This is a genomic window from Streptomyces sp. NBC_00019, assembly GCF_045041015.1.
Lineage (GTDB): Bacteria > Actinomycetota > Actinomycetes > Streptomycetales > Streptomycetaceae > Streptomyces.
The window spans coordinates 5,681,676-5,792,167 of sequence record NZ_CP108302.1 but is presented as its reverse complement, the minus strand read 5'-3'; the positions used below and the strand labels follow the sequence as shown (position 1 = coordinate 5,792,167).

Annotated in this window: 120 protein-coding genes and 1 tRNA gene (2 of these 121 cut by a window edge); 44 read left to right on the top strand and 77 right to left on the bottom strand. The window is 68.4% G+C overall.

Features of this window, described 5'->3' with window-relative positions; genetic code table 11:
- The 3 genes from OHU89_RS27405 to nth all read right to left on the bottom strand — a co-directional run.
- On the bottom strand, positions 1-366 hold the 5' portion of the coding sequence (locus tag OHU89_RS27405) for a MarP family serine protease (protein ID WP_405646662.1). Its footprint begins 834 nt before the window's first position; only the first 366 of its 1,200 coding nucleotides appear in the window; the start codon lies at positions 364-366; its stop codon lies off the left edge, out of view.
- A 48-nt stretch (positions 367-414) separates the two neighbouring features.
- Positions 415-1,104 (bottom strand): NUDIX hydrolase, encoded by a 690-nt coding sequence (locus OHU89_RS27400; protein ID WP_405646660.1) that lies wholly within the window; start codon positions 1,102-1,104, stop codon positions 415-417.
- Between the two features lie 91 nt (positions 1,105-1,195).
- Positions 1,196-2,164 carry an endonuclease III gene (gene nth, locus OHU89_RS27395; protein WP_405646658.1) on the bottom strand — a complete coding sequence of 323 codons (969 nt, stop codon included), beginning with the start codon at positions 2,162-2,164 and terminating at the stop codon, positions 1,196-1,198.
- Between the two features lie 252 nt (positions 2,165-2,416).
- Between nth and OHU89_RS27390 the strand changes: the two genes are divergently transcribed.
- Entirely contained in the window at positions 2,417-3,091 is a 675-nt protein-coding gene (locus OHU89_RS27390; protein ID WP_266824125.1) for a Crp/Fnr family transcriptional regulator, read from the top strand.
- 158 nt (positions 3,092-3,249) lie between these two features.
- Positions 3,250-4,071 carry a nucleotidyltransferase domain-containing protein gene (locus OHU89_RS27385; RefSeq protein WP_405646656.1) on the top strand — a complete coding sequence of 274 codons (822 nt, stop codon included), beginning with the start codon at positions 3,250-3,252 and terminating at the stop codon, positions 4,069-4,071.
- A gap of 36 nt (positions 4,072-4,107) precedes the next feature.
- On the opposite strand, the gene OHU89_RS27380 is transcribed toward OHU89_RS27385, so the two are convergent.
- Genes OHU89_RS27380 through OHU89_RS27365 form a run of 4 tightly spaced genes read right to left on the bottom strand, consistent with a single transcriptional unit; the run spans position 4,108 to position 6,481 of the window.
- On the bottom strand, positions 4,108-4,938 hold the full coding sequence (locus OHU89_RS27380) for an MBL fold metallo-hydrolase (protein WP_405646654.1): 831 nt from the start codon (positions 4,936-4,938) through the stop codon (positions 4,108-4,110).
- Positions 4,935-5,804 carry an NUDIX hydrolase gene (locus OHU89_RS27375; protein WP_405646652.1) on the bottom strand — a complete coding sequence of 290 codons (870 nt, stop codon included), beginning with the start codon at positions 5,802-5,804 and terminating at the stop codon, positions 4,935-4,937. Before OHU89_RS27375 ends, OHU89_RS27380 begins: the two co-directional genes overlap by 4 nt.
- Positions 5,805-5,858: 54 nt before the next feature.
- Positions 5,859-6,326, bottom strand: a complete 468-nt coding sequence (locus tag OHU89_RS27370) for a RidA family protein (protein WP_266889391.1) — start codon at positions 6,324-6,326, stop codon at positions 5,859-5,861.
- The gene (locus OHU89_RS27365) at positions 6,323-6,481 is read right to left on the bottom strand and encodes a DUF4177 domain-containing protein (protein ID WP_019063748.1); all 159 of its coding nucleotides are present in this window, start codon (positions 6,479-6,481) and stop codon (positions 6,323-6,325) included. Before OHU89_RS27365 ends, OHU89_RS27370 begins: the two co-directional genes overlap by 4 nt.
- Before the next feature lie 127 nt (positions 6,482-6,608).
- On the opposite strand from OHU89_RS27365, the gene OHU89_RS27360 reads away from it, so the two are divergent.
- Complete coding sequence (locus OHU89_RS27360) at positions 6,609-7,586, top strand: ArsA family ATPase (protein WP_405646648.1); 978 nt, start codon at positions 6,609-6,611, stop codon at positions 7,584-7,586.
- The gene (locus tag OHU89_RS27355; protein ID WP_405646646.1) at positions 7,583-8,899 is read left to right on the top strand and encodes an ArsA family ATPase; all 1,317 of its coding nucleotides are present in this window, start codon (positions 7,583-7,585) and stop codon (positions 8,897-8,899) included. The genes OHU89_RS27360 and OHU89_RS27355 overlap by 4 nt, the downstream gene beginning before the upstream one ends.
- Before the next feature lie 32 nt (positions 8,900-8,931).
- Here OHU89_RS27355 and wblA read toward each other — a convergent pair whose 3' ends face one another.
- Positions 8,932-9,270 carry a transcriptional regulator WblA gene (gene wblA, locus OHU89_RS27350; RefSeq protein ID WP_037735517.1) on the bottom strand — a complete coding sequence of 113 codons (339 nt, stop codon included), beginning with the start codon at positions 9,268-9,270 and terminating at the stop codon, positions 8,932-8,934.
- A 493-nt stretch (positions 9,271-9,763) separates the two neighbouring features.
- Here wblA and OHU89_RS27345 point away from each other — a divergent pair, with 493 nt between their 5' ends.
- The gene (locus OHU89_RS27345; protein ID WP_405646643.1) at positions 9,764-12,016 is read left to right on the top strand and encodes a transglycosylase domain-containing protein; all 2,253 of its coding nucleotides are present in this window, start codon (positions 9,764-9,766) and stop codon (positions 12,014-12,016) included.
- An 84-nt stretch (positions 12,017-12,100) separates the two neighbouring features.
- Here OHU89_RS27345 and OHU89_RS27340 read toward each other — a convergent pair whose 3' ends face one another.
- Positions 12,101-12,568, bottom strand: coding sequence for a GatB/YqeY domain-containing protein (locus OHU89_RS27340; RefSeq protein WP_266889396.1), 468 nt, complete (start codon positions 12,566-12,568; stop codon positions 12,101-12,103).
- A gap of 110 nt (positions 12,569-12,678) precedes the next feature.
- Between OHU89_RS27340 and OHU89_RS27335 the strand changes: the two genes are divergently transcribed.
- The 3 genes from OHU89_RS27335 to OHU89_RS27325 all read left to right on the top strand — a co-directional run bounded on the left by OHU89_RS27335 (position 12,679) and on the right by OHU89_RS27325 (position 14,669).
- Positions 12,679-13,605, top strand: a complete 927-nt coding sequence (locus OHU89_RS27335; RefSeq protein WP_405646641.1) for a metallophosphoesterase — start codon at positions 12,679-12,681, stop codon at positions 13,603-13,605.
- 150 nt (positions 13,606-13,755) lie between these two features.
- The gene (locus OHU89_RS27330) at positions 13,756-14,553 is read left to right on the top strand and encodes a Pr6Pr family membrane protein (protein ID WP_405646639.1); all 798 of its coding nucleotides are present in this window, start codon (positions 13,756-13,758) and stop codon (positions 14,551-14,553) included.
- 42 nt (positions 14,554-14,595) lie between these two features.
- A tRNA-Pro gene (locus tag OHU89_RS27325) sits at positions 14,596-14,669 on the top strand.
- A gap of 136 nt (positions 14,670-14,805) precedes the next feature.
- Here the strand turns inward: OHU89_RS27325 and OHU89_RS27320 are convergent.
- From OHU89_RS27320 to OHU89_RS27250, 15 genes are all read right to left on the bottom strand, one after another.
- Entirely contained in the window at positions 14,806-15,294 is a 489-nt protein-coding gene (locus tag OHU89_RS27320; protein ID WP_405646637.1) for a hypothetical protein, read from the bottom strand.
- A gap of 65 nt (positions 15,295-15,359) precedes the next feature.
- Positions 15,360-16,526 (bottom strand): tyrosine recombinase XerC, encoded by a 1,167-nt coding sequence (gene xerC / locus OHU89_RS27315; protein WP_405646635.1) that lies wholly within the window; start codon positions 16,524-16,526, stop codon positions 15,360-15,362.
- On the bottom strand, positions 16,526-16,714 hold the full coding sequence (locus tag OHU89_RS27310; RefSeq protein WP_405646633.1) for a helix-turn-helix domain-containing protein: 189 nt from the start codon (positions 16,712-16,714) through the stop codon (positions 16,526-16,528). The genes xerC and OHU89_RS27310 overlap by 1 nt, the downstream gene beginning before the upstream one ends.
- Positions 16,711-18,027, bottom strand: a complete 1,317-nt coding sequence (locus tag OHU89_RS27305; RefSeq protein WP_405646631.1) for a replication initiator — start codon at positions 18,025-18,027, stop codon at positions 16,711-16,713. Before OHU89_RS27305 ends, OHU89_RS27310 begins: the two co-directional genes overlap by 4 nt.
- A 132-nt stretch (positions 18,028-18,159) precedes the next feature.
- Entirely contained in the window at positions 18,160-18,396 is a 237-nt protein-coding gene (locus OHU89_RS27300; protein WP_405646629.1) for a SpdD protein, read from the bottom strand.
- Positions 18,397-18,410: 14 nt separating this feature from the next.
- Positions 18,411-18,605: a hypothetical protein gene (locus OHU89_RS27295; protein WP_388632871.1), complete on the bottom strand. Its 195-nt coding sequence runs from the start codon at positions 18,603-18,605 to the stop codon at positions 18,411-18,413.
- A gap of 9 nt (positions 18,606-18,614) precedes the next feature.
- On the bottom strand, positions 18,615-18,806 hold the full coding sequence (locus tag OHU89_RS27290) for a mobile element transfer protein (protein WP_405646627.1): 192 nt from the start codon (positions 18,804-18,806) through the stop codon (positions 18,615-18,617).
- Complete coding sequence (locus tag OHU89_RS27285) at positions 18,806-19,009, bottom strand: hypothetical protein (RefSeq protein WP_405646625.1); 204 nt, start codon at positions 19,007-19,009, stop codon at positions 18,806-18,808. Before OHU89_RS27285 ends, OHU89_RS27290 begins: the two co-directional genes overlap by 1 nt.
- A gap of 19 nt (positions 19,010-19,028) precedes the next feature.
- Positions 19,029-19,661, bottom strand: coding sequence for a DUF2637 domain-containing protein (locus tag OHU89_RS27280; protein WP_405646623.1), 633 nt, complete (start codon positions 19,659-19,661; stop codon positions 19,029-19,031).
- On the bottom strand, positions 19,661-19,867 hold the full coding sequence (locus OHU89_RS27275) for a hypothetical protein (protein WP_405646621.1): 207 nt from the start codon (positions 19,865-19,867) through the stop codon (positions 19,661-19,663). The genes OHU89_RS27280 and OHU89_RS27275 overlap by 1 nt, the downstream gene beginning before the upstream one ends.
- An 83-nt stretch (positions 19,868-19,950) precedes the next feature.
- A complete protein-coding gene (locus tag OHU89_RS27270) occupies positions 19,951-21,324 on the bottom strand; it encodes an FtsK/SpoIIIE domain-containing protein (RefSeq protein WP_405646619.1) in 1,374 nt (457 codons plus the stop codon).
- A 5-nt stretch (positions 21,325-21,329) separates the two neighbouring features.
- Positions 21,330-21,680 carry a hypothetical protein gene (locus OHU89_RS27265; protein WP_030967041.1) on the bottom strand — a complete coding sequence of 117 codons (351 nt, stop codon included), beginning with the start codon at positions 21,678-21,680 and terminating at the stop codon, positions 21,330-21,332.
- Positions 21,681-22,331: 651 nt separating this feature from the next.
- The gene (locus OHU89_RS27260; RefSeq protein WP_405646617.1) at positions 22,332-23,060 is read right to left on the bottom strand and encodes a GntR family transcriptional regulator; all 729 of its coding nucleotides are present in this window, start codon (positions 23,058-23,060) and stop codon (positions 22,332-22,334) included.
- A gap of 62 nt (positions 23,061-23,122) precedes the next feature.
- Positions 23,123-23,587 (bottom strand): ATP-binding protein, encoded by a 465-nt coding sequence (locus tag OHU89_RS27255; protein WP_405646615.1) that lies wholly within the window; start codon positions 23,585-23,587, stop codon positions 23,123-23,125.
- A gap of 278 nt (positions 23,588-23,865) precedes the next feature.
- Entirely contained in the window at positions 23,866-24,606 is a 741-nt protein-coding gene (locus tag OHU89_RS27250) for a GntR family transcriptional regulator (protein ID WP_405646613.1), read from the bottom strand.
- 80 nt (positions 24,607-24,686) lie between these two features.
- Here OHU89_RS27250 and OHU89_RS27245 point away from each other — a divergent pair, with 80 nt between their 5' ends.
- Positions 24,687-25,772: a DUF1152 domain-containing protein gene (locus OHU89_RS27245; protein ID WP_405646611.1), complete on the top strand. Its 1,086-nt coding sequence runs from the start codon at positions 24,687-24,689 to the stop codon at positions 25,770-25,772.
- Between the two features lie 116 nt (positions 25,773-25,888).
- Complete coding sequence (locus OHU89_RS27240) at positions 25,889-26,548, top strand: hypothetical protein (RefSeq protein WP_405646609.1); 660 nt, start codon at positions 25,889-25,891, stop codon at positions 26,546-26,548.
- A 437-nt stretch (positions 26,549-26,985) separates the two neighbouring features.
- Here OHU89_RS27240 and OHU89_RS27235 read toward each other — a convergent pair whose 3' ends face one another.
- Complete coding sequence (locus OHU89_RS27235) at positions 26,986-29,130, bottom strand: hypothetical protein (RefSeq protein ID WP_405646607.1); 2,145 nt, start codon at positions 29,128-29,130, stop codon at positions 26,986-26,988.
- 292 nt (positions 29,131-29,422) lie between these two features.
- The gene (locus tag OHU89_RS27230; protein ID WP_405646605.1) at positions 29,423-30,709 is read right to left on the bottom strand and encodes an esterase/lipase family protein; all 1,287 of its coding nucleotides are present in this window, start codon (positions 30,707-30,709) and stop codon (positions 29,423-29,425) included.
- Between the two features lie 271 nt (positions 30,710-30,980).
- Between OHU89_RS27230 and OHU89_RS27225 the strand changes: the two genes are divergently transcribed.
- The 9 genes from OHU89_RS27225 (at position 30,981) to OHU89_RS27185 (ending at position 39,072) form a co-directional block, all read left to right on the top strand.
- Positions 30,981-31,571 (top strand): IS701 family transposase, encoded by a 591-nt coding sequence (locus tag OHU89_RS27225; protein ID WP_405646603.1) that lies wholly within the window; start codon positions 30,981-30,983, stop codon positions 31,569-31,571.
- A gap of 38 nt (positions 31,572-31,609) precedes the next feature.
- Positions 31,610-31,918 carry a transposase gene (locus OHU89_RS27220; protein WP_405638658.1) on the top strand — a complete coding sequence of 103 codons (309 nt, stop codon included), beginning with the start codon at positions 31,610-31,612 and terminating at the stop codon, positions 31,916-31,918.
- Positions 31,915-32,832: an IS3 family transposase gene (locus OHU89_RS27215; RefSeq protein ID WP_405638656.1), complete on the top strand. Its 918-nt coding sequence runs from the start codon at positions 31,915-31,917 to the stop codon at positions 32,830-32,832. Before OHU89_RS27220 ends, OHU89_RS27215 begins: the two co-directional genes overlap by 4 nt.
- Positions 32,833-32,846: 14 nt before the next feature.
- Positions 32,847-33,539: a transposase gene (locus OHU89_RS27210; protein ID WP_405646601.1), complete on the top strand. Its 693-nt coding sequence runs from the start codon at positions 32,847-32,849 to the stop codon at positions 33,537-33,539.
- A gap of 620 nt (positions 33,540-34,159) precedes the next feature.
- Positions 34,160-34,783: a hypothetical protein gene (locus OHU89_RS27205; RefSeq protein ID WP_405646599.1), complete on the top strand. Its 624-nt coding sequence runs from the start codon at positions 34,160-34,162 to the stop codon at positions 34,781-34,783.
- Positions 34,784-35,097: 314 nt separating this feature from the next.
- Positions 35,098-35,592, top strand: coding sequence for a nitroreductase/quinone reductase family protein (locus OHU89_RS27200; RefSeq protein WP_405646596.1), 495 nt, complete (start codon positions 35,098-35,100; stop codon positions 35,590-35,592).
- A gap of 598 nt (positions 35,593-36,190) precedes the next feature.
- Positions 36,191-37,675, top strand: a complete 1,485-nt coding sequence (locus OHU89_RS27195) for a hypothetical protein (protein ID WP_405646594.1) — start codon at positions 36,191-36,193, stop codon at positions 37,673-37,675.
- A 375-nt stretch (positions 37,676-38,050) separates the two neighbouring features.
- The gene (locus tag OHU89_RS27190; RefSeq protein ID WP_405646591.1) at positions 38,051-38,335 is read left to right on the top strand and encodes a zinc-ribbon domain-containing protein; all 285 of its coding nucleotides are present in this window, start codon (positions 38,051-38,053) and stop codon (positions 38,333-38,335) included.
- A gap of 56 nt (positions 38,336-38,391) precedes the next feature.
- Positions 38,392-39,072, top strand: coding sequence for an O-methyltransferase (locus tag OHU89_RS27185; RefSeq protein WP_405646589.1), 681 nt, complete (start codon positions 38,392-38,394; stop codon positions 39,070-39,072).
- Positions 39,073-39,084: 12 nt separating this feature from the next.
- Here the strand turns inward: OHU89_RS27185 and OHU89_RS27180 are convergent, their stop codons facing one another.
- Positions 39,085-39,846, bottom strand: a complete 762-nt coding sequence (locus OHU89_RS27180; RefSeq protein ID WP_266889455.1) for an NAD(P)H-dependent oxidoreductase — start codon at positions 39,844-39,846, stop codon at positions 39,085-39,087.
- 99 nt (positions 39,847-39,945) lie between these two features.
- Here OHU89_RS27180 and OHU89_RS27175 point away from each other — a divergent pair, with 99 nt between their 5' ends.
- Complete coding sequence (locus OHU89_RS27175) at positions 39,946-40,791, top strand: helix-turn-helix domain-containing protein (RefSeq protein WP_405646586.1); 846 nt, start codon at positions 39,946-39,948, stop codon at positions 40,789-40,791.
- A gap of 3 nt (positions 40,792-40,794) precedes the next feature.
- Here the strand turns inward: OHU89_RS27175 and OHU89_RS27170 are convergent, their stop codons facing one another.
- Positions 40,795-41,496 (bottom strand): TIGR03943 family putative permease subunit, encoded by a 702-nt coding sequence (locus tag OHU89_RS27170; protein ID WP_405646584.1) that lies wholly within the window; start codon positions 41,494-41,496, stop codon positions 40,795-40,797.
- Positions 41,493-42,587: a permease gene (locus tag OHU89_RS27165; protein WP_405646582.1), complete on the bottom strand. Its 1,095-nt coding sequence runs from the start codon at positions 42,585-42,587 to the stop codon at positions 41,493-41,495. Before OHU89_RS27165 ends, OHU89_RS27170 begins: the two co-directional genes overlap by 4 nt.
- A gap of 178 nt (positions 42,588-42,765) precedes the next feature.
- Here OHU89_RS27165 and OHU89_RS27160 point away from each other — a divergent pair, with 178 nt between their 5' ends.
- A complete protein-coding gene (locus OHU89_RS27160) occupies positions 42,766-44,673 on the top strand; it encodes an NAD-binding protein (protein WP_405654668.1) in 1,908 nt (635 codons plus the stop codon).
- A gap of 263 nt (positions 44,674-44,936) precedes the next feature.
- Here the strand turns inward: OHU89_RS27160 and OHU89_RS27155 are convergent, their stop codons facing one another.
- Positions 44,937-46,760, bottom strand: a complete 1,824-nt coding sequence (locus OHU89_RS27155) for a S9 family peptidase (RefSeq protein WP_405646581.1) — start codon at positions 46,758-46,760, stop codon at positions 44,937-44,939.
- Positions 46,761-46,869: 109 nt separating this feature from the next.
- Here OHU89_RS27155 and OHU89_RS27150 point away from each other — a divergent pair, with 109 nt between their 5' ends.
- On the top strand, positions 46,870-47,244 hold the full coding sequence (locus tag OHU89_RS27150) for a nuclear transport factor 2 family protein (RefSeq protein WP_405646579.1): 375 nt from the start codon (positions 46,870-46,872) through the stop codon (positions 47,242-47,244).
- A 43-nt stretch (positions 47,245-47,287) separates the two neighbouring features.
- The gene (locus OHU89_RS27145; protein ID WP_405646577.1) at positions 47,288-48,079 is read left to right on the top strand and encodes an SURF1 family protein; all 792 of its coding nucleotides are present in this window, start codon (positions 47,288-47,290) and stop codon (positions 48,077-48,079) included.
- 62 nt (positions 48,080-48,141) lie between these two features.
- On the opposite strand, the gene OHU89_RS27140 is transcribed toward OHU89_RS27145, so the two are convergent.
- The 4 genes from OHU89_RS27140 to OHU89_RS27125 form a co-directional block, all read right to left on the bottom strand.
- Positions 48,142-49,314: a hypothetical protein gene (locus OHU89_RS27140; RefSeq protein WP_405646575.1), complete on the bottom strand. Its 1,173-nt coding sequence runs from the start codon at positions 49,312-49,314 to the stop codon at positions 48,142-48,144.
- The gene (locus tag OHU89_RS27135; RefSeq protein ID WP_095046635.1) at positions 49,311-49,988 is read right to left on the bottom strand and encodes a SigE family RNA polymerase sigma factor; all 678 of its coding nucleotides are present in this window, start codon (positions 49,986-49,988) and stop codon (positions 49,311-49,313) included. Before OHU89_RS27135 ends, OHU89_RS27140 begins: the two co-directional genes overlap by 4 nt.
- A gap of 406 nt (positions 49,989-50,394) precedes the next feature.
- Positions 50,395-51,459, bottom strand: coding sequence for an aspartate-semialdehyde dehydrogenase (locus tag OHU89_RS27130; protein WP_405646572.1), 1,065 nt, complete (start codon positions 51,457-51,459; stop codon positions 50,395-50,397).
- Positions 51,459-52,736, bottom strand: a complete 1,278-nt coding sequence (locus OHU89_RS27125; RefSeq protein WP_266824190.1) for an aspartate kinase — start codon at positions 52,734-52,736, stop codon at positions 51,459-51,461. The genes OHU89_RS27130 and OHU89_RS27125 overlap by 1 nt, the downstream gene beginning before the upstream one ends.
- A gap of 450 nt (positions 52,737-53,186) precedes the next feature.
- Here OHU89_RS27125 and OHU89_RS27120 point away from each other — a divergent pair, with 450 nt between their 5' ends.
- A complete protein-coding gene (locus OHU89_RS27120; RefSeq protein ID WP_405646570.1) occupies positions 53,187-53,876 on the top strand; it encodes a response regulator transcription factor in 690 nt (229 codons plus the stop codon).
- Positions 53,873-55,261 carry a sensor histidine kinase gene (locus OHU89_RS27115; protein ID WP_405646568.1) on the top strand — a complete coding sequence of 463 codons (1,389 nt, stop codon included), beginning with the start codon at positions 53,873-53,875 and terminating at the stop codon, positions 55,259-55,261. Before OHU89_RS27120 ends, OHU89_RS27115 begins: the two co-directional genes overlap by 4 nt.
- On the opposite strand, the gene OHU89_RS27110 is transcribed toward OHU89_RS27115, so the two are convergent.
- Together OHU89_RS27110 and OHU89_RS27105 are read right to left on the bottom strand one after the other, a co-directional pair.
- Entirely contained in the window at positions 55,227-55,733 is a 507-nt protein-coding gene (locus tag OHU89_RS27110; RefSeq protein WP_405646566.1) for an SgcJ/EcaC family oxidoreductase, read from the bottom strand. The two genes, OHU89_RS27115 and OHU89_RS27110, sit on opposite strands and share 35 nt — an antisense overlap.
- Before the next feature lie 160 nt (positions 55,734-55,893).
- Entirely contained in the window at positions 55,894-56,082 is a 189-nt protein-coding gene (locus OHU89_RS27105; RefSeq protein WP_405646565.1) for a hypothetical protein, read from the bottom strand.
- A gap of 145 nt (positions 56,083-56,227) precedes the next feature.
- On the opposite strand from OHU89_RS27105, the gene OHU89_RS27100 reads away from it, so the two are divergent.
- Positions 56,228-56,947, top strand: a complete 720-nt coding sequence (locus OHU89_RS27100) for a TSUP family transporter (RefSeq protein ID WP_405646563.1) — start codon at positions 56,228-56,230, stop codon at positions 56,945-56,947.
- A gap of 10 nt (positions 56,948-56,957) precedes the next feature.
- On the opposite strand, the gene OHU89_RS27095 is transcribed toward OHU89_RS27100, so the two are convergent.
- The 5 genes from OHU89_RS27095 to OHU89_RS27075 form a co-directional block, all read right to left on the bottom strand.
- Entirely contained in the window at positions 56,958-57,536 is a 579-nt protein-coding gene (locus tag OHU89_RS27095; RefSeq protein WP_405646560.1) for a Uma2 family endonuclease, read from the bottom strand.
- 50 nt (positions 57,537-57,586) lie between these two features.
- Positions 57,587-57,901: a hypothetical protein gene (locus OHU89_RS27090; protein ID WP_405646558.1), complete on the bottom strand. Its 315-nt coding sequence runs from the start codon at positions 57,899-57,901 to the stop codon at positions 57,587-57,589.
- Positions 57,898-58,944 carry a hypothetical protein gene (locus tag OHU89_RS27085; RefSeq protein WP_405646556.1) on the bottom strand — a complete coding sequence of 349 codons (1,047 nt, stop codon included), beginning with the start codon at positions 58,942-58,944 and terminating at the stop codon, positions 57,898-57,900. Before OHU89_RS27085 ends, OHU89_RS27090 begins: the two co-directional genes overlap by 4 nt.
- A 294-nt stretch (positions 58,945-59,238) precedes the next feature.
- Positions 59,239-59,421, bottom strand: coding sequence for a DUF397 domain-containing protein (locus OHU89_RS27080; RefSeq protein WP_405646554.1), 183 nt, complete (start codon positions 59,419-59,421; stop codon positions 59,239-59,241).
- Positions 59,414-60,232 carry a helix-turn-helix domain-containing protein gene (locus OHU89_RS27075; protein ID WP_405646551.1) on the bottom strand — a complete coding sequence of 273 codons (819 nt, stop codon included), beginning with the start codon at positions 60,230-60,232 and terminating at the stop codon, positions 59,414-59,416. Before OHU89_RS27075 ends, OHU89_RS27080 begins: the two co-directional genes overlap by 8 nt.
- 84 nt (positions 60,233-60,316) lie before the next feature.
- Here OHU89_RS27075 and OHU89_RS27070 point away from each other — a divergent pair, with 84 nt between their 5' ends.
- On the top strand, positions 60,317-60,721 hold the full coding sequence (locus OHU89_RS27070) for a hypothetical protein (protein WP_405646548.1): 405 nt from the start codon (positions 60,317-60,319) through the stop codon (positions 60,719-60,721).
- A gap of 1 nt (position 60,722) precedes the next feature.
- On the opposite strand, the gene fxsT is transcribed toward OHU89_RS27070, so the two are convergent.
- The 5 genes from fxsT to OHU89_RS27045 form a co-directional block, all read right to left on the bottom strand.
- A complete protein-coding gene (gene fxsT, locus OHU89_RS27065; RefSeq protein ID WP_405646547.1) occupies positions 60,723-63,311 on the bottom strand; it encodes an FxSxx-COOH system tetratricopeptide repeat protein in 2,589 nt (862 codons plus the stop codon).
- Positions 63,312-63,335: 24 nt separating this feature from the next.
- A complete protein-coding gene (locus tag OHU89_RS27060) occupies positions 63,336-63,647 on the bottom strand; it encodes a trypco2 family protein (protein WP_405646544.1) in 312 nt (103 codons plus the stop codon).
- Positions 63,648-63,761: 114 nt separating this feature from the next.
- On the bottom strand, positions 63,762-64,421 hold the full coding sequence (locus OHU89_RS27055) for a DUF5063 domain-containing protein (protein ID WP_266889502.1): 660 nt from the start codon (positions 64,419-64,421) through the stop codon (positions 63,762-63,764).
- On the bottom strand, positions 64,414-65,013 hold the full coding sequence (gene recR, locus OHU89_RS27050; RefSeq protein WP_046260259.1) for a recombination mediator RecR: 600 nt from the start codon (positions 65,011-65,013) through the stop codon (positions 64,414-64,416). The genes OHU89_RS27055 and recR overlap by 8 nt, the downstream gene beginning before the upstream one ends.
- A 58-nt stretch (positions 65,014-65,071) precedes the next feature.
- A complete protein-coding gene (locus tag OHU89_RS27045; RefSeq protein WP_079309378.1) occupies positions 65,072-65,410 on the bottom strand; it encodes a YbaB/EbfC family nucleoid-associated protein in 339 nt (112 codons plus the stop codon).
- A gap of 247 nt (positions 65,411-65,657) precedes the next feature.
- On the opposite strand from OHU89_RS27045, the gene OHU89_RS27040 reads away from it, so the two are divergent.
- Positions 65,658-66,410 carry an SLATT domain-containing protein gene (locus OHU89_RS27040; RefSeq protein WP_405646541.1) on the top strand — a complete coding sequence of 251 codons (753 nt, stop codon included), beginning with the start codon at positions 65,658-65,660 and terminating at the stop codon, positions 66,408-66,410.
- Positions 66,411-66,526: 116 nt separating this feature from the next.
- Here the strand turns inward: OHU89_RS27040 and OHU89_RS27035 are convergent, their stop codons facing one another.
- Both OHU89_RS27035 and OHU89_RS27030 read right to left on the bottom strand, forming a co-directional pair.
- Positions 66,527-67,087: a hypothetical protein gene (locus OHU89_RS27035; protein ID WP_405646539.1), complete on the bottom strand. Its 561-nt coding sequence runs from the start codon at positions 67,085-67,087 to the stop codon at positions 66,527-66,529.
- Positions 67,084-67,476: a hypothetical protein gene (locus OHU89_RS27030; RefSeq protein WP_405646537.1), complete on the bottom strand. Its 393-nt coding sequence runs from the start codon at positions 67,474-67,476 to the stop codon at positions 67,084-67,086. The genes OHU89_RS27035 and OHU89_RS27030 overlap by 4 nt, the downstream gene beginning before the upstream one ends.
- Positions 67,477-67,612: 136 nt before the next feature.
- Here OHU89_RS27030 and OHU89_RS27025 point away from each other — a divergent pair, with 136 nt between their 5' ends.
- The gene (locus OHU89_RS27025) at positions 67,613-68,788 is read left to right on the top strand and encodes a sensor histidine kinase (RefSeq protein WP_405646535.1); all 1,176 of its coding nucleotides are present in this window, start codon (positions 67,613-67,615) and stop codon (positions 68,786-68,788) included.
- The gene (locus OHU89_RS27020; protein ID WP_307027957.1) at positions 68,785-69,390 is read left to right on the top strand and encodes a DNA-binding response regulator; all 606 of its coding nucleotides are present in this window, start codon (positions 68,785-68,787) and stop codon (positions 69,388-69,390) included. The genes OHU89_RS27025 and OHU89_RS27020 overlap by 4 nt, the downstream gene beginning before the upstream one ends.
- On the opposite strand, the gene OHU89_RS27015 is transcribed toward OHU89_RS27020, so the two are convergent.
- The 4 genes from OHU89_RS27015 to OHU89_RS27000 all read right to left on the bottom strand — a co-directional run bounded on the left by OHU89_RS27015 (position 69,387) and on the right by OHU89_RS27000 (position 74,172).
- Entirely contained in the window at positions 69,387-70,832 is a 1,446-nt protein-coding gene (locus OHU89_RS27015) for a M28 family metallopeptidase (protein WP_405646533.1), read from the bottom strand. The genes OHU89_RS27020 and OHU89_RS27015 overlap by 4 nt on opposite strands.
- 123 nt (positions 70,833-70,955) lie before the next feature.
- On the bottom strand, positions 70,956-72,950 hold the full coding sequence (locus tag OHU89_RS27010; protein WP_405646531.1) for a serine/threonine-protein kinase: 1,995 nt from the start codon (positions 72,948-72,950) through the stop codon (positions 70,956-70,958).
- Positions 72,951-73,042: 92 nt separating this feature from the next.
- Positions 73,043-73,552, bottom strand: a complete 510-nt coding sequence (locus OHU89_RS27005) for a MarR family winged helix-turn-helix transcriptional regulator (RefSeq protein WP_405646528.1) — start codon at positions 73,550-73,552, stop codon at positions 73,043-73,045.
- Positions 73,549-74,172 carry a DJ-1/PfpI family protein gene (locus OHU89_RS27000; protein ID WP_405646526.1) on the bottom strand — a complete coding sequence of 208 codons (624 nt, stop codon included), beginning with the start codon at positions 74,170-74,172 and terminating at the stop codon, positions 73,549-73,551. Before OHU89_RS27000 ends, OHU89_RS27005 begins: the two co-directional genes overlap by 4 nt.
- Before the next feature lie 171 nt (positions 74,173-74,343).
- On the opposite strand from OHU89_RS27000, the gene OHU89_RS26995 reads away from it, so the two are divergent.
- From OHU89_RS26995 to OHU89_RS26985, 3 genes are all read left to right on the top strand, one after another.
- Positions 74,344-75,699 carry an aspartate aminotransferase family protein gene (locus OHU89_RS26995; RefSeq protein WP_405646524.1) on the top strand — a complete coding sequence of 452 codons (1,356 nt, stop codon included), beginning with the start codon at positions 74,344-74,346 and terminating at the stop codon, positions 75,697-75,699.
- Positions 75,700-75,821: 122 nt separating this feature from the next.
- Positions 75,822-76,526 carry a GntR family transcriptional regulator gene (locus OHU89_RS26990; protein ID WP_405646523.1) on the top strand — a complete coding sequence of 235 codons (705 nt, stop codon included), beginning with the start codon at positions 75,822-75,824 and terminating at the stop codon, positions 76,524-76,526.
- A 144-nt stretch (positions 76,527-76,670) separates the two neighbouring features.
- On the top strand, positions 76,671-77,321 hold the full coding sequence (locus tag OHU89_RS26985) for a hypothetical protein (RefSeq protein WP_046262278.1): 651 nt from the start codon (positions 76,671-76,673) through the stop codon (positions 77,319-77,321).
- 3 nt (positions 77,322-77,324) lie between these two features.
- Here OHU89_RS26985 and OHU89_RS26980 read toward each other — a convergent pair whose 3' ends face one another.
- The 14 genes from OHU89_RS26980 to OHU89_RS26915 all read right to left on the bottom strand — a co-directional run bounded on the left by OHU89_RS26980 (position 77,325) and on the right by OHU89_RS26915 (position 90,280).
- Entirely contained in the window at positions 77,325-77,618 is a 294-nt protein-coding gene (locus OHU89_RS26980) for a hypothetical protein (protein WP_405646520.1), read from the bottom strand.
- A gap of 38 nt (positions 77,619-77,656) precedes the next feature.
- Entirely contained in the window at positions 77,657-78,505 is an 849-nt protein-coding gene (locus OHU89_RS26975; protein ID WP_267016481.1) for a sigma-70 family RNA polymerase sigma factor, read from the bottom strand.
- Positions 78,506-78,529: 24 nt separating this feature from the next.
- Complete coding sequence (locus tag OHU89_RS26970) at positions 78,530-80,323, bottom strand: bifunctional metallophosphatase/5'-nucleotidase (RefSeq protein WP_405646517.1); 1,794 nt, start codon at positions 80,321-80,323, stop codon at positions 78,530-78,532.
- Between the two features lie 201 nt (positions 80,324-80,524).
- Positions 80,525-81,346, bottom strand: coding sequence for a M48 family metallopeptidase (locus tag OHU89_RS26965; RefSeq protein WP_405646515.1), 822 nt, complete (start codon positions 81,344-81,346; stop codon positions 80,525-80,527).
- 4 nt (positions 81,347-81,350) lie between these two features.
- Positions 81,351-85,097, bottom strand: coding sequence for a type I restriction endonuclease subunit R (locus tag OHU89_RS26960; RefSeq protein WP_405646512.1), 3,747 nt, complete (start codon positions 85,095-85,097; stop codon positions 81,351-81,353).
- Positions 85,098-85,281: 184 nt separating this feature from the next.
- Complete coding sequence (locus OHU89_RS26955) at positions 85,282-85,539, bottom strand: hypothetical protein (protein WP_405646509.1); 258 nt, start codon at positions 85,537-85,539, stop codon at positions 85,282-85,284.
- A complete protein-coding gene (locus tag OHU89_RS26950; RefSeq protein ID WP_405646507.1) occupies positions 85,536-85,892 on the bottom strand; it encodes a hypothetical protein in 357 nt (118 codons plus the stop codon). Before OHU89_RS26950 ends, OHU89_RS26955 begins: the two co-directional genes overlap by 4 nt.
- Positions 85,893-85,993: 101 nt before the next feature.
- Positions 85,994-86,347 carry a DUF6247 family protein gene (locus OHU89_RS26945; protein ID WP_405646504.1) on the bottom strand — a complete coding sequence of 118 codons (354 nt, stop codon included), beginning with the start codon at positions 86,345-86,347 and terminating at the stop codon, positions 85,994-85,996.
- Between the two features lie 140 nt (positions 86,348-86,487).
- Entirely contained in the window at positions 86,488-86,760 is a 273-nt protein-coding gene (locus OHU89_RS26940; protein ID WP_405646501.1) for a hypothetical protein, read from the bottom strand.
- Positions 86,760-87,152, bottom strand: a complete 393-nt coding sequence (locus OHU89_RS26935) for a hypothetical protein (protein WP_405646498.1) — start codon at positions 87,150-87,152, stop codon at positions 86,760-86,762. Before OHU89_RS26935 ends, OHU89_RS26940 begins: the two co-directional genes overlap by 1 nt.
- 257 nt (positions 87,153-87,409) lie before the next feature.
- Positions 87,410-88,618, bottom strand: coding sequence for an ATP-grasp peptide maturase system methyltransferase (gene tgmC / locus OHU89_RS26930; protein ID WP_405646495.1), 1,209 nt, complete (start codon positions 88,616-88,618; stop codon positions 87,410-87,412).
- Positions 88,602-89,576 (bottom strand): ATP-grasp ribosomal peptide maturase, encoded by a 975-nt coding sequence (gene tgmB, locus OHU89_RS26925; RefSeq protein WP_405646492.1) that lies wholly within the window; start codon positions 89,574-89,576, stop codon positions 88,602-88,604. Before tgmB ends, tgmC begins: the two co-directional genes overlap by 17 nt.
- 5 nt (positions 89,577-89,581) lie before the next feature.
- Complete coding sequence (gene tgmA, locus OHU89_RS26920; RefSeq protein WP_405646489.1) at positions 89,582-89,839, bottom strand: putative ATP-grasp-modified RiPP; 258 nt, start codon at positions 89,837-89,839, stop codon at positions 89,582-89,584.
- Between the two features lie 75 nt (positions 89,840-89,914).
- Positions 89,915-90,280 (bottom strand): hypothetical protein, encoded by a 366-nt coding sequence (locus tag OHU89_RS26915; protein WP_405646486.1) that lies wholly within the window; start codon positions 90,278-90,280, stop codon positions 89,915-89,917.
- A 192-nt stretch (positions 90,281-90,472) separates the two neighbouring features.
- On the opposite strand from OHU89_RS26915, the gene OHU89_RS26910 reads away from it, so the two are divergent.
- The 5 genes from OHU89_RS26910 to OHU89_RS26890 are packed head-to-tail and all read left to right on the top strand — an operon-like array spanning position 90,473 to position 92,628.
- On the top strand, positions 90,473-90,880 hold the full coding sequence (locus OHU89_RS26910; RefSeq protein WP_405646483.1) for a hypothetical protein: 408 nt from the start codon (positions 90,473-90,475) through the stop codon (positions 90,878-90,880).
- On the top strand, positions 90,852-91,376 hold the full coding sequence (locus tag OHU89_RS26905) for a DUF6879 family protein (protein WP_405646480.1): 525 nt from the start codon (positions 90,852-90,854) through the stop codon (positions 91,374-91,376). Before OHU89_RS26910 ends, OHU89_RS26905 begins: the two co-directional genes overlap by 29 nt.
- Before the next feature lie 7 nt (positions 91,377-91,383).
- Entirely contained in the window at positions 91,384-92,238 is an 855-nt protein-coding gene (locus tag OHU89_RS26900; protein WP_405646477.1) for a helix-turn-helix domain-containing protein, read from the top strand.
- An 8-nt stretch (positions 92,239-92,246) separates the two neighbouring features.
- Complete coding sequence (locus OHU89_RS26895) at positions 92,247-92,429, top strand: DUF397 domain-containing protein (RefSeq protein WP_405646475.1); 183 nt, start codon at positions 92,247-92,249, stop codon at positions 92,427-92,429.
- A 16-nt stretch (positions 92,430-92,445) separates the two neighbouring features.
- On the top strand, positions 92,446-92,628 hold the full coding sequence (locus OHU89_RS26890; RefSeq protein WP_405646473.1) for a hypothetical protein: 183 nt from the start codon (positions 92,446-92,448) through the stop codon (positions 92,626-92,628).
- On the opposite strand, the gene OHU89_RS26885 is transcribed toward OHU89_RS26890, so the two are convergent.
- The 7 genes from OHU89_RS26885 to OHU89_RS26855 all read right to left on the bottom strand — a co-directional run bounded on the left by OHU89_RS26885 (position 92,621) and on the right by OHU89_RS26855 (position 101,177).
- A complete protein-coding gene (locus tag OHU89_RS26885) occupies positions 92,621-92,809 on the bottom strand; it encodes a DUF397 domain-containing protein (RefSeq protein WP_405646471.1) in 189 nt (62 codons plus the stop codon). The two genes, OHU89_RS26890 and OHU89_RS26885, sit on opposite strands and share 8 nt — an antisense overlap.
- Positions 92,810-92,822: 13 nt before the next feature.
- Positions 92,823-93,674: a helix-turn-helix domain-containing protein gene (locus OHU89_RS26880; protein ID WP_405646470.1), complete on the bottom strand. Its 852-nt coding sequence runs from the start codon at positions 93,672-93,674 to the stop codon at positions 92,823-92,825.
- Positions 93,675-93,717: 43 nt separating this feature from the next.
- On the bottom strand, positions 93,718-94,644 hold the full coding sequence (locus tag OHU89_RS26875) for a restriction endonuclease subunit S (protein ID WP_405654666.1): 927 nt from the start codon (positions 94,642-94,644) through the stop codon (positions 93,718-93,720).
- 283 nt (positions 94,645-94,927) lie between these two features.
- Positions 94,928-97,651: an N-6 DNA methylase gene (locus OHU89_RS26870; protein WP_405646468.1), complete on the bottom strand. Its 2,724-nt coding sequence runs from the start codon at positions 97,649-97,651 to the stop codon at positions 94,928-94,930.
- 93 nt (positions 97,652-97,744) lie between these two features.
- On the bottom strand, positions 97,745-98,518 hold the full coding sequence (locus tag OHU89_RS26865; RefSeq protein WP_405646466.1) for an RloB family protein: 774 nt from the start codon (positions 98,516-98,518) through the stop codon (positions 97,745-97,747).
- A complete protein-coding gene (locus OHU89_RS26860; protein ID WP_405646464.1) occupies positions 98,518-99,786 on the bottom strand; it encodes an ATP/GTP-binding protein in 1,269 nt (422 codons plus the stop codon). Before OHU89_RS26860 ends, OHU89_RS26865 begins: the two co-directional genes overlap by 1 nt.
- 107 nt (positions 99,787-99,893) lie before the next feature.
- Positions 99,894-101,177, bottom strand: a complete 1,284-nt coding sequence (locus tag OHU89_RS26855; RefSeq protein WP_266889537.1) for an adenylosuccinate synthase — start codon at positions 101,175-101,177, stop codon at positions 99,894-99,896.
- Positions 101,178-101,387: 210 nt separating this feature from the next.
- Here OHU89_RS26855 and OHU89_RS26850 point away from each other — a divergent pair, with 210 nt between their 5' ends.
- Together OHU89_RS26850 and OHU89_RS26845 are read left to right on the top strand one after the other, a co-directional pair.
- Positions 101,388-102,239 carry a diacylglycerol kinase gene (locus OHU89_RS26850; RefSeq protein ID WP_266889538.1) on the top strand — a complete coding sequence of 284 codons (852 nt, stop codon included), beginning with the start codon at positions 101,388-101,390 and terminating at the stop codon, positions 102,237-102,239.
- An 87-nt stretch (positions 102,240-102,326) separates the two neighbouring features.
- Positions 102,327-102,617 (top strand): DUF6086 family protein, encoded by a 291-nt coding sequence (locus OHU89_RS26845; RefSeq protein ID WP_405646462.1) that lies wholly within the window; start codon positions 102,327-102,329, stop codon positions 102,615-102,617.
- Here OHU89_RS26845 and eutC read toward each other — a convergent pair.
- Positions 102,614-103,357 (bottom strand): ethanolamine ammonia-lyase subunit EutC, encoded by a 744-nt coding sequence (gene eutC / locus OHU89_RS26840; protein ID WP_405646460.1) that lies wholly within the window; start codon positions 103,355-103,357, stop codon positions 102,614-102,616. The two genes, OHU89_RS26845 and eutC, sit on opposite strands and share 4 nt — an antisense overlap.
- On the bottom strand, positions 103,354-104,733 hold the full coding sequence (locus tag OHU89_RS26835) for an ethanolamine ammonia-lyase subunit EutB (RefSeq protein ID WP_405646458.1): 1,380 nt from the start codon (positions 104,731-104,733) through the stop codon (positions 103,354-103,356). Before OHU89_RS26835 ends, eutC begins: the two co-directional genes overlap by 4 nt.
- 150 nt (positions 104,734-104,883) lie before the next feature.
- Here OHU89_RS26835 and OHU89_RS26830 point away from each other — a divergent pair, with 150 nt between their 5' ends.
- Positions 104,884-106,392, top strand: coding sequence for an APC family permease (locus tag OHU89_RS26830; protein WP_405646456.1), 1,509 nt, complete (start codon positions 104,884-104,886; stop codon positions 106,390-106,392).
- Here the strand turns inward: OHU89_RS26830 and OHU89_RS26825 are convergent, their stop codons facing one another.
- Positions 106,393-106,890 carry a GbsR/MarR family transcriptional regulator gene (locus OHU89_RS26825; protein ID WP_267015313.1) on the bottom strand — a complete coding sequence of 166 codons (498 nt, stop codon included), beginning with the start codon at positions 106,888-106,890 and terminating at the stop codon, positions 106,393-106,395.
- Positions 106,891-106,963: 73 nt separating this feature from the next.
- Between OHU89_RS26825 and OHU89_RS26820 the strand changes: the two genes are divergently transcribed.
- The 3 genes from OHU89_RS26820 to OHU89_RS26810 all read left to right on the top strand — a co-directional run bounded on the left by OHU89_RS26820 (position 106,964) and on the right by OHU89_RS26810 (position 109,792).
- Positions 106,964-107,881, top strand: coding sequence for an ATP-binding cassette domain-containing protein (locus OHU89_RS26820; RefSeq protein ID WP_405646454.1), 918 nt, complete (start codon positions 106,964-106,966; stop codon positions 107,879-107,881).
- On the top strand, positions 107,878-109,446 hold the full coding sequence (locus tag OHU89_RS26815; protein ID WP_405646452.1) for an ABC transporter permease: 1,569 nt from the start codon (positions 107,878-107,880) through the stop codon (positions 109,444-109,446). Before OHU89_RS26820 ends, OHU89_RS26815 begins: the two co-directional genes overlap by 4 nt.
- Before the next feature lie 70 nt (positions 109,447-109,516).
- On the top strand, positions 109,517-109,792 hold the full coding sequence (locus OHU89_RS26810) for a hypothetical protein (protein WP_405646450.1): 276 nt from the start codon (positions 109,517-109,519) through the stop codon (positions 109,790-109,792).
- Here the strand turns inward: OHU89_RS26810 and OHU89_RS26805 are convergent.
- Positions 109,775-110,492, bottom strand: the 3' portion of a protein-coding gene (locus OHU89_RS26805; protein WP_405646448.1) for a cytochrome P450. Its footprint extends 485 nt past the window's final position; only the last 718 of its 1,203 coding nucleotides appear in the window; the start codon falls outside the window, past its right edge; it ends in the stop codon at positions 109,775-109,777. The genes OHU89_RS26810 and OHU89_RS26805 overlap by 18 nt on opposite strands.

Below are 110,492 nucleotides of genomic sequence, written 5' to 3'. Positions count from 1 at the left end.
GGAGCCGATCAGCCACGCCACGAGGAGCATCGCGACGACGTTGACGAGGGCGCCGCCGGTGGCGTCCAGCGCGCGGGCCGGGGACCAGGTGATGTACCGGCGCAGCTTGTTGCCGAGGTGGGTGGTCAGGGCCTGGCCGACCGAGGCGCAGACGATGACGACGACGACCGCGACGACGGCGGCCGTCGTGCTGACCTCCGAGTTGTCGGTGAGGGCGTCCCAGACGACGGGCAGCACGTAGACGGCGACAAGACCACCGCCCATGAAGCCGATCACCGACAGGATGCCGACGACGAAGCCCTGGCGGTAGCCGACGATCGCGAACCACACGGCGGCGACCAGCAACAGGATGTCCAGCACGTTCACCGGTTCAGGCCTCGCCTCATCACACGACACAACACGGCAGACACCCTGTCATGACCGCCAGTCGAGCGGGACCTGCTTCTCCCGGTCCCAGGGGCGCTCCCATCCCGAGTAGTGCAGCAGGCGGTCGATGATTCCGGCCGTGAAGCCCCAGACCAGGGCCGATTCGACCAGGAATGCCGGGCCTCGGTGGCCGCTGGGGTGGACGGTTGTGGCCCGGTTGTCGGGACTCGTGAGATCCGCCACGGGAACGGTGAAGACTCTCGCCGTCTCGTTCGGATCCACGACTCCGACCGGGGTCGGCTCGCGCCACCAGCCCAGCACCGAGGTCACGACGAAACCGCTGACCGGGATGTAGAGCTTGGGCAGCACGCCGAAGAGCTGCACACCCGCCGGGTCGAGCCCGGTCTCCTCCTCGGCCTCACGCAGGGCGGCCCTGAGCGGCCCGTCGGCCTTCGGGTCGCCGTCCTCGGGGTCGAGGGCACCGCCGGGGAAGGAGGGCTGCCCGGCATGGGACCGCAGCGAGCTGGCCCGCTCCATGAGCAGCAGCTCGGGTCCGCGCTCCCCCTCGCCGAACAGGATCAGCACGGCCGACTGCCGCCCCGCCCCGTCCGCCGGCGGCAGGAACCGGCTCAGCTGCACCGGCTCGACCGTCTCCACCGCCTGCACCACCGGGTCCAGCCACTGCGGCAGGCCCTCCTTACTGAGCGCCACGCCCTGTGCATTGCTCGCGCGCGTCATCGCCACCCCCGTCCTTGCGAGTCCAACGCCCGGCCGACCCGAGATCGTTCCTGAAGCCGTGCCGGCCGGCCCGTGCCCCTGGTGCCGCCCCTCATCCGGCCCCCAGCGGCGGCGCCGCCTTCCCGCCCGCGTCCAGGTAGGCCTGCGGAGGGTTGAGCCGCTGCCCCGGGAAGCCGCCCTTCTCGTACTTGAGGAGCTTCTTCGCCTTCTCCGGGTCCGTCTCTCCCTCGCCGAACGCCGGGCAGAGCGGGGCGATGGGGCAGGCGCCGCAGGCGGGCTTGCGGGCGTGGCAGATACGGCGGCCGTGCCAGATGACGTGGTGCGAGAGGTCCGTCCAGTCACTCTTCGGGAACAGCGCGCCGATCGCGGCCTCGATCTTGTCGGGGTCGGTCTCGGCGGTCCACTGCCAGCGCCGCACCAGCCGCTGGAAGTGCGTGTCCACGGTGATGCCGGGCCGCCCGAAGGCGTTGCCGAGGACGACGAACGCCGTCTTGCGGCCTACGCCGGGCAGCTTGACGAGGTCCTCGAGACGGCCCGGAACCTCGCCGCCGAACTGTTCCACCAGCGCCTTCGACAGCCCTATGACCGACTTGGTCTTGGCCCGGAAGAAGCCGGTCGGACGGAGGATCTCCTCGACCTCCTCGGGGTTGGCGGCGGCCAGGTCCTCGGGGGTCGGGTACTTGGCGAAGAGCGCGGGGGTCGTCTGATTGACCCTCAGGTCGGTCGTCTGGGCGGACAGCACCGTGGCGACCACGAGTTGGAAGGAGTTCTCGAAGTCCAGCTCCGGGTGGGCGTACGGAAACACTTCGGCCAGTTCGCGGTTGATCCGGCGGGCCCGGCGCACCAGCGCGGCGGGCGACTCGGCCTTCGCCGGCTTGACGGCGACGGTCTTGACCGGAGCCTTTCTCGCCACGGCCTTCTTCACCGGGACCTTCTTCTCGGCCGCCTGCTTCACCACCGCCGGAGCCTTCTTCACCGCAGCCTTCTTTGTCACTTTTGCCGTTTTCTTTCCGCCACCGGGGTCCTGTTCGCCCACAGCGGAATCTCGACGTACAACCACCCGCCCAGCCCCCTTGGCCTGTGCTCTCACCGGCGATTTGGACACCCGGCCAGCCTAAAGCCCGGCACCGACAATCGCCCCGGACCCAGGAGATCGGCCCCCGATTGGCCCCCTGCCGCTTACCTCGGGACACCTGTGCGGCATCCTTGTGACAGATCACACTGTTTGGACCGTCCGGCAAAATGGGGAACACGGTCCCCTGGTACCAAGGGGGAGCAAGATCCCCTGAGCAGGTCGACAAGGAGAGAACTCGTGGACGACGTTCTGCGGCGCAACCCGCTCTTCGCGGCGCTCGATGACGAGCAGTCCGCGGAGCTCCGCGCCTCCATGAGTGAGGTGACCCTCGCGCGTGGCGACTCCCTGTTCCATGAGGGCGACCCGGGCGACCGGCTCTACGTCGTCACCGAGGGCAAGGTCAAGCTCCACCGCACCTCCCCCGACGGCCGCGAGAACATGCTCGCCGTCGTCGGCCCCGGCGAGCTGATCGGCGAGCTGTCGCTCTTCGACCCGGGCCCGCGCACGGCGACCGCCACAGCGCTGACCGAGGTCAAGCTGCTCGGCCTCGGCCACGGCGACCTCCAGCCCTGGCTGAACGTCCGCCCCGAGGTGGCCACCGCGCTGCTGCGCGCCGTCGCCCGCCGGCTGCGCAAGACCAACGACCAGATGTCCGACCTGGTCTTCTCGGACGTCCCCGGCCGCGTCGCCCGCGCACTCCTGGACCTCTCCCGCCGCTTCGGCGTGCAGTCCGAGGAGGGCATCCACGTCGTCCACGACCTCACGCAGGAAGAGCTCGCCCAGCTGGTCGGCGCCTCCCGCGAGACGGTCAACAAGGCCCTCGCCGACTTCGCCCAGCGCGGCTGGCTCCGCCTGGAGGCCCGCGCGGTGATCCTGCTGGACGTGGAGCGACTCGCCAAGCGCTCCCGCTGACGCTCGGTCTCGGCCGTACGGCTTCGAAGGGCCCGTCTCGCTGAGAGGCGGGTCCTCGCCCGTGTGGCCGTGGGTGCTGGAGGATGCGCCCCCGGACCCCCATTCGGCCGCGCCGTAAATCCGCCGCTCCTGCCCCCTTGTCGCGGCACAGTGAACCCATGGCCGAAACCGTTCTGCGCAAGGGTCTCGACGTCCAGGGCTACCTCGAGCGCGAAGGATCCCTCGCGCGCGTGCCGCACGCCTTCCGTCCGGTCGTCGCCGTGGCGCGGGACCGGCTGCTGGACGTGTTCGGGGCACGACTGCACAGCGCGTACCTCTACGGGTCGGTGCCGCGCGGCACCGCGCGCGTGGGCCGCAGCGACCTCGACCTGCTCGTCGCCCTGCACGAGGAACCGACGGACGCGGACCGCGAGGCGGCCCGGGCGCTCGACACCGCGCTGGACAAGGAGTTCCCGGAGATCGACGGGGCCGGGACGCTGCTCCACAGCCGGGCGCGGCTGCTGAGCGAGGCGGAGACGTACGACCTGGGGTGGTTCGTGGCCTGCCTGTGCACCCCGCTGCTCGGCGACGACCTCGCCGAATACCTGCCGCGCTACCGCCCCGACTCACGGCTCGCCCGCGAGACCAACGGCGACCTCGCCCTGCTGCTGCCGCGCTGGCGCGAGCGGATCTCCCGCGCAGGCGGCTCCGAGGAGGCTCTGCGCCCCCTCGTGCGCTTCATGTCCCGCCACCTCGTCCGCACCGGCTTCACCCTCGTCATGCCCCGCTGGAACGGCTGGACGAGCGATCTGACGGAGATGGCGGAGGCGTTCGGCGCGTACTACCCGGAGCGGGCAGCGCACATGCGGGCGGCCGCGGTGCGTGGGTACGCGCCGCACGGCGACCGGGACGTGCTCATGTCGTACGTCGATGATCTCGGGCCGTGGCTGGCGGAGGAGTACACGCGCGTGCACGGGGTGAAGGCACCGCGTCCGGACTAGGCGTACGCGCGCGGGACGCAGAAGCGCCCCGCCGCGCTAGATCAGCCCGTGCTCCTCCAGATAGTCCAGCTGCGCCCGCACCGACAGTTCCGCCGCCGGCCACAGGGACCGGTCCACGTCCGCGTACACGTGCGCGACGACCTGGCCCGGCGTCGTGTACCCGTCCTCCACGGCTGTCTCCACCTGGGCGAGCCGATGAGCGCGGTGGGCGAGATAGAACTCCACCATCCCCTGTGCGTCCTCCAGGACGGGTCCGTGGCCCGGGAGGACGGTGTGAACGCCGTCGTCGACCGTGAGGGACCTCAGACGCCTCAGGGAGTCCAGATAGTCGCCCAGGCGGCCGTCAGGGTGCGCCACGAGCGTCGTACCGCGTCCCAGGATCGTGTCACCCGTCAGAACCGCCTGATCGGCCGGGAGATGGAAGCACAGGGAGTCCGAGGTGTGCCCCGGCGTCGGTACGACCCTCAGTTCCAGGCCACCGACCCCGACCACGTCCCCGGCGCCCAGCCCCTCGTCGCCCAGCCGCAGCGCCGGGTCCAGCGCCCGCACCTTCGTGCCCGTCAGCTCGGCGAACCGCACGGCGCCCTCGGCATGGTCCGGGTGACCGTGCGTCAGCAGGGTCAGGGCGATGCGCTTGCCGGCCTTCTCGGCGGTGTCCACGACGTTGCGCAGATGCCCCTCGTGCAGCGGCCCGGGGTCGACCACGACGGCCAGTTCGGAGTCGGGCTCGGCGAGGATCCAGGTGTTCGTGCCGTCCAGGGTCATCGCGGACGCGTTGGGCGCGAGGACATTGACGGCCCTCGGGGTGGCGGGGCCTGAGAGCACCCCGCCCCTCGGCTGGCCGGGAAGGGCTGCGGCGTCCGTCATGCGGGGGCTCCACCGGTCGGGATGTGCTTGGTGAACTCGTCGTGCCCCGGCCAGGACAGGACGATCTCGTCGTCGTCCAGGCGGGCCCTGGCCAGGACGGGGGTCAGGTCGCGGGCGGGAGCGGCCGTGAGGGCCTTGCCCGCGGTGTCGTACGGCGCCAACTGGCGCAGGGTCGCGATCGTGGGCGGCATCATCAGCAGTTCGCCCTTGTCGTACGACGCCGCCGCCTCGGCCGGTCCGATCCACACCGTGCGGTCCGCCTCCGTGGAGGCGTTGCGGGTGCGCTGGCCCTCGGGGAGGGCGGCGACGAAGAACCAGGTGTCGTAGCGGCGGGGTTCGAACTCCGGGGTGATCCAGCGGGTCCAGGCGCCCAGCAGGTCCGAGCGCAGCACCAGGCCGCGACGCTCCAGGAACTCGGCGAAACTCGCGTCCCGCGCGACCAGGGCCTCACGGTCCGCCTCCCAGTCCTCGCCCGTGGTGTCACCGACCACCGAGTCCGGGGCCGGCCCCGCGAGCAGGACGCCCGCCTCCTCGTAGGTCTCGCGTACGGCCGCGCAGACGATCGCCTGGGCCTCCGCCTCGTCGACGCCGAGCCGCTCGGCCCACCACGCGCGCGTGGGGCCCGCCCAGCGGATCTGGTGGTCGTCGTCGCGGGGGTCAACGCCGCCGCCCGGATACGCGTACGCGCCTCCGGCGAAGGCCATGGAGGCGCGTCTGCGCAGCATGTGCACGACGGGACCCGCGGTGGTGTCCTTGAGGAGCATGACCGTGGCCGCGCGCTTGGGGACGACCGGGGTGAGCGTGCCGTCGGCCAGCGCACGGATACGTTCCGGCCAGTCCTGCGGAAACCACTGCCCATTCGCCATGGGCGGAGGCTATCCCGTGGTGCGCGAATGTTCGAGAGGTGCCCGGAGGTGCGGCTATGCCTCCGTGAGCTCCACCTGGACCTCGACCTCCACCGGTGCGTCCAGCGGCAGCACCGCCACCCCGACCGCACTGCGCGCGTGGACGCCCTTGTCGCCGAGAACCGCGCCCAGCAGCTCGCTCGCGCCGTTGATGACAGCCGGCTGGCCGGTGAAGTCCGACGCCGATGCCACGAACCCGACGACCTTCACCACACGCTTGACGCGGTCGAGATCACCGGCGACCGACTTGACGGCCGCGAGCGCGTTCAGCGCGCAGGTGCGGGCCAGGTCCTTGGCCTCCTCCGGGGTGACCTCCGCGCCCACCTTGCCGGTGACCGGGAGCTTGCCCTCGATCATCGGCAACTGGCCCGACGTGTACACGTACACGCCCGACTGCACGGCCGGCTGGTACGCGGCCAGCGGCGGGACGACCTCCGGCAGTGTCAGCCCGAGCTCGGCGAGCTTCGCCTCGACCGCGCTCACGCCTTCTCCCGCTTCAGGTAGGCCACCAGCTGCTCGGGGTTGTTCGGCCCGGGCACGACCTGGACGAGCTCCCAGCCGTCCTCGCCCCAGGTATCCAGAATCTGCTTCGTGGCGTGTACGAGCAGCGGCACAGTCGAGTATTCCCACTTGGTCATGCGGCCGACTTTAGCCGTTGACCGGACACAGGCTCCGCCCCTGGGGGTCCGGGGGCCACCCCCCGGAAAAACGCAGTATCCACAGCCTGCCGGTTGGTACCCGCATCGAATGGTTACGCTCGAAGACGTGAGCAGGCTCCAGGTCGTCAGTGGCAAGGGCGGCACCGGTAAGACGACGGTGGCCGCGGCCCTCGCGCTCGCCCTGGCCACCGAGGGGAAGCGCACGCTTCTCGTCGAGGTCGAGGGCCGCCAGGGCATCGCACAGCTCTTCGAGACGGAGGCATTGCCCTACGAGGAGAGAAAAATCGCGGTCGCACCGGGCGGCGGGGAGGTGTACGCCCTCGCCATAGATCCCGAACTGGCCCTTCTGGACTACCTCCAGATGTTCTACAAGCTCGGTGGAGCCGGACGCGCCCTGAAGAAGCTCGGCGCCATCGACTTCGCCACCACCGTCGCGCCCGGTCTCAGGGACGTCCTGCTGACCGGCAAGGCGTGCGAGGCGGTGCGGCGCAAGGAGAAGTCCGGGCGGTTCGCCTACGACTACGTCGTGATGGACGCACCCCCCACCGGACGCATCACCCGCTTCCTCAACGTCAACGACGAGGTGGCGGGGCTCGCGAAGATAGGGCCGATACACAACCAGGCACAGGCGGTGATGCGGGTGCTGAAGTCGTCGGAGACGGCCGTGCACCTGGTGACGCTGCTGGAGGAGATGCCCGTCCAGGAGACCGCGGACGGGATCGCCGAACTGCGGGCGGCGAAGCTGCCGGTGGGGCGGATCATCGTGAACATGGTGCGCCCGGAGGTGTTGGACGCGGACGAGTTGGAACTCGTCCGGGGCACCACTCGTTCCTCCTTCGCACAGTCGCTGTCCGCCGCCGGGCTCGGCGGGGCACGGCGCGGCGGGCATGCCGAGCGGCTGGTGGACCCGCTCCTGGCCCAGGCCGAGGAGTACGCCGAGCGGTACGCGCTGGAGCACGAACAGCGCGCGGCGCTCGGCGAACTGGGCCTGCCGCTGCACGAACTGCCGCTGCTCGCCGAGGGCATGGACCTGGCGGGTCTGTACGAGCTGGCCACGGAACTGCGGAAGCAGGGGATGTCATGAGTCCGGACGTCGAGGGGCAGGCCCGGCACCACCGCCTCTCCCCCGCGCACATGCTCGACCTGGATCCGCTGGTCGACGATCCGGCGACGCGCATCGTGGTGTGCTGCGGCTCGGGCGGCGTCGGCAAGACCACGACCGCGGCCGCGCTGGGCCTCAGGGCCGCCGAGCGCGGCCGGAAGGTCGTCGTCCTGACCATCGACCCGGCCCGCCGGCTCGCCCAGTCCATGGGCATCGACTCTCTCGACAACACCCCACGCCGCGTGAAGGGCGTCGAGGGCGACGGCGAGCTGCACGCGATGATGCTCGACATGAAGCGCACCTTCGACGAGATCGTCGAGGCGCACGCGGACCCCGAGCGGGCGTCCGCGATTCTCGGCAACCCCTTCTACCAGTCGCTCTCGGCGGGCTTCGCGGGCACGCAGGAGTACATGGCGATGGAGAAGCTGGGCCAGCTGCGGGCCCGCGACGAGTGGGACCTCATCGTCGTGGACACCCCGCCGTCCCGGTCCGCGCTGGACTTCCTGGACGCGCCCAAGCGGCTCGGGTCCTTCCTCGACGGCAAGCTGATCCGGCTGCTCACCGCGCCGGCCAAGCTCGGCGGGCGCGCGGGGATGAAGTTCCTGAACGTCGGGATGTCGATGATGACGGGCACCCTCGGCAAGCTGCTCGGCGGTCAGCTCCTCAAGGACGTCCAGACGTTCGTGTCCGCCATGGACTCGATGTTCGGCGGGTTCCGCACGCGCGCGGACGCCACATACAAGCTGCTCCAGGCGCCCGGCACGGCGTTCCTGGTGGTCGCGGCGCCGGAGCGGGACGCGCTGCGGGAGGCCGCGTACTTCGTGGAGCGGCTGGCCGCCGAGGACATGCCGCTCGCGGGACTGGTGCTCAACCGGGTCCACGGCAGCGGCGCCGCCCGGCTGTCGGCCGAGCGGGCACTCGCCGCCGCGGAAAATCTTGAGGAGTCCCGCATTGTCGATCAGGAGGACGGGAAAGCTGGAGTTCGTAACTCTCCCGACACAGACGGCAGTTCAGAGTCCCCAGCATCCGATCCGGTGTCCGCCGAAGGCTCCCCTGCCGCGGACCGGACCGTCGAACAACTCACCGCAGGCCTGTTGAGACTGCATGCCGAGCGTATGCGGCTGCTCTCCCGCGAGCAGCGCACGCGTGACCGCTTCACCGCGCTCCACCCCGAAGTGGCGGTGGCAGAGGTGGCCGCGCTGCCCGGCGACGTACACGACCTCGCGGGGCTGCGAGACATCGGAACACGGCTCGCGGCCGGTCGGCCGGAGCTGCCCGAGACCTCGGACGGCTGAGCCGCGCGGACGGACCCCCAGGAGTCTCGCCCTCAGCTCACCGCCGCGTAGTTCTCGTACACCTCATCGTCGTCGAGGGGCAGAATGCCGACCCCTCGCTCGTACTCCGTACGCGCGGTCTCCAAGAGCCGGCGCCAGGAGGTCACGGTGGGCCGCCTGCGCAGCAGCGCACGGCGTTCCCGCTCCGTCATGCCTCCCCACACGCCGAACTCGACGCGGTTGTCGAGCGCGTCGGCCAGGCACTCCGTGCGCACCGGGCATCCGGTGCACACCGCCTTGGCCCTGTTCTGCGCTGCTCCTTGAACGAACAGCTCATCTGGATCGGTAGTGCGGCAGGCCGCCTGCGCACTCCAGTCGGTTACCCAGCCCATACCGGCGCCGTCCTCTCCCGAATCGAGGCTCCCCCACGGCGGCAGCGGCATATTCACCGCCGCCAGTTGAGGACGTTACGGAAGGTGGGCACAGCGCAACACCCCCTTCGGGCCCAATCTTGAATGGCCCGAACGGACTATGCGTAAGCGGCAGATCACCCGGGGGAGTGAGCTGGCGACATGCGTGATCATCCCGACAAAGCGGGACAGTTCAGTTGAGTCACAACGGGCACCCGGTGACACACAAGGCGGATTCGGACACGTCCCCATCAAAAAGTTGGGGAACCTCCGGAACGATTCGGGGTCGCCGGACGTATTGATACGTGGCCGCACTGCTGTGACAGTTGAGAGCAGCTTAGGCCAAGGCCTGCGCGCGTGTCCGGCGAATGAGAAGGTAGGCGCTCTCTTTGCCATGCGCGCGAAAAGCCTGCCGAACATCCCGAGGAGCAAGCGCTCCCTCCGAACGCTCATGAGTACGGATTAGGCTGCCCCCATGTCGAAGAAGCGCTCCGGCGGCGGTCTGTCCCCCGCCCAGCAGGCCGCCAAGTTCCTCGGTGTCAGCGTGCTCTCGGGTGCGGTGCTGGCGGGCATCGCGCTGCCCGCCTTCGGTGCACTCGGACTCGCGGCCAAGGGGTCGGTCGACAGTTTCGACGAGCTCCCGGCCAATCTGAAGACGCCGCCGCTGAGCCAGCGGACCACGATCCTCGACGCCAAGGGCGGCCAGATCGCCACGGTGTACTCGCGCGACCGCACGGTCGTCGAGCTCAAGGACGTCGCGCCGTACATGCAGAAGGCGATCGTCGCGATCGAGGACTCGCGCTTCTACCAGCACGGCGCGGTGGACCTGAAGGGCGTGCTGCGCGCGCTCAACAAGAACGTGCAGAGCAGCGGGGTGGCCGAGGGCGCGTCCACGCTCACCCAGCAGTACGTGAAGAACGTCTTCGTGGAGGAGGCCGGCGACGACCCGACGAAGGTCGCCCAGGCCACCCAGCAGACCCTCGGCCGCAAGATCCGCGAGCTGAAGTACGCGATCCAGGTCGAGGAGGAGCTGGGCAAGAAGAAGATCCTCGAGAACTACCTGAACATCACGTTCTTCGGCCAGCAGGCCTACGGCGTCGAGGCCGCCGCCCATCGCTACTTCTCCAAGTCCGCCAAGGACCTCACCCTGGCCCAGTCGGCACTGCTCGCGGGCATCGTCCAGTCACCCAGCCGGTACGACCCGATCAACGACGAGGCCGAGGCCACCAAGCGGCGCAACATCGTGCTGCAGCGCATGGCCCAGGTCGGCGACATCTCCCGCGCGGAGGCCTCCAAGGCCCAGGAGGAGAAGCTCGGCCTGAAGGTCAGCCAGCCCAAGAACGGCTGCATCACCGCCGTGAAGGGCGCCAGCTTCTTCTGCAAGTACGTCGAGGCCGTCTTCAAGAGCGACCCGGTCTTCGGCAAGACCAAGGAGGACCGCGCCAAGGTCTGGAACCAGGGTGGTCTGACGATCAAGACCACCCTCGACCCGCAGGCGCAGGACTCGGTCCAGGCCTCGCTCAAGGACCACGTCTACAAGTCGGACAAGGTCGCGGCCGCGGCCACCCTCGTCGAGCCCGGCACCGGCAAGATCGTCGGCATGGGCCAGTCGAAGCCGTACGGCTACGGCAAGAACGAGACCGAGATCAACTACTCGGTCGGCTACGGCATGGGCGGCTCCAACTACGGCTTCCCGACCGGTTCGACGTTCAAGCCGTTCGTCGCGGCGGCCGCGCTGGAGGAGGGCCGGCCGGCCAACCAGGAGTACTCCTCGCCGTACCAGATGGAGTACCCGAGCCCCGTCCAGACCTGTGACAGCAAGCCGTGGGTCAACCTGAACGGCGAGAAGCTGGAGAACGAGTCGGAGTCGGAGAAGGGCCCCTACCGCCTGCGCAAGGCGATGGAGCTGTCGGTCAACACCTACTTCGTGCAGATGATCTCCGACATCGGTCTGTGCCCCGTGGTCAACATGACCAACAAGCTCCAGGTCGTGCAGGGCAACGGCGACAAGCTGCCCGAGGTGCCCGCGATCGCGCTGGGCTCCAAGGGCATCTCCCCGCTGACGATGGCGACCGCGTACGCCGCCTTCGCCTCCCGCGGCATGTACTGCACGCCGATCGCCATCGAGTCGATCACCCAGCGCGTCGCCCAGCAGCAGAAGTCGCTCGAGGTGCCCAAGTCGACCTGCTCGCGCGCCATGTCCGAGACGACCGCGGACACCGTCAACCAGCTCCTCAAGGGCGTGGTCGACTCCGGTACCGGCCAGACGGCGGGTCTCTCCGACCGTGACAACGCCGGTAAGACGGGTACGACGGACTCCCGCAAGAACGCCTGGTTCGTCGGCTACACGCCGAACCTGTCGGGCGCGGTCTGGGTCGGCAGCGCCTCCCAGAAGGTCGAGATGAAGAACATCACGATCGGCGGCGAGTACAACGACCTCGTCTACGGCGGCAAGGTCCCGGGCCCGATCTGGAAGGACGCCATGACCGGCGCCCTCGCGGGCAAGGACGCCCCGGACTTCAACTACATTCAGCTCCCCCCCGACAACCCGGACCGCGGCAACGGGGACGGCGACGGAAATGGGAACGGCAACGGGAATGGCAACGGCGACGGGGACAACGGCGACGACGACGGTGGCACGGACGGCGGGGCCTTCCCGGACCCGACCTTCTCGATCCCGGAGGACCTGTTCCAGGGCAACAACGGGAACGGCGGCCGCAACGGCTAGCCGCTAGACGAAACGGCCCCTTCACCGTCGTACAGAGATCTCTCTACGACGGTGAGGGGGCCGTTCGCCGTTCGGCGCGCTCGGTCAGCCGGCCAGCAGCTTCTTCACGGTGGCGGCGACTCGGCCGCCCTCCGCCAGGCCCGCGACCTTCGGGTTCACGATCTTCATGACGGCGCCCATGGCCCGCGGCCCCTCGGCGCCCGCCGCCTTCGCCTCCTGGACGGCCTGGGCGACGATGTCGGTCAGCTCCTCGTCGGACAGCTGCTTGGGCAGGTACGTGGCGAGGAGCTCGCCCTCCGCCTTCTCCCGCTCGGCCGACTCGGCACGACCACCCTCGGCGAAGGCGTCGGCCGCCTCGCGGCGCTTCTTCGCCTCCTTGGTGATCACCTTGAGGACCTCGTCGTCGGAGAGCTCGCGCTTCTCCTTGCCCGCGACCTCCTCCTTGGTGATCGCGGCGAGCGTCATGCGCAGCGTCGAGGAGCGGAGCTCGTCGCGCTCCCTGATCGCGGCAGTGAGGTCTTCCTGCAGCTTCGACTTGAGCTTGGTGGTCATGTGACTGATTCTCGCAGGTGCGCCAGGCCGGACGCCCATCGATTTAAGGGGGTCGGTTTCAAAGGACCGCGGGCGACGGGGTACTTGCCAGGTCTGACACGATGGGACCCATGCGCGCGCGATACGGAGTACCTCTGTCGATCGCGGCGGCTGGCGCCGCCGGTCTGGTGTACGCGGCGGGCTTCGAAGCCCGCTCCTTCCGCCTCCGACGGGTGACGGTCCCCGTTCTCCCTGCCGGAATGCGCCCCCTGCGCATGCTCCAGGTCTCCGACATCCACATGGTCGGCGGTCAGCACAAGAAGCAGCGCTGGCTGCGTTCGCTGGCGGGCCTGCGCCCCGACTTCGTGATCAACACGGGTGACAACCTGTCGGACACGGAGGGCGTCCCGGAGGTCCTGGACGCGTTGGGTCCGCTGATGGACTTCCCGGGGGCGTACGTCTTCGGCTCCAACGACTACTACGGCCCCAGGCCCCGCAACCCCGCCCGCTATCTGCTGGAGAAGACGAGCGGCCGCCACGGTCTGAACGGCAACCCGCCCGCCGTGGGCGTGGTCCACAACCCGTGGGAGGACCTGCGGGACGGTTTCGACGCCGCGGGCTGGCTCAACCTGACCAACACCCGCGGCACCCTGAAGGTCGAGGGCGTGTCGATCGAGTTGACCGGCCTGGACGACCCGCACATCAAGCGCGACCGGTACGCGGAGGTGGCCGGCGGCCCGTCGTCCTCCGTGGACTTCTCGATGGGCGTGGTCCACGCGCCGTATCTGCGCGTCCTGGACGCCTACGCGGCCGACGACTATCCGCTGATCCTCGCCGGCCACACGCACGGCGGGCAGCTGTGCATCCCCTTCTACGGGGCGCTGGTCACCAACTGCGACCTGGACACGGAACGGGTGAAGGGTCTGTCGACGCACACGGCCGAGGGCAGGACGTCGTATCTGCATGTCTCGGCGGGGTGCGGGACGAACCGCTACACACCGGTACGGTTCGCGTGCCCGCCGGAGGCGACGCTGCTGACGCTGGTGGCGCGGGGGTAGCTTCCGCACGGGTGCACGGGTGCACGGGTGCACGGGTGCACGGGTGCACGGGTGCCACGGGTGCCACGGGACGTGGGTGCACGGGACGTGGGGTAACCCGCACGGACCGCCCGTATCGCCCCTTTTGTCGGGCGTGCTTAGCGTGAGGGCATGACCGCCCCGATACCCAGGGACATCCCGGATCTTCCCGCGATCCCGGGCATGCCCGCGCTGCTGCCCTCCCCCGTCCCCGCCACGGCGGTGGTGGCCCCCGTACGCCGCCCCCTGGCCGCCGCGTACCGCCTGCTGGTCGCTCTCGCGGCCGCGGCGGCCGTGACGATCGACCTGCTCCTCGGCAGCCCCAGCCGTGTGCTGAGCTACTTCTCGATCCAGAGCGCAATCCTGCTGGCGCTGGTGTCCGTGCCGGCGGCGAAACGCGCGTGGAGCGCCCGCCGCCCGCTGCCGGCCGCGCTGACGGGCGCGACACTCCTCTACGTCCTGATCGCGGGCTCGGTGTACCACCTGCTCCTGGCCGACGCGACGACCCCGTTCTCGATGACGGGCGAGACGACTCACCCGACCGGCTGGCAGTCCCTGGCGAACCACGCCCTCCACACGGGGCTCCCGATCGCAGCGGTCGTGGACTGGCTGTTCCTGACCGCACCCGGCCGCTTCCACCTCCGCCGGGCGGCGACCTGGCTCCTCTTCCCCCTGGCCTATCTCGCCTTCTCCTTCACCCGGGGCGAACTGCTCCTCCCCGGCACCCCGGCCCGTTACCTCTACGCCTTCCTCGACGTCGACCTCCACGGCTACAAGAGCGTCCTCGGCAACGCCCTCCTCCTCGGCCTCTCCTTCTACGCCCTCGCCATCCTCCTCGTAGCCCTCGACCACGCCCGCCCGAACCCCCTCCGCCACCGCGCCCACCACCGCGCGAAAACCGGATTTCGTCTCCAGCCACCAGTGGGCTAAAGTAAACGTCGTCGCCGCGACAAGCAGGACAAGCAGCGACATCGGGGTGTAGCGCAGCTTGGCAGCGCGCTTCGTTCGGGACGAAGAGGTCGTGGGTTCAAATCCCGCCACCCCGACAGCCAAAACAGCAGGTGAGGCACCTACCGATTTCGGTAGGCGCCTCACCTGTTTCTGCGTGTGTGTATATCTGCGTGACTAAGCTCAGCGCGCTACGTCTGGAGTTCAAGCGCTGGCACAGTCATCGCTTCGGCCTCAGCGAGGCGTCTTCCGCCGGTAGTGCCACCGCTCAAAGGCAGCGTATGCCGCCGCGATGCCAACACCGGCCCCCAGCCACAAGCCAGCGTTCATGTGGCCAAGCGGAGCACCCACAAAGGTACCGACAACGGCCACCAGCACTGCGAACTTGGCGATGCCCTCACAGGCGAAGCGCCAGCCCTCTCCTTCCCACCTGGCTTCACGCCAACGTCCGTGCAACTGCGCGGCCGAGCAAGCAGCACACAACTGCAGAATGTGCTGACTCATGCCAACCGTGCCGATGCCCACGATCGCGACGCGTTGTGCGGTGATCTGGCAGTCCTCGACGAGGTAGTTCGGGTGCGCCAGCCGACATGGGCACTGGCACTCAACCTCTGCCGTGGCTCGGTGATGAAGTTCGAAGCCTTCAGGGCGCCAGGTCGTACGACGCCGATCGGGCCCGTCCGAACGGTCCGGCAACATGTAGCCGTCCAGATCACGCGGCATGATCCCCCCTGGGCTGTGCCGTGAGCGCGTGTATCGAGCGCAGAGCGTAGCGGCACAAGCCAAGATCAGCGGCCGGTCTCCCTCTCGAAAATGCTGTCCATGACGACCGCACCTGTCTGGATCACGGGGCGAATCTGCTTCCGATAGACCTCCTCGGTCACAGCCGTGCCGGAATGCCCTACGAGCCGGGAGATCTCCTCCAGCGGGACGCCCCGGTCGGAGAGCAACGACACGAAGCTGTGCCGGAGCTCCCGGGGTGTCCACTCAGCGGCGTCGACCCCATCGACTTCCTTGAGCGCCTGGCGGAAGGCGCGGCGGACGTTGGCGGCGTCGAGCGGCTTGCCGACGGCCGAGGAGAAGACGAGCCCGTGTTCCTCCCAGGCGTCATCGGCGGCGAGCCGATCCCAGCCCTGGTCTTCGAACTGCTGCCAGAGAGCTTCGACGCAGCGCGCCGGCAGGGCGAGGGTGCGCCGGGACTTTCGGGTCTTGGTGTCCCCGCTCCGCCTGACAGAGCGCCACACGGCGATGTGCGGAGGCTGCGGCGGATCGAAGTCGGGACGCCCCTTCAGGAAGACGTGATCCCAAGTGAGGGCGCGCAGTTCCTCGGTACGGGCGCCGGTCAGCAGGGCGACGACGATGTACGCGTACATCGAGGTTCCTTCGGCTCCTTTGAGTACCGCCTCAGCTTGGGCGAAGGTGAGCGCCTTGGACGGACGACCGGCTTGGCCCTGGGGCACTGAGCACAGCTCGACGACGTTGCGTTTCACCTTGTCCCGCGCCATGGCCCGCTTGACCGAGCGGTTCAGGCAGGAGTGAAGGCCCTGGAGTGTGCGCGTGCTGAGCGTCTTCGCCTTTGTGGCCAGCCAGCGGTCTACGTCCTCCGCGCTGAGGTCGCGGAGCTTGCGAGCGCCGAGCGATGGGATGACGTGCTTCTGGCTCAGGAGGGTTGTGGTCTCGACGGTGCTGGGATCGAGGCCGGCCAGGCCGTACATGAGCCAGTCCGTCACCGCGTCTTTGACCGTGTAGTTGGTCGGTGCGATGGCGAGGCCGTCTTCGTGGTCCCGCAGTACTTCCTTGAGCTTGTTCTTCGCCTCTGTCTTGGTCTTGCCACTCCCCCGCTTCACGATTCGCTTACCGCTCGGGTCGAAGCCGAGGTTCGCCGTGGCGATCCAACGCTGTCTCTTTTCGTCCCAGTGCAGGCCGCCGTCACCGCGGCTACGGCGCTTCGTCATCAGGCGGCTTCTCCCATCTGGCCTCGGATGAAGGCTCGTACGGCGGTGTCCGGGATGCGGCGGCAGCCGTCGACCTTGATGGAGACCAGGCGCCGGGTGCGGATCAGGTCGTAGACCTTGGTGCGGCCGAGCTTGAGTCGGGCCATGACCTCCGGAACGGTGAGCAGTTCGGACGAAGCCGCAGTCATGGGGTCGGTTCTCCTTCCGTTCCAGGGGTGGGTTCGAGAGAAGCTGCCAGCCAGGTCTCGGCGGTGCTGAGGCCGGTTCCGGCGAAGACCCAGTGGGCGAGGACGAGGGTCGAATCCACCTCCGAAATTTCGGAAGTGCCATTGCTGGATGCTGCTGCTTGGGCACGGCGCCATTCGGCGCGGGCGTCACGGAGGGCACCGAGCGTGGTCGAGTAGCGGCGGGACTTAGTGGAGAAGTGGCCGCGGAAGCCGAGCATGTGCGCCCAGGCCCGTAGGCGGAGGTCTGCCAGCTCGGGGCTCGCGCCGAGGGCCCAGGCGGTGCGGATCATTCGTCGGGCGTGGTCGGTGATTCGGGCTTGGGCGAGTTCGGCGAGGAAGCGGATCGGTCGATCCAGGGTGCCCGTCGCCGTCTCGGCGCCCTTGGTCGCGTACTTGGCGATGTACGCCGCTACGGCGCGCTCGGTCAGCTCTTGGCCGCCGTCGAAGTCGGCGGAGCGGATCGGGCGGACGTCGACCTGACGGCCGAAGACGAAGCCGTGGGACCGGCCGTCGACCTCGGGCCCGGCGATACGCGCCGCGGTGGCGGCGGCTCGTATGGCGTCAGTGAGCAGCCCTGTCGAGGCCCAGGCCGGAGGCGCCGTTTCTCCTCCCTCCGGGCCGTCGAGGCGGATGACCGCGTGGAAGTGGACCGCGCCGCGCTTTTGGTACTCGGCCACCTTCGCGAAGGAGATGCGGGCGTGGTCGAGGAAGGCTCGTTGGGTGAGGCCGGCGCGCTTGGCCACCTCTCGGCGGAGGTAGATCGAGAAGCGCCGCCACAGGGCGCCGGCGTGCGCGTTCCAGAGAACGGCGGCTTCGTAGTCGTAGGTGTCCGGGTCGAGGGGCGTGCCCAGAGCGGGATCGTTCTCGTCGTGCCGGATGCCGCAGCGGCAATCCCGGCCGCCGTTCGGGCGGTTGTGGACGGGGCCGAAGCTCGGGGCGGTAAGGGTGGCGAAGACACGGGGGTGTGTCGCGACCTGTTCCGAGGCACCTTTGCCGCCACGCAGTCCGGCGGTGATCAGGTGATAGGTGTCGCGGCGGTAGGTCTCGGCGCAGGCCGCGCAACGGGTCGCACGGCGGTTGTTGCAGCGGACCAGAAGCTGTCCGGCGGGGAGCGTGGCGGAGTCAAGGTGGTGCAGGACTGCACCGATCTCGCCGGTCGTCTTGTCGACCGCGTACTCCGTGCGGTGGCCGTCGAGGCGGACGGGGTGAGTGCAGCCGCCCAGGCTGGAGAGTTGACGGCCCAGCTCGGGCATGGTGCCGAGGGAGGCCAGCATGGAGAGTTCCGCCAGTGGGGGCGGAGTCTGCCGGGTGACGATGGGAGTTCCTTTCGGCTGTTTCGGCGGTTGGGACGGACGGCCCCGGGGCGGCGGGATGCTTGGCGGCGTTGTTGCCGCCCCGGCGGCCGGTCAGCGCCTGTTGGCGCCGTTGAGGAGGGAGCGCAGGACCACGGCGGCGATGGCCACGGACACGGCCGATATGGCGACGGCCGCCAGGAGCGCGGTGAGCACGACGCCGACGACGACAACGGCGGCGACCGCGCCCACGTAGGGCGTGAGCGACCGGCCCGCGGAGGGCATCGGGGCTTGCGTCTGCTGAGGGACGACGGATGTCGTCGGGACGTCGGGGAGCTTGGGGCGAAGCATGGTGGACCTCCTTGTCACTTGTCGGTGCCGTTGACGACGTCGACTCCGGAGCGCGTGCCGGACTCGATGGCGGGGGCGAGGAAGGTGAACGAGAGCCAGAAGCCGAACAGAGCGATCACGACGGCCACCCAGAGGCGGATGCCGAGGAACTTGATCGCGGCCCAGGCGATGACACCCAGGACGAAGACGAGCGGGAACGAGACGGTCACGAGGTCTCCTCAGCGAGCGCGGCAACGGTGTGTGCGGGCAGCCAGCTCGGCGGCCGGACGGCTGTCGTAGTCAGTGGAGAAGCCGCAACGCGGGGCGGTGCAGGCGGCGGTGTGCTTCTCGCGGCCCCGGCTGTCGTAGTACGTGGCGACCTGGACGGGGCCGATGCGGACGACCCTGCGGAAGCGGGGGTTGGCGGGCATCAGGGCGTCTCCTTGTCGGGCTTGGTCTCGGTCTCGCCGGTGAAGTCGGTGACGTGGTCGGCCAGCCAGCGCAAAATCTCGTCGCCCTCGTAGCTGTCGGCGGCGATGATCACCGGCTCGGCGATGAGCACGGCTTCGGTGAGGCGGTTCTGTCGGGTCAGCTCGGCGGCGCGTTTCAGCGCACGGAGCGTGGACGGGCGCATGCGGAAAGTTCCTCCGGGGTCAGGCGAGTTGGGCGGCGATGGCTTCGGCGAGCGGCAGCGGGACGCCGAGCCGGGCGCGAAGCGTCGAGGTGTCGATGGGGGTGCCGGTTCGGGCGCGGTGGTCGTCGGCGACCTTGCGCGCGTGGGCGACCAGGGCGGGCGGGACCTTGGATGCCGGAGGCGGGACTGACTCCGGTGCCGCGGTTGGTAGTTGAGGTGCGGAGGAGGGCGCCGGAGCCTCGTCCTGGACAGTCGGCTTCTCGTCTGGGACCGGTACGGCTTCCGACTCCGGGGATCCGTGGACGAGCAGCGTTCCGCCGAGGAAAGCGACGGCCGGCCATCCGGCGACGAGGATGCGCAGCCAGGCCGGTACGGCGCCCAGGTCGAGCAGCCCGGCCGTGGCGATGTTCGCCCCGAGTGACGCGGTCAGCGCGACGAGGAACCAGCACCAGGCAGCCGTCTTGGTCCCGCCGGAGCGGAGCCGCCGCCAAGCGGCCACCAGGAGCAGGTCCACGCTGATCGGGTAGGCCCACGCCTTCCAGCCGCCCTGTCCGGCAGCGGCAGCCAGGTCATGCAGGTGAGCGAAGGACAGGGCTCCAGCGATGACGGCCTGGACCAGGACCGCGTCCACGTGGACGGCGGAGCGAGCCATCAGGACGCCGCGCTGGGGTAGTCCGGGCCATCGTCGGGGTCGTAGCGGGGCGGGAAGACACCAGGCGGAGGGTCAGGCAGAGACGCCGCAAGCGACGGTCCCAGAGCCTCGATGAAGTCCTCGTCAGCGCCAAACACGTCGGCATACAGGGCGAGTTGGCCGAGCAGCAGGACGGTGCGGGCGAAGTCCTCGCAGTTGGGGCACATGGAGACCGCTCTCCCTTCTTCGGGCATGGAGGGGGTAGGGACTTGGCGCGGGACGGCCGCGCCGGCCGTTGGATCGGGGGTTGCTACTCGGCGACGGGAAGCGGGGCGGTCACCAGCCCGGAGTCCTTCACGGGCACAGGCGGGACATACGGGCGGAAGGGTGCGAGCGCCGGAACATCCGGGGCGAGGTGTGCCGCCTCACGGCACGTGGCCGCAGCATCGGATAGGGACAGATACGGGGTACGGATGCGTGACCAGCCGCCGGAGGTGTCGCCCACGACGGCCAGTCCGGGCAGCTCGGCGGCGATGGCGCAGGCCGCGTAGACCGCCTCGGCGGCGATGTCGCCGAGCGCCATCTTCGCGGAGGCTTCGTCGTTGACGCGATGGCAGACGCGACCCGTGAGCTGAGCGCGGAGCATGGTCGCTCCCTTGCCCAGTTCGGCACCGAACCGCTGTCCGCAGACCTCCAGGTAGATCCCGGCCGCACGGCCGAGTTGGGCGAGCCGGATGAGCTGGGTGACCATCTCGTCCCTCCGCTCCTCCTCCTTGCGCGCGCTGACGAGGAAGAGTTCGGCCACCTCGTCGATGAACAGCACGATGGGAGCGGGGCGTTCGTCTTCCGGCAGACCCCAGATATCCGAAGTGATCTCTTCTTCGGGGGTGCCGGGCGCGATGCCCTGTCGGGCCTTGATCAGGTCGTAGCGATCCTCCATTTCCTTGACGAGCACGGGCAACAGATCGGCCGCCTGATCGGGGTCGGTCGCCAGCGCGGAGAACCGGGCGGCGAACGGCGCCAGCTCGACGCCGCGCTTGCAGTCGATGCCGACCAGGGCGACCGGCTGAGCCGCCAGTTTGGTCAGCAGGTTCCGGAGGTACATGGATTTGCCGGACAGCGTGGCGCCGAGGACGAGTTCATGCGGTACGGCTCGGTAGTCCCGTACGAACGCCGTGGCGTCCTCTCGCAGAGCCACCGGAACCCGCAGGTGATCACCGGCCGTCCGGCGAGGCATCCGCACCTTGCGCAGTACGTCGAAGCCGACGAGCCGCAGTTCGACGACACCGGGCTTGATGTCGCGTACGTACACGGCATGCACGCCCCAAGCATGGCGAAGGCGTTCCGCCGAGGCGGCGACGTCCGCCGGTTCCTGCCCCGGAGCCAACCGCAGCCGAACCCGGAGGCCCGTCGAGGTGGGGCGGATCAGTCCCCGGCGGGGAGGCACGGGCCGTACCTCCCGGCGAGTAGTCGCCCTGACGGCCAGAGCCCGCCACCTGGGCGGTTCGACCGTGAGGCCGCAGGCGTCCATGGTCGAGGTGTACGAGGCCAGCAGCCGTGCCACCGAGATCGGCAGCCCGACCGTGGACCAGTACGCCGCCGGGTAGGCGTGGCGGGCGTAGGCCGCGCCACCTATCGCAGCGAGCGACCCGCCCAGCTCGGCCAACGTCACGAGGTCGGTCACGTCGATCAGACCGCCTCAGCCATCGGGAAGGCACCAGGTGCAACGGCGGTGGCCCGGTAGGCGATGCCGTGCCGCTGCTGCCCGTTGAACACGCTCTCCCAGGGCCGGGCGATCAGCCCCGGAAGCGACACCGGGGCGCCGACGGTGAGTCCGTCGGTCACGCCGCTCTCGGGGATGGTGACCTGGATCAGGGACGACTCGCCCTCGTCGATGAAGACGACGCCGACGGTCATCAGAGCCTCACCGCTCACCGCATCCTTGGCGATCTCGCCGGTCTGCCGGTCGCGCACCTTCGGCGCCGGCGCTTCGGTGAGCAGGATCGTGGCGGACGAGGCGTCAACGCGGATCACACGCACAGGGGCTTCTCCTTCTGAGTCGATCAACTCGCCACCTGACAAGTTGACTTAGCAAGTTCGAAGTTAGAGATGCCAAGTTGACTTGTCAAGTCGCTTGGGCCTCTCAGTCGATGAGCGCTGACAGTGACTCAAGCGCACGATGGAATCAGCAGGACATAGAAGGGCGGGACCATGAGCAAGGAACGAGACGCTCGGTACCCCTCGACACCGCAGCAACAGACATGGGCTCCGCGGACTCCTGCCGCGCCCGACCCGCAACCAAGCCACCAAGCAGGGCGAACCCAGGGCTCCCCTCCGAGTCAGATCCCCCATCAGGGCCCGCCAGCACCTCACCGGAGGAAGCGACGCCGCGTCTTCTTCTGGGTCTTTCTGGCGGTTCAGATCTTGTTCCTGATCTGGGTCATCGCGGGCATATCAAGCGGAAGCGGGACCTCCGACTCGTGCGAGGGCTTGACCGGCGACAGCCTGAAGCTGTGTGAGGACGCAGGCGACATCGGAACCACGATTGGAGTCGGCCTGGTCGTCGGATTTTGGGTGGCCGCAGACTTCATCCTGGGTCTCACCTATGTGATCTACAGGCTTGCCAGTAGGCAGCCGCGCGCCTAAAGCGGACCCACGAGGTCCATGACGCAGCCCATGCTTTCGGAGACGTCAGCTCAGCCGGTAAGTGTCTTCGAGTTCCTGCCGGTCGGCAGGAAGCAGCACGTCAACGACCTGCAAGGCTTGTCCAGTCGTGTCACACACGATGACCAAGACGCTGAGGACGGGGACACCGTCAGGCAGTCCCAGAAGCTCGGCCTCACCACTGTCGGCCAGCCGCGCCGAGACCCGTTCCGTCACGTGGTCGAAGCGGACCTTTTTACGCGCCTCCAGGTGCTCGCGGACGCTGCCGCTCAGCGCTTCGGAAGCCTCCAACTCGGTCCCTTCAACCAGGCCGACAGGGAAGTACGACGAGACCAGCTCGACCGCCTCGCCATCCTCCTCGACCAGGAACCGGCGCACGAGAATCTTCGCCCGCTTGGGCAGCCCGAGCGCCGAGGCGACACGAGCAGGAACAGGCACATGGCCGACCTCGATCAAGCGGCCCGGCGTTTGCGACTCGTCACGCCCCAGCGCCACGCGGCCCCGACGGTCCTTCTGCTCGACAGCCTCGGGGCGGTCCCGCACGATCGTGCCGAATCCCTGCCGAGACTCCAGCCAGCCGTCACGCTTCAGCAGCTCCAGCGCTCGCACGACGGTGGGGCGGGACATCCCGAAAGCCTGCACCAGCTGGTTCTCACTGGGCACCCGCGTTCCGGGCGGGTACGTGCCGTCCTCGATGCGACCTTGGATGGTCTGCGCGAGACGCACGTACTTCGGTGGCTCCACTTCATACGCCATGAACGCCGCCCGTCGGGATTGGCCAAGTCAACTGGTCAACCAGACTAGCGACACTTACACACTCACAGTAGGACGTGACCGAAGTTCTCATTCGTCGGCCAGGCGTCGGCCACGACGGCGGACACCACCGTCCCACCGAATCGACTGGGCCCGGAGTGCCACGACTCGGCGATGGAGTCGACCAGCAGCAGGCCCCGCCCGTGTGCCTCGTTGGCGTCTGGGCGCCGCAGGCGCACATTCGCCGGAAACCCCGGATTGTGCACCTCGATGCGGAGCGACGTCTCCACGCGGTACCACTCAAGGCGCACCCACCAGAGCTCATCCGCCCGTCCGTAGAGAACGGCATTGGTGACCAGCTCGGAGACCATCAGCGTGCAGTCTTCGATCGAGCAGGCCGGCTTGTACGGGGCAATGAGCTTCCGGAACCATCGCCGGGCACGAGGGACCGACTCCGGCGCCGGAAACAGGATCATCGCTCCGAGTCGTGCGGTACCGAATCCGCGACGGCCGTCGGTGGCGTCATCCATCCGCGCTCACTCCTTGCCGCTGCCGTCACAGTCGAGGCAGCGCCGTTTCGATGTGGCACGAACGCGGTCGTTGGCTACGGAGAGCGCCAGAGCCGTACGGGAGCCGACGCGCTTCCAACCACGCCCTCGGCATCCCCGGCAAGCTAACCGCGCACTCTTGTCCGGCCGCTGACTCGTCACGCCGTGCCCCCTTCCGATCCAAGTGGCCTTAGCCACTTTGTGGATAGTGGCATTAGCCACTTGGGCTACGCAAGCGGTTCGGCATAACTGACGAGCCATCAGGTCAGCGGGTAGCCCTGCTCGAAGGCCCAACGGTGCGGGGGATACGTGGCTTCGGCGAACTCCAACGGCCGGTCCTGGAGGTCGAAGACGACGTGATGAACAATCAGGACAGCCTCATCAGGAGCCAGTTGCAGGTCCGCCGCCTCCTCGTCGGTGGCGCCCCGAGCACACATGCGGTCCTCGGCATAGCTGCCCTGGCGCCCCGTCATGTTCTCGACGTACATCAGCGTCCCTTGCTGAATCCGCTCAGGATCCAGAAGCTTGGGCGCGCGCTCGGCAACCTCCGGAGCGAACCACGAAGTGGACAGCGTGATCGGCCCGTCCTGGTTGTTGGTCACCCTCCGCCGGTGCACGGCCCGACGGTCCTTGACCAGGCCCAAGGCCTCGGCGACGTGATCCGGCGCATCCAGCCAACCGGCCGACGTGATCACCGCGTACTCACCAGGCGTGTAGATCTTCCCGGTCTGCCGGGCCCGGCCGTACAGCTCACGCGCCCGCCGGTTGACCTCCAGGCTGCGCACATAAGTGCCCGAACCCTGACGCTTCTCGACGAGCCCCTGATGGCTCAGCGCTTCCAACGACCGTGCAGCCGTTGGCCGGGACACCTTCCAGTCCGCCGCCAACTGTCGCTCCGAGGGCACCTCATCCCCCGGCCTCAGGTCTCCCCGAAGAATCTGATCGCGGATGAAGTGCGCGATCTGGAGATACTTCGGCTGAGCCTCCTCGATCTGAGGCATTCACCCTCCTCGTCCAAGTGGCTATGGCCTCTAGCCACTATAGGGTGAGTGGTCAACCCCCTACCCCGTACGCTGGCCGCATGAAGCGGTTGATCGTCGCAGCAGGAGGAGGGGGCGACGCAGTCGCCGCCGCAATGCTTCACGCCGCCCTCTACGGCGACGAGGACCAGGCGGTGATCCTCACGTACGCGTGGGACCGCTTGCTCGTCGACCCGGTACCGGGCCCGCGGGGACCGGACAACTTCACCGGCCTTGAGCGACTCACCCCGGCGGTCTGGGCGGTGCCGGCGGACGCCCGGCCGATTGCTCCAGCGGGTTCTACGCTCCCCCGGCTTGCGGCTGAACTCCCGCACACCTTCGCCCTCATCGACCCGCATCACGGCGCCGAGGGCGTCACCCGCCAACTCGAAGAACTCGTCAGCCACCTTTCCCCGGACTCCATCGATCTCCTGGACGTGGGCGGCGACATCCTCGCCCGAGGCGACGAGCCGACCCTGAAGAGCCCGCTAGCAGACGCCCTCACGCTCGCGGCATGTTGCCAAGTGAACGCCCCCGTGCGGCTCTTGGTCGCAGGACCCGGACTGGACGGTGAACTGCCGCTCAACGACGTACGCGGCATGCTCGGCCCGCTCATCCACACCTTCACCGCGAAGGACGTCGAGTCGGTCAGCTCGGTACTGGAATGGCACCCGTCCGAGGCAACCGGGATGCTCGCGGCGACGGCCCAAGGTGTACGCGGTACATGCGAAGTCCGAGACGCAGGACTGCCCGTCGAGCTCACAGACGAGAGCCCGACAGTCCACCAGGTCGACCTGGACGAGGCATTGAGCCGGAACGAGCTAGCCCGTGCAGTCTTGACGACTGAAACCCTGGACGAGGTGGAGACCTACAGCCGCGAGATCTGCGGCTACTCGGAGATCGACTACGAGCGCAACAAAGCCGGGTGGTTGAAGGACCAGGCAGATGCGGGACTCGATGCCGACTCCGTTCTGTCCCAGCTCGACGAGTTCGAGACCGAAGCCCGGGTCCGCGGAATCACCCACACGACGTTTCGTCACCTCACCGAGGCACTGGGCCTCAGCGGCTCCCATCGCGACGGTCTGCGCCAACTCCTCGTCGCCCGCCGCCCAAAGCAGTACGCAGCGCCCCTGTGGCGGATCAGATGACAGACGTCCACGAGCTCTCGTCTCCCGGCGCTCTCCCCGACCCACAGGAGACGCTCACCCGAACCAATTGGGCAGAGTTGAATCACGCTTACGGGCCGGCCGAAGACGTACCCAAGATGCTGGTCGCACTCCTGGACGCTAACCAGGCGGTGAGAACGAAGGCGCTGGACGACATCCATCACGTCGTGCACCACCAGAACACTCTCTACGAGGCGACAGCACCCACAGCCCTGTACGTGGCTGCGATCCTTTCCGACCCACGGACGACATGTTCTGTCGACAAGGACCGCTGGTCCTTCCCAGGCAACATGCGCGCCGAACTACTGGGCTGGATCGACTCCGTCGCCAACGACGTCACTGACGCGGCCTACATCATCGACAGCGAGCACGGATTCCCTCTCGACGACTATCCGCCGGCCGTTGCCGTACGCGATATCCGGCCGCTGCTCTTCTCAGCCGCCTTCGCGTACACCGATGACAGCGACCGTCATGTACGCGAAGCAGCCATCGCAGCGTGCATCCCGCTCCTGGACGATCCCAGGGTGCGTCATCACCAAGCAGCACTGGTCCCCCTGATCCGGCAGATCCTCGGAACCAGCGAACTGTGGCAGTACCGGGAGCGAGCCATCGACGCCCTCGACGCATGGGGCGAGGACGCAACGGGGCTCGAAGGCCAGCGCGACCCCTTCTGGTTCTGCAGCACCGACCTTGTACCGGACCACCGCACACGGTATCCGGGCGCTGACGCGGGTTGCAGCGAAGAGCCGCCATTCTGACCTGGCCATCCCGCGATCCCGAACGCTGCCGATAGCTGAGTAACAACCTTCTTCACGGGTTCAAGGCGGCTCGCTCCGCTCCCCGCGCGCGGCCCGGCCCCCGGCCGGGCCTGCGCTCCTGTCTCCGCCCCGCTCCAGCCCGGCCGGCGCCCGTGCCGCGCTCCAAGCATGCAGCCACCTGATGTCAGGGAAGGGGTACATCGTGGCTGGGGCGGTCGGCTCCACGGCTTTACGGAGCCACTTTGGCGCGAGCCTCGAAGATCATGGCCCCAACGTCGTGCTTTACCGGGCAGGTCCACAGACTGCCCGACGCGCCGGAAGCTTACGGGGCCATGATCACTCGCGCCAAAGCAGCGCCACCCCAAAGCCACTACGCCGACCTCTGCGTAGAAGCCCAGCGGATTCATCGCGGCAAAAGCAATCCAGCCCAACTAGATTCAATTTCCTTGCAAGAAGTCCAGCGAAATGGCCCTGACTCGCGTAACCAGACTGTCCTGCGATGCACGAGCGAGATAATTTCTCAGCCTGTCCGCGAGTTCGCGATCTTCGGGTAGCCCATATCGCTGGATTCCTCGCAGTGCTCCGAATGGGACCGCGACTCCATCTGCCGCCAGGCAGTCGCCGATGGCATTCACAGCATGGCTGGCTGAATCACCAGTGAGATTAGCAAAGTATGCCAGCGCCTCGGCCGCCTCTGCTCTTGGCAAAGCGGAACGGTCACTGAGCAGGGTGAGCACGAATCCAAAAGTGAAGTCAGATCCCAAAACCTCAGCCAGCACGGGTGTTGACCTTGCCGCCTCTACGCGTTGGAGCACCTCCGCATCGCGGACGAGTCGGGTGAACTCCGCAAGAGCCTCCGACGCGCTAACCCCTTTAGCCTTGGTCAGAAATCTCAAGCGCGGCCCCGAAGCACCTGATGTCGAGACAGGAAATAGTCCACTGATCTGAGGCGATTGCAGCGCAGTCGGATCCTGCGATAGTTCCATGCGCACCGATTCTGGAACATTCTCAAACTTACGTGCCAGGAATCCCAGAATTGGATCCTTCTTGTGCGACGGGACTTTTCGATGCCTCAACAGGGCCGAGACCTCTGACCAAACGGCCATATTCGGGAAATCAACGGAAATTATGGCGGCGATTAGCCCTTCGTTTTCACCTCCGAAGGAATAAGCCCCGTGCGATGCCTCCTCCATCGTCTTTGAGATCGCCCGCTTACAGACATCCAGCACGACCACGGCGCGCTTCAGGAGAGGGTCCGAAAAGCCAATCTGATGGAGGTCGGTGAGCGTAGCTACCTGACCCAAATCTGGCTCGCCACTGAGAGAAGCCTCGAAGAGCTCCAGCGCCCTGCGGTCGCCCTGCTTAACGAGTCCATATAGGACGGTATCCCGCACCTCGCCGATTTCAGCGCTTACATTTTCTGATAGATAATCAATCCAGGAATTTCGCTCATCTAGGCTAACTCGGCGCCAATCGAGTCGTGACAGGACGGGCAGCATACTATGCGCCGTAATTGACTCGCCGTCAGACAGCTTCTCGCGAAGAGCAGCTGAAAGGGAGTCCCTATCAGAAATTTCAGAGGAAAGCGCAGCAATAGCATTCCACATCGGCTCTCGTGTGGAAAACCATCCTCCGCCCACTGTCGTTTGGTAGGCAGGGAATTGGTGCGCCAAAATGCTACTGCAGGCAGAATCGGCTTCGCCCTGTGTGAGTAGAGGAGCGCCTGCCCTGATGACCTCGAATCCAGCCTTGGAGGGAGAGCCGGAGAGGCGACCGAGTGCCAGCATAAGTTCCTTCTTCAGAACCCGAAGAGGACCTTCCTCGCGCATGAGCCGAATAGCCTGCTCGTACGCTTTTGAACTGCCACTAGTCCGAAGCAAGCGTACTCCCTGCTCGTTGAGCCAAAGCGCAGTATCACGGTCTTCCTCCTCTCTCATCAGCCATTCGCGACCGAGGATCTCGGACGCCGAGAGGGTGTCAATCCAGTCGCCACTTAGGTGCGAGCACAGCCAAAGGGCGTGTAGATCACGAAGGACAGCATTTTCTCGCCCAATAGTCTGCGGGCGGGAAAAATAGGCACGATCTCGAACCTCTCTCTCGAAAAGTTCCTTGATGTATGTCGACGTTACTCCTGCGAGAAGCTGATCCCTCAAACCGCGATTCGGTGTTTGATCTGGCTGAATTTTTGCGAAGCCTGGCTCGGTGACTCTGACCATAGAATCGAGGAGTGTCGAGTTACGCGAAGCAGCTGCGCGAAGCAGGGTCTCAACTCGGCGGAATACATCAGATACATTTGAGACTTTAATCTCCTGAGCTGCTTTCGCGCAGTACTCAGGGAAATCAGTGGTCCCGTCAAGCAATTCCAGGGCCCGTGCACAGGACTCTCTTGCTGCGGCGTACTCTCCCAATTCCGCCTCACGAAGTCCCTGCTGCACATGCAATGCCACTGATGCAAGCACGGGCAGTGCCAGGTTTTCCTCTCTCAAATATTTACAGACACTGACAGCTTCCTCGCTGCGATCCATGTCCGCATAGGAAATAGTCAAAAACAGCCCAGCGACTGCCCTGATTTCCGCTGGCACCACGGCACCATGGACCAACCGACGCAGGCGTTCCATTCCGATGGCTTCTGTGGGATGCATCATTGATTGGGCAGCAGCCCGAACCAGCTCCCACTCCGGGGAGGAATCTTGGGCTTCAATTGGGAACAACCCTGACTGTTCTCCATCACCCTGGTCATGAAGTCGTTCATAGTCCTGGAATCGCCCCAGTACTACGAGGGCCAATGCCTCCACGGCCCTCAGTGAAGAATTACGCCCAACGACAGGAGCCACTTCCTTCGGAGAGAGCGCAGCTAGTGTCCAACCAAGCATCTTAGTTCCCACCCGCCCAGATTTCCTTAGCATCACTCGTGCCCTCGAGCCAGTCAGTCTTTGGTCCCGCCTTTAGCAGAATTCGACTGACTTCCTCCTGTAGCTTTGATGGCTCGTATACAAATGTCTCGACATCAGCCCTATCTCCAGCGGCAAGAATCTCCATCTTGCTTTCATCTGAAATTTCTCGCTGCGACAGAACGTAAACTTTCTTTTCTGCTTCTACTGCAGCTCGAAATAGGTGAAGGCAGTGGAATGAGCTGGCAAGGTCGTCCGAAATGATGATCGAGATGCGCGACTTCTGAACCACCTCGGAAATTGCAGGTCTACCATACTCGCTATTTGCCGGCTTTGCGCTACTGTCTACCCGAAGGCTAAAGAATGGTGCAGCCCTGTCGGTTGATTGCACGAAGTCCACTGCGCGGGCAATTGCACCCACCAGCTCTTCCGACGGGTAGTCTGCAGTCCACGCGAAAGCCCAGCGCTGTTCCGAGCTCCTATCCGGCGAAGAAGACAGTTCGGGATCGGAATCCGGCGTCATTGGCGTTGTCGGCAAAGACACAAGGTCCCGGCAAGTATCCAGCACGTGTTTTTTGACTGTCTTATATACCAGGGCCTCCTTATTCCCCGGCTGGATGATAGTGAAATGGTCACCTGGCATTGATCCTGTGTCCAGAAAAAGACCCATAGCCGAAGTGGGGCGCACAATATTGTCAGTTTGCCCGAAATAGGCAATAATCGGGATTCTGCATTCGTTGGGCGCGCAGGTAGCGGACCGGACGATGCTGTGGATCACCTTCCTTTGCGCCTCTGCAATAGAATCATTGAGGGTTCCAAGTTCCTTGGCTTGTGAATGTCTGAAAAAGAAAAAGATCCATCTGCGCGCCAGCAGGAAAAGTTCGGAACCTGAGTTAGGGCATGCAAACATCACGGCCTTCTTGATCCTATTAAGATCCAGGCCGCGTCCGTCATTAAGCATTCTTTGTAGGTAGCGTTGAAGTACTAGGCCACCCTGGCTATGGCTGATTAGAATCAGGGCGTCGTAATCGTCACACTCAATCTCCAAATAGCTCTTCAAGCTTTCAGCGATATCATTGAGGTTCGGAATGCGACGCAGTGGATTTATTTTGAACTTAGGTGAGTCGTATGGGAAGCGCTTAAAGTCAATCTGAACCTCGCCGCGGTGGATATCGCGGTCGCTTTCGAGGAGGCGCTGCAGATTTTCCCATGTCTTAGGTCCGGAAAATAGTCCGTGCAGAAATACGACTGCGACTTTCCGCTCCGTCACCTCAACGCTCCGTGGTCTGCAGGTTTAACGGGAACCCGCAGACAACTGTGCAGGTCCCTCATAGGCTAGCGCTGTTTCAGCTTCGGAACCCCGTGGTTCGGCGTAGAGGCCAGTGCTGTCGCCGTTCGTACGCGCTTCCTCTCCTTCACGAGCCACAGCGGATCTAAGGGGCAACCGAGTCACGCCTGCTCACTGCCTCGCACCGGGTCCCCGGTACTACAGCCGTGACTCGTGTCCGTGTCCGGTAGCCGTGTGATGCGTTGACCTGTCCGTGAGTACGGAGCGGGCGGTGCAGGTGTGGGCGGGCTGGTTCGATGACTTCTTCGCCTCTTTGGCGGGTGTCTTCGGGCGGGTCGAGCCGCGTCGGATGGCGATGGCCTATGTGAAGGCGCTGGTGGCGCCGGTCGAGCGCAAGAACGGGTGGCAGATCGCCGAGCATGTCGGGCACTCGAGTCCGGACCGGGTCCAGTGGTTCCTGGCCCGCTCGACTTGGTGCGCGGATCAACTCCGTGACGCCCTGCGGTCGTTCGTCGTCCAGTTCCTGGCCCGGCCGGACGGGGTGCTGGTACTGGATGAGACGGCGTTCCTGAAGAAGGGCCGGATGTCGGCCGGGGTGGCCCCGCAGTACGCCGGGATCACCGGCCAGATCGAGAACTGCCAGGTCGCGGTGTTCTGCGCGTACGCCACCGACACTGGACGCGCGTTGATCGACCGCGAGTTGTACCTGCCCGCCGCCTGGTGCGCCGACGCCGGCCGCTGCCGCACCCAGCACATTCCCCGAGCGCGCGCGAAGGCAGTGGTGACCAAACCGGAACTGGGCCGGCGCATGGTTGAAGTTCCCCCGAGATGCGGAGGAAGCTGACAGCCGGTCAGATGGGACTCATGAGAGGACCTATGACCATGGCTGCCCCCAGGAAATACTCGCTGGAGTTGCGTGAGCGTGCGGTGCAGATGTATCGCACCACCGAGCCGAAGCCACAGATCAAGAAGCTGGCCGTCGACCTCGGTGTGCATCCTGAGGCCCTGCGCGGCTGGATCCGGCAGGCCGAGGCCGATGCCGGCGAGCGCGACGACCGTCTCACCACCGACGAGCGGGCCGAGCTCGCCGCGCTGCGCAAGGAGAACGCCCAGCTCAAGCGGGCCAACGACGTCCTGCGGACGGCCTCAGCTTTTTTCGCGGCGCAGCTCGACCCGACCCGGCCCAGGTGACGGCGCTCGTTGACGAGCATCCCCGCCTGGGAGTCGAGTGCGTCCTGCGGGAACTGCATATCGCCTCTTCCACCTACTACCGGTGGCGCCGTGCGGAGAAGGAGCCGTGCGAACGGCGGCGCCGCGACGTCGAACTGACCGAGCGGATCAAGGAGATCCACACCGAGTCCGGCGGCAATTACGGCTCACCGCGCGTGCACGCCGTCCTCAAACGCGAGGGCGTCCACGTGGGCCGCAAGCGGGTCGAGCGCCTGATGCGCGAGGCCGACATCGCAGGGATCAGCCCCCGGCGGAAGGGCTTCACGCGCCGCGATCCCACGGCCAGCCTCGCCCCGGACCTGGTCAACCGGGACTTCACCGCACCGGCGCCGAACCGGTTGTGGGTCACCGACCTGACGATGATCTCCACCGGCGAGGGACCGTTGTGGCTCTCTGCGATCCGGGACGCCTTCTCCCGCCGGGTGGTCGCGTGGGAGACCTCCGCCCGCGCGGACGCCGACCTGGTCCTGACCACCCTGGAGTACGCACTCGCGTCCCGCGAGGTCGAGCCCGGGCAGCTCATCCACCACGCCGACCACGGCTGTCAGTACACATCCATCAAGCTCACAACCCGTCTGATGCGAGCGGGAGTTGAGGCATCCATGGGCTCCGTCGGGGACTCGTACGATAACGCCCTCGCGGAGAACCTCTGGATGCTCATCAAAACCGAGGGCCTCCGTGGCCGCACCTTCACCACGAGGGCCGAGGCGAACCTCGCGCTCTTCGAATACATCGACGGCTTCTATAACTCCCGCCGCATCCAGAAACGGCTCGGCTTCCTCAGCCCGATCGAGTTCGAGGAGAAGTACTACGCCGAGCAGGCGACGGCCGAACTAACGAACCTCAACACCCGTCAACCCCTGCTGACCAGCTGATCAGCGGCTCCCGTATGACGGGGGAACCTCAGGTCGAGCGGTGCCGCCGGGCCAAAGTGCCCTTCGGCTGGGTAGCCGCCGACAGCGCCTACGGCCAGGACCGCAAGCTCCGTGGCGCACTGGAGCGCCGCCGCATCCCCTATGTCATGGCCGTCCCGGTGGACGAGACGGTGTCCACCCACGGCACCGGGCCTCTGCGCGTGGACAAGCTGGCCGCCGGTATCCCGCTGATCTTCGAACGCCGCTCCTGCGGCGTGGGAGCCAAGGGTCTGCGCTCCTACGACTGGGCACTGGCCGACGTCACCTGGCCCGGCGGCGCCGAAGGCGGCCCCCGACGCGGCCATGTCCACCTGCTGCTGGTGCGACGCTCGATCACCGACCCCACACAGATCGCCTACTTCGCCGTGCACGCCAAAGCCGGCACCCCGATCGGCGAGATCGTCCGCGTGATGGGCCTGCGCTGGGGAATCGAGGACTGCTTCGAGACCGCGAAGTCCGACTGCGGCCTGGACCACTATGAGGTCCGCACCTGGGACGCCTGGCACCGCCACATCACCCTTTCCATGGCCGCCCTCGCCTTCCTCACGATCACTGACACCCGCAGCCGCCACCTCCAGGAACCCGACGGACACCACCTGTTGCCCGCACCGGCCGACCCTGCCCAGGCGCCCGAAAAGGGGGCCCGTCGGGCCGCGTTGAAAAGCTGATCCGCTACACCGCCGAGGAGATCCGCCGCCTGCTCAACCGGCTCGTCTGGGCCACCACACCGCCACCACCGGCGATCGTGATCATCCAGTCACGCTGGCGCCGAACCCACCAAGCACGCGCACAACGCTGCCACTACGCCACCCGCGACAAGCGAGATCGCGAGTCACGGCTGTAGTACCGGTCCCGCACCACTAGCGCACCAGATTGGACGGGGAGCGGGAGGGAATCACGGGGGAAGCGACCCAGCCCAACGAGGACACGGCCCTGCGGTTCGTCCAGGTCAACGCGCTGACCAACCCTATGGAGTCGCAGCTTCCCAAGCTGAGGGCGCGACCTACTCATCATCCGCGCTGGGATGGCCCCCATGTAGTGCTCGTACCGCCTGGCTCATCGCCTCCTGTTGACATGTCAGGTCATGCCACGCAGTAGCGACAAGTTGGTCACAGATACGCAAAATCTCACCTCAGCAGTTCCAGCAGCTATGGGATGTCACTTCCGGCCCTCGCACGATGTCCGTGGTGTCGAGCCGCACCCTCGGGTCTCCTACTCCCGCAAAGGAACTGCGAAGATGACTCAGCCTGGAGCAGTGGTCCTGACGAAAGCCTCGCCTACGGTCTCGTTGGACAAGCACGGTGTGACTTCGGGGCTGATCCGGGTCAACCTCAACTGGACCTCGCCGCGGGCGACGGCAGAGCGGGAAGCCCAGACGATGAGCGGTGGTTGGTTCCGGAGGATGCGGGCCTCCTTGCGGGCTAACGCGGCCAAGGACGTAGATCTCGATCTGGGCTGCATGATCAGATGCAGCGACGGCAGCAAGACCGTCGTGCAGGCCCTCGGCAACGCGTTCGGCGCAGTGGATCGCTTCCCCTACGTCGCATTGGACGCGGACGATCGGACCGGCACCCGAGCCGTCGGCGAGAACCTGGTGATCAATCTCGACCACCAGGCTGAGTTCTCAAAGCTCTTGCTCTTCGTCTACATCTACAGCGGTTCGGGGGACTTCCGCGGGCTCGACGCAGTAGTGACCCTCACTTCGGATCGCGGCGACCGCTTTGAGGTGCGTCTCGATGAGTGCCCGCCGCAAGGCCATGCGTGTGCGATCGCCTTGATCAAGCGCCAAAGGGCGGAGCTCATTGTCGAACGCGAGGTGAGGTGGTTTACCCCGCAGGATGGCCCTGCGATCCACGACGTGATCTCGCGGGCCTATCGGCTCGGCATGAAATGGACGCCAGGACGGAAGTAGCACGCCAGACGCACGGCCCTCCGCAACCGCCTGCGTCCGTCTCAATTTCCGTCTCATTCAGCCCCGTTCACGACCGTTCAGGCGAGACCCGAAGCCGCCCAGGCGCCAGCAGCCGGTCGCCCATGAACACAGATGAACGCCCCCGCACGCACCCCGCCACCCCACCACCACAGTTGGAAAGCGTGCGTCTTCCCTCGCCTCGCTGGAGATGTCATCCGGCTGCGCCGACGGGCCGTTCGGCTCTATCGGCCGCTGACGACCACGATTAGCGTCGTGCGCGTAACCGGAGCCGGTGGGGTATGTGGGAGGTCGCCATGTCGGTCGAGCGACGAGCCAAGACACCGTGGCTGCCGCCGCGCTGGGTCATCCGTCTGGTCTGGTACGCGCACCGGGGTCTGTATCGGGTCTTCGGAGGCCGCCTCGGTCTGTGGCGGCCACGTGCCAACGGCTGGGGCGCCCTGCGGCTGACCACCACCGGCCGCCGCACAGGCCGCCGGCGCAGTGTCATCATCGGGTATTTCGAAGACGGTCCGAACCTGGTCTCGCTGGCGATGAACGGGTGGGGTGAGGGCGAGCCCGCCTGGTGGCTCAACTTGCAGGCGCACCCGGACGTGACCGTCGACCTGGTCGACGGGCAGCGGCTGGCTCATGGTCGCGCCGCATTGGGTGACGAGCGGTCGCGGCTGTGGGCCCGGTGGGGCGAGATCGACAAGAACCTAGACGCCTACGCGGCACGCCGGCCGTACGACACTGCAGTGGTGGTTCTGGAGCCCCGAGTCAGTGTGCCGGACCCTGCGCAGGGCGACTGATCGGCCGACGCCCCATCATTCAACTGGCATCTCAGGGAGAGCGGCGTCCACCGCTCCGTGCTCGGCAGCGCCGGCCTGCGAGCAGGTGCTGGTCAGTCAGACCGCACAACAACCGCACCAGATCGAGCGGTGAGCAGCGGGGAATCACGGTGAAAGCAGCCGAACCCAGCGGGCCTGTGCCGGGTCCGTTCGCCCAGGTCAGCGTCCGATCCGCCCCCAAATACCCGCAGCTTCCCAAACTGAGAGCGCGAGTTCGATTCTCGTCACCGGCTCCACGCGAAACCCCCAGGCCATAGGCCAGTGGGCACTTCCATAAGCACACCACCCTGGCTGCCGCTACTGACATCCACACAGGCATCGCCCTGAGCAGGTCCACAACCGGCGGCAGCGACGCCATCGGGTTCGCGCAAGCAATAGCTGCCGCATCCGCTCGATTCTGAGACCAGTCCACCCGAGATGGTGCCGGCGCCTCCGCCCAACCTCTGGGCCGACTCGAACCCTACTTTCGGCCAACTCGACGCTGCCGAGCGTAGGGAAATCTGGAGATGGGTATCGATATCGATCCGCGGAAGACCGGTAGACGAACCTGGGGGGCGTCATGCGTGTTTCCGAGTACTACAAGCTGGGTCGAACGCAGCCAACTCTCGACTTCGTCGATGTAGATGTAGAAAAAGACACCCCGGTTTACATCGATCCGAGCACTCTGAAAAACCTTCCAGACGAGTGGTCGAGCCAGTGCCACACAATGCTTTCGACCTTTTTCCACAGCGTAGTGGACGCAATCAACGCTGGCGACCAGGATCGGCTCCGCGAGCTCCTTGTCCGACTGCAAGAGCCGAACGAAACTCACTTCGGATTGTCTAAAGGGAAGTCACGCGGTCGAGGCTTGGGCCCCTATCTCGTGCAACGCATAACCAACAACCTTGTTGTGAGCCGGGCGGCAGAGACTGGCCTACTTGAGGACTTGGAGGATACAGCCCTCTTCATAGAAGGCATCGGTAAGGACATAATCTCAGATGTGACCACAAACATTATTCGTGGAATGCTGATCTCATATACGCAGTCTATGGCTTCAATTTACGGTATGGAGCTCCAAGAAGGAGTTTACAGCGGGCTCGTGTGGAACCCCTCAACCTGCGACTGGGAAGAGGGGAATACGCGAATGCTGCTACCAGGAACTCCCCTGCTTTTGGTGCCCAAGGTAATCGTCCGCCACGATCTACATTTAACCAAGGAGGACTACTTTAGGAATCACTTGGCACCGACACTGCAAGACGAGGAGCTCGACAAGCCAGGCAGCAAGCTCGTCCAGACTGCCAAGACTGGGCGAAAATTCGTGACCAAGATGGACGTCGAAATGGAGTACGGCGGCGGCAAAGAAAAGATGGTCGACCTGACGTTGACTCGCTCTCAGGTTTTCCACACCTACAAGGAGGAGAAGCGCAAGAAGCCGTCGCGACCTCTTGATCACGATGAGCTAAGTGCGGCTACCGGGACCAAACCGGTGAGTTACCAGAATCTCCTGACGGACGTACTCGACACACCGCCCGGCGTCGATAACGCTACAATCTATCATCATAAGGTCCACGCACTCCTTAGCGCGATCTTTTACCCTTGGCTAACCTATCCGGTCGTCGAACACCCCTTGGATCAATCGCGAAAGCGAGTTGATATAACTTACACAAACAACGCAACAGATGGATTTTTCGGATGGATAACACGACAAGGGCATCCGAGCTCGCATATTTTCGTCGAATGCAAAAACTATCATTCCGAGCTCGGGAATCCTGAGTTGGATCAACTCTGCGGCAGATTCTCACCGCTACGCGGGAAAGTGGGGCTACTGCTATGCCGGTCTCTCGCTGACAAGGAACACTTCCTGCAGCGCTGTAGGGACACAGCTCTCAGCCGTCATGAGTTTGTGCTCCTTCTCGACGACGACGACCTCTCAGCGCTCGTCGATGAGGTCGTCACAGCACATGCCCCTGTCGACCCAGACGAGATCGATGACGGAGATCAGGAGCCGCCCTACCCAGGAGAGTTCCGGCTGCTCTTTGAGCGGTTCCGCAAACTCGTTAGCTGATCCTTGTTGCTGCAGTGGCGTCGTCCGGTCCGCTACGGCCCGTACTGGTGTAGAGGGCATCAATGAGTGTCTAACTGCGTGACAACCCCAGCGAACAGCGGCGGACAACCGCGTACGTCTGCGGACTGTCAGCGCAGGTGACAGCCGCACCAGCCCAAGGCAGCACCCCCACCCAAGTTGCTTCGGGACGAAGAGGTCGTGGGTTCAAATCCCGCCACCCCGACAGCCAAAACAGCAGGCGAGGCACCTAGGAACGTTCCTAGGTGCCTCGCCTGTTTTGTTTGGTGTGGCGGCTCGTGCGCCGAGGTCCACAGGGGTCGGCCGTAACCTTTGTCGGCAGGCAGACAGGTGGGCACCATCCTGAAAGGACCCCGCATGATCATCTTCGGTACCAAGGGCTACCTCTACCAGCTCGCGATACTCACCCTCGTCTGTGGCCAGTGCGGCAACCCCGCTGCCCACACGCTGCGCAAGCGGGTCACGAAGTTCACGTTGTTCTTCGTGCCGCTCTTCCCGTTCTCGACGAAGTTCACGACGCAGTGCACCTTCTGCGGCGCGGAGCAGAAGATCACCAAGGAGCAGGCGGAGCAGCTGCAGGTGCAGGCCGTGGGTGGGCAGCAGGCGTACGGGCAGCCGCAGCAGCAGCCCTACCAGCGCTGAGCGAACTCGGGTACGTTCCCTTACGGAACTCACTCCGTATCGAAAGGGAACCCACGGTGCCGCAGGGGACGTCGCAACAGACCTGGACCGCCGTCGACGACTACTTCGACGGGCTTCTCGTGGAGGAGGACGACGCGCTGCTCGCCGCGGTCCGTGACAGCGAGGCCGCCGAGTTGCCCGCGCACCAGGTCGCCGCCAACCAGGGGAAGTTGCTGCATCTGCTCGCCCGGATCCAGGGGGCCCGTTCCGTCCTGGAGATCGGCACCCTCGGCGGCTACAGCACCATCTGGCTCGCCCGGGCCCTGCCCGAGGGCGGGCGGCTGGTCACCCTGGAGGCCGATGAGCGGTGCGCCGCGGTCGCCGCCGCCAGTCTGGAGCGGGCCGGGGTCGGTCATCTCGTCGACCTCCGGGTCGGAAAGGCCGCCGACACACTGCCCGTTCTCACTGACGAGGGCGCCGGGCCCTTCGACCTCGTCTTCATCGACGCGGACAAGCCGTCCAACCCCGAGTACCTGCGGTGGGCCCTGCAACTCACCCGGCCCGGCAGTGTCATCGTCGGCGACAACGTCGTGCGCGACGGTGCCGTCACCGATCCGGACAGCGACGACCCCCGAGTGCAGGGGGTCCGGCGGTTCACCGAACTCATCGCCGAGCACCCGAAGTTGAGCGCCACGACCATCCAGACCGTCGGGTCCAAGGGGTACGACGGGTTCACTCTCGCCCTGGTCACCGACTGAAGGAGCCGCTGACTAGAGGACGTGCAGGTCCAAGCCCGCCGTCCCCGGTCGCTCCCTGTCCGGCAGCAGCCGCATGCCTCGGTCGTAGTCCCCGCCCGTCAAGGACCGGAAGGGGACCGTGTCGGCGGTGAACAGGGTGTCCAGGCGCCTCGCATACGCCTCTCGGGCCGCCTGGAAGCGGTCCTCCGGCAGCTCGTTGGCGTCGTAGACCGCGAAGGGCTCCAGCGGGGTCATGCCCGTGAACCAGAACAGGCCGTGCTGCAGGGGGTGCAGTACGTCCGTGAGGCGGCCGTGGATGCCCCGGTCCGAGAAGGACGTCTCCCTGGCGCCCAGCGTCACCGACAACAGGGCCCGGCGGCCCGTCAACGCGCTCTCGGCGTACGGCGGCGGGACCTGAGGACCGTAGGCGAAGCCGCTGGTGAAGACCCGGTCGATCCAGCCCTTCAGGATCGCCGGTGCCGAGAACCACCACATCGGGAACTGCAGGACGACCGCGTCCGACCAGCGGATCTTCTCCTGCTCCGCGGCCACGTCGGGGGACAAGTGGCCGCCCAGCGTGGCCTGTTCGGAGGCCGACATGACGTGGAGGCGGTGGTCCGGGGCGTGGTCGGGGTAGTCGTCGGCGTCTACCGTCGGCTTCCACTTCATCGCGTAGAGGTCGGAGAGCCGTACGTCGTGGCCCGCCTCGCGGAGGTGGTCCGCCGCGAACGTCGTCAAGGCGCTGTTCAGGGAACGGGGATCGGGGTGGGCGCTGACGATCAGGATCTTCTTCATGCCGTCAGGTTCGCCCGGCTCCCCCGGCCCCAGCCAGAACCCCCTTCGACCGGCGGATCGTCAGTCCTGGTATTGGCAGGGCCACGCATACTGGAGTTCATGGATGTGAGCTACGACGGTCAGCGGGCCCTCGGTGGGTTTCTGCGGGCCCGTCGCGGGCGGGTCGCGCCGGAGCAGGCGGGGATCGGCGGTGCGGCCGGGGTCGTGGGGAACAAGCGGCGCCGGGTACAGGGGCTGCGGCGCGAGGAGTTGGCGCAGCTCGCCGGGATCAGCGTGGACTACTACGTCCGTCTCGAGCAGGGGCGGGCCACCCAGCCGTCCGCCGAGGTGCTGGACGCGCTGGCACGGGCGCTCGGTCTCGACGCGGCGGAGCGGCGGCATCTCGACACCCTCGCCGCCGGGCGGCACGAACCCGTGCCGGCCACCCGGATCGGGCCCGGGCTGCGGCGCGCGCTCGACGCCATGGACCGGCTGCCCGTCTTCGCCACCGACCACCGTCTCGACGTCGTCGCCTGGAACCGGCTGGGGGCCGCGCTCATGGGCGGCCTCGACGTGCCGGGGCGGCGCGATCCCAACAACGCGCGGTTCCTCTTCCTCGATCCCGCCGCCCGCGACCTGCATCCCGACTGGCAGGACCGGGCCGGCGAGGCGGTGGGGCAGCTGCGGGTCTCCGCCGGGCGGTATCCGGGCGACGGCGAGTTGGGCGCGCTGATCGCCGAACTGGCCACCGGGAGCGGTGACTTCCGGCGGATCTGGGACTCCGGTGAGGTCACGATGTGCGCCGCCGGGCGCAAACGGCTGCGACATCCCGTCGTAGGGCTGCTGGAGTTGGACTTCGAGACGCTGCATGTGCCCGCCGGGCCGGGCGAGTCCGGGCTCGTGCTGCATGTGTTCAGCGCGGCGGAGGGCACCGCGGAGGCCGCCGCCCTCGCGCGCCTTACGTGACCGTCACTTGTTCCAGGTCTCGTCGTACGGGTCCGTGGGCGCCGTCACCGGCCGCGACGAGGTGACCTTCAGATACGGGATCGGGCCGTTGTTCACCGGGTCCTTGGTCCGCTGGGGCGTGTAGGTGCCGGTGACCTCCAGCCAGGCGTCCGGGCGCAGGACCGGCGGGATCGTGCCGGTGAGGGCGACCTTCACCGGCTGGGCGTCGGCGGCGCAGCAGTTGAGGGCCATGCGGACGAGATAGGGGTGGCCCGCTCGGTCCAGGGCGACGAAGCCGGTGACCTTGAGCTCGCGGTTTTTCAGGGATCGCCCGTGGTCGTAGACCGCGCGGCCCGCATAGTCGGCCACGCCGAGGCGGAGCGGCCCCTCGGCGGGCAGGTCCTCATAGCCGTACGCCTGCTGCAGGGCCGTACCCGTGCGCATCGCGCTGTACGAGCCGAGGGCCGGTGGGGCGACCAGGACGAGGGCGAGGACGGGGAGGGCCAGGAGCCAGGAGACCCGGGGCTCGTGGTGATGTTCCGCGTGGTTGCCGCGCCGCTCGTACCAGAGCGTGGCCACCGCCGCCGCGATCAGGACCGCGCCGGAGAGCAACAGCAGCGGGCGCAGGCCCGCCTTGACGTAGCGGAGGTACAGGTCGGTGCTGCCCGCGTGCAGCAGGGTCGCGCCGAGCAGGAACATGACCGCCGACTGCGCGTGCCGGTTCACAGCAGCACCGCCCCGGTCAGCACCGACACCAGGACGGCGAGGACGAAGGTGGCGGGCGCGAAGCGCAGCGCGAAGCCGCGGCCGAAGGTGCCGGCCTGCATCGCGAACAGCTTCAGGTCGATCATCGGGCCGACCACCAGGAACGCGAGTCGTGCGGTGAGCGAGAACTGGGACAGGGACGCGGCGACGAACGCATCCGCCTCCGAGCAGATCGACAGCAGGACGGCCAGTACGGCGAGGGCGAGCACGGAGACGAACGGGTTGCCCGCCGCCGCACGCAGCCACTCCTCCGGTACGACCGCCTTCAGCGTCGCCGCCGCCATCGCGCCGACGACCAGGAAGCCGCCGGCGTGCATCACGTCGTGCCGGACCGACCCCCAGAACGCCGCTCCCCTGCCTTGACCGTCGTACGACGCACGGGCCGGCGGCCGCAGCCAGTCGGTACGGCCGAGGCGCAGCCACAGCCAGCCCATCGCGCACGCCACGAACAGGCTGGCGACGAAACGGGCCAGGACCATCTCGGGGTTGTTCGGGAACGCGACCGCCGTCGCCGTCAGCACGATCGGGTTGATCGCAGGGGCGGAGAGAAGGAAGGCGATGGCCGCGGCGGGAGCGACGCCCCGGCGGACCAGGGCTCCGGCCACCGGGACGGACGCGCACTCGCAGCCGGGCAGCACCGCGCCCGCCACGCCCGCGACCGGGACCGCCAGGCCGGGGCGTTTCGGGAGCGCGCGGGCGAAGAACGACGCCGGTACGAACACCGCGATCGCCGCCGACAGCATCACACCGAGCACGAGGAAGGGGAGCGCCTGGACGACCACGGCCACGAACACCGTCATCCAGCTCTGCATCACCGGGGCGGCGAGCAGCCCGCGGATCGGGCCCTGCATGAGCAGCACCAGGAGCAGGAGCATGGTGAGCAGGAGGGGGGAGTTGAGGTGGCGGGCCTGGTCCTCCGGCTGCGGGGCCTTCGGTTCGCCGGGCGTGGCGTCGGGTGGGCTCGGGGTGGCGTCGGGCCGGTTCGGCGCGGCTTTGGTGAGGGCCACGGGCGCGGTACCTCCGGGCTCGGTGTGCGGTGCCTTTCCTCCCATACGGGCATTCTGGCGCCATTGCTCAACTCGGCGCCGGATCATGGCGGGAACCTTACGGACCGCGAGAACCAGCGCCGCTGACCGGCCCCCTCCTGGAACCCCCCGTCCCGGTAAGGCACTCTTTCCCCTCGTGGGCAGCGTTCCGAATCAAGGTCAACAGGGTGCCGCCGCCACGCACATGGTGGTCTGCGGCGACGACGGGCTCGCGCATCGGCTGGCAGCCGAGTTGCGGGGGGTGTACGGGGAGCAGGTCACGCTCGTCGTGCCCGCGTCCGAGCGGAGTGTGCGGCCGCCGGTGGTGGGGCGGGCGCGGGCGGCTTCGGCGGCGTTGCTGGACCGGATGGTGAGTGCCGCCGGTGGCCGGGCGGGGGTGGTTGAACCCGCCGGTGGTGAACGGCTGCTGGAGGCCGCCGAGGCGACCGAGGCCGTGCTCGCCGACTCCGGGGTGGAGCGGGCCGCCGCGCTGGCGCTCGTGTACGACGACGACGAGACCAACATCCGTGCCGCGCTGACCGCCCGCCGGCTCAATCCCCGGCTGCGGCTCGTCCTGCGGCTCTACAACCGGCGGTTGGGGCAGTACATCGAGGAACTCCTCGATCAGGCGTCGGCCTTGGCTTCCGGCGACGGCTCCGACTCCGGGTCCGGGTCCGACTCCGGGTCCGGTTTCGATGCGTCCACGACCGTCCTGTCCGACGCCGACACCGCCGCGCCGGCGCTGGTGGCCAGTGCCGTCGCCGGGACCAGCAAGGTCGTGCAGACGGACGGGCTGTTGCTGCGGGCGGTGGAGCTGCCGCCCGGGGGCGGTGGTTCCGGGCGGGCCACGCTGGCGCTGCTGTCCGCGAGCGGTAACGGCACCGCGGGTCCCGACGGTGCCGATCCGGGCGGTGCCGAGCAGGGGCCCGAGCTGCTGCCGGACGCCGCGGCGGTACGGGCGGCCGGTGAGCGCGGGACCGTGGTGCTGGAGCAGGTGTCGTACGCGGCGCCCTCCATGTCCCCGGGGCGCAGTGTCGTGCCGCCGTTCGCCTCGCTCTTCTCGCGGCGGCTGCGGTGGTCGTTGGCCGGGCTGGTGGGGTGTGTGGCCGCACTCGCCGTCGCGCTGACGGTGGTGACCGGGGAGCATCCGCTGTACGCGACGTACATGACCCTTCTCGATCTCTTCGCCATCAACGACCCCGCGCTCGGCGCGTCCACCGGGCGTCAGGTCCTGCAACTTCTCGCCGGGCTGGTCGGGTTGTTGTTGCTGCCGGTGCTGCTGGCCGCGGTGCTCGAGGCGCTGGGTACCTTTCGGACCGCGTCCGCGTTGCGCAAGCCGCCGCGGGGGCTGGGTGGGCATGTGGTGCTGCTCGGGCTGGGGAAGATCGGCACTCGGGTGCTGACGCGGTTGCGGGAGCTGAACATCCCCGTGGTGTGCGTGGAGTCCGATCCCGAGGCCCGGGGGCTTGCTACCGCTCGGCGGCTGCGGGTGCCCGTGGTGCTCGGGGATGTCACTCAGGAAGGGGTGCTGGAGGCTGCCAAGGTGCATCGGGCGCATGCGTTGTTGGCGGTGACCAGTGCGGATACGACGAATCTGGAGGCCGCGTTGTATGCGCGGTCCGTGCGGCCGGATCTACGGGTGGTGCTGCGGTTGTACGACGACGACTTCGCGACCGCGGTGTACCGGACGTTGCGGGCGGCTCATCCGCAGGCTTCCACTCGGAGTCGGAGTGTGTCCCATCTGGCTGCGCCCGCGTTTGCCGGGGCGATGATGGGGCGGCAGATTCTGGGGGCGATTCCGGTGGAGCGGCGGGTGTTGTTGTTCGCTGCGGTCGAGGTGGGTGGGCATCCGCAGTTGGAGGGGAGGACGGTCGGGGAGGCGTTTCGGGCGGGGGCGTGGCGGGTGTTGGCGTTGGATACGGCGTACTCCGGGCGGCGGGAGGAGTCTGCTGTGGAGGGGGCGTACGAGGAGGTCGGGTCGCCGTCGGGGTTGGTGTGGGATCTGCCCGATACGTATGTGCTGAAGGGGGCGGATCGGGTGGTGTTGGCGGCTACTCGGCGGGGGTTGGCGGAGTTGTTGGGGAGGCGGGCTCGGGAGCGGGCCGGGTCGTAGGGGGTGCGGGGCGGGTTGTTTCGCCCCCGCCGCCCCTACCCGTCCCATCCCCCAGGGGCGCTGCCCCTTCGACCCCGGTCCCTGGGGGCTGCGCCACCAGACCCCCATCGGCCCTTAAGGGGCCTCGTCCTCAAACGCCGGACGGGCTGAAAGACACGGGCCGGCGTTGAGTGGCGCGGCATGTCTCGGGTGCCCCTCGGCGCCGGCCCGGCCCCCCCCCCCCCCCCTCGAGCGGCCCGGCGCCGGAGCGATACGTCCGGGGTTCAGGGGGTCGGGGGCAGGTGGCGGGTTGCGAAGTCCAGTTCCAGGGTTACCTGTTTGATGCGTTCGTCGACTACCAGTGAGCCGTGGCCCGCGTCGTAGCGGTAGACCTCGTGGACCGCGCCGCGGGTCTCCAGGCGCTTGACGTAGTTGTCGATCTGGCGGATGGGGCAGCGGGGGTCGTTGACACCGGCCGAGATGTAGACCGGGGCCTTGACCTGGTCGACGTAGGTGAGGGGGGAGCTGGCCTCGAAGCGTTCGGGGACCTCTTCCGGGGTGCCGCCCAGGAGGGTGCGGTCCATGGCCTTGAGGGCTTCCATCTCGTCGTGGTACGCCGTGACGTAGTCGGCGACGGGGACGGCCGCGATGCCCAGGGTCCAGGCGTCGGGCTGGGTGCCGAGGCCGAGGAGGGTAAGGTAGCCGCCCCAGGAACCGCCGGTCAGGATCAGCCGGGTGGGGTCGGCCAGGCCCGTGCTCACGGCCCATTCCCTGACCGCCGCGATGTCCTCCAGCTCGATCAGACCGACCCGGTACTTCAGGGCGTCCGTCCACGCGCGGCCGTAGCCCGTCGAGCCGCGGTAGTTGACCCGCACCACCGCGTACCCGTGGTCGACCCACGCCGCCGGGCCGGCCGCGAACGCGTCGCTGTCGTGCCAGGTCGGGCCGCCGTGGATGTCGAAGACCGTGGGCAGGGGGCCCGTCGCGCCCAGCGGCTTCTGGACCAGGGCGTGGATACGGCCGCCCGGGCCCTCCACCCAGACGTCCTCCACCGGGACCGAGCCCGGGGACTTCAGGCCCGGCGGGTCCAGGACGACCCGGCCCGTCGTCGAGCGGACCGTCGACGGTTCGGCGGCCGAGGACCACAGGTACTCGACGCTGCCGTCGGGGCGGGCGGTCGCGCCGGAGACCGAGCCGGGCGGGGTCGGGATCCGCACCGGTTCACGGGTCGCCAGGTCGTAGCGGAACAGCTCGCTGCGGGCCTCGAAGCTGTGCGCGATGAGCAGACCGGTGCCGTCCGGGTACCACTCGGCGCTCACGTCACCGGGCAGGTCGAGGGCGAGGTCGGTCTCCTCGCCGGTCGAGACGTCCCACACCAGGGGCTCCCAGCGGCCCCGGCGCTGGTGGCCGATCAGCAGGCGCGGGTCGCCGTCGACCGGGGCGAAGCCCAGGACCTCCAGGCCCAGTTCCTGTGTGCCGTCCTTGGTGTCGTCGAGGTCGGCGACCGCCGTGCCGTCGGGGCGGACCACCCGCAGGGCCGAGTGCATCGCGTCGCCGTGCTCGGTGTGCTCCAGGGCGATCAGCGAGCCGTCGTGGGAGAGGTCCCCGACGCCCGCGGACTCGCGGTGGCGGTAGATCTCCACCGGCTGCTCGCCCTCGCGGGCGACGTAGATCGTCGTACCGTCCTCGTCGGTGGAGCGGCCCACCACCGCCGTACGGCCGTCCCGGGCGAGGGCGAGGCCCGCCGGGTAGGAGGCGTCCAGGCCCGGTGCCGCGAGGTCGTCCTCGCCGCCCGCGAACGGCTGCCGGCGCCAGACACCGAACTCGTCGCCGTCCTTGTCGTCGAACCACCAGATCCACGCGCCGTCCGGGGAGAGCACGCCATCCGTCGTGCCGTTCGGCCGGTCGGTCACCTGGCGCTGCTCGTCCGTGGCGCGGTCCCAGGCATACAGCTCGTACGTCCCCGTCGCGTTCGACACGAACAGGGAGCGGTCCGGTGCGTCCTCCGCCCAGTCGGGCAGGGACACCCGGGGCGCCCGGAAGCGCTTCTCCCAGTCCGGCGTCGGTTCGTTCTGCTCGGGCGAGACGGACCCGTTGCTCTCAGTCATGGCCCCATAGTGCCTGGCCCCGCCGACAATGCGCCGCCGAGGTCCCCAGCCTGTGGACAACCTCCACCGCGGGACCGCATTGTCAGTGCCCGGGTGCAGACTCGACCGCATGACAGATCTGCGCAAGACAGTCGAGACCTTCTGGGCCACCGCCGAGGCCCGGGACTGGGACGCGTTCGCGGGCACGCTGGCCGAGGACGTCGTGTACACGCTGCCGCAGACACGTGAGCGGATCAGCGGCCGAGAACAGTTCGTGCGGTTCAACCGGGAGTATCCGGGTGACTGGCATCTTCGGATCGAGCGGATCGTCGCCGAGCCGGGGCAGGTGGTCAGCTGGGTCCACTTCACGGTGGGGCTGGAGGAGATGTACGGCATCGCGTTCTTCACCGGGGACGAGCACGGCCGGATATCCGCCATGACCGACTTCTGGCCGGAGCCGTACGAGCCGCCGGCGGGGCGGGAGCATCTCGTCGAGAGGTACTGACCCCGCGGGCCGGTGCTCGCGGACTGCCCCGTACCGTTGAGGTGTGTACCGGTTTCTGCTGACGCCCCGTTGGTGGGGGATCAACGTCTTCGTGCTGCTCGCCATCCCCTTCTGTGTGTTCATGGGGTCCTGGCAGCTGAGCCGGTTCGAGGACCGGATGGCGGATCACGACCGGGCGACCTCGCAGGTCGCGACGGACGCGGGGGATCCCGCGCGGCCGCTGGCCGGCCTGCTGCCGGTGGACAAGGAGACGTCCGGGGCGCAGGCCACCGCGACCGGGCGGTACGGAAAGCAGTTGCTGGTACCGGGGCGGGAGCTGGACGGCAAGCCCGGCTATTACGTGCTGACGTTGCTGCGGACCGACGGCGGCAAGGCGCTGCCCGTGGTGCGGGGATGGCTGCCGGGGACCGCGGACGCCGCGAAGGCCCCGGCCGCGCCCTCGGGCGAGGTCACCGTCACGGGGGCCCTGCAGGCGTCCGAGCAGCCCGGTGAGAACGGGGTCAGTGCACAGGGCGGGCTGCCGGCCGGGCAGACGTCGGCGATCAGTGCGGCTTCCTTGGTGAACCTCGTGTCGTACGACGTGTACGACGCCTGGGTCACCCTCAACACCGGGGACTCCGGGATGAAGGCGGTGCCCGCGGCCGCGGCTCCGGACACCGGGCTGAATCTCAAGGCGTTCCAGAACCTCGGCTACACCGGCGAGTGGTTCGTCTTCGCCGGGTTCGTGGTCTTCATGTGGTTCCGGCTGATCCGGCGCGAGGTGGAGTTCGTGCGGGATGCCGAGCTCGGGCTGCTGCCCGAGCCGGAGCCGGGAGATCAGCCCGCTTCGGTGTGACGCCGAGTCCGACCGGTCTCCTGCCGCACCGGCTCCACGCCGCCTGCTCTACGCTGCCAGTTCTACGCCGTCGGCGTCAGCACACCCGTCCAGTACACCGTGCCCGCGCACGCGTTCGTCAGCGTCGCCGACGTCGACGGGGTGCCGCCCTCGGCCGCGCCGGTGATCGTCACGCTGCCGTCCTGAGTGCCGTCCGCCGTCATCAGCTGGGTGGAGGTGCCGGTGTCGCCGCCCGTGGAGGTGCCCTCCGTGGTGCCGGAGTTCTCGGTGGGGCTGGGTGTGGTGGTGGGGCCGCCGGTGGTGCCGCCGTCGCCGTTGTCCACGGGGCAGGTCTCCAAGGGGACCCAGGCGAACCTCACGATGTAGGAGGAGCCGGGCTGCAGGCTCAGGGAGGTGAGTTCGAGGGACGGGTCGGGCAGGGAGACCGCCGCGTCACCGGAGACATGCCGCTGCGGGGCGACCTTGGTGGAGTCCGCCGCGCCTGCCGTGGCCGTGACCACGCTGCCCGGACCGGTGACCAGACAGGCCGCGGTCGAGCCGTTGGTGAAGGTGAACGTGCCGTACACCGCGCCGGCCGAGTCGGCGGGGTCGACGCTGGCGGTCGGTGTACCGAGGTCCGTGGCCGTGCACGCGGGGACGCCCGCCGTGCTGGTGGCCGAGGGACCGGAGCTGTCGCTGCCCCCGGTGCCGGTGCCGGTGCCCTTGTCCTCGTCGTCTTCCTTCGAGCTGCCCTTGTCCTTGTCCTCGACCTTGCTGGAGGAACCGCCGGAGGTGCTCTCACCGCCGTCCGGGCCCTTGCCCTGGCTCGCGCCGCCCTGGGTCTGCGAGGAGTGGCCGGCGTTGAAGGGGTCGGCGTCGGAGCCGGTGGCGCCCGAGACATGCAGCAGGGCGGGGACGGCGGTGCCGACGAAGAGCGCGGCGGCCGCCATGCCGACCAGGGCCTGCCGCTTGCGGGCCCGTCGGGCGGGTACCGCGGTGCGCAGATGGTCGAGCGTGCCGTCGCGCGGCTCGATCTCCTCGACCGCGTGCTGCAGCATGCGGCGCAATGCCAGCTCGTCCGAGTCGAGCCCTCCCGAGGGGCTCTGGTCGTCGAGGCCGTGGTTCACAGTTCCGTTCCCAGCAGTTGATTGCTTCGGCTTGTGCGGCGCGTCCGCGCCGCCCGGCTCGCGCCACTCGTAGGGCTCGTGCGGGACATGCGCATGGCGCCGCCCGTCGTGCTCTCCTGGGCCGCTCATGCCGGTGCCTCCATGGCCACCCGGAGGGCGGCGATGCCACGGGAGCCGTACGCCTTCACCGAGCCCAGGGATATCCCGAGCGTCTCGGCGACCTGCGCCTCGGTCATGTCCGCGAAGTACCGCAGGACGAGGACCTCGCGCTGGCGGCGCTGGAGTCCCTTCATCGCCTTGATGAGCGAGTCGCGCTCCAGCAGGTCGTACGCACCCTCCTCCGCGCTCGCCATGTCCGGCATCGGCTTGGACAGCAGCTTGAGTCCGAGGATGCGGCGGCGCAGGGCCGAGCGGGAGAGATTGACGACGGTCTGGCGCAGATACGCGAGCGTCTTCTCCGGGTCCCGGACGCGCTTGCGCGCGGAGTGGACGCGGATGAAGGCCTCCTGGACGACGTCCTCGCAGGAGGCGGTGTCGTCGAGGAGAAGGGCTGCGAGACCGAGCAACGAGCGGTAGTGCGCCCGGTAGGTCTCGGTGAGGTGGTCGACGGTGGTGCCTGCGGCAGCCACGTCCTCGGCACCGTCACGCTGACTGGGTATGCGGGTAGGCCGCGCTGCGGGCATCGGCGCGATCACCGGCATGCCACCGGGCGTACCGGCCCTGCGGGGTCGTACGGCCGTGGGGCGCGGCGGCCGAAGGGCCGTACCGCGCGAGACCGCTGTGAAATCGAGAACCTCTGCCACGCCAGTTGGACACGCCTACCCCCGTAAGGGTTGTACGTGCCGGGCGTCACTTTTGCGTCGGACGGCCGCATGCCGCACGAGACGGCCTTCCGTCTTGTGTCAGGCAGCACTGCTGACCGTGCGTCAAGCGCCCTCATGCCTACCCGCTCTTCCCCTGTGTCCTGAATGATTCGGGGCGTCCCCACGCCCCTTGAAGCATCCCCGCACCCCCTGAAGGGCGTTCGCAAAGACGCTCCCCGCCCTTCGCGCGGTTGCGGAGAGCGGGGAGGCAAATTTTCGGACGCCGAGGCGGCTCGGATCAAGTGGTCCGGACCATCGTCCGCACCACAAGTCGCTCACAGATCCTACAAAGCGACTGTCCGCAGGCCAGTGCTTTTCCGGCTCACAGAAGGAATTCCGGGAAACGTCACATGAACTCGGTCGCCACCAGCTCGGCGATCTGCGCGGTGTTGAGGGCCGCGCCCTTGCGCAGGTTGTCGCCGCAAACAAACAGTTCGAGGGCGGTCGGGTCGTCCAGCGCCCGGCGTACCCGGCCCACCCACGTGGGGTCGGTGCCGACCACGTCGGCGGGGGTCGGGAACTCCCCGGCGGCCGGGTTGTCGAACAGCACGACGCCCGGCGCAGTGGCGAGAATCTCACGCGCCTTGGCGACGGTGACCTCGCCCTCGAAGCGGGCGTGGACGGTCAGCGAGTGCGTGGTGACGACCGGAACCCGTACACAGGTGACCGCGACGGGCAGCTCGTGGAGCCCGAGGATCTTGCGGGACTCGTCCCGCACCTTCATCTCCTCCGACGACCAGCCGTCCTCGCGCAGCGACCCGGCCCACGGGACGACGTTGAGCGCGACCGGCTCCGGGAAGGGCCCGGTGTTGTCGCCCACGGCCCGCCGGACGTCTCCGGGATGGGTCCCCAGTTCCGTGCCGGCGACCAGCGAGAGCTGCTGGCGCAGGGTGTCGACGCCGGCCCGGCCCGCGCCGCTCACCGCCTGGTACGAGGACACCACCAGCTCACGCAGCCCGAACTCGGCGTGGAGTGCGCCGAGGGCCACGATCATCGAGAGAGTCGTGCAGTTGGGGTTGGCGATGATGCCGCGCGGCCTGACACGCGCCCTGTGCGCGTTGACCTCGGGGACGACGAGGGGCACCTCCGGGTCCATCCGGAAGGCGCCCGAGTTGTCCACGACGACGGCGCCGTGCGCGGCGGCGATCGGCGCCCACTGCGCGGAGACCTCGTCGGGGACGTCGAACATGGCGACGTCGACCCCCTCGAAGGCCTCCTCCGTCAGAGCCACCACCTCGACCTCCTCGCCGCGCACGGCCAGCTTGCGGCCGGCCGAGCGCGGGGAGGCGATCAGACGGATCTCGCCCCAGATGTCCGCGTGCTGGGACAGGATCTGGAGCATGACCGTACCGACGGCTCCGGTCGCTCCCACGACCGCGAGCGTCGGTCGCACGGACCCTGTCCCGGCCATCAGCGTCCCGTGCCCCCGTAGACGACGGCCTCGTCGCTGTCGGAGTCGAGCCCGAAGGCGGTGTGCACGGCGCGGACGGCCTCGTTGACGTCGTCGGCGCGCGTGATGACCGAGATACGGATCTCGGAGGTCGAGATCAGCTCGATGTTCACGCCCGCGTCGGAGAGTGCCTCGAAGAAGGACGCGGTGACGCCCGGGTTGGTCTTCATACCCGCGCCGACCAGGGAGATCTTGCCGATCTGGTCGTCGTAGCGCAGGGAGTCGAAGCCGATGCCGGCCTTGTTCTTCTCCAGGGCGTCGATGGCCTTGCGGCCCTCGGTCTTCGGCAGCGTGAAGGAGATGTCCGTCAGACCGGTGGAGGCGGCGGACACGTTCTGCACGATCATGTCGATGTTGATCTCGGCGTCGGAGATCGTGCGGAAGATCGTGGCGGCCTCGCCCGGCTTGTCCGGCACGCCCACGACCGTGACCTTGGCCTCGGAGGTGTCGTGCGCGACACCGGAGATGATCGCCTGCTCCACCGGCTTGTCCCCTTGCTTGATCGGTTCACTGCTGACCCACGTGCCCTGGAGTCCGCTGAAGCTGGACCGGACATGGATCGGGATGTTGTAGCGACGGGCGTACTCCACACAGCGGTGGAGTAGCACCTTGGAGCCGGACGACGCCAGCTCCAGCATGTCCTCGAAGGAGATCCAGTCGATCTTCTTCGCCTTCTTCACCACGCGCGGGTCGGCGGTGAACACACCGTCCACGTCGGTGTAGATCTCGCACACCTCGGCGTCGAGGGCGGCGGCCAGCGCCACGGCCGTGGTGTCGCTGCCGCCGCGGCCCAGCGTGGTGATGTCCTTCTTGTCCTGGCTGACGCCCTGGAAGCCCGCGACGATGGCGATGTTGCCCCGGTCCAGGGACTCCCGGATACGGCCGGGCGTGACGTCGATGATCCGCGCTTTGTTGTGGACCGAGTCGGTGATGACGCCTGCCTGGCTGCCGGTGAAGCTCTGGGCCTCGTGGCCCAGGTTTTTGATCGCCATGGCCAGCAGGGCCATGGAGATACGCTCTCCGGCGGTCAGCAGCATGTCGAACTCACGGCCGGCCGGCATCGGGGATACCTGCTCGGCGAGATCGATCAGCTCGTCCGTCGTGTCGCCCATCGCGGAAACCACGACAACCACCTGGTTGCCGTTCTTCTTCGCTTCCACGATTCGCTTGGCGACGCGCTTGATGCCCTCGGCATCGGCTACGGAGGAGCCTCCGTACTTCTGCACGACAAGGCCCACGTGCGCTCCTCGCTCAGTCAGTCACTATCCGCACATACGTATATGTACTGCGGTCGGCTCAGTCTAACGAGCGTCCGAAATCGACCTTCGTGAAACCACATGGTGAGACCCGGACGCCCAGCACGACCCTGCCCATCCCCACGGTGAACACTCGGCAAAGTGGGCCAGGTCACCCGTTGACGCTCTCCGTAGCCGCCCGACAACTTCACGTCGTCGTCGCCACACCAGGAGCACTCGGCTCCCCCGGGACCAGCGACGCGAAGGACTCTCCTTCCCCGCCACGGCTGGGAACGCATGCCCCGGCCGGCACTCGCCGTGCCGGTCGAGCAGCTGGTGTGGCGGACGGGGTTCATGAAGCGGATCCCGGAGCGGCTGCCGGTCATGTGGTAGCCGCGTGTCGAGTGGCTCGGCGGGCGGTCGTCTTAAATTTCAAGCATTAGGGTTCGCCGTGTGCGCGTACTGCTGGTGGAAGACGATGAGCCGGTCGCCGAGTCACTCCGGCGCGGACTGCTGCGCTACGGCTTCGAGGTGACCTGGGTCGCCACGGGCGGGGCGGCGCTGAAGCACGAGGAGCCCTACGACGTCGTACTCCTCGATCTCGGGCTGCCCGACACCGACGGTCTCGACGTGTGCAAGGCGCTGCGCGAGCGCGGGGACGTGCCGATCATCGTGATCAGCGCGCGGAGCGACGAGACGGACCGGGTGGTCGGCCTCGAACTCGGCGCGGACGACTACGTCTCCAAGCCGTTCGGCGTCCGGGAGGTCATCGCGCGGATAAGGGCGGTGATGCGGCGCGCCCAGCCGCGTACGCCGTCCGCCGAGCCCGCCGGTCCCGACCGTTACGGCGACCGCCTCACGATCGACCGCAAGGCGGTCCGGGTCCATCTGGACGGCGCGGAGGTCGCGCTGGCCCCCAAGGAGTACGACCTGCTGTCCTTCCTCACCGAGGAGCCGGGGGCGCTGATGTCGCGCGAACAGATCATGGAAGCGGTCTGGGACGCGAACTGGTTCGGGCCGACGAAGACCCTGGACGTCCATGTGGCGGCGCTGCGGCGGAAGCTGGCGGGGGTGATCACGATCGAGGCGGTGCGGGGGGTCGGCTTCCGGCTGATCGTCAACGGCGGTAGTGACGCTTCATGAACCGCCAGCTCATCCGGAGTTACATCCTGCTCGTCGCGGTCGCGATCCTGCTGTTCACGGTGCCGGTGGCGTTCACGCTGACCGACCAACTGCGGGGCGACACCGAGGCGTCGGTGCTGCGCGAGGCCCAGACCATGGCTCAGCTGCTGGGCTCCGGCGACACCGCCTCGTGCAACGCGCTGAACCAGATGGCCGAGGCCTACCACGACGACGTCGAGCTGTACACGAAGGCCGGCGACCGGAACTGTGCGCCCGAACTCCCCGACCCCGCGCGGAACAAGGCGCTGACCACCGCGCTGGAGGACGGGGAGCCCACCACCGACTGGGGCTCGAGGTTCATCTGGGGCAAGCATCTGGTGATCACCGTCCCCGCGTACCAGCCGACGGCCGACGGCGGGACCGGCAAGGGGCCGGTCGTCGGGGCCGTGCGGATCGTGTACGCGACCTCGGGCATGACCACCAGGCTGTGGAACATCTGGGGCTTCCGGGCCGCGCTGGCCGTGCTCGTGCTCGCGGCCGCCGCCGCGATCGGCGCGTTCGCCGCCCGCCGGATCACCGCCCCGCTGCGTGAACTGAACACCATGGCCAGCAAGTTCAGCGACGGCGACCTCACCGCACGCTCCCCCGTGACGGGCCCGCCGGAGACCCAGACGCTGGCGCGCACCCTCAACCAGGGTGCGGAACGTCTCGACACGCTGGTCGCCTCGCAGCGGATCTTCGTGGCGGACGCCTCCCATCAACTGCGTACCCCTCTCACGGCGTTGCGGTTGTCGCTGGACAACATCGCGGACGGCGTCGACGACGAGTTCGTACGGGAGGACGTGGAGCAGGCGACCGCCGAGGTGGTCCGGATGAGCCGTCTGGTCAACGGGCTGCTGGTGCTGGCGCGGGCGGAGGCGAAGGTCACGGCCGCGGAGCCGCTGCTGTTGGCGGACATCATCGAGGAACGTCTGGACGTGTGGAGGCCGGCCGCCGACGAGCGCGGAGTCACCATCGCGCTTGGGGGGAGTAACGCCGACGGCCGGCTGCTTGTGCTGGCCAGCCCCGGTCATCTGGACCAGGTGCTGGACAACGTGCTTTCCAATGCCCTGGAGGTGTCACCGGACGGGGGCACGATCACCGTCCGGGCCGAATCGCGGGGCGAGGAGGCCCTGTTGTCGGTCCTCGACCAGGGACCGGGCATGTCCGACCCGGAGAAGTCCCGCGCCTTCGACCGCTTCTGGCGCGGCCAGGGCCTGACCGGGCGCTCCGGGTCCGGGCTCGGCCTCGCCGTCGTCAAGCAGCTGGTGACCGACGACGGCGGGACGGTGACGCTCGGGGACGCGCCCGGGGGTGGGCTGGTGGTACGGATCAGCCTTCGGGCATCGCCGAAGAGTGGTGGTTGACGATCTTCCACTCGCCGTTCCGCTTCTCGTACTCGTAGGTGTAGCGGGCCTCGACGACACGCTTGGCGCCGGTGTCCGGGTCGGTCAGCGTGAACTCGTACACGCCGGCGTCCAGGGCGGAGTTGTTGTCGAGGATGTTGATGTGCGTCTCGATCTTCTTGCCGACCGGCTTGTTCAGCAGGAAGTGCTCGAAGTAGTCGACGAGGCCGGCGTGGTCGCTGCGGACCTTGTTGGAGACGGTGGGCAGCAGGACGGCGTCCTTGGCGTACCGGTCGGCGACGGTCTCGGCGTCGCCGGTCCGCAGGGCCTTGTTCCAGCCGTCGAACTGGGCGGCGATCTCCGCCTTGGTGGGCTTCTTGCCGCTCTGCTTGTCCGATCCGGCGAAGCCTACGCCTGCGGCGAAGGTGCCGACGGCGACGAGGGCACCGGCGGTGACGACGGCTACACGCTTGGTTATCGGGCGACGGGTCATGTCATCTCCAGTGCGGGCGAGGGGGGTTGCTTCCTCCGCTCTGTCTGCGGTTCCTGTGGAGGAAGTGACTCCAGACTCGCGTGACACCGGTTAGGGGCCGTGCAGGCGTCGTACAGGGGACGTCCAGGACTGATCCAACTCGCGGAGGGTGAGCGGGTGACTACTCGGCGACACCCCTGTCCCGGACAAGGCTCACCCCCGCACCGGCCGCGACAACGCCCATGCCCACGGCGGTCATCACGCCCTGCGTGCCGTCCACGACGAAGGGGGCGACCGCGGCTACGGCGGCGTTGAAGAGGAAGAGGAAGAGGAACCAGAGGACGGGCTTGGAGGAGAGGAGGGTCTTCATGGGGGTGCGATTCCTTCGGTACGGGGGCGGTGACCTGGTGAGATCAACGATCCCGTGGCGCGAGGGCCCACACTAGGGAGTGCTCTCCCGAAGCGGGGGTGTAGCAGGCTCCACCTGGGGTGGGCCAGGGAGAGGGAGCCGAACCGTGACAGCCGACGTACTTCTCGCGGCCATCGTGCTGCTCGGCTCCTCCGTCCAGTGGCTCACCGGCATGGGCTTCGCCCTGGTCGCCGTACCGGCGCTGATCCTGCTGCTCGGGCCCGCCCAGGGGGTGGTCCTCGCCAACTGTGCCTCCGGGGCCATCTGTGTCGTGGGACTGGCGGGAGGCTGGCGTCGGGTACGTCCGCGCGCGATGGTGCCGTTGTGCGTGGCAGCGGCGTGCACGGTGCCGGCGGGGGCCTGGATGACCCGTCAACTCCCGGAGCCGGTCCTGCTGTTGGTGATGGGCGGGCTCGTCACCGGCGCCGTGCTGCTGGTCATGCGGGGCGTGCGCGTGCCCGCGCTGCGCGGCACGAAGGGTGCGGTCGTGGCGGGCGCGGCGGGCGGGTTCATGAACTCGGCGGCGGGGGTCGGCGGTCCGCCGGTGTCCCTGTACGCCCTCAACGCGGGCTGGGCGGTACGGGAATTCGTGCCGAATGCCATGTTCTACGGCGTCGTCGTCAACGCGTTCTCCGTGGCGGCGAACGGGGTGCCGGAGCTGAACGGGACGAGGTGGGTCGCGGTGATCGCGGCCATGGCGGCGGGTGGGGTGATCGGCAGGGGGCTCGCGGGGCGGATACCGGAGGAGCGAGCCCGTCTGCTGGTGTTGCTGCTGGCCCTGGCGGGCGGGGTGACGGCGCTGGGGAAGGGGTTGTGGGGGCTGTGACTCCCCGGGTTCAGTCCGCGAACTCCTTGAGGGGCTCGGTGTCGAGGGTGATGCTCACGGGCTCGGGGAGCTTCACCGGCGCGCCGAAGGGGAGTTTCTCCTCGTGCCGGTAGCGGCCGTCCTCCGGCTGGTTGAAGACGACGACCGAGCGGTCGTCGCGGTCGATGAGGAGGTAGACGGGGATACCGGCGGCGGCGTGGGCGTCGGGCTTCTCGACTCGGTCGCGCTGGTGGGTGTCGGAGTCGTGCGACGTGACTTCCACTGCCATGAGCACACCTGCCGCTTCGGACCAGTCTCCGTGTCCCGCTGGGAATCCGAACGGCGCGAGGACGCCGTCGGGTCGCGCTCTGCCCCTGCGGTAGCGCTCGACCTTCATGCCCCGGTCCCCGTAGAGCCAGAGCTCGGGACGGTGCTGCATGCACAGCCTCTGCAACCAGGCGATGATCTGGTCGTGGTTGCCGTCGGTCACTGGCTTGGCCTGGACCCTTCCGTTGATGAACTCCAGCCGCACGGTCTCCGAGGCATGGCGTTCCAGCTCCTCGAAGTCCTCGACGGACATCTGCGGCCGGTTTTCGGTGCTGGGGGTCATGGCGTCGCCTCCTCGACCCCATGGTGCCCTGACCGGCACGTCCTGCACGCTCATACGCCGCCCCTGTCCCGAGAGTCGCCCTGGCCGTCGTCGCCAGGGCCGAAGAGCCGGTCGATCCACTCATCGGCCTCCGCACGCTCTGCCTCGGTGAAGGCCCCGTACTCCGCCTCGTGCTCCCGCATGGCCGCCAGCCCGGCGGCCCGCAGCTGCTCGTGGTTCGGATGGGTGCCGAGGTACTCCTCCACCGCGTCCGCCATCACGGCGTCGACGGTCCGCCGGTCGGCCTCCGCGTAGGCGGTCAGGCGAGCGAGGAGGTCCGTGCCGAGGTTCGCGAGCAGGCGCCCCGCCTCCATCGGCTCGGTCACCTCCAGCTCCTCAGCCCCGCCGCACGGCGGATGGCCTCGACGCGCTCGGTGACGTCGATGACCTCGTCGGCTCCCGGCAGGCGGCCGTCGGCGTCGCGCGGGCCGGGGGCGGTGACCGCGTCTGCGCCCGGGCGCGCGGCGCCGTTGCGCGGCGCGAGGAGGAACGTGTCGGGAACGGGGTCCTGGTACACCCACACCGGCCCTTCCGCCTCGATCTGCGCGAGGCACTCGTCGCACAGCCCGTTGACGATCTTCTTCGTCCGCTCGTCGGCGTCGCAGATGCCGCAGGCCATGAGTACGCGGGTCACGTGGGCGCGGCGGGCGGCCTTCTGCCGGATCTTCGCCTTCTTCGGGGGCATCTTGCTCTCCAATCGGGTACGGGCGAATCCGCCCGGGTTGGTGACTGCGGGCGGGAGCCCGTCGGTCAAGGCCTTGGTGATGTCCTGGGGCGTGGCGCCGCGGTACAGCCACTCGGCGGCGAGGAATTCGAGGTCGCGGCACTCGATGTCGGAGAGCGGCATCCGGGGGTCGGCGGCCCGGACTTCGGCGAGGGTCTGGTAGGCCTCACTGGGCTGTTCGGCAGGCGGCTCGGCGCCCACGGCGGGCTCGTCGGTCTCCGGCGCCTGTTCCTCGGCTTCGTCTACGGCTTCCTCGACCCGAGCCAGTCCCGGCAAGTGGTCCTCGGTCACGTCCTTGCCGTTCCGGTCCCGCGTGAAGTCCGCCCACCACTCCGGCGACATGGGGGTACGGGACCAGTACGTGCGCGTGACCCACCGCATCGAGTTGTCCTCGACGGTGATGTGCTCCTTGATCCAGCGCAGGTGGCCGGCAAGGGTGATGCGTCCCATCGAGGTGCGGACCGCTTGCTGGCCGTACATCGGGTGTTCCGCCGCGATCGCCTTGTAGCCCATCGCGTGGCCCTCTTCGAGATGGTCGACGAAGACGGCGATCTCGCGCTCGCGGGGGCTCAGATGTGCGAAGTCCGGGTCGACGTACGGGTCTTCGTCACCCACGGAGCGTTTTCCGTAGCCCGTTTTGGCCATGGGGTGCGACGGGGACGGCAGGGCAGGGCTAGGCTGGGCGTAAGCCACGATCGAGTTCCGTTCGATCCGTAGGTCAGGCCCCGGCCGGTGCTACCAACACCGCGTTCCGGGGCCGAATTATTTGCTCGTTCGCCGCGAACCTAGAGCGGATTTACTTTCCGGCGCAAGCTGATCACGGAACGTCACTCTTTCGAGGTACGGCGCCTCAACTCCCGTTCAGGCTTGGTTGGTTGGGTTGGATTTCAACCAAACCAAAACCCAGAAAACCCATTGGAAGAGCTCGGGGCCCGGGGCTCAAGCTCCGGGCTGAACTGCGGAAACGAACGCCTTCCAGGCGGGAGCGGCGATGTAGAGTTCGAGGCTCGCGGGGACCTTGGAGTCCCGGACATGGATTGCGGTGGCGAACGCGACTTCGACGCAGGCGCCGCCCTCGGAGTCGCTGTAGCTGGACTTGAACCACTTCAGCTGTTCACTCATGGCGATCCACCATCCGGTCGATGAAACGGGCCGACTCAGCGGGGCTGAGAGCCTGTGCGCGGATCATGCTAAGCCGCTCGGTCGCCCTGCTGACAACCTCCGGGTCGGCCGACAACTCGCTTCCCAACTGCCCTTCCGTGTAGGCAAACCGCTCGTGGTCACGGGTCTCCAACACCACCATGGGGCCCATGAGCGCCGCGGCATTGGCCAACTCGAAGGGCAGCACCTGCAAGACGACGTTGTGCGGGCGAGACACGTCCAACAGATGGTGCAGTTGCTTCGCGTCCACCTGGGGAGTGCGCAGAGCGGCTTCGTAGATGACGAAGCTCAGGGCCACCGGCGGCTTCCGCTCAGCGAGAATCGCCTGCCGCTCCATACGGCCCGCGATCCGCTCCTCCACCGTCTCCCCATCCAGAGGCGGGACGTGGTTCTCAATGAGCGCACGCGCATGTCCCTCCGTCTGCAACAGCCCAGGGATGTACGCGGTCTCGTACCACCAGAGACTGATCGCCTCTTTCTCCCGCTCCATGAAGTCCTGCGCCCGCGTAGGGAATTTCTCCCTGTTCAGGAACTCCTTCCCCGCACTCAGCATCCCCTCCGCGTCGCACATCTCGTCGGCCACATCGAGCACACGCGCCGTCGGCATCCGTACGCCCTGCTCCATCGCCGCGATCGTGTCCGGGGAGTAGTTGGAGGCGGCGGCCAGCGCGTCCCGGCTCACGCCGGCCTTCGTGCGCCAGCGCTTGATCTGGTTGCCGCTGTAACGCCAAGCGACCGGGGCATCGGACTTGCTGCTGTTCTGACCTGGCACTGCGCCCACCCCCGACTGGTACACCCCGTCGTGTACGACCCGTGTCACTACCGAGCGTAGCCTCGCGAACGGCACGGTGTAACCATGACGAACGCAATCGACCCACTTGAGTGGGTCCCCGCTTCGGGCCACCAACTCCGTCTGGCGGGCGTCCACTTCGACGCCGTACGGATCGAAGGCCTACGAGGTGAACTGGCCGCCGCACAGCTCATCGAGGCCGCCGACGGGGACGCGGGGCCCGTGGTGTGCGAGGTGACCGGGTTCCGGTGGATGTACTTCCTGCTGGCACCCGGCGAGGTACGCCGGCACAGATGGCCACTCGGCGTACAGCGGTTCGGCGAGCGAGGCTCACGCACAGCCACGTACATCGGGATTCCGGCGCTGGACGGGAACACGTGGCCGTTGCGGTGGTACAGCGAGCCGACGGTTACGGCGCCGTTTGTGGAGACGGGGAGGTTGCGGGCGGTGTTGGAGGGGGTGGGGCTTTAGGTCAGGGCTTCCGGGCACGCGCGGCGGACAGATTGTCGCGGACACCCCTTGTAATCGGGTGGTCCTCGCCCAGCGCTCGAAGACAATCGGCCAATGCGCGCTCGTACAACGGGATCGCCCGCCCCAAATCCCCCACCGACACATACGCGTAAGCCAGGTTGTTCCGCGAGCCCAACGTGCTCGGGTGATCCTCACCCAACACCCGCACACGATCCGCCAACGTCCGCTCGTACAACGGGATCGCCCGCCCCAAATCCCCCGCCGCCTCATACGCGCCAGCCAGGTTGTTCCGCGCAACCAGCGTGTGCGGGTGATCCTCACCCAACACGCGCACATAGTCCGCCAACGTCCGCTCGTACAACGGGATCGCCCGCCCCAAATCCCCCGCCGCCTCATACGCGCCAGCCAAGTTGTTCCGCGCAACCAGCGTGTGCGGGTGATCCTCACCCAACACGCGCACATAGTCCGCCAGCGTCCGCTCGTACAACGGGATCGCCCGCCCCAAATCCCCCGCCGACTCATACGCGCCAGCCAAGTTGTTCCGCGTGCCCAGCGTGCCCGGGTGATCCTCACCGAGCATCCGGATTGCCGCCGCCAGAGAGCGGTTGTAGAAGTCGATGGCCTGGCTCAGCTGCCCTTGCTCTTCGACGAAACTCCCCGCTCTCGCGAGAATCAGAACAATCTCAACGGTGTCCTGCTCCGGGTCCCCCGCGTCAAGAAGCGCCTCGACATGGGGGAGCAGGGTCCTCCAAGTGGGCCAGCCCGCGACATTCCGCTTGGGATCCTCCGGGAGCTCATCGAGCATCAGCTCCACGGCGCGATCACGCGCAGCCATGATGCGGTCGTGAGCGCGATGCGGATCGCCCCCCGACTCCGACGGCGTGCGCGCCAGCGTCTGGACCAAGCGGTGTACGCCGATTCCCGCCCGGTCGAGCGTGATCATGTTGTAGTCGGCCAACAGCCCGAGGAGCTGTGCGAGGTCGAGTGCGTCCTCAGCGAGCGGTGCGAGCAGGGAACGTGGAATGCCCGTCGGGGCGTACCACGCGGCGATCCGCAGGATGTCCACGGCTCGGGGGTCCCGTTCCTGGAGTGCGTCCAGAGTGATGCGCCAGATCCGGGCCACCGTCCGCGCGGGATCCGAGCCTCCCGGTGCCGCGTCCGTGGTGCGGTCCGGGTGCTTGCGCAGCATGTCCCGGTACTCGGTGATCGTGATCCCGGTCTGGGCGATGAAGGCCCCCGCCTGTTCCAGAGCGAGGGGAAGATGGCCCAGGTCGTCCGCCAACGCGCGGGCCTCGCCATCGTCCTCGGCCTCGTCGTCGGCCCCGCCCAGGCGTGACAGAAGGGCCAGCGAGGCCTCCTCGTCCAGCACGGACAACGGGATCGGGTCGCAGACCCAGCCCCTCTTGTACCGGCTGGTGATCAAGTGGCGTCCAGCGGAGCGGAGTTGGCCCGTCCAGGCATACACGTACTCCGCCTTCTCCGCGTTGTCGAAGACCAGGAGCCACCCCGGATGCGTCTGCAACCACCCGACAGCCCACTCGGCGGCCTGGGCGGTCGTGAGATCACCCTCCGCCCCTCCACCCCGCAAGCGGAGCGTGAGCGCTGCGAAGCCCGCTTCGATCAACTCAGGAGTATCCGAGCGGATCCACCACACCAACCGGTATGCCCCCACGTGGTCGTGGGAATAGTGCAGGGCCAGTGTCGTCTTCCCGACCCCGCCCAGGCCGTGCACGGTCTGCGTGATCGCCTGCGAGTCCGCAGCAAGGGCCCGCTCCAGGTCTGCCATCGCCTCCGCCCGGCCGACGAAGATCGGCGACGGCAGTTCCGGCAGGTTGTTCACGCCTCGCCGTACATCGATGTCATACGCCGTACGCGGCCGTCCAGAGTCCGCAGCCATGACGTCCTCCGGGATCAGCTCGGCCCCAGCCGCCTTCACCGCAACGGCGAATCCAGGACGAGCCGCCAGCGACACCACAGACACCGCCGTCAACTGATCCGCGTCATAGTCCCGTTGCCGGTCAGTCGTGACGACCCCGATGAGCCGCCCCCGCGCGAACAACGCCGCCCCCGACGCCCCCGCCCACCGCGACTTCTCGCTCGGCTTGCTGGGAACGGCTACCCCGTCGACGTAAGCCGAGATCAGCCCGCCGGACTTGAGCCCGGTCAGTGTCTCGATGTGGCCGCGGATCTCCTTGGTGTCGCGGATGCCGTCCCGCACCTCTGCCCGAGGAAAGCCGACCGCGACGCACCCCAGCCGCTCCTCCCCCACCACCGACCCGTCGATCCGGCCCCACCGGACGGGTTCACCGTCGGACGGCGACTGCCATCCCGGGTCCGTGATCGTGACGAGCGCCGCGTCGGCCTGCGGCTCCCGCTCCAGATCAGGCGCGGGCGCGGACCCGATCCCGGGCCACAGCACCTCGGCCTTAACCCATGCCGCTGCCTCGGAACCCAGCCGCCGAACCTCCAACGCCCCACAGCCCAGCACATTGTGAAGCGCCGTCAGGATCAGTCGATCCGCGACCAGATAGCCGGTCCCCGAACACTTCCCGACCGGATTCCACACCTCGATGACCCGCCGCACATCCACAGGCCAACACCCCCGTGCTCCCCGTTACTTGGGGCGTTCCCCCGAGTCGTCCGTGATACGCCGATCCGCGCCCTCGGCATCGACCGGCTGGAGTGTGATCTTCACGCGGTTCGTCGTGCCCTTGGACCGCGACGCCTTGGCCTCTGCTCCGAACGGCAGCACCAGCACCTTCGCCCGAGCTTCCCCGTCCTTCCGCACATCCACGGAGAACTCGATCTCGACGGGCCCGGTCCGGAACTGGATCTCCTGCCCCTCGCCATCCCTGGCCGCCTGCTGAAGCTCCGCCCGGATCGCCCCGATCGCCTCGGCCAGCCCCGCCCACGCCTCGTCCGCCACCGGGCGCCCCCTTCATCCCCGTACGGGAATCCCCGTATACGCGCTGTGGGGCGCAGCGTACTCGCCGCACCCCACACCGAAAGGAGATATCCCGTTACCGCCTGCTACTGCCCGCTACTTCGCCGTCCCCAGCCCCAACGGCGCCGCGATCTCCTCCGCCATCACCTTCCCGGCCTCGAGCTCCAGCGTCTCGTCGCCCACGCTCTGGTCGGTGTCCAGGCCGTCCAGCTCCTCCAGGGGCTGGTTGAGGCGGACGTGGGCGAGGATGGACTGGAGGGCGCGGAGGGTGGCGGAGGCGGTGGAGCCCCAGTTGGAGAAGTAGGAGAACTGCCACCACCACAGGGCCTCGCTGGTGCGGCCCGCGCGGTAGTGGGCCATGCCGTGGCGGAGGTCGGTGATGACGTCGGTCAGGTCGTCGGAGATACGGGCCGGGACCGGGGCCTTGCGGGGTTCGTAGGGGTCGAAGACCTCGGAGTAGACGTCGATCGGGTCCAGCAGCCTCGCCAGGTTCTCGCGGAGTTCGTCCACGTCGGCGTCCGGGCCCGTGTCGGGCTCGTAGCGCTCGTCGGGGACGATGTCCTCGTGCGCGCCCAGGCGGCCGCCGGCGAGGAGGAGTTGGGAGACCTCCAGGAGGAGGAAGGGGATCGCCGATTCCGGCTCGTCGCCCTTGGCCACCTCGGTGACGGCCACGAGGAAGCTCTCCACCTGGTCGGCGATCTGGACCGCGAAGTCGTCCGGGTCCTGCGTGGTCTCGTGCAGTGTGGCGTCAGACATCTAGGAGTCGTCTCCCCTCGAAGGCGCGGCCGAGGGTCACCTCGTCCGCGTATTCCAGGTCGCCACCCACCGGGAGGCCGCTGGCCAGGCGGGTGACCTTGAGGCCCATGGGCTTGATCATGCGGGCGAGATACGTGGCCGTGGCCTCGCCCTCCAGGTTCGGGTCCGTGGCCAGGATCAGCTCCGTGACCGTACCGTCGGCCAACCTCGCGAGAAGTTCTCGTATACGCAGGTCGTCCGGGCCCACACCCTCGATGGGGCTGATCGCTCCGCCGAGCACGTGGTAGCGGCCTCTGAATTCGCGGGTGCGTTCGATGGCCACCACGTCCTTCGGCTCCTCCACCACGCAGATGACCGAGAGGTCGCGGCGAGTGTCGCGGCAGATGTTGCACAGCTCTTCCTGTGCCACGTTTCCGCAGATCGCGCAGAAGCGGACCTTCGCCTTGACCTCCATCAGGCACTGCGCGAGCCGCCGCACGTCCGTCGGTTCCGCCTGCAGGATGTGGAAGGCGATCCGCTGGGCGCTCTTGGGACCGACGCCGGGCAGCCGGCCCAGTTCGTCGATGAGGTCCTGCACCACGCCTTCGTACAACGGACTGCCACCCTTCCTGGGTTCCTTGGGTACGTACGGTAGTTGCCGGACGCCCTTCTTAGAAAGGCAGACCCGGAATGCCGCCGCCCAGGCCCTGGGCGAGCGGGCCCAGCTTCTGCTGCTGGAGGGTCTGGGCGTTCTCGTTGGCCGCCTGTACGGCGGCGACGATCAGGTCGGCGAGGGTCTCGGTGTCCTCCGGGTCCACCGCCTTCGGGTCGATCTTCAGCGCGCGGAGTTCACCGGAGCCGGTCACCGTCGCCTTGACCAGGCCGCCGCCCGCCTGGCCGTCGACCTCGGTCCGCGCCAGCTCCTCCTGCGCGTTCGCCAGGTCCTGCTGCATCTTCTGGGCCTGCTGGAGCAGCTGCTGCATATTGGGCTGGCCACCACCGGGGATCACGATCAGCTCCCGCTCATAGGTCTGCGTCTTTGTCCTCTGTGATGAGCCTACGTGCTCCACGCAGCCATCGCTCCGGCACTCTTTCGAGTGAGATGTTGTCGAGTCCTATACCTGATCAAGGCCCACTTCCGGGCGGAAAAGGAGTGAAAGCCGCACCTTCGCCACCCATTGGGCGGTAGGAAAGACCCGGCGCGTCAGCACCATGCGTCACACAGCGTGATCGGCCGTGATCAGTAGGGAGTGCCGGGTGGGTCAGCCGGAGATGCAGCCCGAGGGTCCGCCTCAGGACGGGCGGGGCGGGGAGGCGGTCGGGCCGCGGCCGGGCGACCTGACGGGACGGACGTTTCCGCTCGGGGACTGGGGCGAGCCCGCGCTCCGTCTCGACGAGCTGTACCGGTGGGTGGAGCGCGGGGCGCTCGACACCGCCGCGTGGTACCTCGCGGACCGGGTGTGGAAGCGGCGGGGGGCGCGGGCCCTGCGGTGCGGGGCCGCGGCCGGGGGGGTGGCCGGTGCCGCGCTGCCTCTGCTGGACCTCACGGGGGTCGTCGGCGGGGGCGCTGGCTGGGGGTATCTGGCGCTGTTGCTCGCTGTCGCGTGCGTGGCCGTGGACCGGTTCTTCGGGGTGACGTCCGGGTGGATAAGGGATGTGGCCACCGCGCAGGCCGTGCAGCGGCGGTTGCAGGTGCTGCAGTTCGACTGGGCCTCGGAGAGTGTGCGGGAGGTTCTGGGGCCGGCCGAGGGGACCGCGGGGGAGGCGGCCGACCGGTGTCTCGGGGTGCTGCGGAGGTTTTCCGAGGACGTGACCGAGTTGGTGCGGGTGGAGACCGCGGACTGGATGGTGGAGTTTCGGACGGGGTCGGCGCCGTTGGGGATTCAGGGGGGTGTCGCGGGGGCGGCCCGGGGGGACGGGAATGTGGTCCAGGGGCGGTTCCCCTTGCCGCCGGGTGCGGGCGGGGCTCGGCCGAACATGCCTCGGCAGCGGCCGCCGGAGCCTCGGTGACCGGGGCGCCGTTGGGGCTGGGGTCGTCGTAGGGGTGCGGCGCCGTCGTGGCTGGTCGCGCCCACGCGGCGGTAGCCGCACATCGATACAGCCCCGCGCCCCTAGGTGGGTTCCCCTCACCGTAGGACGAGAAGTTCGACCCCTACCAGCGCGTCCACCACCGCGCACCACTCCGCGAAGGTGGGCGCCACGATGCCCTTGAGTCGCTCCAGTGCCAGGTGCGCCAAGTCCCAGAGCCCGTGGAAGAACCAACCCGCCGCGACCAGCCAGAGGCCCACGTCCGGGTCCACCAGCAGGCCGGTCAACGCGAGCGCCCCGAAGGCCACCACCCCCGCCGTCTGAAGCCACAACCCCTCCCGTCCGTGCGGAGCACCCCGCACCGCCCCCCACAGCAGCACCCCCAACGCGATCCCGACCATCACCCCCGCCGGCGACACCAGGTCCAGTGCCTGGAGGCCGAACACGAGCACCAGGCCTCCGCCGAGCACCGGCCAGGTCGACCGGGGCGTGCCGATCTGGTTGATCACCACGTACAGCAGCGGCAGCAGCGGCAGGACCTCCCCGAACCCGGTGACCGACTCGTCCAGGGTGTCGGAAGCGCCTGCCGCGGCCTGGGCGGCCCAGATCGCGACGGCCAGGCAGGTGGGCCAACGGCGGGTCACCGCATGCGCGTTCACGCGCCGTACTCCGTCCGCCGCCGCAGCATGACGACGAACATCAGCGGCAGCATCGCGAGGTGCTCCCACGCCATCGCCGCGTCGGGGTCCACGACGTCCAGGGACAGAAGCGGTACGAGGACCAGTGCGGGAAGGAACATCGCGCCGCACATCTCGCCGATGCCGGGCCAGGCGTGACCTCGGCGGCGCATCCAGAAGGCCATGCCGGCGGACATCGTGAACGCCATTTCCAGCGTGACCAGTCGGGGTTGGCGGGACATGTCGTACGCGATGTCCGTGAGCGCCAGGACGCCCCGCAGGGCCGCGCCGAGGACGAGCATGCCGACCAGCATCGCGAGGATCATCTCGACGTAGTGGCGGGCGAAACCGTGGTGCCGTACGTGTTGCATGGCGCCTCCTCGGTGGTACCGGGGTGGGGTATGTCCCCACGCCCTTCAGAGTGGCGGGACCGAGGGAGCGTCAGTAGTGCCGACCGTGCACGTCGTCGTATGACATCTGTCATCCGGGCGCTGCCAGAATGGCCGCGTGGACAACGGGGCGGGGCTCACGAGTTTCCGGCGCTACACGTGGTGGGCCGTGCCGGGGACCGTCGTCTGTGTGCTGGTGCTGGCGTACGGGAGCTGGGCCCTGGACGGGGACGTGCCGCTGTGGGCGCGGGCGCCGGTGGTTCCGGCGCTGGGTGTCCATGCCGTGGCCGCCGCCGTGCTGCTCAGCGGGGCGATGGAGGACCGCACGCCGGTCCTGCGGCCGCTCGCGGGGTGGCTGGTCACCGCCTGTCTCGCCGCGGCCGCGCTCGCCGTGCCGCCCCTTGCCCGGCACAACTACGGGCTGTGGGCGGTCGCCCCGGCCGTGACCGTGGCGATCGTGGCCGTCTATCTCTCCGCGGCCGGGAAGCGGTGGCTGATCGGCGGTGCCGTCGTCCTCGCGCTGGTGCCGGGCAGTGCCGTGAACCTGCTCGCGGGGGATGAGGAGTTGGCGTACGCCGCTCTCTTCCCGGCCGGTCTGACCGCGTTCACCGTGTGGACCGTACTCGGGCCGCTGTGGGCCTGGCGGATCGCGGGGCGGCTCGACCGGGCGCGGCGGCTGGAGGCGGAGCTGGCGGTGAAGGACGAGCGGCTGCGGTTCGCCTCCGACCTGCATGACATCCAGGGGCATCATCTGCAAGTCATCGCGTTGAAGGCGGAGTTGGCCTCACGGATCGCCGAGGTCGATCCCGCGCGTGCCTCCGGCGAGATGCAGGAGATACGGCAGCTGTGCGCGGACGCGCTGCGGGACACGCGCGCCGTGGTGCGGGGCATTCGCCGGACCACCCTCGACGGCGAGATCGCCAACGCCACCCGGGTGCTGGCGGCGGCCGGGATCGACGCGCGCATGAACCTGGAACCGACCCTTCCCCAGGAGGAGTTGAGCGACTCCACCCGTCAGCTCCTCGGCCTCGTCGTGCGCGAGGCCACCACCAATGTGCTCCGCCACAGTCAGGCCCGGCACGCCGAGGTCGACTACCGCGTCAGCGGGGAGCAGGCCCTGCTGCGGATCAGCAATGACCGGGCCCACGAGCACCCCGGCACCGGCGACGGCACCGGCCTGCTGGGCCTCGCCGAGCGACTGCGGTCCGCGGGCGGGGAGTTGACCTGGGAACGCGAGGACGGCGACCGTTTCGTGGTGACCGCGACCCTGCCCGTACAGAGGACCGCAGAGTGATCCGGCTCCTCCTCGCCGACGACGAGGACCTCCTGCGCGGCGCCCTCGTCGCGCTCCTCTCCCTGGAGGACGACCTCACCGTGGTCGCGGAGGCCGCCACCTCGACCGATGCCGTACGGCTCGCCCTGGAGCACCGGCCCGACATCGCCGTACTGGATCTGGAGATGCCGCCCACGGACGGACTGCGCGCCGCCGAGGAGATCCGGGCCGCCCGCCAGGACACCCACGTCGTCATCGTGACCCGGCACGCCCGGCCGGCCGTGCTGCGCCGAGCCCTGGCCGCCGGTGTCCGCGGGTTCGTGCCCAAGACGACCCCCGCGGCCCGGCTCGCGGAGATCCTCCGTGACATCGCCGCCGGGCGCCGCTACGTCGATCCGGACATCGCCGCGTCCGCGTTGACGGAGGACGACTGTCCGCTCAGCGAGCGGGAGCTGGAGGTGTTGCGGGCGGCCCGTACGGGGGCGTCGGTGGCCGAGATCGCCGCGCAGGTGCATCTGGCTCAGGGCACCGTCCGTAACTATCTCTCGGCCGCCATGTCCAAGCTGGGGGCCACCACGCGACATGCGGCGGCCCATCACGCCTGGCAACAGGGGTGGATCTAGGCCTGTGGGTCCGGGAACGCCACCGGGCTCTTCAGCCCCTTCGCGTTCACCGCCCGCACCCCGAAGAACACGTTGTCCTTCGACAGGTCCACCTCGTGCCTCGTCACATCGCCGACCGGGACGACATGCGTCCACTCCGGCGCCGTCGTCTCCCGCCATACGATCTCGTAGCCGGCCAGGTCCGGTTCCGTGCCCCGGGTCCACACCAGCTCCGTGGCGTTGGTGAGGTTCGTCGTGACGATCTTCGCGCCCCGGGGGGTGCCGGGGGCCTGGGCCAGGGTCCACAGGGCGGCGCCGTTCACCCTGGCCACCCGGGCGATGAAGGCGAAGTCGCAGAACTCGGGCAGGTCGCCGTACTGCTTGCCGTCCTCGACGCGTACGTCCTGGTGCTGGTGGGCGAAGTCCTCGGCGGGCTCGGTGAAGCGGGCGGCCGGGTAGGCGCGTTCGAGGAAGGGGATGTGGTCGCCGCCACGGCGGTAGCGGTCCCGGCGGTAGACGACCCGGACGTTCATGCCGGTGGCGTCGTTGTCGGCCACGTCCCGTACGAAACGGGCGAGTTGACGCGTCCCCGAGTCGTTCTCGCCGCCGACCGAGCGACGGATCGCGGCCTGTTCGGCGGTCTCGGAGGACGGGACGCCTTCCGCGAACAGGCGGATGGTGTACGGGTCCTTCGTACCGTCGTCGGCGGTCGAGCTGCCGACGATGTCGTTGGTGAACATGCCCTGCACATCCGCCCCGGCCGCCTTGAACCGCTGGGCCATGTACGCCGATCCGAACAGGCCCTGCTCCTCCCCCGCCACGGCCGCGAACACGATCGTCGAGGCGGGGCGCCGCTTCGCCATCACCCTCGCCAGCTCCAGCGCCACCGCCACACCGGACGCGTCGTCGTCGGCGCCCGGCGCGTCCGAGGTGGCGTCCATGACGTCGGTGACCCGGGAGTCGTAGTGCCCGGAGACGACGTAGATCCGCTCGGGAGTGACCGAACCGCGCAGGGTCGCGACGACGTTGGTGATGCGGGTCGCCGTCGGGATCCGGGGGCCCGGTTCCTGGACGTACGACTGGAGTTCGGCGGTCATCCGGCCACCGGAGGCCTCGGCGTACGAGCGCAGCTCTGCCAGCAGCCAGTCGCGGGCGGCGCCGATGCCGCGGGCCGGGTCGTCCTGGGCGGAGAGGGTGTGGCGGGTGCCGAAGGAGGCGAGCTTGCGAACGGTCGCCTCGATGCGGTCCGGGTCGATCTCCCGGAGCAGGGCGCGGAGTTCACGGGTCGGGGGCTGGGCCGTGGCCGGGGGGCGGCTGCCCGGGGGTGCCGCCGTACCGGCCGAGGAAGGTACGGCGGAGGAAGGGCCGGCCGAGGGGGTCGCCTCGGCCGTACCGCCGCTCGTGCAAGCAGCGGCCGTCGCCGCTCCCGTCGCGGTCAGAACCGTTCTCCTGCTGGGACGCATGCGTCCTCCTGGGATCGGGGATGCCGTCCCCCACCCAACTCCTCTTGCCGCTCGCACGGAAGACGGCCGCACTCGCGGACCACGGTGTGAGTGCAACAGCCTTATGGGCAGCAGGAGTTCGGGCTACTGCTTCGTGTACGTCAGCTTCTCCCCGTTGCTCGCGTTCACTCGCTCCAGGGTGCCGTTCGACAGCAGGGTGACCTCGCTGGCCGCGCCCGGCGAGCAGGAGGAGGCGGGCTCGCCGACCGTCACCGTGGACGGGCCGATCTGCAACGGTCCGTTGTCGGCCGGCGCTTCGGTCAGGTCCGCCTCGAACACACAGTGGTAGTCGGGGCCGTCGGCGACGAGCGAGAGGACGGTGTCGCCCACCTCGCCCTCCTGGATGGTGAGTTGACGGGCGTGCGAGCCCTCGGAGTTGTCGATGGTGCTGGTCCAGGTGCCGAGATAGCCGGCCGGGATGCTGCCGTCCGTCGGAGCCGAGGTGGTGGGCGTCGGCGAGGGCTCCGGGGTGGTGGGGCCCGGTGTCGTGGGGGCGCTCGTGGTGGGGGTGGGAGTGGGACCGGCCTTGTCGTCGTCGCCGCCGTCGCTGTTCATCAGCGCGTAGACCGAGCCACCCGCGCCGAGCGCGACGACCAGGGCGACGACGACCAGGACGGCGGTGGAACGGCCGTTGCGGCGCTGGGGTTCGGGAGGCGGGGTGAAGCCGGGGCCGGGGCCGTAGGGCGGGGTGTGGCCGGGGCCGCCGTAGGGGTTGTACGGCGAAGGGGCGCCGGGCTGGGACGGGTGGCCGTACGCCGGGGCCTGCGGCTGCTGGGGATATCCGTACGCCGAGGGCTGGGCCTGGGGGTGTTGCGGGTGCTGCTGGGGATGGCCGTAGGCGGGGTGGCCGGGCGGGGGGCCGTACGGCGGGGGCGTCTGCGGGTCGGCGCCGTATCCGGGGTGGGCGGGCGGGGGGCCGTACGGGTGCTGCGGTTGGCCCGGCCCGCTCGTCGGCGTCGGTGGGGGAGTCCGGGCGCCCTGTCCCGCGACGACCGTGGGCAGGTGGTTCAGCGGCGCGCCCTCACCCGGCCGGCCCGGGGAAGGCGGGGTGCCGTCGGCGGGCGCGGGGGCGTGCTCGGGCGAGGCTTCAGCGGAGCCGGAGCCGGGGGCCGCACCAGGGCTGGAGCCCGCACCCGCACCGGATCCCGCACCCGGCCCCTCCGGATCCTCCGCGTCCAGCAACTGCACCGCATGCCGCCCGAGTTGTGCCACCAGCGCGCTCGGCAGCCACGGGTCCCGCGACCGTCCGTCGGACACCGTGTCCTCGGCCCCGGTCCGCTCCAGCACCTGGTCCAGCGTCGGCCGTTTCGCCGGGTCCTTCTTCAGACAGTCGCGGACGAGCTCGGCGATCCCCTCGGGCACGCCCTCCAGGTCGGGTTCCTCCTGGGCGATCCGGAACATCAGGGCGTGCACACCGCTCCCCCCGGCCCCGAAGGGAAGCTTGCCGGTGGCGGCGTACGCGAGTATCGAGCCGAGGCAGAACACATCGCAGGCCGGCGTGATCCGGTCGCCCCGCACCTGCTCGGGCGCCATGAATCCGGGCGACCCGACGAGCGCGCCGGTCCGCGTCAGCCCCCCGTCGGTCACCGTCTCCAGGGCCCGTGCGATGCCGAAGTCGATGACACGGGGGCCGTCGATCGTCACCAGCACATTGGACGGCTTGAGATCCCGGTGCACGATCCCGGCCGCGTGGATGTCCCTGAGCGCGTGCGCGAGCCCCGCGGCGAGGATCTTCACCGACCGCTCGGGCAGCGCCCCGTGGTCGTGCCCGACGACCTGCTGGAGGCTGGGCCCGGCGACATACCCGGTGGCGACCCAGGGCACGCCGGCCTCGGTGTCGGCGTCGAGGACGGGCGCGGTCCAGTACCCGCCGACCTGCCGGGCGGCCTGCACCTCCTGCCGGAACCGCGCCCGGAACTCCTCCTGCGCGGCCAGCTCCTCGCGCACCAGCTTGACGGCGACGGTACGTCCCCGGTCCGACCTGGCGAGATACACCTGTCCCATCCCGCCGGCCCCGAGCCGCGCCAGCAGCCGGTACGCCCCGATCCTCTGCGGATCCCCCGCCCCCAGGCTCTCCATCGCAGCCCCTCCCCCGAACTCCCCCGTGCGTGCCCCAGTGCGAAGCACCACGATAGTGCGGGCAAAAAACGAGGAGGTCAGCGACGCACGTTCTACGGTTCCGATGGGGGTCCCCCCAGGCGTTCAGCACTGGGGGAGGACCGATCCGCTTGCGTCACCGGCGGGCCGAGCTGCTCCAGTACCTTCGACAGCCGTTCCATGAGCCGTACGGCGTCCGCCAGTTCGTCCTCCCCGAAAGCATCGGCGAGCCGGTCGGCGAAGGCCGCGTGCCCGGGGTCGATCCGCCGGACCGCCGCGAGCCCCTCCTCGGTGGCCGCGAGGAGCTTGGCGCGGCGGTGGGCGGGGTTGTCGCGGTACTCGGCGAGACCGCGCTCGACCAGCAGATCGGCGATGCGCTGCACACTCTGCCGGGTGATCCCCATCGCCCGGGCGATCCCGGACACCGGCAACGGCTCCCCGAGCACCGCTCCGAGCACCTGCCACCAGGCGGCGGTGAGCCCGGCGGGCTTCGCCAACTCCTCGGCGACGCCCAGGAACTGCCCGTTGAGCCGGAAGACCCCGAGCGCGCCACGGCTGAGCAGTTCCTGCCGCTCCCTGCTCACCGAGCCCCCTCCAGCACGGCGTACGCCGTCACGTCGGAGTCGTGGAAGAGCCGGTACCAGGCGTCCAGCACCTCACCCTCGTACACCCCGAGAAGCCCGAAGATCTCCCGCGCGAAGGCGACGGGCTCGGTGGGCCCGGCGGTGATCAGTCCGCGGTCGGTGACGGCGTCGGCGTCCACGTATCGGGAACCGCCCTTGTACTCCGTGGCCGCGAGATAGAAGGAGACCGCGCTGGTGTGCTCCCGGTCGTCGAGCAGCCCCTCCCGCGCGAGCCCCGCCGTCGCCCCGCAGATCGCGGCGACGGGCACCCCGGCGGCCAGGAACTCCCGCGCCTTGCGGGCGAAGGGCGCCAACCGATCGCTCCCCGCCGCGGCAGCGGCTGGTGTCACAGTCCAGAGATCGGCGCCCGGGAGGATCAGCAGGGAGCTGTCGTCGGGTCGTACGTCGTCCAGGGCGTCCGCGGGCTGGACCCGCAGCCCTCCGACGGAGGTCACCGGCTCGCGGCCCGGGCCGACCGTACGGATCTCGTAGCCGGCGCGGGCGAGATACGCCGTCGCGTGGCCGGTCTCCCAGTCGGCGTAGGTGTCGTACACGGCGAGATGCACGGGCTTGCGGCTCATGGCTGCCTCCTCGGTCGTCCTCAACCCTGCGATGACAACATGCTGTCACTTCGACAGCGTACTGTCAATGAATCGCCACAAGCGTCTCTGGACAACCTGTCGTGGAAAGCCCGCGTCCACAGACAGGACGCCGATACCGCTTCCGTATCGCGGACATTTACGCTCACTCGCATGACCCCTCAGCCAAACCCCGAGGTCGGCGCCGCCGTCAAGGCCGCGGACCGCGCTCATGTGTTCCACTCCTGGTCCGCGCAGGAGCTCATCGACCCGCTCGCCGTCGCCGACGCCGAGGGGTCGTACTTCTGGGACTACGACGGCAACAGGTACCTCGACTTCACCAGCGGGCTCGTCTACACCAACATCGGCTACCAGCACCCGAAGGTCGTCGCCGCGATCCAGGAACAGGCCGCAACCCTGTCCACGTTCGCGCCCGCCTTCGCCGTCGAGGCCCGTTCCGAGGCGGCCCGGCTGATCGCCGAGCGGACGCCCGGCGACCTGGACAAGATCTTCTTCACCAACGCCGGCGCCGACGCGGTGGAGCACGCCGTGCGCATGGCCCGCCTGCACACGGGCCGGTCCAAGGTGCTCGCCGCCTACCGCTCGTACCACGGCGGCACCCAGCAGGCGATCAACCTCACCGGTGACCCGCGCCGCTGGGCCTCCGACAGCGCCTCCGCGGGCGTCGTGCACTTCTGGGCGCCGTACCTGTATCGCTCCCGCTTCTACGCGGAGACGGAGGAGCAGGAGTGCGCGCGGGCGCTGGAGCACCTGGAGACGACGATCGCCTTCGAGGGGCCGGCCACAGTCGCCGCGATCATCCTCGAGACGATCCCCGGCACCGCCGGAATCATGGTCCCGCCGCCTGGCTACCTCGCCGGTGTGCGCGAGATCTGCGACAAGTACGGGATCGTCTTCATCCTGGACGAGGTCATGGCCGGGTTCGGGCGGACCGGTGAGTGGTTCGCGGCCGACCTGTTCGATGTCACGCCCGACCTGATGACCTTCGCCAAGGGCGTGAACAGCGGATACGTGCCGCTCGGCGGTGTCGCCATCTCCGCCGAGATCGCGGAGACCTTCGGCAAGCGGCCGTACCCCGGTGGTCTGACGTACTCGGGGCACCCGCTGGCCTGTGCCGCCGCCGTCGCCACGATCAACGTGATGGCGGAGGAGGGTGTCGTCGAGAACGCCGCCCGGCTCGGCTCCGAGGTCCTGGAGCCCGCGCTGCGGGACCTCGCGGAGCGCCACCCCTCCGTGGGCGAGGTCCGCGGTGTCGGCATGTTCTGGGCGCTCGACCTGGTCAGGAACAAGGAGACCCGCGAGCCGCTGGTGCCGTACAACGCGGCCGGTGAGGCCAACGCCCCGATGCTCGCGTTCGGCGCCGCCGCCAAGAAGCACGGCATCTGGCCGTTCATCAACATGAACCGCACCCATGTCGTGCCGCCGTGCAACATCACCGAGGCCGAGCTGAAGGAAGGTCTCTCGGCGCTGGACGCGGCGCTCTCCGTGGCGGACGAGCACACGCGGTAGCCGCAGGCCCTGTGACGCGCGCTACGCGGGTAAACGCCGAAAACCCGAACGCGTAAGGTGGCGTGCTCGTAGACATACGTGTACGAGCACACCACCCGACCGCCATCAGGGAGAGGCCGACCATGCCCGGCAGCAGCGGCAACGGCGCCGTGACCCGCAGCACCCTGCGGCAGCAGATCGCCGACGCGCTTCGCGACGAGGTGCTCGCGGGGCGTCTCCAGCCGGGTCAGGAGTTCACGGTCAAGGAGATCGCCGAGCAGTACGGGGTCTCCGCGACCCCGGTCCGCGAGGCGCTCGTCGACCTGTCCGCTCAAGGTCTCCTGGAGGCGGACCAGCATCGCGGTTTCCGCGTGCACGAGTACTCCTTGGCCGACTACCGGGGCATCATCGAGGCCCGCAGCCTCGTCATCGACGGCATGTTCCACGCGCTGGACGGCGGCCACCAGGGGTTCGTCCACGACCCCGACAACTCCCGTGTCCTCGCCGCCCTCGCCGGGGTGCGACGGCGTGGCGAGGAGGCGCAACGGGCCGCCCTCGCCGGGGACCTCACCGTTCTGATCGGCTACGACCTGCGGTTCTGGCGCGAGTTGAGCGCCGTGTTCGGCAACCCCTACCTCGCCGACTTCCTGCACCGGCTGCGCGTCCAGTCCTGGGTGTGCGCGGTACAGCACCTGCGCCGCCTCACGGAGCTGCGCGGACAGCTGTGGGCCGAGCACACCGAACTGATCGACGCTCTCGTCCTCCGGGACACCACGGCGGCGCGGGAGATCGTCGCCGCGTACAACGCGCACTCGCTCGAGGTGGTCGAGCGACTGACCGGCGGATGAGCCCCCGGACGTGAGCCGGCCGCGGGTGTGGGTATGGGACCTGCAGCAGAGCAGCTGACACCGCCCGGGGGGAAGCCACGGCACGCCGGACCGATTACTCTTCCCTGACCACTTCGCTACACCGTGCTATGCGAGGAGCCTTCTTTGGCCTGTGACCTGTGGCTGGTACCGCTCGTCGACGTGTTGTGCCACACGCCCGACAACCCGTTCGCCGAGGAACTCGCGCAATACAACAAGGTGCTCGCCGAGGCCGGGCTGCCACCGGTGCCGGTGTACCAGTACATGCCGGGCCTGTCCGGTGAGGTCGCCCCGGTGGCCGGCTTCGACTACGACGCGCTGCACTTCCTGCGCCGCGCGTATCTCCTCCAGATGTGCGGTCTGCCGGTGACGCCGGTGGACGAACTGGGCGGGGACTACGAGCAGTTGCTGGAGATGTTCGAGACGACGGCCCAGCAGTCCCATCTGGTCTGGCACTACGACCACGCCGGCGCCTATGTCCCGGTGGACTTCCCGCACCCGTTGGCCAACGACGAACTCCTGGCCGGCGGCGGCCCCTTGGGTTCCTCCCAGACGCTGCTGCGGGAGCTGGAGCTGGTGGCCCCCTCGATCGGCATCGACCCGGCCAACCCTCCGGCGGCCCCCCAACCGCCGCTGGGCCCCACGGAACTGGAGGAGCCGGCCGTCCCCGCGCCGTACGACCCCAGCCCCTTCGCCCGTGAGCGGCATGTGTGGCTGGGCCTGCACGCGGCGGCGACCCGGAGCCTGGCACAGGGGTCGATGATCATCTTCAGCTGAAGGTCACTGCCCGAGCTGCGAGAGGCCCTTCTTGACGTCGTCGAGGTTCATCAGCGGCGTGTAGGAGATCTTCGCGCCCAGGTTGAGGAAGAACGGCTCGCTGATCGCCGGCATCTGGGAGACGTCCTCCATGTCGAACACCAGGTAGGCGGTGCGGTTGCCGTCCTCGGCGGTGAAGTAGGCCGCTTCGGGCTTGATCTGCTCCACCGACTCCTGGATCAGTTTCCCCAGCGTGCCGTTCCGGATGGCCTCGTTCGACCTCTCGGTGTCCAGACTCGCCTTCAGCAGTACGCGCATCGCACTCACCTTCCCCTGTCTGCCCGATTTGCACTTGTTTACATCGTATGCCCGATAGCTGGTTCCAGCCCTGCCAGCCGTTCCGGCTCCGCGATCACATCGATCTCGCTGATCAGATCGCCGTCGAAGGTGAACCGGAGCAGCACCCGCAGGCGCCCCGCCTCCAGCATCGCCATGGCGATCCCCCCGTCGACCAGGACGAGATCCGCGAACCGCGCCCGGCCCGTGGAGGCCATCGCGCCCTCGGCCACCGGGCGGGCGCCGGAGACGAGGATCGGTTCGGGGGTCGGTACGACCGCGCGGTCGGCGCGCAGGACCACGTCGGGGTGGAGCAGGGCGAGCAGCGCGTCGAAGTCGCCGCCGCGCGTCGCGGCGAGGTAGGCGCCGACCACCCGGCGCTGGCGCGGCAGGTCGGCCGAGGGGGACGGCGCTCCCTTGACGCGGCGCCGGGCACGGCTCGCCAACTGCCGTGTCGCCGCCGGGGTCTTCTCGATCAGCGGGGCGATCTCGTCGAAGGGCACCTGGAACATGTCGTGGAGGACGAAGGCCAGCCGTTCCGCCGGGGCGAGGGTGTCGAGGACGACGAGCAGCGCGAGGCCCACCGAGTCGGCGAGCAGCGCCTCCTCCTCGGGGTCGGCCACACTCACGGCCGCGGCCCGCTCCAGCGGCTCCTCGCGCCGGTGCTCACGCGAGCGCAGCATGTTCAGACACACCCGCGCGACCACCGTCGTCAGCCACCCCGCCGGGTTCTCCACGTCCCCCGTGTCCGCCCGGCTGACCCGCAACCACGCGTCCTGCAACGCGTCGTCGGCCTCGCCGATCGACCCGAGCATCCGGTAGGCCACGGCACGCAGCCGCGCCCGGTGCGCCTCGAACTCCTCGATCATGATCCCCCCGTCCACCCCGGGACCCTAGAACACGGCCGTCCCGCCCTGCGTCAGCTTCCAGTTGGTGACCGCGAAGTCCGCCGGGTTCAGGGCCCCCTTCGCCGTCACGTAGTCGATCATCAGCTGCCGGATCTCGTTCGTCGAGCTGTAGGCGATGTCCGCGTCGGCGATGTGCGGGTACCCCGAACCGCCGTTGGCCCGGTAGTTGTTGACGGCGACGACGAAGACCTGGTCGTCGGCCACGGCCGTACCGCCGTAGGTCAGGTTCTTGATCCGCGAACCCTCGGCGGCCGCGATGTCGATGTCGTACGAGACTCCGGCCGCCGTGTCGTACATGTAGTCCCAGAAGCTGTTGGCGTTGGTGAGGGTCGCGGTGTCGACTTCCGTGCCGGCGGGCACCTGGTGGTAGTACTTCGCCCCGAACTCCAGGTAGTCCTTGAACTGCGCGCCCGTGAGCTTCTTGCCGTAGAGGGTGTTGTCGTAGATGTAGAGCCCGGCGATGTCCTTGATGGTCACGCTGCCCGCGGGGATGTCGGCGGTGCGGGAGAAGGGCGCGGCGACCGAGATCAGCGGGAGGGCCGCGTCGGACGTCGACAGGCCGGCCTTCACCGTGTCCATCTGGACCTGGTGGATGAAGTCCATGATGGGGACGTCCTTCCAGCAGGACTCGGCGGCCGAGAGGTCCTCGGTGCAGGTGCCCACGGCGGTGTTGACGTACTTCACCACCAGCTCGTGGTCGACCTCCAGGAGCTTCCTGATCTCCGGGTCCTCGTCCACGGACTTGGGGTCGAGGGTCTGCGCGGTCTTCTTGGTGACCTTCCAGCGGCCGTGCTCCAGCTCGACCTCGAAGTCGAAGACGCTCAGCCGGTAGCCCCAGCAGTACGGCTCCGACAGCAGCACCTCGTCGCCGGTCTCGGCGTTCTTCACGGTGTACGAGGGCACCTCGACGTGGGTGTGGCCGACCAGGATCGCGTCGATGCCCGGGACCTGCTCGGCGACGAGGTTGGAGGCGTTCTCGACGTACGGGAGCGCGTCGCCGTAGGACGTCGACCCGTCGAGGCCCGAGTGGTCGGTCAGGAAGACGACGTCACAGCCGAGCGCCCGCAGCCGGGGCACATACTTCTTCGCCTGCTCCACCAGCCCCGGGAAGACCATCTTCCCGCTGACGTTGTCCTTGTCCCACAGCGCGATGCCCGGGTTGGTGAGGCCGAGGATGCCGACCTTGATGTCGGGGGCGCCCGGCACACAGATCCGCTTCACGGTGTACGGCGCGAAGGCGGGCTTCAGGGTCTTGGCGTCCAGCGCGTTGGCGCCGAGCAGCGGGAAGCGACACTGGCTCTCGAACCTGCGCAGGGTCTCGATGCCGTAGTTGAACTCGTGGTTGCCGAGGGCGGCGGCGTCGTAGCGCATGTGGTTCATGGCGACGGCCATCGGGTGCTTGACGCCCTTGCCGGTGATCGGCTGCACGCGCGCGAAGTAGTACGCGAGCGAGGTGCCCTGGATGATGTCGCCGGCGTCGACGAGCAGGACGCGCTCCTCGCCCTTGGCCTCGCGCTGCTGCTTGATGAGCGTGGCGACGCGCGCGACCCCGACGGAGTTGCCCTTGGCGTCGCTGTAGGCCGCGTCCTTGTAGTAGTCCCAGTCGAAGACGTGGCTGTGCAGGTCGGTGGTGCCGAGGACGGAGAACGACCAGGTCTTGGGCTTGCGTTCGGCAGCCTGGGCGGGCGTTGTGGCGACGGCCCCCGCCGCGGCCACGGCCACACCGGTGACAGCCGACTTCTGCACGAACTCGCGACGGTTCATGGGACTGACGGGCATACGGAGCTCCTGGGACTGGAGAGGGAGGAGGGGTACAACTACCCGCGTAGATAGTTGCGTTCCCCCGCTTCCAGGCGGAACCAGGAAAAGGCCATGGGCCGGTCAAGGAGTTCCATGACCGGCCAGGAGGTGACCTGTGGAGTCGATGGAGCGGCGGAGTCGACGCGGGCGCCCCGCTCCGTGGGAATCCCGGATGGGCAATCAACCGGCCAGGTCACCCATCCATACTCGCCTCCCTAGTTCATCCAGTTCCGTCTTCAACCGACGGCACTCAGGGAGGGCCCTGCCGAGCAACCGCCAGTACTCAAGTCCGTGACCGGACACGCGCACATGCGCCAACTCATGTGCGACGACATAGTCGATCAGGTGGATCGGCAGTTGGAAGGTCGCCCAGTGAAGCGAGACGACTCCCCCGCCCACCGCCCCGGAACGGTAGCTACCCCATCGATGGCCCAGATCCCGTACCTGCACCGCTGCCTCCGGGACGTCCATCCGAGCTGCCCACGGCTGGAGCCGCCCTCGCACCCAGCGCTGCCCGGCCTGGATGTACCAGTCGGCGAGTGCCTTCTTCGCGAGGGCCGGATCGGCGGCGACGCAGCTGTCCATGCGCAGCCGTCCGGCTACGAGCTTTACGGGCGTCGCGGTCGAGCCGTCGGGCCCCTCGTCTCCGTCTTCCTCGTCACCGACGATCAGAAGCCGGTAGTCCCGTCCCAGGTATCGATGAATCTCCCCGTCCCGGAGAGTACGGACAGGATGCAGTTGACGGCGTTCGTCGCTGAGGCGGGTTTTGCCGCCGATCCAATCACCGCTTTCCCGCACGAACTGTTCAGCCCGCCGAATGCTGCACCCCTGGGGAACATGCAGGGTCAGGGACTGGTCCCGCTCAACGGTCAGGCCAAGGCGACGCCGCCGTGAGCTGATCCGGACGCACAGCTCACGCCCGTCGACCAGCAAGGGCCCATCTTCCGTGATCTCGGGCTCAGCCGATCGGGCCTCGGCGTCGGCGGGCTGGGCATCGGTCATGGACTTATTCTTGCCGGGCCTCGGCCCGGAACTCCGCAAGGTGCTCCGTCGCATATCCCGCGAGCGCCGAAGCGAGCCGTTTGACCGCCTCACGGCCCGCGCCCGAGCTGCGCAGCCCGGCGGCCCGCAACCGTTCGTAGAGACGCGCCTCCAACAACGTCACATGGCGCTCCCTCCCGCCGAACGAGGCCATGCGCACGGTGGCTGTGATCTCGTCGTAGACCTCGTCGACAAGACGACGCAGCCGCTCCGGAGACGCATCCTCCAAGGTCTCGCTCTCCGTCAGCTTCTCGCCGATCAGCACGTACAGTCGCTGCTCCATCGGCGACAGGTCGGCGACGGCGGGATCCGCCTCCTCCGCCCGCCGGGCCCGGTCGACCAACGGCAGGAGTTCGCGCGAGATCTCCTCCCAGTTCCCGGCGAACTCCTCCAGCACCCGCTCCAACTCGACGGAGAGCTGCCGGTACACCGGTCGTTCCTCGACCGCCAGGCGCTCCTCCAGGTGGTAGCGCAGGCCCTGCACCTGCTCAGCTGCCGCCTCGTGTACGGGAAGGGTGCCGACCACCTCGTCGAAGTCCGGGGCGAGGATGGAGACGGGCGGGATCTTCTGCTCGATCTCCTGTGCCCGAAGGTGTTCGGCGATCAGGGCTCGCACCTTTCGGCCGTACCCCCGCATCGCGAAGCCGCCACCGGTGTCGTCCCGGTAGTGGCGGCGCACACGCATCTGGAGCACACTCCACGCCCGTACGTCGTGCAGGTGGTCCAGTGCCTTCTCGTGCGGCAGGACGCGGTCCACCGCACCCAGGAAATCGCCCAGCCGGGTGTCGAACCCGGCGCGTACCGCGGGGTCCCCGAGCGCGAGCACAGCGCTGCTGAAGGCCGCGCGAGAGGTGAGGCCGTCCGGGTCGATGCCCGCCGCAGCCAGGAACTCGCGCACCAGATCGGCTGTCCGCTTCATCTCCGGGATCTCGTCGGCCATGCTGCGCAGCGAGTCCAGGGCGGGCGGGTTACCCCGGTAGGCGGCCAGGGTCACGCCGAGGTTGTTCAGGACACCGTAGTAGTCGACGACCAGCCCCTCCCGCTTCCGGCGGGCTGGGCGGTTGACGCGGGCGATCGCCTGGAGGAGTTCGGCGTCGCGGATAGGCCTGTCCAGGTAGAGCGCCTGCTCGATGGGGGCGTCGAATCCGGTGAGCAGCATCGACTTGACGATGAGGAACGCGATGGGTGGCTGCCCCGCCTCATCCCGTCCGTTGTCGCCGCCGGATGCGGCGCCGCCGCCGAAGACCAGATCGCTCCAGGGGTTCATGTCGCCCACGGATTCGGCCGGTACTGGGTCGGGCTCGGCGGCCGGATAGGTCACCCAGGGGTTGTCGGGCGGCAGTTGGGGGAAGGGCCGCAGGAAACGTGCGATGTGCTTGCGCTGCTCCTCCGGGTCGGTCCACTCGCGCCACACTCCCTCCTTCTGCTCGGCTCCGGCGGAGATCACCGGCACGAAGTCGATCCTCCGCAGCAGTTCCTGGAACTGCCAGGCACGCAGCAGGAGCGATTCCTCGGCGGTGTACGTCTCCGGGAGCTTGTCCCGCAAGGCCTCACGCCGCCCGCAGTCGTCGAACTCCTCGACCCGGCGCAGCAGATCGGTCCGCGCCTCACGCAGGGCGCTGCGGTAGGTGACCGCGGCCCGTCGGCTCACCGCGGCAATCTGTGCCTTGAACCCACCGGTGAGCGGTCCGGCGACATAGTGCTCCAGCATGTCGATCGCCTTGCGCCGGATCATCGGCACCGACTCCGCCACGACCCGCGCGGAGGGTGCGCCGTACTTCTCCCGCACGCGTTCCTGCTGCTCCTCGTCCAACGGCTCGATCAGGTCCTCGAAGCACGCGTCCAGCCGCTCCCTGTCACGCACCTCGGCGGTGGTGGCGCGGCCCGCGTAGCGGACGGGCACGACGACCTTGTCGCGTTCGGCTTCGGTCATGCGGTACGTGTCGAGGAACTCGGGGGCCCCGCCGGATTCACTGCTCGGCTCCAGGCCGAAGATGCGCCCGGTGTCGGTGAGCCGGCCCTGCATCAGCGGGGTACCGGTGAATCCGACCCGGGCCGCGTTCGGCAGAGCCTTGCGCAGACAGGCGTGCAGGACGGAGGTGTGCGAGCGGTGGGCCTCGTCGACGAGAACCAGGACCCGGTCCTCGTCGCTGCACTCGGGGAAGATCCGCTCCGCGCGGCTCAACGTCCGTTCGTCCGGCGTGGGGTCGGCGACCTCTTCGGCGCTCTCGCCCGCCTCCAGCCGTCGTCGTGCCTGCTCGAAGTCCTCGGCCAGCGCCTTGTCCTCGCCGTCGGCTGTGTCCTTCCCCTCCCCCGTGGCAGGGGCCAGGTCGCCGAGGAACTTCTGGATCGTCGCGAAGATCACCGCTCGTCCGCCGGCGCGTCCGGCCCGGCGGAGCAGGCGCTCCAGGTCCGTACGGGAGGTGGCCTCCCGGATCTCTGAGTCGCTCAGCGCCACGGCCCGCCGCAGCTGCCGCTGCAGGTCGGTACGGTCGGTGATGGCGACCAGTGTGATCCCGTTCAGGGCGGGGTCCGGGCTCATGTGCAGTCGTCGGGCCAGGAACTGCATGGTGAAACTCTTGCCGGCACCCTGCGTGTGCCAGATGACACCGCCCCGCTCGTCCCGGTCCCCTCCGGTGACACGACGACTCGGCCGGGTGCGCAGCCGCGCCACGATCTTCTCGGTGGCCCGGTACTGCTGGTGACGGCAGACCACCTTGACCGTCTTCGGCTCGGCGGCCTTGAAGCGACTCTTCGTACGATCGCCGCTGTCCTCGTCGACCGGCTTCTCGAAGACGTAGTGCCGGACGATGTTGAGGAGGTTCCCCGGCCTGAGAACGATCGCGCTCAGGCGCTGCTGAAGGGTGGGCGCCTCCTCCGGGCCAAGCAGCCCCCACCCCCGCAGCTCACGGCGCAGATCCTCGGCACCGTCGTCCCCCGGCCGGTCCGGATCGCCGTAGTCCGGGGTGACACTGCGCCACAACGCGTAGTGCTGCTCGGCCGAGGAGTACGTGCCGAGCGCGGCGTGCGTTCCGTCGGCGGCCACGAGGAGTTGCGCCGGGACGAACAGGTGCGGCACACCTCTGGGCGCACCGGAGCCGCGCCGGGTGTCGTCGTCCAGTGGGCGACCGGTGTAGGCCCGGAGGTCACGGATGGCCTTGCCGAGTGGGTCGGGTATGTCCGGCGACTTGCACTCGATGATGACGAGCGGGATGCCGTTCACGAAGAGGACGAGGTCCAGCACGGACGGCCTCCCATCCGCGTCGTGCACCCGGAACTGGTCGACGACGAGGTAGTCGTTACGGGCCAGGACCTCCTCGCGGCTGCCCTCCAGCGCCTCGCGCGACCAGTCGAAGAACTTCGCCTGCACCTGCTTGTCATCGGGCCCCTGCTGCATGTCGCCGTACAGCAGGAGCGTGGTGACATCGCGATTGGCCTGCGGCAGCGACTGGGCGGACACGTGGCGGGTGGCGGCCCGGAGCGCGGAAATGGTCGCCTCGGCGTGCGCGTCGCTCTTCATCCAGGACGAGGAACGGCGCAGGGCGGCCCGCAGGCGCCGCTCCAGCAGCACCTCCCGGAAGTCGCCCCGCTCCCCCGCCTCCTTCAGCCGGGCACCCTCGATGTACTGCCACCCCATCGCCTTGAGGTGTTCCAGAAGCGGCCGTTCCGCCTCGACCCGCTCGGTCGCCCCTCCGGCCGTTCCGGCAGCCATGCCTCACGCCTCCCCTGCGTCACGGTGAACCGCATGAAGGTCCATTGTGCTTCAGGGGAGTTGGCGGCGACGGGCATGCCGGTCATTCGCCATTGAGGCACTGGACGCGGACGGCGCCGTTCGGGCGGCCGGGCCGCGAGGGCGTCGTGCCCCGGCCGAGGCATGCGCCGTGGTGCGCTGAGGGTCAGAACTCAAGATGCGTGAGCTGGACGACATACACGAGCTCATGGCGGACCACGATCTGGTACTCGAAGAATCCGCTGCCAACACTCAGGGAACCGCCCGGCGGGTCCTCTCCCTGATACGTCCTGCCGTCCAGATACTGGGCCTCGCACATCCGGACCAGCTCATCCGCCTTCGCCCTCACCTTCTCAAGGAACGGCGTGGGCAGCGTCTTGGCGGACTGCTCGGCGCCGAAAGCGTACTCCCAGCTCCAGCTCACCGACGTACCGCCGCCATCGCCTCATCGAGAACCCTGGACAAGTCGTCGGCAGCTGCTTTGACCGTTGCCTCGTCGGAGCGCGCGTTGTGCATGCGGTGCAGCGCGTCCTTGTACCGGGCGGCCAGCTCGGGCCTGCGCGCGATCTCGATGTCCCGGGCCCAGGTGAGAATCCAGGCCCGGAGCGGCGTCAGCGAGTTCTCTTCGAGCGCCCCGGCAACCGCCTTGTCGCGCTGCTCCGCCATCTCCTCCAGGCGCTGCGGGGCGACGGCGGCCAGGGCCTGACGCAGGGCCTCAGGGGTGCGCTCGGGGCGGGGAATCAGCTCTCCGCCAGATTGCTCGGGCTGTGCGGTCACGGCGCCTCCTCGGGATCCCCCACCAGCGTAGTGCCCTCTCCCCGTCACGTAGAGTCCTTCCTCCGCGGTCGATTTCACGGTGGGGCAGGTCAGGAAGTCAGTCACAGCCCGGCATCGGCCTCGGCGTCCACATAGATCTTCCTGATCTCGACGATGGCATCCGTCGGGTCCTCGACCCCGGCACTCACCGTCTCTTCTAGATGGCGCAGCCGGGCAGCACGCGAGGGATACCGCTGGATCGCCACGAACACACCCCAGGTGTGGACGAACGTACGCAGCGGCGCGAACGACTGGATCTGCTGTGCGCTGGTGGTCGCGTCGACGAGATCGCTCACGAACTCCGGCATTCGGCTCGGCGTCAGGCTTTCGACGGCGGCACGCAGAGCCCCGGGGGTGAGCACGGGCATGGGGATGAGCGGCTCGTCGGCCTGTGCCTCCGCGGGCAGGGCGGTCACGGTGTGCTCCCGGTCGGTGGACGTTCGCTGCGTTCTCGACGGCACCCGCAGGCGCCGGGCAGGCGATGGGAACGGGGCGACTGCGGCCCGCGTGGGCGGCACGTTCATGTCCGTCGTGCCGCCCACGCGGGGAATCCGGCCTACGGCCAGTGCACTCCCTCGCTGCCCACGGCGGGCTTGCGGCAGTCGGGCAGCTTGGACACCGGCGTGATCACCGAGGCCGTCGCGTCATCCAGCGCGTAGCAGAGCTGGGCGTGCAGGACCTCCGCCTCGGCGGGCGTCAGGCGCAGAGCGAGGTCGGTCTCGAACCCGCCGTCCCTGGTCAACCAGAGGTCGATGGTGACGTCTCCGTCCGCTCCCCGCCGTACGGGCTTGCTGGGTACGCGGCTGATCCTCATCCGGGGTGCGCTCATCAGGCCGCCACCCCCACGGGGCTGCCCACCGGGCTGCCGATGCGGTGCCCGTGGATCACCGTCGGCCCGACGTCGATCCCGTCGAGCGCGAGCACCAACGCCCGCCGCCGCATGCGCTGTTCGTGCGCGACGAGGTAGGGGCGGACGCGGGAGGCGGGGCGACGGGCTGCCATCGCCGTGGCCGACTCGCTGGACCGGCGCCGCCTCAGCAGATACGGCGGCAGTACGGGGATCTCGGCGCCGGCGACGAGGATGCGGTAGCCGGGCGGACGCCGGACAGCGCCTGCCGCAGGCGCGGGCACGGGGAGGAGTGCGCGCACGAGGCACACAAGAAGGAGGACGGCCACCTGCACGAGTGTTCGTGCGAGGCCGGGCCGGATACGGTGGGACATGCTGACGCTCCTATGAGGCGTTGGCCATGCCCCGGGGTGGTTGCACACCGCCGGGGCGCTTTGCGTGAAGGGCCGAGCAGAAGTCACCAGGCGCTCACGCATCACTACACAAAGTACAGACACCATGATGCGTTAGACAACATGTTGCCTCACTTGATGTGGGACGGCATATGCCGCGAGGCCGTCCCTCGAAGGGAAGGTGGTGCCCGGCTGGGGGGGAGCGAGGCGCCCCATCGCGCAGAGGAGGCGGCAGCAGCCTAGGGGAGCCTGTGTTCCCACCGGAGGGCTTGCTGATCTCCGATCCAGCGGGTTCGACCGTTGGTGGTGATCTGCTGCCCACCGATCCAGTAGGTGTGCGTCTGCTCGGTGATGTGGAGACGGATACTTGCGATGTCGGGGCTCCCCGCATCCTGCCAGGCAGTCAGCGCCTCCTCGACGCCGTCCCACAGGGCCACAGGGCCGCCCTGGCGGACCGTCCAGCCGGAGGTGTCCTCGGTGAACGCGGCGAAAGACTCCCGCTCCACGTCGAACAGATACAGATGCTGCGTACCGTCGTGGGCTGTGGCCCGTACGAACTGGGCACCCGGTGCGGTGAGTTGCGCCAGGAAGGCGGGCATCCACTCGCCCAAGAGAGCAGGCGGGAGCTTGGCGAGCCGTTCGGTGTCCGCGTAGGCGGTGCGGGCCGACAGGTCACCGGCCAGCGGGACGTGGGCCTGAGCACGGGCGTGCATGAAGGAGGAACGGCCGATGATCCGCCCCTCGGCCGAGCCGTCGTCGTTCACGGTGACCTTGGCCAGCCCGGTGCCGTACGGCCAGGAGCCGACCGTGGCGAGGATGACCCCGCCGGGCTTGGTCTGACGGACCCAGGTGTACGGGATACGCCGTACTGCGCAGGTGGCGATGACGCGGTCGTACGGTGCGCGGGCGGGGTGACCGAGGAGCCCGTCGCCGGTCACGGTCCATGTGGAGTACCCGGCCGCTTCCAGAGCGGCATCCGCGCGGGCGGCCACCTTGGGGTCGACCTCGACCGTGGTCACGTTGTCCTCGCCAAGGCGGTGGCACATGAGGCCGGAGGAGTAGCCGGTGCCGGTGCCGATTTCGAGGACGGTGTGGTCGTCGGCGACGTCGAGCTGTTCGAGCATGCCGACGACGGTGGTGGGGGTGGTGGAGGACGACGTGGGCACGCCGGTCACAGCGTCGTTTGTCTCGTCGGCGGTGAGGTGGCCGTCGAGCTGGGTGGCCAGCGACTCGTCGCGGTAGGCGATCTGTGCCCAATCCTCCGGGGGCGTGCCGAGCGCGGTCACCGGCTGCCAGTGTCCGCCGTCGACCGGCAGGAACACCCCGGGGTGCAGGAACAGTTCGCGAGGTACGGACTCGACAGCCGACCGCCACGGTGAATCCCGGCGCAGGACTCCGGAAGTGGTCAGCCGGTCGGCGAGCGCGCGGCGTTCAGGGGCGGTGTCCATCAAGTTCTCCTCGGATCAGCAGATCTGCGATAGCGGCGGACATCTCCAGGCCGGTCTTCTCCTCCAGCCAACCCCACTGGCCGTTCGGGTTCAGCTCCAACCAATGGAATTCGCCGTCGCCGTCCTGGGCGAGATCGAAGGATCCGGAGGCGAGGCCGAAGTGGTCCAGGACGGCGAGCAGGGCCCCCTCCAGGCGCGCAGGGAGGTTGACGACGCTGTAGGAGAGCGCGTCGTAGTCCATGCGCCAGTCCAACAGGCCGGAGTCGATCCTGACGGCGAAGACCCGGCGGCCGACGACCAGGACACGCAGGTCGGCCACCTTCTCGACGCGGGCCTGGAACAGGTGCGGGGCGGAGCGGAGGGTGTCATCGATCTCGTCGATGGCCACTGGTTCGGCCCAGGAGGTCATGGGGACGCCATCGCGTTCGTAGGGCGTCCACCGCAGCGTCTTGGCGATGACCGGGCCGTACGCGGCGATGAACTGGCGTGCTCTGTCGGGATCGTTGGTGACCAAGGTGGGCGGCACGGTCAGCCCGACGCGCTGGGCGACGGCCAGTTGGGCGGGCTTGTAGTCGGCAGCGGCATCACGGAGGGGATGGTTGAGCCACAGGGGGCCGTCGAGGGCGTAGAGGATGCCGCCGAGCCCATAGCGGACCTGTGCGGCGGCGTAACGAGCGTCGTCGGTCTCCAGGTGCTCGAAGGCGGGCCAGGTGGGGCGGCGCCAGTACACCGCCCGGACGTGCTCCAGGCCGGCGGTTCTCGACGGTGTCCGGAGCTGCCCGACCACGGGGGCCGGGCAGACACCGCACTGGGCCGAGATCATCAGGTCCGTGCCGATGTCGGCGGGGTTGAAGCGAACCACCGGAACACCCTTGCGGTTCAGTTCGGTGATCACCATGTCGGCGGTCAGATCGAGCGGTTCGGTGACCACGAGAACGGGCCTGTCGGTCTCGGCCATGCACGTCAGTCCTGCTGCGAGTCTTGGTCGGACCCCTGGTCGTTCTTCGAGTCGAGGTTGGTGGTGGTCGTCGTCGAGGTGGCGGAGCTGGTGCCGTGCTTGCCCATCTCGACCACGTGGCCGTCGGCGTCGCGGAAGACACCGACCTGCGTGTCCGGGTCGACCGTGACCGTGCTGAACGGCATCCTCACCGTGTTCGGGTACGGCCCGAGACGGCGAAGGCCCCAGGGGCGGGGTGCTGTCGTCCGCGTTGCGGTCTGCATGGTGCTCCTCCCATACGTAACGAGTGGTGCTGTAGGTGGCGCTCAGCCTCGACTCCGACGCCAAGCCGTTTGCTGTCAGTCACCGCGTGGTACCCCGCCGTTCCTCTCGACGTAGACCCACAGCAGGCGCCGGGTGAGGTTGGCTACGTCGCGCATGAAGAAGAAGGCCGTGAAACTCAGCGCCTGTCTGCCAGGACGGTTGGTCAACTCCAGCAGCTTGTACGCCTGACGGAACAGGTCCATGACTTCGTCATCGTCATCGGCGCCCAGGTCTTCGGCCAGGAGCAGACTCAGGAGACCGACGACCCTCGTCGTCTTGAAGTCGATGTCCTCACGGGTCGACGTGCTCAGCTCCATCTTCAGCACGCCATCTGCGATGTCCGAGATCAGCTCTACGTCGATGGGCAAGTTGTCGACGCAGGCCTTGGGTTCCTCGGTCACGCTCGCCACCACGCTTCTCCCCTCGACGCCGCCTGCGCGGACTTGGGTTCGAGAACGAACGTAGAGCGACCAGCGCCCAACCCCCAAGGAGATTGCGCGAGTTTGCAGAGAGGCGATTGACTAGCTTGAATGGCTCATCGACGATCGAAGTGTCGCGCAAACCTGCGCAAGACAGCGGACGGGAGAGCAACCATGAAGCTACGGTTCCTTGGTAAGAACTCCACCCCTGGAGACAGCCCCACCCTGTACGCCAGTGACCAGGACAGCTATGTCATCCAAGGCTGGAAGGTCTTCGCCAACGACCTGCTCATGCACCTGGACGTGCCGGACGGACAGACTGCGGTAGAGGTGCCGACCGAGCTCTTCGAGCACCTGACCAAGGACGGCCAAGTGTCCGGCGAGATCAGGAAGTTCACCGCCCCGATCGTGCTCGTCACAGAACAGGGAACATGCGTACTCCAGGGACCGGAAATGCACGATCCTGAAGCCCTGAGCCAGATGCGCATGCCTGACTACGAGACCTGCATCGAGGTCCCCAAGTCCTCGATTATGGCCCTGCTGGAGGAGAACAGTGGACCTGATCACCCCCGCACAGCGTGACGAGCTGTTCCACAGCTTCGAACGTGACGCCTTCCATCTGGAGCTGCGGGACGACTATGGATCTCCCGTCGAAGACACGCCGTACGCCCGGTGGCAGCGGGGCGAGCCAGACGACTACGCGTGGCTGGATCCGTGGATGACGCTGATGAGGCGCGTTACGGGTGAAAGCAAGACCGTGCGACGTGTCCGAGTGATCACGGAGCCGCACTCCGAGTACGTCGGATGGGAGCACTCGCTGACCGACCTCAACATCGAGGCCGGCGAGGACATCCGATGGCTACCGCGGCACCGGTTGCCCGCAGCCGTCACCTTCCCTCTCGACGGTAACGACTGGTGGCTGTACGACGACCGTCTCCTCGCGGTCGGCCACTTCGATCCCGAGGGGCGCGTTCTGGGGTCAGAGATCGTCGAGGACCCTGACACCGTGGCCGTATGCATTCGGATGCGCGACCTGCTCTGGACCCACGCCATTCCACACGCCGAGTACAAGCCCTGACCCATCAGTGAGCAACCAAGCACAAGAAGCACGAGAGGCACTGGGTGCCCGGCTGCGCGGATTCCGCAAGGATGCGGGGTTCGCGAGCGGCCGGGCATTCGCCGTGGCCACCGGCTGGGCGGAGTCCAAGGTCTCCCGGCTGGAGAACGGCAAGCAGAACCCCAGCGAAGACGACATCCGCACCTGGTGCACCACGACCAACAGGCAAGAACACATCGCCGACCTGATCGCCACGGTGCGCCACATCGACGAGTTGTGGCTTGAGTGGCGTCGGCAGTTCCAGACCGGTGCCGAGCAGCGGCAGAAGAAGGCACTGCCGGTCTACGCCAAGACCAGGGTCTTCCGCATCTGGCATCCGACGCTGGTATGGGGAACGCTCCAGACGGCGGAGTACGCGGCCGAGACCTTCCGGCAAGTCGTTGACTACTACGAGATCCCCGACGACGCGGAAGCCGCCACCGCCAAGCGGCTGGAACGACAGCAGTACCTGTACCAAGGCAACCGGATCTTCAACGTCGTGCTCGGCGAGCAGGCGCTCTACACGAACTTCGGAGGGCCGGAGGCGATGAAGGGACAGCTCGACCGGCTGCTGGCGGTGATGCGACTGCCCCGATTGAGCCTGGGCATCATCCCGCGCTCCGCACCTATCGGTATCTGGCCCGGCAACTCCTTCTCGATGTTCGACGACAAGCTCGTCCTCGTCGAGACCTACTCGGCGGAGTTCTCCGTCACGCAGCCCCGGGAGATCGAGCTCTACACCAAGGCCTTCGCTCTCTTGAAGCAGTCAGCGGTCTACGGCACTGCCGTCCGAGACCTGATCCTCACCGCTAGCCACCATTTCGATCAGATGCCGAGCGACTAGGAGAGACCATGCAGCCTGTACTCCCGAACTGGCGTACCAGTACTTACACAGGGACCGAGAACTGCGTTGAGGTAGCCGACAACGAACCGACGAAGGTGATGGTGCGGGACACGAAGACGCGCAGTCGCGGAACCATGGCCGTCCAGCCGACCACTTGGGTGGCATTCATGGAGTTCGCCAAGGAGAGGTAGCGCTCTGGACTCCCGCGTGGGCCGCCGTCGGCCCAGAAGGCTGCTGGGCTCCAGCGCTTACGGCGACGACAGGCACCTGGCCGCCCGGCAGTTGATCTACCTGTGGCAGCGTCCGCAGTACGACCTGCCGGGCCTGGTGGCCGCCGAGCCGGCAGGGGTCACGAGACGGGTACTGGACGTGGGCTGCGGTACTACATGAAGTCGTCGAACTCCCCCGCCTTGGCCCCTTCGAGGAAGGCACGCAGCTTCCGGCGCGTGGTGCGCACGATCACGTCAGGATCGTCGCTCTCTCGAAGGAAGACGAATCCGTCATCCTCCGCAACCTCGACGCAGGCCCCGGTATCCGCCGAGAAGGACGACTTACGCCAGCGCAGTTCCACCGGTCTCCAACCCTCAGATCTCTTTTGCCGCCTGCCGAATGAAGTCGACAGACACCTTCGGCTCCAGCGCCCGCCCACGCATACGGTCAAGAACCGCACGGTAGTTCACAAGGTAGGCCTCGGCGTGCAGGAAGGTGACGCCGGTCGGCACGTCGATCTGGACCGTGTCCAGCTGCGGCACCGGCCCGCACGCGTAGAGCGTCGAGCTGCCGGCGTTGGCGAACCCACCCGCCGCGAATGGTACGACCCGGATGATGATGTTCGGCCGCCCGGACTGGTCTAGGAGGTGGTCGATCTGCCTTCGCAGAACCTTCCGGTCACCAAACCGGATGAGCAAGGCGCCCTCATGGATCAGGAACTCGCACGAGGGCGGCCCCGAGCGGTCGAGCAGCGCGGCACGCCTGACCCGGAACTCGACATACCGCTCCAGGTCCGCCGGGTCCATGGTCGGCACCGCCTCGGCGAAGACTCCTCGCATGTAGTCGGGGGTCTGGAGCATGCCGGGCATATGCATGATCTGAGCCGAACGCAAGGCTGTTGCGTAGTGCTCCATCTCGGCGATGTCCAGAAGTCCGGCGGGGAGCGTGCCCCGGTACTCGTCCCACCAGTACGGCCCACGCTCCTTGGCCATGTCGGCCAGAGCATCGACGTAACTCGCCTCAGGACAACGGTAGTTGGCGGCCCACACCCTCACCCGGTCGCTACTGACCCCGGAACGGGCGGACTCCGTGTTGCTCACCGTCGTCCGGTCGGTGCGGTGGAGAGTGGCCGCCTCGTTGATCGTCATGCCAATGTGCTCGCGCATCCTGCGCAATTCGGCACCAAGGCGACGCTGACGCTCGGTGGACGGCTTACGGACGGGCATCAGGCCTCCCCCGCGGGTACACAGAACAGCGGATCAGCACCACCTACAGAGCCCTCTGAGAACTGACTCGCCCTGCGAGCAGGTCATCCGCGAGAGCGCGCCGCAACGTTTGTAGACGGTCGATCTCTACCAACCGCAATCTACGCGCCTCACGGGCTGCTTCAGCAGCTTCGACAAGCTTCCGCTGCACCGGCAATGGCGGGTGCGCAACCTCATGCTCATTGTACTCGCGAGCACTGATATTCCTTTGACCTACTTCTCGAACATTCCGAGAAACCCATTCTCGAAATCTATTTCCACTGGTCCACAAAAACGCATACTCAGGAAGCATATAATTCGGATCGATACGAAACTTCACGAGATATCCAGCGAAGGCGCACAGGCCGTCGGAAGGCCTGTACAGGTAAGATTTACCAGTGGTGTAACCTGTCCTAGCAATGAGCAGATCGCCTTCAGTGAGAAGATAGCGCCCTGCTGCCACAGCAGGAATGCTCGCGGCTCCGGGGCCTACAGGGAACAGGAACCCCTTGTCATCGATATCCGTGATGCGAACATATCGCGGCATGTCGATACGGTGAGGACTAGCGGACACATTACTCCCATAAACACCCCCTCCACGACTGACATCACGGATCTTGCTCGTTCCATACTGCTTCTCGTGACGGCCAAGTTCCTTGTTCAGTACGCCATCCCACAAACTGTCCAGCTTCGCCAACACACCCTTCTCTGCGTCGACACGATCTTGAATTGCGCTCAAGATCTCCACAATACGGTGCTGCTCAGCCAATGGGACCTGCGGCACCTGGAGCGCCGCCACATTTCCCTGCGAGATGTTGGCCTGCCCTGTGCTACCTCCCAGAAGGGCGTCGATCTGACTCCTAACCCGGCTAGAGCACAGAACGTGATAGACAAATTCAGGATTACCCCTGGACAACTCGGGTCGAAGACGTAGCGTTTTGTCACTGAGCATGAGCTTTCGGCGAACATTCCCTACAAGGCACGTTACGCCGACCAGGTTCTTCACCCCGTTCGCACGGGACATAATCAAGTCACCGGGGTTGATCTCAAGCCATGGACGAGGGTCAAGCGAGGGGGGCAACCGTTTTGCCTCTTCCTCTCGGAAGGAACCCTGCGTCACGGAACTGACCCGAACAACCCCCCACTCATTTGCTCCGGGCTTCTGTTCATCACAAGCCGGACTCCAGCCAGACTGAATGGAGCCAAGGTAACTACCCAGGGTCGTAGTGCGAAAGTCAGCCGACATAACCCAGCTCCTTCAGGAACCCGTTCAGCCGCTCCGCCGCCGCCTCGCGCCGCGCCTCGACTTCCCGCAGCGATACCAGGTACTTGCGCTCCCAGCTCAGGTACGTATCGATCAACTCACGGCGTCTGCACACGACATGGCCCTCCAGCTTCGACGCCAGGTCGTCGCGGAGGATGCCGAGGACGACTTCCCACGCCCCCGCCTCATCCAGGGCGTCACGCGCCTCGTGCAGACCGGGGGCGGGACGGTCCGGCTCCGCCGGGAGCGCCACGTCGAGGGCCGTCTGTCCAGCCGTATCGTCAGAAGTGGCGGCATCAGTCGCCTTGGAGGACTTGCCGGCCTTCGCCGCCGCGCCCTCCCCCAAGCCATCCAACGGATAGAACGCCTCCTCCAGCGCCTTCACCGCCTTGCCCGCCGCCGTCCGCTCCCGCTTCGCCTTCTTCAGGTCGGCCTCGCTGAGCAGCGCTTCCGTCACCGCCGGGTCGAGGGCGGGACCGCCCTCAGCGCCCTCGGCTCCCTCACCGGCCTCCCCGTCCTCCAAGACACCCGACGCCGCCGCAGCCCGCGCCGCCTCCGCCTCCTCGGCCGCCTTCACCTTCGCGTCCAGGCGGGCCTTCTCCGCGTCCGCGTCGGCCAGGGCCTTCAGGAACTTGTCCGCGATACGGGCGACGACCTTGTGGCCGTAGGCCTGCCGCCGCTCCGCGGCACTGCGCTTGCGCCCGCCGCCCGTCCACGGGTCGGGTTCCGGCTCCAGCAGGGACTCCACCGTGTCGACCCAGCCCTCGACGACACCCTTGAAGCCGTTCTCGGCCAGTGCCTTGAGTTCGTTCCTGGCGTCCTGCCACCACCCCGCGACCGCGCCGGCCAGCGCGTAACGGTCCAACAGGCCTACGCTCAGCAGCCGTTCGCGGAAGGAGTCGATCAAGTCAGCCCGCAGGCGGGCGAGTTGGGCGCGTTTCTCGGCCTCCGTACGGTCGTCCTCCTCGTACGGAGCGATCGCGGCGATCTGTTCCGTCTCGGCCGTCCACCAGGACTCGAACGCCTCCCAGAGCTCCCGTTCCCGGGCCTCGGCCAGTGCGGTCAGGCGGTCGGCGTCCGGGCGCCGGTCCTCCGGCAGGAAGTCGACGTACTCGGAGGACTCTCCCTCCCGCTCGGCGAACAGGTCCGTGACGCCCACTCCGTACGCCGACAGCACCGCCGCCTTCTCCGGCGACTCGATCTCGGACCGGGGCACACCCCCCACCAGGTGCGCCCGCACGTCCTGCGGCTCGGGCGGCGGGGTGTTGTCGACGTACCGGCGGATGTTGAGGTTGTACTTGTTCTTCCGGATCTCGTCCCGCTCGACCCACCGCGCGAAGCGCGGCACCTCCGTGCCCGCCGGCGCGTGGAAGGTGGAGACGATCTTCTCCGTGTGCTCGGGCAGCAGGACGTTCTGTGCCCGCTCGGAGTGGTACTCACGGTCCGCGTTGATGAAGAGGACCTGGTCCGCACTGCCGTCGCGCTTGCGGCCACGCGTGCGCAGGACCAGCACGCAGGCCGGGATGCCGGTGCCGTAGAAGATGTTGGACGGCAGGCCGATCACGGCCTCCAGCAGGTCGTCCTCGATGAGCTTCGCCCGGATCCTCTCCTCCGCGCCGCCCCGGAACAGCACGCCGTGCGGCATGACGGTGAAGACGGAGCCGCCGCGCCCCTTCACCATGTGCAGCATGTGCTGGAGGAACATCAGGTCGGCCTTGCCCTTCTCGGACGTCTGGCCGTAGGGCATGCGATCTTCGAGGTCGCCGATGTCCCCAGCCCGGTAGTCCATGGAGAAGGGCGGGTTGCTGAGTACGACGTCGAACGACCGGTCGAGGTGCAACGGTTGGGTCAGGGTGTCGCCGGTGCTCAGCTCGAAGTCATGGGCACCGTGGAACAGCATGTTCATGGTGGCCATGACCCAGGAGCCGTTGTTGGCGTCCTGCCCGGCCAGGGCCAGGTCCTCGGTGTTGCCGCCGTGCTCCTCGATGTACTCCTTGGCGTGGATGAGCATGCCGCCCGATCCCACACACGGGTCGTACACGCTGTGGCCGGGGCGGGGACGGGCCAGCTCGACCATCATCCGCACCACCGCGCGCGGGGTGTAGAACTCTCCGCCCTTGGCGCCCGCCGAGTCGGCGAAGTCCTTCAGCAGGTACTCGTACGCGGCACCGATGACGTCGGGGAACTCGAAGTCCTCGCCGCGAAGCCGGAGACTGCCGAAGTGACCGATGAGCGCGGACAGCCGCCGGTCCGCGAGTTTGGCCGCCGTCGCGCCGGTGCCGCCGCCCCCGCCGATGCGGTTGAAGTTGATGTGGTTGAACAGTCCGCGCAGCCGCTCGTTGCCCTTCTGGCCCTCCATCGCGTCGAGCGCGGGCTGGAGGTGCTTCGTGGCCACATCGTCCACCGCGTCGGCCAGCCCCTGCCAACGCGCCTCCGGCGGGACGTACATGATGCGGCGAGCCGTGTAGTTGGCCGGCTCGTCGGCCTCCTCCTCCGCCTCCGCGCGCGAGGCGCCTCCCGCCATCTCCCTCTTGATGATCTCGTCGCGAGCCGCTTCGAACTCGTCGTTGACACGCTTGAGGAAGAGCAGGACCAGGAGGAAGTCGCGGTACTCGGCGGCGTCCATCGTGCCGCGCAGGATGTCGGCGGCCGCGAAGAGGTGGCGCTCCAGTTGGTCGAGCGTGAGCTTGGCCACGTACGGGCTCCCTGAGGTGTGAACGGGCGGAGGGGCAGGGCGGGCGGCGCACCGCACTGCCACGGATGAGGCGGAGAAGTACGACCCCTCAGCCTAGTAGTGGCTGAGGAGGAGTCCTTCCTCCACGAAGGACCAGACGTCCGTGTAGGGATCCCAGTCGTTCGGGTTGGGCGAATCGCAGCGCTTGTTGATCGCCTTCGCGTACTTCCTGGCCTCGTGGTATCGGCTGCCGTCCGTGCCCTCCGGGCTCAGCACCTGTTCCTCGCGCACATGCTTGGACTGTTGTTCGGAGACCGATCGGACACCGCGCCCGTACGTCGCCGCGAATCCGCGGCTCGACCGCAGACGGCTGTTGGCGTCGCCGCACGCCTCCGTGCCGAACGTGCTCGTGTAGTTGGTGTAGTGCAGCAGTCGCCAGAGTTCGAAACAGGGGTGGGAGTACGCGACCCTGATCCCCTCCTTCTCCGCCAGCTGCCTGGCTTCCCGGATGCCCTGGTGACCGTCACGGTCGAACAGCACCCAAACCTGGGGCCAGTTCCAGTCGCCCTCCTCGATCCCGCCGACGACCCGGTACGGCTTGAGCCCCGCCGCCTTCGCCTCCCGCTCCACCTTGCGCAACGTACGGACGGCGTCCTGCACCATCCGGTAGGGCTTGCGGTGCTTGCCCTCGGCGTTCGGGTTCTCGATGTGGTGCTGAACCTTGCGGTCGGGTCTGTCCAGAGCACCGTTCTTCACGATGATGTCGATGTATTCGGGCTCGGTGACCTCGCCCTCGGTGAAGACGTACACCTGACGGTCTCGATGAGCGCGCCCCTTCGCGCCGCCCTTCTTGGGGGTGATGCTGTCCCCTCCCCTTGGCCTGGCCATCAGACCTCTTCCGCCTCCATCCGCACGATGTCGTCCGTACGCAGCAGCCGCCGCCCGATCTGTCCTTCGGACACCTTCGGTACCGCGCCGAAGGAACCGGCGAGGTACGAGGCCATCAGGTCCTCCTCCTCCGTCGGCTCCCACTCGGCGACCGAGGAAAGCTGCGTGGCGCCCCGTTCGTCCTTCTCGGTGAGCCAGATCTGTCCCGGTTGCAGGAGCCGCCCGCCGCCTGATGTCCACAGGAGAGAGGGGTCATGCCCGGTGAAGACCAGCTGGGCGCCCTTCGGGTTCACCCAGGGTGCCTGGAAGAGCCGTACGACCTCCGCCGCGAAGCGTGAGTGCAGGCTGGCGTCGAGTTCGTCGACGAGCAGGACCGCTCCGGTGTCGAGGGCCAGGAGCAAGGGACCGATCAGAGCGAACCACGAGCGCGTGCCCCACGACTCAGACGACCAGTCCAGCGAGGTCCGCTCACCGCTGCCGGCGTGGACCAGGCGCACCTCGGGGCGGCCGGAGGACGACTGCTCGACCTCGACGCCCGCGATGCCGAGATCGGCTACCCGCAGCAGCTCCTCGGTCCGCCGCCGGAAGTCCTCGCTGCGGAGCAACCGCATTGCCGTGTAGTCCTCGCGCTGCGCACGCTCGGTCTCCGGCGTGACGTCCCACAGGTTGTTCTTGAACCAGTCGAACACCGGGGTGAGCTGCTTGTGTCCGTCATTGGCGGCGCGGGTCAGCAGGAGAGCATCGGCCCGGGTGGTGCGGGACAGCCGAGCACGGTCGTGAAGACGGTCGCCGGGGAAGTCGAAGTCCTTCTCCCGCGTCGCATCACGCTCGAACCACACCTGACGGCGGCCCTTTGGGTAGGCGTAGAGCCACTCCGCCTCCACGCGACGCTCTCCCAGCTCGAAGCCGTACGTCCATCGGACGCCTGCGTCGAGGATGAAGTCCGCCTCATACAGGGTGGTCTCCGAGGCCGCCTTCGGGTCCAGAGCGAACTCGTCACGGGGGATGCCGTCGTAGGAAGTCCAGTCGGCGTAGGAACGCAGCACCGCCTTGCGCATGTTCTTCAGAGCGGTGATGACATTGGACTTGCCGGATGCGTTGGCGCCGAAGACGCCGAGAACCGTGTGGACGGGAAGGCGTCGGCCGTCGGAGAGCTCCACCTCGCGGGCCGCCGCGAGGTCACCCTCGGCGTCTTCCCGCGCGACGAACGACAGTTCCTGTTCGTCACGCAGGGACCGGACGTTCGCCGCCCTGAATCTCAGCAGCATCCTGTCTCCTTCATGGCGGACAGACTAGTCACACCATCCCGCCCACGTCCCCGGCGCGCGGCGGCAGCGGACACCTCTGCCAAGACCGCCGCCGCGCCAGGTCAGACCTAGATGAACGAGTTGATCTCGATCGTCTCGTCCCGGCCCGGGCCCACGCCGATCGCGGAGATCGGGGCGCCGGACATCTCCTCGAGCGCCTTGACGTAGTTCTGGGCGTTCTTGGGGAGGTCGGAGAAGGACTTCGCCTTGGTGATGTCCTCGGACCAGCCCGGGAGGGTCTCGTAGATCGGCTTCGCGTGGTGGAAGTCGGTCTGGGAGTACGGGAGCTCCTCGACGCGCTTGCCGTCGATCTCGTAGGCCACGCAGACCGGGATCTGCTCCCAGCCGGTGAGGACGTCGAGCTTGGTGAGGAAGAAGTCGGTCAGGCCGTTCACGCGGGTCGCGTAGCGGGCGATGACCGCGTCGAACCAGCCGCAGCGACGGTCACGGCCGGTCGTGACGCCCCGCTCGCCGCCGATGCGGCGCAGCGCCTCGCCGTCCTCGTCGAAGAGCTCCGTCGGGAACGGGCCCGAGCCGACACGGGTCGTGTACGCCTTCAGGATGCCGATGACCCGGCTGATCTTCGTCGGGCCGACACCGGCGCCGGTGCAGGCACCGCCCGCGGTCGGGTTCGACGACGTCACGAAGGGGTACGTGCCGTGGTCGATGTCCAGGAGGGTGCCCTGGCCGCCCTCGAAGAGGACGACCTTGTCGTCCTCCAGGGCCTGGTTGAGGATCAGGACCGTGTCGGCGACGTACGGCTTCAGCCGGTCCGCGTAGGACAGCAGCTCCTCGACGACCTGGCCGACCTCGATGGCGCGGCGGTTGAAGACCTTGGTGAGGAGCTGGTTCTTGCCGTCGAGGGCCGCCTCCACCTTCTGGGTCAGGATCGACTCGTCGTACAGGTCCTGGATCCGGATGCCCACGCGGTTGATCTTGTCCGCGTAGGTGGGCCCGATGCCTCGTCCGGTGGTGCCGATCTTCCGCTTCCCGAGGAAGCGTTCCGTCACCTTGTCCACGGTCACGTTGTAAGGCGTGATGACGTGAGCGTTACCGCTGATCAGGAGCTTGGACGTGTCGACGCCGCGCTCGTTCAGCCCGTTCAGCTCGGAGAACAGGACCGACGGGTCGATGACGACACCGTTGCCGATGACCGGAGTGCACTCCGGGGTGAGGATTCCGGAAGGGAGCAGGTGAAGGGCGTACTTCTGATCGCCCACGACTACCGTATGGCCGGCGTTGTTGCCGCCCTGGTAGCGCACCACATAGTCAACGGATCCGCCGAGCAGGTCCGTCGCCTTTCCCTTGCCTTCGTCACCCCACTGAGCACCGAGCAGCACAAGTGCGGGCACGCGCGTACACCCCTTCCGGGCGGGGCATGTCCAAGGTCAGGGGCGTACGCGACACGGCCTTGTGCCTCGTACCCTGGCGACCAGCTTCGGCCACCTACGGCCGTGGTCGGCCGTGAACCCGTCGGACCCGGATGCCCCGGAATAGACGAAGCCCCTGGCGCAATAGCGCAAGGGGCTCTTGCACAAAGATGCTACCCGAGGAAGCGAGGCATGACCGAGGTGGCGACTTCAGCGACTTCCGATCAGCTGCTGGTGGTCATCGATCCGGTTGCCCGCAGGATGGACGGGGAGTCCGTCCGTATCGCAAAAGACGTGCTCAGCGCGGGTGCGGCGGGGACGAAGGTGTGTCTGCCGGCCGACCCGGAGGAGTTCGCCCGCGTGCTGGCCCGGCGCGGTTCGCGGCGGCCGGTGGTCGTCGGCGACGACCGGGCGCTGCTGCGGGCGGTGTCCCTGCTGCACCGGCAGCGGGAGCTGGCCGGATGTGTGCTGTCGGTCGTGCCGGTGGGCGGTGTGCTCACCGTCGCGCGGTCCCTGGGCGTGCCCATGGGTGCGGTGGCGGCGGCGCGGGCGGTCCTGGACGGGGCGGAACGACGGCTCGATCTGCTGGTCGACGACAGCGACGGCGTGGTCCTGGGCGCGCTGCGGATCCCGCCGCTCGCTCCGCGGGAGGAGCCGGAGGACGCCGGCCGGCCCTGGCTGCGGACCTGCCAGTCCCTGGTCCGGACCCTGGTGCCCACCCGTCCGCTCCGGCCCGCCCAGCCGTCCCCCGTGGCCGGCCCCTCCCGGCTGCGGGTCGAGGTGGACGGGGAGATCCTCGTCGACCTGGACCAGCCCGTGGAGGCGGTGTCCGTGACCCCGGGGGGTTCCGGGGCGGCGGCGGTGGAGGTGCGGCCGGTGTCGGTGGGCGCGGAGGCGTCGCCCCTGCTGGCCCGTGGGCGGCGGGTGACGGTGTCGGGGGCGGACTTCCGGTACCGCGCGGACTCGGGCGTGTGGGGGCCGGTACGGAGGCGGACGTGGACGGTGTGGGAGGGGGCGCTGGGGCTGACCCTTCCCGGGGACTGATCGGGGCCGAGGCCTGGACCGGGTCAGGGGTGGGTCACGGGTGGGCCTCTCCCCACGCGGTGCGCCCCTGTCCGGCTACTGGGGCCCATGGAGAACGACGAGTGCAAGATCGACCCGGCGGTCTTCGGGGCGTTCGTGGACGCGCTGCTGGAGCGGCACGACCGCACCCGGCACGCCGTCGTCGACGCGCTCTCCGAGGGGTTCGTCGCCACCGTGCTGGTGCTCGCGGGGCGGGCCCGCATCGAGGTGCGGCGCCCCGCCGTCGGCCCGGGACTCGAGGGGATGTCGGACATCCAGGTGCCGCTGCCCGACGCGCAGGACAGGGCCACCGGGTTGCGCGAACGGGCCGGCCTCCTCCAGCGCCGTATGCCCGTCTAGACCGGCAGCGCGTCCGACTCGTCCTTCAGCCCCACCCCCGTCACCCCCGACTCCCGTGCCCGCCCCATCAGCGCGGCCAGCTTCCCCGCCGCCGTCTCGTACGTCAGCCCCAGCGGCGGCCGGATGTTGGACAGACAGTTCCGGTCGGCATCCGTGGTCACCCCGGGCACCGGCCGGTACGTCAGATACGCCCCCAGAGAGTCCGCCGCCGACATCCCGGGCCGCTCCCCCACCAGCACGACCACCATCTCCGCGCCCATCGCCGCCCCGACGTCGTCCCCGAGGGCGACCCGGGCCTGCTCGGCCAGCACGACAGGGGCGATCCGCCACCCGGCCAGCCGCGCCGCCGTCCCCCGCACCACCGCCGCCGCGTGCTCGTGCACCGCCCGGCTGGACAGCCCGTCCGCGACGACGAACGCCACGTCCCACTCGCCCACCGGCAGATGCGCCCGGTCGGTGGGATCGAGCCGGCGGCCCAGGTCGGGTCGCTGGAGATACGTCAGCCGGTCACCGGCCGCACTGCGGACCCGTACCGTCGGCATCCCGGGCAGCCCCGCCGCGACCGTGTCCGGCTCGAACGGCGAGTGCACCGCGTCGCGGGCGGCCGCGTGCGCGGTCTGGAGTTCCAGGCGGTGCCGGGTCGGCAGCGCGGAGCCGGAGCGGCCGAGGCCGATGCGGGCCTGGGTGTGGCGGCGCAGCGAGATCCACAAGTCGTCGTTGTCCAGGGCCGGTTCACTCATGCCGCGAGCTCCCTTCCGATGGCCGTCAGTGCGTGGGAGCCGACCTCGCGGATGCCGCCGCGTTCGTCCAGCAGCCCTATCGACGCCAGCCACGCCTCGAACTCCGGTGCCGGGCGCAGGCCCAGCACCTCCCGCAGGTACAACGCGTCGTGGTACGAGGCCGATTGGTAGTTCAGCATGATGTCGTCGCCGCCCGGCGTGCAGATCACGAAGGAGGCACCGGCGACACCGAGCATGGTCAGCATGGTCGCCACGTCGTCGTCATCGGCGTCCGCGTGGTTGGTGTAGCAGATGTCCAACCCCATGGGCAGGCCGAGCAGTTTGCCGCAGAAGTGGTCCTCCAGGGCGGCGCGGAGGATCTGGCGGCCGTCGTACAGGTACTCCGGGCCGATGAAGCCGACGACGGTGTTGACCAGCAACGGGTCATAGCGCCGTGCCACCGCGTACGCCCTCGCCTCCACCGTCTGCTGGTCCACCCCGTGGTGCGCGTCGGCGGAGAGCGCGGCGCCCTGGCCGGTCTCGAAGTACATGACGTTCCGGCCGACCGTGCCCCGCTCCAGCTTCAGCGCGGCCTCGTACGCCTCGTCGAGCAGGCCCAGGGTCACGCCGAAGGACGCGTTCGCCGCCTGCGTTCCCGCGATCGACTGGAAGACCAGGTCCACCGGGGCGCCGCGCTCCATCAGGTCCACGCTCGTCGTGACGTGGCACAGCACGCAGGACTGGGTCGGGATCGCGTACCGCTGGATGACGCCGTCCAGCAGCTCCAGCAGGTCCCGTACCGCCTTCGGGCTGTCCGTCGCCGGGTTGATGCCGATGACGGCGTCTCCCGATCCCAGCAGCAGCCCGTCCAGCAGGGCCGCCGCCACGCCCGCCGGGTCGTCGGTCGGGTGGTTGGGCTGGAGACGGGTCGCGAGCCGCCCGGGCAGCCCGATCGTGGACCGGAACCCCGTCACGACCCGCACCTTCCGCGCCACCGCCACCAGATCGGCGTTCCCCATGAGCTTGGAGACGGCCGCCACCATCTCGGGCGTGAGCCCGGGGGCCACGGCCGTGAGCGCGGGGGAGTCGGCCGTCAGCAGCCACTCCCTGAACTCGCCCACCGTCAGCCCGGCCACCGGCGCGAAGGCCGCCGCGTCGTGCGTGTCCAGGATCAGCCGGGTCACGTCGTCGCTCTCGTAGGGGATCAGCGGCTCGGTCAGGAACGTCGTGAGCGGCACCTCGGCCAACGCCCAGCGTGCCGCGACCCGTTGCCGTGCGCTCGTCGCCGCGAGCCCGGCGAGATGGTCGCCGGAGCGCTCCGGGCTCGCGGCGGCGAGGAGGCGGGCGAGGGAGTCGAAGCGGTGGCGTTCGCCGCCGAGAGTGGACGTGTAGCTCATGCCGGGGACCGTACGAGCCGCATATTGCCGACAGATTTCTAAAGGTCTGGTTGACAAACATTTAACGCCCCGAGACCCTTGGCCGACTCATTTCGCCTACAGAGTTCCGGTCCAGCACACCAGCACACCGGCAGGAGAGGGGCCATCTCGATGGCAGTGGACGAGGGAGTCGCCCCGGCGGCACAGACAGGCGAAGGCGGCACCGTCCACCGGTTGAAGCCCAATGCCATCGGCCTGCTCGGCGTGGTCTTCATGGCCGTCGCGACCGCCGCGCCGATCACCGCGATGACGGGCAACGTGCCCTTCATGGTGTCGGCGGGCAACGGCATCGGCGCCCCGGCGAGCTACCTCGTCGCAATGGTCGTCCTGGCAATCTTTTCCGTCGGCTTCACGTCGATGGCGAAGCACATCACCTCCACCGGAGCCTTCTACGGCTTCATCTCCTACGGCCTCGGCCGCACGATCGGCCTCGCCTCGGGACTCCTCGCGACCTTCGCGTACGTCGTCTTCGAGCCGGCGCTGATCGGCATCTTCTCGACCTTCGCGACGGAGACGCTGCAGGACCAGACGGGGGTCGACGTCCCCTGGTGGGCGTTCGCGGTGCTGATGCTCGCGATCAACGCGACCGGCACCTGGTTCGGCGTCTCGGTCGCCGAGAAGCTGCTCGTCGTCCTCCTCGCGACCGAGGTGACGATCCTGGCGGCCATGGCGATCTCGGTCGCGCTGCACGGCGGCGGCCCGGACGGCTTCAGCCTCGACCCCGTCAACCCGGTCAACGCCTTCCACGGCACCAGCGCCGGGCTCGGACTCTTCTTCGCCTTCTGGTCGTGGGTCGGCTTCGAGTCGACGGCGATGTACGGCGAGGAGTCCCGCAACCCGAAGAAGATCATCCCCAAGGCGACGATGATCTCGGTCCTCGGCGTCGGCGTCTTCTACGTCTTCGTCTCCTGGATGGCGATCTCCGGCACCGGCGAGGCGAACGCCGTGAAGGTCGCCACCGAGAACCCCCTCGCCCTCTTCTTCGGCCCCACCGAGCAGTACGTCGGCCACTGGGCGGTCGACGTCATGCAGTGGCTGATGATCACCGGCTCGCTCGCCTGCGGCATGGCCTTCCACAACTGTGCCGCCCGCTACATGTACGCACTGGGCCGCGAGGGCGTCCTCCCCTCCCTGAAGAACACCCTCGGCCGCACCCACGCCCGGCACGGCTCCCCGCACATCGCGGGCCTGGTCCAGACCGTGGTGACCGCCCTGCTGCTGATCGCGTTCTGGGCGGCGGGCAAGGACCCGTACACCGGTACGTACGTCCTGCTCGCCATCCTCGGCACCATGGCGATCCTCGTCGTGCAGGCCGTCTGCTCCTTCGCGGTGCTGGCCTACTTCCGCAAGCACCACCCCGAGAGCCGGCACTGGTTCCGGACCTTCACCGCCCCGCTCCTCGGCGGCGTCGCGATGCTCGCGGTGGTCGCGCTGCTGGTGTCCAACATGGGCGCGGCGGCGGGCGGCGAGTCCGGCTCGCTGGTGCTGAAGGCGACGCCGTGGCTGGTGGCGCTGGTCGCGGCGACGGGCATCGGGTACGCGCAGTATCTGAAGCGGCGGTCGCCCGAGCGGTATCTGCTGCTGGGGCGGACGGTGCTCGAGGAGACGAAGGAGCGGTAACTACCGCTCGCCGAACATCTGTTGGCGGTGCACCCGCCAGCGCTCCATCATGGCCGAGACCTCGCCGTCGAGAAATTCGAAGAAGGCGAGCGTCTCGGCCATGCGGCGTCCGGCCGGTGTCCCGGCGCCGAGGCTGGCGACGCCCTCCCGCAGGGCCACCTCCCACCGCTTGAGGACGGCCTCGCGATTGGTCAGCGCCTCGTACCACTGGTCGCCCTGCACCCGGTAACGCTCCCGGCGCGAGCCGGGCTCCCGCTCGCGCGCGACCATGTGCGTCTGGGCCAGATAGCGCACCGCCCCGGAGACCCCCGCGGGGCTGACCTGCAACTGCTCCCCCAGCTGGGCGGAGCTCAGCGCGCCCTCGTCGGACGAGAGGAGGGCGGCGAAGACCCTGGCGGGCATCCGCGGCATCCCGGCCTCGACGAGCTGCGCCGCGAAGGACTCGACGAACTTCGAGACCGCCTCCGCGTCCCGCCCACCACCAGCTGTTTCCGTCATGCGGTCATCCTATCCGGGCTTCATACGCTTCCTTAACTTCACAAATTCCTGAAGAAAGCGTACGTTCGGAAACATGACGAAGGCAATCAGCGTCTCGGGGCTCCACAAGTCGTTCGGCAGGACACACGCGCTGGACGGGCTCGACCTGGACGTGGAAGCGGGCGAGGTCCACGGCTTCCTCGGCCCGAACGGCGCCGGCAAGTCCACCACCATCCGCGTCCTGCTCGGCCTGCTGCGCGCCGACTCCGGCGCCACGCAGGTGCTCGGCCGCGACCCGTGGGCGGACGCGGTCGAGGTGCACCGCCGGATCGCGTACGTCCCCGGGGACGTCACGCTGTGGCGCAATCTCTCCGGCGGCGAGGTCATCGACCTCTACGGCCGGCTGCGCGGCGGTCTTCACGCGGGGCGCCGCGCCGAGCTGCTCGAACGCTTCGAGCTGGACCCCACCAAGAAGGGCCGCACCTACTCGAAGGGCAACCGCCAGAAGGTCGCCCTCGTCGCCGCGTTCGCCTCGGACGTGGACCTGCTGATCCTGGACGAGCCGACGTCGGGCCTCGACCCGCTGATGGAGGAGGTCTTCCAGCGGTGCGTGGAGGAGGAGCGGGACCGGGGGCGGACCGTCCTGCTCTCGTCCCACATCCTGAGCGAGGTCGAGGAGCTGTGCGACCGGGTCAGCATCATCCGGCGCGGGCGCACGGTGGAGTCCGGCTCCCTGACCGAGCTGCGCCACCTCACCCGCACCAGCGTGACGGCCGAACTCGCGGGCCCGCCCAACGGGTTGGCGCATCTGCCGGGCGTGCACGATCTCGACGTCCAGACCATGGAAAGGGGTCAGGGACATCGCGTCCGGCTCCAGGTCGAGACCGACAAATTCGACGCCGTGCTGCGGTCGTTGAGCGAGACCGGCGTACGGTCCCTGACCTCGACCCCGCCCACGCTGGAGGAGCTGTTCCTGCGCCACTACCAGGAGGAAGAGGCGACGGCCCGATGAGCACCCTCGCGGGCACGGGTGTGCTGCTGCGCTTCTCCCTGCGCCGCGACCGGGTGATGGTCCCGGTCTGGGTCGCGGTGAACGCGCTGATGGTGCTCTCCATGCCGAGCAGCCTGAAGAACCTGTACGGCACCCCGGCGGAACGCACCGACCTCGTCCACCAGGTGGCGACCAACGCCTCCTTCCGGGCGCTGATCGGACCGGTCTTCGACACCTCGCTGGGCGCCCTGACGGCCTGGCGCGTCGGCGTCTACGCGGGCCTGCTCGCGGCTGTGATGAGCCTGCTGATCGTCGTACGGCACACCCGGGACGAGGAGGAGAGCGGCCGCCAGGAGCTGGTGTCGTCCGGGACGGTGGGCCGCAGGGCGTCCCTGACGGCGGCGCTGCTCGCGGCGGGGGTCGCGAACGGCGTACTCGCACTGCTGGTGACGGCGGGCCTGGCCGGACAGGGCTTCACCGGGGCCCTGGCTCTCGGACTCGGGATCGCCTGCGTCGGCATGGTCTTCGCCACGATGGCCGCGATCGTCGCGCAGCTGACGGAGAGCGCGCGGCTGGCGCGCGGCCTGACGGCCGGGGTGCTGGGTGCGGCCTTCGTCCTGCGCGCGGCGGGCGACTCGGCGACGGACGACGGCAGTTCGGTCCTGACCTGGCTCTCCCCGCTGGGCTGGCTGGAGAACCTGCGCCCGTACGCCGGCGAACGCTGGTGGGTCCTGGCGCTGTTCGCCGCGGCGGTGGCCGTGCAGGGGGCGGTGGCCTACGGGTTGACGGGCCGCCGGGACGTGGGCATGAGCTTCCTGCCGACCCGCCCGGGACCGGCTGCGGGCCGTCTGGGCAGTGCGGGCGCGCTGGCCTGGCGGTTGCAGCGGGGCAGTGTGTACGGCTGGAGCCTCGCCTTCTTCCTCGTCGGCGTCGTCTACGGCGGCTTGACGGACGGCGTGGCCGACCTGGTCGGCGACAACGCCGGCGCCCGCGAGATCTTCGAGCGGATGGGCGGCCAGAGCGGTCTGACGGACGCGTTCCTGACGTCGATGGTCGGCATGATGGGCCTGATCGCGGCCTTGTACGTGGTCGGTTCGGTGCTGCGGCTGCACGGCGAGGAGACGTCGGGCCGCGCGGAGCCGGTACTGGCGAACTCGGTGAGCCGGATGCGGTGGGCCGCCGGCCACCTGACCGTGGCTTTCGGCGGGGTGGTGCTGATCATGCTGCTCACCGGTCTGGGCTTCGCCGTGGGCTACGGCCGGGAGGTCGGGCCCATCCTCGGGGCGTGCCTGGTCCAGGTGGCCGCGGTGTGGGTGATCGGCGGGCTGGCGGTCGCGCTGTACGGGCTGCTGCCGCGTCTGGCACCGGCGGCGTGGGGCGTCGCGGGCGCGGTCCTGCTCATCGGCTGGGTCGGTCCGGCGCTGGACGCTCCGCAGGCGGTGCTGGATGTGTCGCCGTTCGGGCATCTGCCGAAGTTGCCCGGTGGGGAGATGAGTTGGGGGCCGGTGCTGGTGCTGGTCGGGCTGTCGGTGGTGCTGGTGGCCGCTGGGCTGGCGGGGTTGCGGAGGCGGGACATGACGACGTGACGGGCGGGGGGACCGGGGCCTCGCTCCTCCTGTGAGAACCGCAGGAGGAGCGAGGCGCGTCCCTCCGTGCATGGGACATCGACCGGACCCCCGGGACCGACGGAACGCGGTGACGTGCGGGGGCTGTCTGCTGTCGGCGGTGGGCGCGCTGGTGGCGACCCTCGTGTGGGCCGCCTCGCCCCGCACCGAACGTCATCTGGGCGGCGGCTTCGAGGGCGAGGGCACCGACTACGGCGCCGTCCTCGTCGAGCTCCCCCTCGTCGCCCTCACCGGAGCGCTCCTGCCGGCGCTCGTCTCCGTCGTGATCGCGTATCTGGTGGGCCGACGGTCAGACCTCCACGGCTAGCCCTTCCAGCCCCCTGATCACGAAGTTCGGCTTCCGCTCCGGCTCGGCGGCGAGAGCGAGTGCCGGCGCCTTCTCCAGCAACGCCGTCATCGAGGCCGCCAGCTCGATACGGGCCAGCGGGGCACCGATGCAGTAGTGGATACCGGCGCTGAAGGAGATGTGCGGGTTGTCCTTGCGGGTGAGGTCGAGCTTCTCGGGGGCCTGGAAGACAGCCGGATCGTGGTTGGCGGAGCCGAAGAGCATCGCGACCTCCGCACCCCTCGGGATCGTGGTCCCGTCGATCTCGATGTCGTCCAGCACCCAGCGCTCGAAGAGCTGGAGCGGGGTGTCGTGGCGCATGAGCTCTTCGATCGCGGACGGGACCAGGGTGTGGTCCGCGCGGAGGGCCGCGAGCTGGTCGGGGTTGTGGAAGAGGGCGTACCAGCCGTTGACGGTGGCGTTGACCGTGGCCTCGTGCCCCGCGTTGAGCAGCAGGACGCAGGTCGAGATCATCTCCTGCTCGGTGAGCCGGTCGCCCTCGTCGTGGGCGGCGATGAGCCCGGAGATCAGATCGTCGCCGGGGTTCTCACGCCGCTCGGCGATGAGCTCGCGCAGGTAGTCGGAGAACTCGACGGAGGCGCGTACGGCTCTCGCGGCGACGTCCTCGGGCGGGTTGAGCTCGTACATCCCGCAGATGTCGGCGGACCAGGGGCGCAGCGGA

What these genes read in the sequence shown, in the direction of transcription:
- OHU89_RS27285 (WP_405646625.1), bottom strand. Translation starts at nt 19,009, where the DNA reads ATGCGCCCGTCCACGCTCCGTGCGCTGAAACGCGCCGCCGAGCTGACC.
- OHU89_RS26975 (WP_267016481.1), bottom strand. Translation starts at nt 78,505, where the DNA reads ATGATCGAGGAGTTCGAGGCGCACCGGGCGCGGCTGCGTGCCGTGGCC.
- OHU89_RS26910 (WP_405646483.1), top strand. Translation starts at nt 90,473, where the DNA reads ATGAAGCTACGGTTCCTTGGTAAGAACTCCACCCCTGGAGACAGCCCC.
- OHU89_RS26970 (WP_405646517.1), bottom strand. Translation starts at nt 80,323, where the DNA reads ATGCCCGTCAGTCCCATGAACCGTCGCGAGTTCGTGCAGAAGTCGGCT.
- xerC (WP_405646635.1), bottom strand. Translation starts at nt 16,526, where the DNA reads ATGACGAAGCGCCGTAGCCGCGGTGACGGCGGCCTGCACTGGGACGAA.
- OHU89_RS27330 (WP_405646639.1), top strand. Translation starts at nt 13,756, where the DNA reads ATGACCGCCCCGATACCCAGGGACATCCCGGATCTTCCCGCGATCCCG.
- eutC (WP_405646460.1), bottom strand. Translation starts at nt 103,357, where the DNA reads ATGAGTGAACCGGCCCTGGACAACGACGACTTGTGGATCTCGCTGCGC.
- OHU89_RS26875 (WP_405654666.1), bottom strand. Translation starts at nt 94,644, where the DNA reads ATGCTCAGTGACAAAACGCTACGTCTTCGACCCGAGTTGTCCAGGGGT.
- OHU89_RS27220 (WP_405638658.1), top strand. Translation starts at nt 31,610, where the DNA reads ATGGCTGCCCCCAGGAAATACTCGCTGGAGTTGCGTGAGCGTGCGGTG.
- OHU89_RS27290 (WP_405646627.1), bottom strand. Translation starts at nt 18,806, where the DNA reads ATGCCCGCCAACCCCCGCTTCCGCAGGGTCGTCCGCATCGGCCCCGTC.
- OHU89_RS27165 (WP_405646582.1), bottom strand. Translation starts at nt 42,587, where the DNA reads ATGGGAGGAAAGGCACCGCACACCGAGCCCGGAGGTACCGCGCCCGTG.
- OHU89_RS26895 (WP_405646475.1), top strand. Translation starts at nt 92,247, where the DNA reads ATGCAGCCTGTACTCCCGAACTGGCGTACCAGTACTTACACAGGGACC.
- OHU89_RS27105 (WP_405646565.1), bottom strand. Translation starts at nt 56,082, where the DNA reads ATGAAGACCCTCCTCTCCTCCAAGCCCGTCCTCTGGTTCCTCTTCCTC.
- OHU89_RS27335 (WP_405646641.1), top strand. Translation starts at nt 12,679, where the DNA reads ATGCGCGCGCGATACGGAGTACCTCTGTCGATCGCGGCGGCTGGCGCC.
- OHU89_RS26865 (WP_405646466.1), bottom strand. Translation starts at nt 98,518, where the DNA reads ATGGCCAGGCCAAGGGGAGGGGACAGCATCACCCCCAAGAAGGGCGGC.
- OHU89_RS27000 (WP_405646526.1), bottom strand. Translation starts at nt 74,172, where the DNA reads ATGAGCCGCAAGCCCGTGCATCTCGCCGTGTACGACACCTACGCCGAC.
- wblA (WP_037735517.1), bottom strand. Translation starts at nt 9,270, where the DNA reads ATGGGCTGGGTAACCGACTGGAGTGCGCAGGCGGCCTGCCGCACTACC.
- OHU89_RS26850 (WP_266889538.1), top strand. Translation starts at nt 101,388, where the DNA reads ATGACCGAGGTGGCGACTTCAGCGACTTCCGATCAGCTGCTGGTGGTC.
- OHU89_RS26990 (WP_405646523.1), top strand. Translation starts at nt 75,822, where the DNA reads ATGCCCGGCAGCAGCGGCAACGGCGCCGTGACCCGCAGCACCCTGCGG.
- OHU89_RS27115 (WP_405646568.1), top strand. Translation starts at nt 53,873, where the DNA reads ATGAACCGCCAGCTCATCCGGAGTTACATCCTGCTCGTCGCGGTCGCG.
- OHU89_RS27085 (WP_405646556.1), bottom strand. Translation starts at nt 58,944, where the DNA reads ATGGCCAAAACGGGCTACGGAAAACGCTCCGTGGGTGACGAAGACCCG.
- OHU89_RS26935 (WP_405646498.1), bottom strand. Translation starts at nt 87,152, where the DNA reads ATGTCCCACCGTATCCGGCCCGGCCTCGCACGAACACTCGTGCAGGTG.
- OHU89_RS27345 (WP_405646643.1), top strand. Translation starts at nt 9,764, where the DNA reads ATGTCGAAGAAGCGCTCCGGCGGCGGTCTGTCCCCCGCCCAGCAGGCC.
- OHU89_RS26845 (WP_405646462.1), top strand. Translation starts at nt 102,327, where the DNA reads ATGGAGAACGACGAGTGCAAGATCGACCCGGCGGTCTTCGGGGCGTTC.
- OHU89_RS27180 (WP_266889455.1), bottom strand. Translation starts at nt 39,846, where the DNA reads ATGAAGAAGATCCTGATCGTCAGCGCCCACCCCGATCCCCGTTCCCTG.
- OHU89_RS27095 (WP_405646560.1), bottom strand. Translation starts at nt 57,536, where the DNA reads ATGACCCCCAGCACCGAAAACCGGCCGCAGATGTCCGTCGAGGACTTC.
- OHU89_RS27260 (WP_405646617.1), bottom strand. Translation starts at nt 23,060, where the DNA reads ATGGCGTATGAAGTGGAGCCACCGAAGTACGTGCGTCTCGCGCAGACC.
- OHU89_RS27300 (WP_405646629.1), bottom strand. Translation starts at nt 18,396, where the DNA reads ATGCTTCGCCCCAAGCTCCCCGACGTCCCGACGACATCCGTCGTCCCT.
- tgmA (WP_405646489.1), bottom strand. Translation starts at nt 89,839, where the DNA reads ATGCAGACCGCAACGCGGACGACAGCACCCCGCCCCTGGGGCCTTCGC.
- OHU89_RS27195 (WP_405646594.1), top strand. Translation starts at nt 36,191, where the DNA reads ATGCGTGTTTCCGAGTACTACAAGCTGGGTCGAACGCAGCCAACTCTC.
- OHU89_RS27055 (WP_266889502.1), bottom strand. Translation starts at nt 64,421, where the DNA reads ATGTCTGACGCCACACTGCACGAGACCACGCAGGACCCGGACGACTTC.
- OHU89_RS26980 (WP_405646520.1), bottom strand. Translation starts at nt 77,618, where the DNA reads ATGCGCGTACTGCTGAAGGCGAGTCTGGACACCGAGAGGTCGAACGAG.
- OHU89_RS27110 (WP_405646566.1), bottom strand. Translation starts at nt 55,733, where the DNA reads ATGACCCGTCGCCCGATAACCAAGCGTGTAGCCGTCGTCACCGCCGGT.
- OHU89_RS27280 (WP_405646623.1), bottom strand. Translation starts at nt 19,661, where the DNA reads ATGGCTCGCTCCGCCGTCCACGTGGACGCGGTCCTGGTCCAGGCCGTC.
- OHU89_RS27030 (WP_405646537.1), bottom strand. Translation starts at nt 67,476, where the DNA reads ATGCAACACGTACGGCACCACGGTTTCGCCCGCCACTACGTCGAGATG.
- OHU89_RS27200 (WP_405646596.1), top strand. Translation starts at nt 35,098, where the DNA reads ATGTCGGTCGAGCGACGAGCCAAGACACCGTGGCTGCCGCCGCGCTGG.
- OHU89_RS27010 (WP_405646531.1), bottom strand. Translation starts at nt 72,950, where the DNA reads ATGGAGAGCCTGGGGGCGGGGGATCCGCAGAGGATCGGGGCGTACCGG.
- OHU89_RS26965 (WP_405646515.1), bottom strand. Translation starts at nt 81,346, where the DNA reads ATGACCGATGCCCAGCCCGCCGACGCCGAGGCCCGATCGGCTGAGCCC.
- OHU89_RS27365 (WP_019063748.1), bottom strand. Translation starts at nt 6,481, where the DNA reads ATGACCAAGTGGGAATACTCGACTGTGCCGCTGCTCGTACACGCCACG.
- OHU89_RS26825 (WP_267015313.1), bottom strand. Translation starts at nt 106,890, where the DNA reads ATGACGGAAACAGCTGGTGGTGGGCGGGACGCGGAGGCGGTCTCGAAG.
- OHU89_RS26830 (WP_405646456.1), top strand. Translation starts at nt 104,884, where the DNA reads ATGGCAGTGGACGAGGGAGTCGCCCCGGCGGCACAGACAGGCGAAGGC.
- OHU89_RS26960 (WP_405646512.1), bottom strand. Translation starts at nt 85,097, where the DNA reads ATGGCTGCCGGAACGGCCGGAGGGGCGACCGAGCGGGTCGAGGCGGAA.
- OHU89_RS26860 (WP_405646464.1), bottom strand. Translation starts at nt 99,786, where the DNA reads ATGCTGCTGAGATTCAGGGCGGCGAACGTCCGGTCCCTGCGTGACGAA.
- OHU89_RS27160 (WP_405654668.1), top strand. Translation starts at nt 42,766, where the DNA reads ATGGTGGTCTGCGGCGACGACGGGCTCGCGCATCGGCTGGCAGCCGAG.
- OHU89_RS27340 (WP_266889396.1), bottom strand. Translation starts at nt 12,568, where the DNA reads ATGACCACCAAGCTCAAGTCGAAGCTGCAGGAAGACCTCACTGCCGCG.
- OHU89_RS27305 (WP_405646631.1), bottom strand. Translation starts at nt 18,027, where the DNA reads ATGCTGGCCTCCCTCGGCACCATGCCCGAGCTGGGCCGTCAACTCTCC.
- OHU89_RS26940 (WP_405646501.1), bottom strand. Translation starts at nt 86,760, where the DNA reads ATGAGCGCACCCCGGATGAGGATCAGCCGCGTACCCAGCAAGCCCGTA.
- OHU89_RS27140 (WP_405646575.1), bottom strand. Translation starts at nt 49,314, where the DNA reads ATGAGCGGCCCAGGAGAGCACGACGGGCGGCGCCATGCGCATGTCCCG.
- OHU89_RS27400 (WP_405646660.1), bottom strand. Translation starts at nt 1,104, where the DNA reads ATGACGCGCGCGAGCAATGCACAGGGCGTGGCGCTCAGTAAGGAGGGC.
- OHU89_RS27245 (WP_405646611.1), top strand. Translation starts at nt 24,687, where the DNA reads ATGAAGCGGTTGATCGTCGCAGCAGGAGGAGGGGGCGACGCAGTCGCC.
- OHU89_RS27380 (WP_405646654.1), bottom strand. Translation starts at nt 4,938, where the DNA reads ATGACGGACGCCGCAGCCCTTCCCGGCCAGCCGAGGGGCGGGGTGCTC.
- OHU89_RS26835 (WP_405646458.1), bottom strand. Translation starts at nt 104,733, where the DNA reads ATGAGCTACACGTCCACTCTCGGCGGCGAACGCCACCGCTTCGACTCC.
- tgmB (WP_405646492.1), bottom strand. Translation starts at nt 89,576, where the DNA reads ATGGCCGAGACCGACAGGCCCGTTCTCGTGGTCACCGAACCGCTCGAT.
- OHU89_RS27155 (WP_405646581.1), bottom strand. Translation starts at nt 46,760, where the DNA reads ATGACTGAGAGCAACGGGTCCGTCTCGCCCGAGCAGAACGAACCGACG.
- tgmC (WP_405646495.1), bottom strand. Translation starts at nt 88,618, where the DNA reads ATGGACACCGCCCCTGAACGCCGCGCGCTCGCCGACCGGCTGACCACT.
- OHU89_RS27255 (WP_405646615.1), bottom strand. Translation starts at nt 23,587, where the DNA reads ATGGATGACGCCACCGACGGCCGTCGCGGATTCGGTACCGCACGACTC.
- OHU89_RS27150 (WP_405646579.1), top strand. Translation starts at nt 46,870, where the DNA reads ATGACAGATCTGCGCAAGACAGTCGAGACCTTCTGGGCCACCGCCGAG.
- OHU89_RS26880 (WP_405646470.1), bottom strand. Translation starts at nt 93,674, where the DNA reads ATGCCCGTCCGTAAGCCGTCCACCGAGCGTCAGCGTCGCCTTGGTGCC.
- OHU89_RS27275 (WP_405646621.1), bottom strand. Translation starts at nt 19,867, where the DNA reads ATGTGCCCCAACTGCGAGGACTTCGCCCGCACCGTCCTGCTGCTCGGC.
- OHU89_RS26810 (WP_405646450.1), top strand. Translation starts at nt 109,517, where the DNA reads ATGGGACATCGACCGGACCCCCGGGACCGACGGAACGCGGTGACGTGC.
- OHU89_RS27080 (WP_405646554.1), bottom strand. Translation starts at nt 59,421, where the DNA reads ATGAGTGAACAGCTGAAGTGGTTCAAGTCCAGCTACAGCGACTCCGAG.
- OHU89_RS27375 (WP_405646652.1), bottom strand. Translation starts at nt 5,804, where the DNA reads ATGGCGAATGGGCAGTGGTTTCCGCAGGACTGGCCGGAACGTATCCGT.
- OHU89_RS27310 (WP_405646633.1), bottom strand. Translation starts at nt 16,714, where the DNA reads ATGACTGCGGCTTCGTCCGAACTGCTCACCGTTCCGGAGGTCATGGCC.
- OHU89_RS27175 (WP_405646586.1), top strand. Translation starts at nt 39,946, where the DNA reads ATGGATGTGAGCTACGACGGTCAGCGGGCCCTCGGTGGGTTTCTGCGG.
- OHU89_RS26995 (WP_405646524.1), top strand. Translation starts at nt 74,344, where the DNA reads ATGACCCCTCAGCCAAACCCCGAGGTCGGCGCCGCCGTCAAGGCCGCG.
- OHU89_RS27015 (WP_405646533.1), bottom strand. Translation starts at nt 70,832, where the DNA reads ATGCGTCCCAGCAGGAGAACGGTTCTGACCGCGACGGGAGCGGCGACG.
- OHU89_RS27190 (WP_405646591.1), top strand. Translation starts at nt 38,051, where the DNA reads ATGATCATCTTCGGTACCAAGGGCTACCTCTACCAGCTCGCGATACTC.
- OHU89_RS27320 (WP_405646637.1), bottom strand. Translation starts at nt 15,294, where the DNA reads ATGCCGCGTGATCTGGACGGCTACATGTTGCCGGACCGTTCGGACGGG.
- OHU89_RS27355 (WP_405646646.1), top strand. Translation starts at nt 7,583, where the DNA reads ATGAGTCCGGACGTCGAGGGGCAGGCCCGGCACCACCGCCTCTCCCCC.
- OHU89_RS26815 (WP_405646452.1), top strand. Translation starts at nt 107,878, where the DNA reads ATGAGCACCCTCGCGGGCACGGGTGTGCTGCTGCGCTTCTCCCTGCGC.
- OHU89_RS27240 (WP_405646609.1), top strand. Translation starts at nt 25,889, where the DNA reads ATGCTGGTCGCACTCCTGGACGCTAACCAGGCGGTGAGAACGAAGGCG.
- OHU89_RS27250 (WP_405646613.1), bottom strand. Translation starts at nt 24,606, where the DNA reads ATGCCTCAGATCGAGGAGGCTCAGCCGAAGTATCTCCAGATCGCGCAC.
- OHU89_RS26820 (WP_405646454.1), top strand. Translation starts at nt 106,964, where the DNA reads ATGACGAAGGCAATCAGCGTCTCGGGGCTCCACAAGTCGTTCGGCAGG.
- OHU89_RS27385 (WP_405646656.1), top strand. Translation starts at nt 3,250, where the DNA reads ATGGCCGAAACCGTTCTGCGCAAGGGTCTCGACGTCCAGGGCTACCTC.
- OHU89_RS27130 (WP_405646572.1), bottom strand. Translation starts at nt 51,459, where the DNA reads ATGGCCGGGACAGGGTCCGTGCGACCGACGCTCGCGGTCGTGGGAGCG.
- OHU89_RS27070 (WP_405646548.1), top strand. Translation starts at nt 60,317, where the DNA reads ATGACGAACGCAATCGACCCACTTGAGTGGGTCCCCGCTTCGGGCCAC.
- OHU89_RS27210 (WP_405646601.1), top strand. Translation starts at nt 32,847, where the DNA reads ATGACGGGGGAACCTCAGGTCGAGCGGTGCCGCCGGGCCAAAGTGCCC.